We start from the raw sequence: 115,343 nt of genomic DNA, 5'->3' as shown, positions 1-115,343 counted from the left end.
TACAGCAGTGAATGCTCTCGGTTCAAAAATCACTCCAGAAACTGTATTTGGAAAAGTGGCGCTGTTCACCCTATTTAATATGACTGCGGCTACAGCAACTTGTCCTTCATACGACTCTCCTCTTGCTTCTCCATAAACAGCATTTGCCATTAATTGAATATCATTTTGTGAAAATCCATTAGGAACATTTACCGCAGTTGGTTCAAGTGAGGTATCTGGGCTTTCTTCTGCCTCTTCTGCTTGTGGTTGTGGTTGTTCTTTAGTTGGTGCTTGTGGTTGTTCTTCTGCCTTTGGTTCTTCTGTTTTTTCTTGTTTAGGTGCAGGTTGTGCTTCTTGGGCATTATTTTTCTTTTTTACTTGATCCGCATTGGACATACCACCATAATGCGTAAAATTATTACCTGCTTCAATTTGTTGCTTTACATATGCTCTATCATATTCAGTTGCTTTTTCTAACTTTTGCTTTGCAGCTGTACCTGCTAAACCATCAATCTCCATTCCAAATTCGTACTGAAAATTGCGTAATGCCCAATACGTGCTCCATCCGAACACACCATCAATTTTTCCGTTATAAAATCCGATATACTGTAATCTTGCTTGTAACTCTATAACATCTTCACCAGTTGCACCATGCTGAATTACTTGGTCGCTAAATGCATGACTTGTGTTTATAGGTACAACGTTCGTAAAACTTAATAGTATACCTACGAAACTAAATAAGAAGATGCTTTTTTTAACTATATTCATCCTGCGCTCCTCCTAGATTCTTAGAAGTAATGATTTCTATCTTGTTATGTATTTTCGTGCGAAATAATGATTTTATACATTGAATTTAGTTAACTACATCGTTAATTCCATAAAAAAAGCAAGTATTCTCATTACGGTCTCGTAAGGAATACTTGCTATAAATCAGTCATATTCTCGCTTTTAACTTGATTACAAATTGGGATATATGGTTGATTTGCCACCTTCACTTTTTTCATTCCATTTAACCATAATATAACCATAAATGGTATTAATATATATATCCATCTACCTCCAGGAACAATTTGTAAAATATAATCATACAAGCCATGTAAGGTTACTGGAATGAAGAGGGCACTGATCATGACAGCTCGGGAATGTGTTGAATTAAACTTTGCCTTACCTAAATAATAACCCATGATCACACCAAATAAAGCATGTGAGGAAACGGGGAATATAGCTCTACCGATAGCATATTCAATTCCATGTGCAAATAAGTACAAGATATTCTCAAGTGTAGCGAAACCTAAACTAATTGCAACACCATATATTATTCCGTCGTAAACGGAATCAAAAGCAGTGAACTTGTAAATCGTATATATAAATATAAACCATTTAAAGAATTCTTCTAATAAACCGGTTAATATAAAAGAAGATACTAATGGAGACTGACCAATATTTTCAACTGAAAATGCATATTGAATAAACATTATTGGGAAAACAAGAAGAGCACCATATATAAAACTACGAATTATCGGTAAAAGTGGCTCCGTATTAAAACGGTCTTTCAAATAAAAAAAAGACATTAGAGCAAGTGCTGGTGCAATACCAGCAGATAAAAGTGCTACCATAATTCGGCACCCTCTTCCATAAAAATTACTTTCATCGTATCATGAAAGTATGAGACTTGAAAATACAAATAATAAAGTTGGTGCAAAATAATGAAAAATATTTTACTCATCCATACTGGTGGAACCATTGCAATGACAGAGAATGCGAATACTGGTTCTGTCTCCACTACCAATAGCCATCCCTTGGCAAGTGAAGATGCAATAATAAAGCAATTCGCAAAAGTAAATGACGACTATTTATTTGATTTACCCTCTCCACACATTACACCAGTTCATATGTTAAAACTAGGTCAACATATTGAAAGAAATTTAAAAACCAACACATACGATGGCATTGTAATTACACACGGTACAGATACGTTAGAGGAGACCGCTTATTTCTTAGATCTGTATTTGGAAACAAATAAACCAATTGTTATAACAGGTGCAATGCGTTCAAGCAATGAGATAGGATCAGATGGTTTATATAATTTAATTAGTGCTATCCGCGTTGCAAGTGCTGAAGAGTCTGAGGAAAAAGGAGTACTTGTTGTTATGAATGATGAAATTCATACTGCAGCATATGCAACAAAGACCTCAACAAGCAATATCGCAACCTTTAAAAGCCCGCAATTTGGACCTATAGGTATGCTAACGAAACAAACAGTTTATTTTTATCATAAATCGATTTCATTTGAAACGTATAAAGTAGAATCAATAACGAAACAAGTTCCCTTAATTAAGGCCTATGCTGGAATGGATCAAACATTATTTAATGCAGTTACTTCGATTTCATTAGATGGAATAGTTATAGAGGGGTTTGGCCAAGGAAATTTACCTCCAGCTATCGTAGATTCCATCGAACAACTTATTAAAAAGTCAATTCCAGTTGTTTTAGTATCACGAAGCTTTAAGGGAATTGTTCAACCAACATATGATTATCCTGGCGGTGGAAAACAATTAAAAAATGCCGGTGTTTTATTTGCGAAAGGCCTAACTGGTCAAAAGGCAAGAATCAAGTTACTTTTATTGCTTGAATCTAATTGTTCACTAGATCGGTTAGAAACGATATTTGAAGCGAAATAAAGCAGCACAATTGTGCTGCTTTATTTCATGCGTTTTTTTATTTTTTTTGCTATATCTTCAGCGATTAGAGGTCCATGAAATCGACCGTTTTCAATAAATATCTCATTGTTATTAAACCCAGCTGCAATAACACCAGCAATATATATATTTTCAACATTTGTTTCCATTGTTTCTTGATTAAATACAGGTCTTCCAGTTGCAATATCTACTTCAATGGCCATCTCTCTTAGGAAAGATTGATCAGGTTGATAACCAGTCATTGCAAAGACAAAATCTGCTTTTGCATGTTTCCGTTGTGTATGAACAGTAAAGTCTACCGTATCTTTCTTAATTTCTGTAATAATAGCATTAAATTCCATTGTTATCCTTCCTTTACTTGCTAGTGCAACAAATTCAGGTAATATCCATGGTTTAATGCTATCAGAGTAATCACTGCCCCGATAAAGTACAGTAATATGCGCCCCAGCTTTATGTAACTCTAACGCTGCATCAACGGCAGAATTTTTTCCACCAATGACGACAACGTTTTTATTGTAATAAGGATGACTTTCTTTGAAGTAATGACTTACATGGGAAAGTTCTTCCCCTTTTATACCCATTTCATTTGGTTGATCATAGTAACCAGTTGCAGCAATAACAAAACCAGCTTTGTAAACATTTTGTGAACCATTATTAGTTTCTGTATACAAAAGATAAGCGCCATCTTCATGTTTTACCTTTACTACTCGTTCGTAACTATTAATACGTAGCTCTCTTCTTCTTGCTACTTCACGATAATAGGCTAACGCTTGATTGCGGACAGGCTTTTTAAATTCTGTAATAAATGGTATTTCTCCAATTTCTAAACGATCACTGGAACTGAAAAATGTTTGGTGTGTTGGGTATTGATAAATAGCATTCACTACATTCCCCTTTTCAATTAGTAAAGGGTTAATGCCTTTGTCTTGTAATGCTATAGCTGCTGACATACCACAGGGACCAGCCCCAATAATAATAGCTTGCTCTTCTTGCATAGTAGATCCCCCTAGCAATCATTTCTTTTAGTTAGCAAAGTATTTGTTTAATTGTTCTACCGCGTTTTGTGACATAATTGTATTGCCGTATTCAATTAAACGATGGGATGTTAGAATACTAGGTGAAGCAAACTCGGACAAAATTGCTATAACATGTTCTCGGTTCATATCAACTACCTCTTCATCCGTCAATTCCATATAATAATTTCCGTCAAATGAATAAACCGTACCGCCTGTTATGCCAACTTGTTCTAAATGTATTGCTAATTGAATCAGATCCTCAAACGATTGGAATAGAAAGATCAATTCTTTACTTTCGTCCAACGTTACTTTCATTTCTATAAAATCTTCTTCATCTTCTTCATCTTCAACATCACTTTGTGTTACGATAATTAACATACCCTGTGCTTGCATTACGTGAACTTGCACCAATAATACACCTTCTAATTCAAATCCCAATTCATCACTAGCTTCATACATCATATCGTGAAATAAAGCTTGCATTCTGGGTAAATCTTTCCATAGATCTTCTTTTGTTAAACCTCTATCAACTAAATCATCAAAAGTCAGAAAAATTTTAAATTGATCAGAAGAAAGTCTTTCTAAACGCATGTTAATTACCCCCCTTATTAAATACCTTTATATTGTAATACGTAATTTATATCATAATATGTTATTGTATACGAATTTGTAACGAATACCAACCCATTAATAAGCAAAAAAATTTAATTGTTTGCAAATAAGGTACTTTCATTTAATTAAAAGTACCTTATTTGAAATTATATTATATAGTACAGGTAGCACGATTGAAAGCAAATAGATTTCAATACAGAGGCCTTTACATATTCTTAATATCTAAAACACGAAAACCCGCTCTTTCTAATTTACTTTTCAGTTTACTCGTATCTACTTCCTCATTAACTTTTAAAACAATCCGTCTTGCTAATTTGTCTGTTTCGTCAAATGTTGTTATAGAAATAATATTAGCCTGTAGTTGTTTTAAAATGTCTGCTAATCTAGCAAAACGACCTTTTGATTCTTCAGAAGTAAACGCAATACGAACACCCGGTTTCTTCATTCCAAATACACTTTCAAACTGTTCAATTACATCAAAACGACTGATTATGCCAAGAAATTTTCTATCATCATTAACAACAGCTAATATCGGAAAGCCTTTAAAAGTTGTTAACGTATTTTCAAATACCTCATCTTCAGAAATATATACATTATGTTGTGTTAAAATATCTGTTACTTTTTTCGATTCCAGAAAATTAGTTTGATCAGAATTTTCTTGGAAAAACGCCTTATAAATATCTTGTTTTGAGATCATTCCTATAAAAATTTTATTCTCATCAACTACAGGCATCGCTTGAATACTTTCTTTATCCATCATTTCTATTGCACTTTTTAATGATTTATTTGGAGCTATTACAAAACATTTATGAATTGGTTTCATTGCACTTCTTACAAACACATTAAACACCTCATTTTTCATTTACTATTTTATTCCGTTTATTACGATAAAAAGATGTAATATTTATCATTATACACATAGGACACGCTTATATGCCATACATTATAACATAGTTATTTTTTAGAGAAGGAGGTTCTATAAATGAATCAAACAAATACTAAATATTACTATCCTTATATCAGTCCGTTTGACCCCTGTCCCCCTATTATAAAAAAGAGTTATTCGACACCCCCTAACTTGTACATGGGATTTCAACCGCCAAATCTTGCACAATATCCTACAGCGCGTGAAGCACTGTTTGCAGGTACTTTATGGCCCGCACTATTTGATCCTTATCCACCTAAGAAAGGGAGAGAACAAACATGAGCACCCCTAAACAAATGCCTCAACAATACTATGATCTGTTAGAACAAATTCAAGCAATTGATTTTGTTCTAGTTGAACTTAATTTATATTTAGACACGCATCCCGAAGATATAGATGCTATTCAACAATTTAATCAATGTACATTAGAAAGCAAAAAATTAAAGAAAAATTTCGAAAAACAGTTTGGACCACTCATGCATTTTGGGAAAAGCTACTCTGGTTATCCATGGAATTGGGATGATGCACCATGGCCTTGGCAAGTGTAAAAGGAGGAAAACAATTTGTGGTATTATGAAAAGAAATTGCAATATCCAGTTCGCGTAACCGAATGTAATCCACGTTTAGCGAAATATCTTATCGAACAATATGGGGGGGCTGATGGGGAATTATCCGCGGCTTTACGATACCTAAACCAACGTTATACCATTCCAGATAAAGTAGTAGGTCTCTTAAATGATATTGGTACTGAGGAATTTGCTCATTTAGAAATGATAGCCACTATGATATATAAATTAACTAAAGATGCTACCCCAGAGCAAATGGAAAAAGCTGGTTTAGCCGCTCATTATGTTAATCATGATAGCGCGTTATATTACCAAAATGCTGCTGGTGCTCCTTGGACTGCTTCCTATATTCAAGCAAAAGGTGATCCGATTGCAGATATCTATGAAGATATTGCAGCAGAAGAAAAAGCACGTGCCACATATCAATGGATTATCAATGTATCGGATGATCCGCAATTAAATGACAGTTTGAAGTTTTTACGTGAACGAGAAATTGTACATTCTCAACGTTTTAGAGAAGCTGCTCAAATATTAATTGATGAAAAAGATAAAAAACATTTTTTTTAAATAATCCTCACTAAAATAATAGACGTAAACATTACAGGTTTCACGCGCTCAAAAAGTATATTACACTTTCTACAGGCACAGGGCAAGTATAGATGAAAGGCAATAATGCTTAGTAATCAATAAAAAGAACTGAAGGTTTTCATTCTACTATCTTCAGTTCTTTTTCATTGGGTAAAAAAAGTTTTTGACCCGGTGTGATAACATTTGAATCTAACTCATTCAATACACGTAAAGAACTAACAACGCTTGTTCTTTGATAATATTTTTCTGCAATTGAAATTAATGTATCACTTTCTGTTACATGATAGTATCTGCCAGTCACTTCAACAAATTCGTTCTCATTGGTATCCTTCACTATAGAAATAGTCACTTCGTTCGATAAATCTTGATTTATCGGAATAACCGTAACTGTTTCCCCTCCAGGAAGTGAATAGACTGCATTCTCTTCATTAACCGATTTAAACCATTCTTCTCCCCATACCTGATATGTTAAAACTAAACCTACAATAATAATAAATAAGACCATTAAAAAACGAATAAACAAAAAATTTATCTTCCATTTTGTTTTTGCTTTTTTATCTGCATGTACGTAGCTCCGTGGTGGTAAATCTAAAATATCAATGTTTGGCTCATCTTCCTCTAATTTTTCAGGAGTAGCACTTGGTTGTTCAGTAGCAGTAGAGTCACGTTGAATTTGATTCATTTGCTCGCGTAGTCTCATTGCTTGATCTTCTCTATAGTCACTCATCTTTAACCCCTCCTAAAAAAACGTAAGTATAAAGCTAAACTGCAGTCAATAACAAAATGCATGATGATCGTTACACCAAGATTATTTGTAATTTCAAACATAAAACCAATATAGAAACTTAGCATAACAACACTATTAAATAAAACAGGCTTAAACAAATACCGGATATGAATAAAAGCAAATAGTAAACTCGTTGCGATATAGCCAATACTAGGCTGCAATACCCCACGAAACAATACCTCTTCTGCTATTGCAACAAACATTGTTAACATAATAATTTGGTAGATATTACTTCCTCTAAATATTTTTTCGTTAATACCGCCATCATCCCAATAGCGTTTAGGCAGGGTCTTATACATAACCATATCGATTATCACAACAATAAAACCTGGTAGTAAACCATACAGCATTATTTCAGTGACAGACCCCTCAAACAGTTCTGAAAAAAAGGTAAATGAACCATAAATAAACCAAGCACAGATAAGACTTATAATAAGCAGGAGACTTTGTGATATATAAACTTGTTGTCTGACTTGTTTACTAGTCATAGTAGCAATAATAGCTGCTTGTTTATTTTTCATTTACTTCCCTCTCGAAAAAACAAATTTGCTAATTCGATCTCCCAACTACTTTCTATAAGTTGCTTTGATTCAATGATTGGTTCCCATTTATTAAATTCAAAATCACAGTAATCACAGCAGAGATACTTTGCTTTTGAACAATTAGGTTGAAACGCTTGATATAATCGTTCTCTTCTACAAGACTCACAGGTAACCCATGTTAACATTTCATCTAATTTGTTTATTTTGTAGTTTGTTCTTTCTATAATTCTTTGTGTTATTACGTCAACTATTTCTCTCTTCTTATCATATATCGGCAAAATACGATTTTCTTTAATCATATCATGTTTTTCTAGTTGATAATGTAAAAATCGCCATTGTGTCTCATTTATTTGAAACTCTTCTAATAATAATGGGCTACCTAAATCAATAGACTTTTCTGATCTTGCTAGTGAATCAAGTCTATTGATAATTATAGGAATTTGTTCAGTTGTTGGCAACTCTGACTCAATTAAGCGCTTTGGTAAAATATCATCGTAAGGTGCATGCAATACTAGACTGACACTAGACAATCCATCTCTACCTGCCCTACCAATTTCTTGAATAAATGATTCAATTTGCGTTGGAATATGATAGTGTACTACGAGACGTACATTTGATTTATCAATACCCATTCCAAATGCACTCGTACAACATATGACATCTAATTGATTCTCCATAAATTGCTGTTGAATTAAAATGCGATCTACTTGTTCCATCCCACCGTGATAAAAGGCAATACGAAGTTCCGTTAGACTATCTCTTAACTGACTTGCAACAAACTCAGCTTCCTTTTTACTGGAGAAATAAATCATAGTTGGAACTGGGAATTTCCCTAATAATCTTTTTAAATAGTTTACTTTTTCTTGTTTTGATTGAAGAGCTTGAACTGTAAACGCAATATTATCTCGATCCATTGGATAGACATGCTTATTTAAATGAGCGTTATTCAATTGTTTAGCAATATCCTTTTGAACTTCAGGTGTTGCTGTTGCGCTCAGTGCTAATATCGGTGGATTATTCAACGCTTCTATAACCGGGTTTAGTTTAAGGTAATCAGGTCTGAATTCATGTCCCCATTGAGATATGCAATGTGCTTCATCAATAACAAACAGCGATATTTTCAATCTTTTTAATCGCTCCAATAAACGATCGTTTTGTAACATTTCTGGTGAAAGATAGATTAATTTATAAGAATCCAACTGGTCAAATAAAAAGTGTCTTTCCTTGTGGTCAACAAAACTATTTATTGCTACAACCTGCTTAAATCCCCTTGCTTTTAACTGTTTTACTTGGTCTGACATAAGAGATAGAAGTGGCGATACGACAATAACGGTGTTATCTCCCTTAATAGCAGGAATTTGATAACAAATTGATTTACCTGAACCTGTAGGTAAAACCCCTAAGACATTATTGCCCGCTAAGACATCTTCAATAATTTCCTTTTGTCCAGTTCGAAAAGCATTATAACCAAAATAGTCTTGTAATAGCTTTTCTAATTGACTCATTTCAATAAATCCTCCTTCTGCACAAAATCAGCATATGTTAATACGAGGCGAATTTGAAAATAACTAAAATTATTTCCTGCCATTTCTTTGATTTGTTTTAATTTTGCTGTTTTATTATTTCTGATCGCAGCAAGTATTATAGTAAATGACTCTTGATCAACATATGGCTTAATTGAAAAGTCGGGATCAATATAAGCGATTTCAACAATATGATCTTCTATAGTATTTATTTTCAGTTGTCTAATTTTAGCTATTTGCTCAACATCGAACCCTTTTTTTACTAAAATATATGTTTTTTCTGCTGAATTCGTAATGAATTTTTTCGATGTCTTTGTAAACTGATAAAACACCGGTAAATATATCAATTCATTTTCTCGTTCCTGTAGATAAGTTAGTAATTTATGTATGGTAATAGTTAAATATAAATGCATATCGATAGGAGTTGTCTGATACTTTCTTGCTAATTGATCCATTGTTAAACCGATCTTTTGATAACCTGTTAATCGATCTACAAATAATTGTGCTAAGTCTGGATTAATTGCTTTGAGAAAGCTAGATAATTCACGATAAACACCAGCTAACCATTGGTCCGATTCATCTCTATGCATTTGAAAAAGTTTCTTCACCCATGCTTGTATGTCTCTTTGATCGGTAATGGCAACAAAGTATCCCTTTTGCCGAGCCATATTGGTATAGGTTTGAATCCACAATTGTAGTCGCAGCCAAAATAAATCACTGATTCGATCGAAGACAAAGCCATTTAATTGATGAATAGGATAACTATCAATTCTTATATTTAAATACGCTTCACCACTTCGCGTGATACTTGCATTATTTTGTTGATCCACTGTAATATAGTTATCAATAATAAGGGATTTAATTTCCTGCTCAAAGTAGTTTCTATCTAAATGCTTACAAATACCGAAATATCTGGTTATTTTATAGAGTTTAGCATCTTGTAAAGTTTGTATCGAACGCTTTCCAACTAAGAGATGAAAAATAGAAGCAGTACTTCGTTCCATACTTATACTGGCTATACAGTCTAGTAAGATTGACCTGAACATATACTTTAACTCCTTTTTTAAAAATAATCAGGGAATGTATTCTTTATCTCCTCCTACACTCTCATTGCAAAAATAAGTATTCCCACTTAAAATAGTAAAGGAAGACATACTTTTTATAGATCATGAAATAGCAAGAAGGGAGAATTAGCATGGCTCATTACACAATAGTAGATAAAGATACATGCATTGCCTGCGGTGCATGCGGGGCAGCAGCTCCTGAAATATACGATTATGATGATGAGGGAATTGCCTACGTTCTCTTAGATGATAATACAGGAAACGTTAAAATACCAGAAATATTAGAAGAAGATATGTTGGATGCGCATGAAGGTTGTCCAACTGACTCGATAAAGATTGCTAACGATTCCTTTGATCGTGATCCATTCAAATTTGAAAAATAATTCCTTATCATTCAAAAAGTGAAGGTACCAATATCAATTGGAACCTTCACTTTTATGTTTATACTTCTCCGTGATCAGTGTAAGACAAGGGGATTAACCCCATCAGGTACCGGAATAGCTTCCTGAAGTCTGTATTCGCCTACTACTTCACTATCAATTGGGATATCGAATTCCACACTTCTATAGCCAAATGTTTTAGCTGTTATTAGAATCGCTTCAATCATCGACATGGTTAGCTGATTATCAGCAAAGTCCGTTGACTCTGAAAATGAAATCAGTATGTCCTCAGTGCTCTTCTCTTCTAAGTTAAAACTGGTATCTTTTGGAATAGTTGCTTCGATATACTGTCCCTCATCCATTTGCATAAGAGTTAATGCTTCGTTTATAGATACTATTTCATTAACACTAGTAGGTATAAGTAACTTATCTCGATCTTCATACTGATAAATTTTATAAACTTGGTTTTTAATCTCACTTAAAGGGAATTTATCTAGCTCTCCAAATGGCCCCAAGGTTACTGGGTCCATAGATTCTGTTTGTGTAATAATATTAGTAATCCCATATGGTGTGAACATGAGATTCAACATTTTTTGAAACATATTTGCGTTACTAGAGCCTGGAGGAAATTCATATGCATCTGAAACCGTCATAAAAAGTTGTTTATTATTATCAGTAAACTCAAACACAATATCTTCAAATGGGAAAGTTTTTATTCCAGCATCTACTACTAAGTCTCCAACAAAACTGTTAATTCGGTTATAATAATCATTTGGTTCTCCTGTTGAAGTAGAATCAACTAATGTGATTGGTATAGCATATTGATAATTTTGATCAGCTACTGCTAGTGTAAACATTTGTTCTTGTTCAAATTCTTTGTAATATAACATACTTTCCATATCTACCACTGCATCATCTATGATCATACTATTTTCACTTGAATCCCCTGAAATAGCTTCTTCTTGTGAGGTTACTTTATCTCCATTACCTTCTATTTGTTCTGCACGTTCAAACTGTGTTGTATTGGAACTTCGTATAAAAATAAAAACTAAAGAAAAAGCGGCGATTAAAGCCAGAGAAGGAATAATCCAGGATCGATTTTGCTTAGATTTTGGCGTTGAATTTAGTTCTTGTTGGATATTGCTATATAAGTGCTCTTTTGATTGATGATCATGTATTCTTGGCATTTCTTTTAGTTTTTGTTCTAAATCTGTTTCACCTAACCTCTGTTGATCCATGATTATTACCCCCTCTCTTGTTGATCTCGTAGTAGTGTTTGTAATTTTTTAATCGCTCGATGTTGTGTAGTTTTCACCTTACTAGTTGAACAACCCATAATATCAGCTGTTTCTTGAATGGTTAAAGATTGCAAATAACGTAATATTAACACCTGTTTTTGATCTAGACTACACTTATCTAACTGATAATAAATATCCTTTAATTCCTCATCAAGAATAACAATCTCTTCAGGTAACCGGGAAGTGTCCTTAAAATCAGACGCCTGTTTATTGAAATTTAAAAAGTCTATTAGTCGCTGTTTATTTCGTGTTTGTTTTCTAAAAGAATCCATTGTTGTATGTCTTGCAATAGAAAACAACCATGTTTTTTCGGAACTTTCACCTCGAAAAGAATCATATGATTTTAGAACTTTGATATACACTTCTTGAATAAGATCTTCAGCCAAAGACTTATCTTTGACCATATAAAAGATATATTGAAATAAATCTTGATGATATCTATTATATATGTCTTCAAACGTGGTCTTCATTTATAAGACCTCCCGTCCTAGTATATTAGTCGTCAGTTATGACAAAAGGTTACACAATTTCGTTTATCTACAAATATCTTTTAAAAATAAGCGAAAGAGGTTCATACAATACGAATAGAAACACGACATTACCAATTGCATGAGAGATATCAAAAGGCAGACCTGCTAAATAATAAGCAAGAAACTTACCTGTAATAAAATAGTTCGTAATAGCAAATGTAAATCCAAAGAATAAACCAGCTATTAGAGCATAAATCAATAAATAAATGAATGGCTTCTTAAGATACATTTTTCCTAATAAACCACTAAAAATACCGATAATCGACCAAGCAATGATTTGCCAAACCGTCCAAATTCCCATGCCTAAGAACAAATTGGATATATATGTAGTGATAACTGCTAAAAAGAAAGCAGAAAACGGTCCTAAAAAAAAGCCCGTAATAATAATAATTGCAGTTACGGGCTGTATGTTTGGTAAAAATTGAAAGCCTACTCGTCCAACAACACATAATGAAGCTAACACAGCAATGAGTGTTAAACGATATGTCTGCTTCATTAATTATTCCGTTCCATGTAAATCAAAAATAACTTCATCACCTGATGATAACTCATATTCACTTGCACCAACATTAGCTTGTTCACCATTTACTTCATACAACCAATACTTATCATCCGATTGCTCGACACCATCTATCGAAGTTATAAAGCCATCAGCATCTTCAATTTCATAGTTTTCTTCCAATACATCCATCAATATTTCATTCTCTTCTATTTCAATCGTTTCCGAAGAAATAACTTCTTCTCCATTATCTGTTGAAATAGTTATATTAACTACTTGTTCTTGCTCTTCTACATTAGTTGTTTCATCTGGTGTCTCTGTTTGTCCACAACCAAATAAGATTAGTGTACTAAGTAAGAAGGCCATAATTAACTTTACGTGATTTTTCATAATAAATTCCTCCATTTTTTTGGAGGACTGAACAATAATTTGTGAAATAAATTAAAAATTAACATTAACAAACAAATCAATCGCTCAACCCTCGAAGCATTGATAAAGTGAAATTGGTAGGTCTACTGACTTGTACATTTATCTACTTTGAACCCTTCCCATACCGAAAATTGATACAGTGGACTTATTCATTTCGTCTGTACTTACAGTTGCGAGGACAGTTCTGGTCTCACACCAGATTCCCTGTTATGTTACATACACCAATAACACACTATTTTATTAGTTTACTCTTCACCATTACTTTTGGGAAGCTCAAAAGTAAAAGTAGTACCTTCTGATTGCTTACTTTGAACAGATATATTCCCTCTGTGTGCTTCCACGATATTTTTGGCAATCGCTAAACCAAGACCTGTACCTTTCTTTCCAGCTTTTCTTTTTCTTGATTTATCTGCTTTATAAAATCGTTCAAATACAAACGGTAAGTCATCTTGTGGAATACCCGATCCGTTATCCTTGATCGTAAAACGTACTTTCTTATTTTGTTCTTCTACACCAACAACAATCTCACCCTGTTCTTGTGTATGATTAATTGCATTGTCAATCAAATTAGTTAAGACTTGTTCCATCCGATCCGGATCAAATAATAATAGCAATTCTTTATTAGTAATAGAATATGTTAAAGTAATTTGTTTTTCATTAGATAGACCTTTAAACTTTCGAATAATTCGATCTAAATATAACTCTACTTCTATTAGTTCTTTATTTAATTGAATTTGTCCTGCTTTTATCCTTGCAAGATCAAGTAGTTCATTGACCAATCTACCCATTCGTAACGATTCATCTCGGATAATGTGCGCTAATTCATTTTTTTCTTCTTTCGATTCAGCAATATCATCCACTATTGCCTCGCTGTATCCTTGAAGCATGGAAATTGGCGTACGTAACTCATGCGATACATTTGCAATAAACTCTTCACGTAACTTGTCCATTTTTCGTTCTTCTGTCATATCACGAATAACAGCAACGACTCCACGTACTTTTGTCTGATCGTATAACGGAGACATGATCATAACCCAGTTACGTCCTTGAATAAACACTTCACGCATAGACTCAGATTCAATTGTTATTACCTCTTGCATAAGATCTTTCACTTCATGTGGTAATGTTTCTTCATCTTCCATATCTAGCTCATAACGCCAGTCTTCTAGGAATTTATTAGCAGGTGGATTAGAAACAATAATATCTCCTACTCGATTTAATGTGATAACACCATCAGCCATTGATCGTAAAATACTATATAATTGTTCCTTTTCTTGACTTAATGCATCAATATGATAATTGAGTTGCCTACCCATTCGATTAAATGCCATAGCTAATTCACCAATTTCATCATGTGTTAAAATTGGTACCTTCGTACGAAATTCACCTTTTGTTAATTCTGAAGCTGCTTTACGCATTTGAATTAAGGGTGCTGTTATTCGTGTTGATAGAAAAAATGCAAAAATAGTCATTAACACGATAGCAATTGCAGCTGCTAAGAGAATGATACGTGTAGTCTGTTCTGTAGTGGCAGCAACAACATTACTTGATTGATAAGCATAAACTGCTCCTACTTGATCAGTTAACCTAGTACCTACCAACAAAACTTGGGTACCATCATCTAGCGTTGTTTCTGTCTTTACCACATTGTTATTAAAGTAAACAGATCTATAATCCTCCTTGTTAAATAACCATTCTTTAGTTATGAGTGGAAGTGTTTCATCCGTACTTTCCGATATCCAACTTTCTTCTTCATTTTCTACAATAAAAATCCTACTTGCAGGATCTTTAATTATAGTTATCATTCTTTCAATAAGTTCTTGATCTTCATATTCACTTAGCAATGTTGACACTTTATTGGCAGTATCCAATAATTCTTCTTCTGCTTGGTTTACATGATAACCCTCAAAAAACTCCAAAAGAAAAAAACTAATAATTGCTAACACAACAAAGATAACAATTAAAAAAGTTACCCAGAGCTTAAATACAACACTTCTCCAAAACATTAGGCATCAGCTACTTCAAATTTGTAGCCTACTCCCCACACCGTCACAATCATTTTCGCTGCATCTGTTGAGACCTTATTTAACTTTTCACGTAAACGTTTTACATGTGTGTCTACAGTTCGTAAATCACCAAAGAATTCGTACTTCCAAACTTCTTTTAAAAGTTGTTCACGTTCAAAGACTTTATTAGGTGAACTAGCCAAGAAATGGAGTAATTCATATTCCTTTGGCGTTAATCCAACTTCAGTTCCTTCTACTAACACACGGTGTGCATCATTTTCTATTAAGATATGTTGAAATTCAAGTATATCTTTTGCTGTTTTATCTAGATTGGATACCGGTATGGAGGATGACCTTCTTAACAATGCTTTTACTCGAAGTACTACTTCTCTAGGACTAAATGGTTTAACAATATAATCATCTGCCCCCACTTCAAAGCCTTCTATACGATTTGCTTCTTCCCCTTTAGCTGTCAACATGATAATAGGTGTCGTTTTCTTTTCACGAATACCTTTACAAACTTCAATACCATCTTGGCCTGGAAGCATTAAATCTAATATAATTAATGTATAGTCTTCTTCAATCGCAAATTCGAGACCTCGAAAACCATCATCAGCTTCGTCGACAATATAACCTTCTCTTTCTAAATACATTTTTAATAATCGCCTAATTCTTTCTTCATCTTCTATCACGAGTATCTTATTGTTTTCATCCATATCAAATACCCCTTTCTCCTACCCCTGCATTAATTAATCTTCTCTATTTATTTAGTCAGTTGAATAAAAAAGTTATTATTTCAACATATTTCGCAATAAACACATAGGTTTTTCTATTTTAAAAATAAAGTTACTCTTTTGTTTTTACTTGCATTGCTTCGTTACGAAGCTGCTTGACTTCATGTGGAGTTAATTCACGGTAATCACCTGGCTGTAAACCTTGCAACGTCAAAAATCCATAACGCTCTCGTTTAAGTTTTTTAACTGGATGATTAATCCCCTCAAACATTCTTCTTACTTGGCGATTTTTACCTTGATGCAGGACTAGTTCCATTATAGCGGTGTTTTTTTGTTCATCGGTTGATAAAATTTTAGCATGAATAGCTTTTAAAACTTCACCTTCAGATTTAACACCTTTTCTCAATTCTTTAATAGCTTCTCTTGATGGTATACCCTCGATTTTGGCAACATATACTTTATCCATTTCGTGACTCGGGTGCATTAATAATTGAGCAAAATCTCCATCATTTGTCAGCAAAATAATACCAGAAGTATCATAATCTAATCTACCTACAGGATAAACACGTTCTTTTAAGAATGGAATGAGGTCTGTAAGTACTTTTCGATCTTTATCATCTTTCAGACTAGAGATCACGCCTCTAGGTTTATATACGACATAATAGACAGGCTGTTCCTTTTCAAGTGGTAAACCTTCTACTTCAATTTGATCATCTGGTGTTACTTTTGTTCCAAGCTTCTTAACTTTTTTTCCATTAACTGTTACTTTTCCATCCTCGATAAGTTTTTCTGCTTTTCTTCTTGAAGTAACTCCACTGTGTGCAATCACTTTTTGTAAACGTTCTTCTTTATTTGACATAATATCACCATAATTTCATTCGATTTTTAATAACTTGTTTTGTATTGTTATTTTGACAGAAAAAGCTCAACAAAACAATAGCGTTAACAGTAGCGTTAACGCTTTTATTGTGAAAATACAATTGATACAACTATAATTGATGTTATTATACCAATAAAATCTGCTATTAGTCCAACTTTTAATGCATCACCCATTTTATGAATACCTACTGCACCAAAGTAGACAGTGATAATATAAAACGTCGTATCTGTGCTGCCTTGCATCGTAGAAGCAAGTCTTCCAATAAAGGAATCCGGCCCATATATCTTGATTAGTTCTGCAGTAATCGCTAATGCTGCTGTGCCAGATATTGGCCTTGTAAATGCTAAAGGTGCTATCTCACTAGGGATGCCTAAAAATGATAAAACTGGTTCTAGTAAGGTAATAAATGCATCCAATGCTCCTGAACTGCGGAAGATAGCAATTGATACAATCATCCCTAAGAGGAATGGTAGTAACGAAATCGCCGTTTTAACTCCTTCTTTTCCACCTTCAACAAATAGTTCGTATGTAGGGAGTTTTTTTACTGTAGCAGTAATTAACACAATCATCACCATACTCGGTATAATCCATGCACTGATTAATGTAATGGTGTTCATTTTTTGTTTTTACTCACCCTTTTCAAATAAAATAATCGATCAATTATAATGGCGAATGACGTTGTGATTAGCGTAGCTATTATTGTCGTACCCACAATTTCTGTTGGGGCAGCCGATTGGTACTGCATTCGAATCGCGATTACAGTTGTCGGAATTAACGTTAAACTGGATGTGTTTATCACCAAAAAAGTGATCATCGAACGACTTGCCTTATCCGAATTTGAAAGTAACTTCATTTCTTTCATTGCCTTTATTCCCATTGGTGTAGCCGCATTTCCTAGCCCAAATAAATTCGCAATAAAATTTGAAAGAATATACCCCATTGCCGGATGGTCTTTCGGTATATCTGGAAATAGCCTTGTTACCAATGGTTTGAAAAATGCAGATAGTTTACTTAAAATACCTGCTTTCTCTGCAATGCGCATTAAGCCAAGCCAAAAGACTAGTACACTGATTAATCCAATTGATAATGTCACCGCTTCTGATGCACTTGAAAAAATTGCCTCATTAACCTGATCCATAGTTCCGTTAATCATTGCATAAATGATTCCAATAATCGACATGCCAGCCCAAATGTAATTAACCATCTACATCGCACCGACCATTTTATTAAAAAATGTAAAAACAGTTTTTATGAAGTTCTCCTGTTTTTCACTTTGCGTTCCTCCTGCTAATTGGTCTTGCAATAAACTGGTACTTGATGATACATCATATTGTTCAAATCCCCAATCAAATAAACGAATATGATCCTGCCAATCATTTGGATCATCTAATGTCACTACTATTAATGTTACATCATTTTTTTTAGCGACAGATACCAGTGTTCTTCCAGCGGCCTTTGTATAACCAGTCTTTCCACCAATTGTATAAGAGTAATAAGTGGTTAGTAACTTATTTTTGTTTCCCCAAGCATAAGTACGTTGATCCGAATGATATGCTTGGGCACCAGTTATCGTAACAAATTGTTCATTTTCCATAGCATGTTTCGTTAATAAAGCCATATCATATGCTGTTGAATAGTGTGATTCCGAATCTAAACCATGAGGATTATCAAAATGTGATTGTTCCATTCCTAACCAAACTGCTTTCTCATTCATTAAATAAGAAAACCCTTCTACGCTACCACCAACGTATTCAGCAATTGCTGTTGCCGCATCATTTCCAGAACGCAACATTAATCCATAAACAAGGTCTTTTAATTTTATTTTCTCTCCTTCCTTCAAATAGATAGAGGAACCCTCTGTGAAAGCAGCTTCATGACTAATTGTCACAGTCTCTTCCATTTTGCCAGATTCAATAGCTAATACGGCAGTCATTATTTTCGTTATACTGGCAATCAACTCTGGATCAGTAGCGGCCTTTTCATATAGAACATCACCATTTGATTGGTCCATTAAAATAGCATTACGAGCTGTTACACTAGGATTAGCCTCAACATTTTCAGGAATAATTGTTATGAAGCAAATACAACCGATTATAAATAGCAGCATTGGTTTCAAGTTTTTACACCCTCTCTACATACTTTCTCTATAATCTTATGCAGAAAGGACGAGCATATGACTTGAAACAATTACAGGATCTTCTTAATACGGCTTCCAAGTTATCTGTTTCGCTTCTTCAAACCTTTCTTTAACGTTCTCCCAATCAATTACATTCCACCATGCATTTATATAAGCATTGCGATCATTTTCATATTGTAAATAATAAGCATGTTCCCATACATCAAGTACTAGTAAAGGGATACTATCCGCTAATGCATAATGTTGATGTTTTTCTCTTGTTTGGATCCCTAATCTCTGTGATCGAGGAGACCACACAAGCAATGTCCAACCACTTCCTTCAACTGACCCTGCACCACTTGTGAAAATTCGTTTGAAATTTTTAAAGGAACCAAAATCTTTATTAATTTGTTTAGCAAGCATCGTGTTATCTTTCGGTTTTCCTCCTCCATTTGGTTTCATGTTAAACCAAAAAATAGTATGCAAATAATGACCAGAACCGTGAAAGGCTTGCTCTCTAAACCAATGTTTCCACATCTTATTATTGGAATCTCCTTGATAAATGGCTACTTCCGCTTTATTTAATCCATCAACATAAGACTTATGGTGCTGATCATGATGTAACCGCATTATTTTTTCTGAAATAAACGGTTCAAGCGCATCATAATCATATGGTAATGGTGGTAGTTTATGTTTTCCTATTGGAACCGGACCGTTATTCGTATTTCCCTCTAAACGTCGTGCGAAAATTTCCGCTTGATCTCTTAAATACATAATTTCTTGTTCAGCAATACTTCGCTCTTGCAATCCTTCTTCTAATTGTATTTTCCAATCTTCCCAACCTGATAATTCTTGTCTATCTTCATTGCTTTGCAGTGCCAATTCTTCCACTTCATCAGACCACTGTAACAAGTCATTTAGATAAGCTTTTGTGTTCTTCTCCATCAAATCACCTCAAACGTAGCCTATGATACAGACAAAGTTTTGGTGTCAACAATAACTACATATGCTTTCTTATTCTTTTAAAAAAGAGAAGTAGCACATAAATGCGCTACTTCTCTTAATCTATTTGATTCATTTTTGCTTCAAAATTCTCAAAAAATAGATCTGCTTCTTCACTTACATCTGATTCATTCACACTTTCTGGTAATGGTGGTAATTCTTCTATTGACTTTAATCCAAAGTAAGTTAAAAAGTCAACGGATGTACCAAACATTACTGGTCTTCCAATTCCATCTTTTCGTCCAACCTCTTCAATTAGTGCTCTAGATAGCAGAGTTTGAACACCACGATCACTTTTAACCCCGCGTATGTCCTCAATTTCCGTACGAGTAATTGGTTGGTTGTAAGCAATAATGGCCAACGTTTCAAGTGCTGCTTGCGAAAGCTTTGAAGTGTGTGGAGATTCCAGCAATTTTTGATAATAAATTGTATGCTCTGGTTTCGTTGCCAAATGGTATGTATCTTTAGACTCAACAAGCATAATACCACGTTCTATCTGCTCGTAATCTTGCTTTAATTCAAGAATGATAGCTTCTACTGTATCTAGATCAGTTTCTAATACAGCTTTTATTTGTTTTTTACTTAAACCTTCATCTCCAGTGGCAAATAATAATCCTTCTAAAATTGCTTTATAATTTCTAAGTTTCACGCGTTATCCTCCATGCTATAAATAATCAATGCATCAAAATGTGTTTCTTGTTTGCAATAGATTTTTTTATCTTTCATTAGCTCTAGTACAGCCATAAATGTCACAACTATATGAGAACGTGATGGATATTCAAATAATGCATCAAATGAAACACCTAATCTATGATCTTGTAATTGAGTTAAAACCTCTTCCATTCGCTGTTTAATTGGTATCTCCGTTCGCTGAATTGTTGTTTCTAAAGGCCGGTTCCATTTTTTGCGATCAAATACTTTTTGCATTGCTGCAAGCATATCATAAATAGATAGATCACCTTTCGTACTAACTTTTTCTTGGTTCTTTTTAAACGCTATAACTTGAGCAGGTCTTGTAAAGCTATAACTTAAATCTGATTCTTTATCTTGAAGTTGACTAGCAGCTTCCTTATACTTCCGATACTCAATTAACCGACGCATTAATTCCTCGCGTGGATCTTCTTCATATTCCTCTTCTATATCTAATTCTTGATTTGGTAAAAGTAGTCCACTTTTCATTGCCAATAATGTAGCAGCCATCACCAAGTATTCACTAGCAACATTTAATTCAAGCTGTTGCATTGTATGAATATAGTGCATATATTGCTCTGTTATTTTTGAAACAGGAATATCATAGATATCTATTTCATATTGATTAATTAAATGTAAAAGAAGATCCAATGGACCCTCAAAAGTATCCAATTTCACTTGATAGGATTGTTGCATAGAATCCTTCCCCTTTTTTCTATATCGCCGTATTTACACTGATCTTAAATTATTATTTTAGCATATAGTACAACTAAAAATGCCCGATTCTATAAATTCTCTCTAAAAAAAGTAAAAACCAGCTCATAAGGAGCTGGCTTTAAAACTTTAAGAATCACACTTGGTTAAAAACTCTTCTGTTAAGTCATTGGCACATACTTGATATTTCTCACTATATTGTTCTTTAATACCATTCACCATTTTCTTGCCTATACCTGTATTTCTGTGTGAAGGATTAACTGAGATATGCTGAATGATAACCTTACCAAATTCTTCATCCACATATATACCAATTGCTCCTAAAACATCTTCTTCTTTCCACAAATATAAATGCCAATTATCATTGTTCTCGTATTCCTTAATTGTTTGTTGTAATTTTTTAACATCTTTTTCTTCCGGCATAAAAGACAATAGTCCCATAGCAATCTTTTCTAGTGATTTTTTAAAACGAATTAACATATATACCCCTCATTATTTAAGAACTTATTATATAGTATAACGTTACCAGTCCTCAAAAGGTTCCATTAAGTTCTTAAAACTTTTATTATATCTGTGCTATTTAAAGTGTTTTCAAAACTTTATTCTAATATATTATTTTTTTGCACATATTGATCATACTACTTTTTTTAATGATTGTCATGATTTTGCTAGCAATTGTTATAAAATATCCATAATTTCAAGCTTAAATAAAACGACAAAGACTAAACTAAGTATGGAGTGATTAACACTTTAAGAAGTAGCTTTCAGCTTAACAATAGTGGTCAATTAGTAACTTTTTTTATAAATTCAATGTACTAATTCTTTCGGAAGAATAATCTATCAAACGGAACTAATCCAATTGAACTCAGAGATATCCCCATTAATTTTTTATGAATTAGAGCTTTTTGAAACGTAGTATATAACGGTATAATTATATCTTGATCAATCAATTTTTCTTCTAACTGTTTTAGCAATTCAAAACGTTTTTCTTGTCGTTTTTCCCTCATAACTTTATCACAAAACTTATAAACCTTCTCTTCTAAATTATATAATTCAGAAAACACACTACTCTCAGATAGAAATAAATTATATACAGAAACCTCTCTTGAATTTTCAGAAAGAAAACCAGATAGAACTAAATCTGCTTGTTTTGACATTTCTATAAAACTTGAATATGGCACTTGAATAATATCAAGTTTTATACCGTATTTGGTTAATTCAGTCTGTATCCAATTAATATCATCTTCATTAGGAGTCAATTCATATGTCATTAAAGTTAAAGATTCATCGTACTTAGTGTCTTGATAAATCCAAGAATTAGAAGAATCATCATTTTCTTGATCTATAAATGAATTTGCCTTTTTAAATCTTGGATACCCCAAGTCCCTAACCATATTATCTTTGTTGATCATTGATGATACCCTTCTCCTTAATAAATGATTTATTCTAATAGTTTTTTTATTCATATTCCACATAAGATACTTAGTTGATAGATGATTTCTTCGAACGTGATTATATCCATCATCACTATCTTTTTCTAACGAAAATGGAATATAAAATAGAGGTTCCCGCTTCATTTTATTAGCATTAAAATATTTCTCAATAGTTGGTAATATAAATATTGTAATTTCATCAAGGTAGGCCCTACCCTTAAAATAAGTAGGATGAACTTTTAGATTTAATAATGTCTCATCATGTTTTTCTATCATAAAAGGTCCTGTACCTATGGGAACTTCAGCAAATATTTCTTTTGTTTTACCACCATAATCTTCAGGAACAATGGAGCACTTGGGGGAGGATATAAGAATATCCCAATTATACATAGACTGTGAAAATTCAAATCGTATAACGTGACTTCCTATACAGCTTATACTTTTCAGATGCCTAATTATCCATTTTGATGGTGTATTACCAAGCCTCTCAAAACTAAATTTTATATCTTTTGAAGTAAGGTTTTTATTGTTGTGGAAATTAACCCCTTTCCTTATATAAAAAGTCCATTCCTTCCCCTCATTATTTTCTTCCCAATAATGCGATATACTTGGCACTATGCTTTCACTTTCCTTACTGTAAGTAACTAATGTATTGAAAATTTGTTCTACAATGTGCCTTTCCGATTCCCTTTCAACAACAGCAGGATCTAATGAGTTATAAATACGAAAATATGGAATTTTTAAGTGTTCATAATCATTTTTATTTTCATTCTCCTTTGTTACATTATCAACTTTCAGTCCAAAAAGTTTGAGAATCATACCATAAAAGACTTGCTCAATCTCATTATATAAATCATTATTTTCAAACAAAGATATTAGCCTAATAATTTCATCATAATCAGGTGACTGGTCTTCAAAGTAATCAAACATTTCTTCAATAGTTACTAAAAAGATTATTGTGGTTGCATTCCCTCTTCCTTCTCCTTTATTTCTATTTATCCACTTTTTATCAGCCATCTTATTCAAGATATTGGTTACAGTTCTTTCTGAGCATTGTAACTCTTTACTAATCTCACTTCTGGTTAATTTGACCTCTTGAAACGCTACGAACTGTGAGTACTTAGCAAAAAGATGAAAATAGTGTTCTATAAGCTTCATGATTATACGTTCCCCCTACTATAAAAGGTGAAATTGCAATCATTAACTTTCACTTTTTATTCTCCTTTTAGTAAGTATAATTATAATTACGGACTTTGTAAATTTTATACATTAGTGAGATATAAATTTGGGGGAGGTTTGATGAATGGGAGGATTACAAAAAGGTCATTTTTTCAATCTAGTTTCTGTTATCACGATGGCGGTCGGGCCATTATTATCAAAATTTGGTTTATTGGAGATTTCCCCTGCTCAAGCATCTGTTATTAACACTATAACTGTTATCATTGCAAGTTATCTATTGGGAGTAATACAACATAGGAAGGTGAATTTCTATGTTGAAAAGGAAATAATGATGTTAGCTTTATTCAATTCAATAGGGGTTATCTTTTTATTTTTAAGTACAAATTTACTTTCTCCAGTTGAAATAGGGTTTATTGGAAGGTTTTATACTGTATTTGCTGTGATATTATCCGTTTTAATACTAAAAGAGAGACTAAGTAAAAAGGAAGTAATATTTATAACTCTGGCAATCTTAGGAGCTTTTTTATTTGTTAATAGAGGTGGAGATTTTGATTCAAATATATTAGGTAGTTTATTTGCAGTTATATATACGTTCTTCTTCGCATTAACAAACATATTCATTAAAAAAACTATGTCTAAAGAAAGAGATTCAAATTCTATTTTATTTACTAACAATTGTATTACCCTCATATTTGTTTTACTTTACGCAACTATAACAGGAGATCTTTTAAATTCTGATTATTCAATAACAGGAGTAAGTTTTATAATTACATCTTCACTTTTAACTGGATTTTTGGGAACGCTTTTCTTATATAAAGCTTTGCAACACTTACGTTTCTCGATCGCTAATGTAACCAGAGCATTCAGTCCGTTATTACTTGCTACAATATCATTTCCGTTTTTCCCAATTGAAATAACCATTCAAAATGTATTAGGTGCAATAGTTTTAATACTTTCAATTCTTTTATTATCTTTAGGAAAAACCAACAAAGATAAGTCTATCGATACATATAAAAAGGCTTCTAATTCTTAACTGAATGGTTTAAATTGTAACTCTAGTAGTACGTCTTTATGCACGTTTTATTTATCAATCGAACAAGGAGTTGATTCTCCCCAATAAGAACTTAAAAAAGATATGATTCCCATAGTAAAATGGAAATCATATCTTTATATGTCTTTTAAAATTATTTAATCGAGAACTTACTCTTTTTCAGCAAATGTGACAGTTTTCATAGCGTCACCTTGTTTAATACGTAAAACAACATCCATACCTTCTATTACTTGTCCAAAAACAGTATGAACACCGTCTAAATGAGGTTGTGGCTCATGTACTAAGAAAAATTGACTTCCACCAGTATCTTTACCTGCGTGAGCCATTGATAACGATCCTGCTTTGTGCTTATGCGGATTACCTTCTGTTTCACAAGCAATAGCATAACCAGGTCCACCTGATCCTGTTCCTGTTGGATCCCCACCTTGTGCAACGAAACCAGGTATTACGCGGTGAAATACAACACCATCATAAAAACCACTAGTTGCTAATTTTTCGAAGTTTGCTACCGTATTAGGAGCAGCTTCCTCATACATTTCAATTACTATTTTTTCGCCATTTTCAAATTCAATTGTTGCTTGTTTCATCTTTATTCCTCCTAATTATTCGTAAGATAAGTCATTTTTACTAACTTCTTGATAGGTCTCGCGCTGAATGACAAGTTTATCTTGTTTATTTTCAATAAATACTACAGCTGCTTTTGGAAAACGATTATAATTACTAGACATGGAATAGCCATACGCACCAGTACTAAAAACAGCAAGAAGATCGCCTGGTTCTGCATTTGCTAATGGAACATCCCATAATAACATATCGCCTGATTCACAGCACTTTCCTGCAACGGACGCGGTTGTAGAAGCTGGTACATTCGCTTTATTTGCAAGAATAGCATCATACTTGGCTTGATAAAGTGCAGGTCGAATGTTGTCTGTCATTCCTCCATCGACTGCAATATAGTCTCGCACACCTGGAATTTGTTTTTTTGAACCTACTGTATAAAGTGTTATTGCAGTATTGCCAACAATCGCACGACCTGGTTCAATCCATATCTCTGGGAAGTCCATGTCATGTTTGACAACTTGTTGTTTAATCTCATCAACAAGTGCATTAACATAACCATCTAGTTGTAGAGGTTCATCTTCATCAGTATAACGAATTCCAAAACCACCACCCAAATTTAATACTTCTGGAGTGTAGTCATAGTTTTTTTTCCAGCTAGCTAATGAATCAAATAAACGACGTACTGCCATAACAAAACCATCTGTTTCAAATATTTGCGAACCTATATGACAGTGTAGCCCTTTAACATGCATACTGTCAATTTCTTGTAACTTTCTAAATGCCTCTTCCGCTTGTCCATTTGCTAAATCAAATCCGAATTTTGAATCTTCGTTACCAGTAAGAATATAGTCATGTGTATGTGCTTCAATACCTGGCGTCACACGAATAAGTACATCCATTTCACTTTGATAGTTTGCTAATATTTCTTTTAACAAATCAATTTCATGAAAATTGTCAATGACAATACAGCCGATGTCATGTTTAACAGCCATTTCTAATTCAGCTACACTTTTATTATTCCCATGCATATGAATTTTCTCAGTAGGAAAGTCGGCTTGTAAGGCTGTATACAATTCCCCTTGTGATACAACGTCTAAACTTAAATTCTCTTGTTTAGCAACTTGTAACATAGCAATAGATGAAAAGGCTTTACTTGCATATGCAACCTGAGCATTTACACCTAAACGAGCAAAAGTGTCGACAAAAGCACGTGCATTCTCTCTGATTTTTTCAACATCATATACAAAAAGAGGGGTTTCATATTTTTTCGCTAAATATGTGGTATCGACGCCTCCGATTGTTAAATGACCTTGAATATCTATATCTTTAAGCTCTTGCATCAAATACACCTCCACAATCCTTCAGAAAATATGCTTCTTTTCATCAATCTAGCTGAAAAAAATAAAAATCCCTTGCCAGTTTATACGATGAATAAATAGCATTCATAACATATAATGGAAGGGATTCCTAACATATTCCCAACTTCTTTTTCTTTTTAGATAAAATTAATTTACCACAAGTTAGGTCCGCGTTCAACTTTTATAATTGAATAATTATATTATGGTTGTTTATAATTGTTTTTTGGATGTACAATGCTTGGTCGTTCTTTCGATTGTGGAACTGCAAATCGAAACAATATTTGAATTAACGCTTTCCCATTAAAAGGTAAAAACGGCCATAGGTATGGTGTATTTAAAGACTTTGTTCGAGCTAATAATATTACATAGAGTGAAAAACCAATTAATAATCCTTTCACACCGAAGATCCCGGTAAATATTAGTAATAAAACTCGAATCATCTTGTTTGCAATACTAAGTTCATAACTAGGGGTTGCAAACGAACCGATTGCACTTATTGCTACATATAAAATAACTTCAGCTGTAAAAAGACCAACATCAATAGCTATTTGCCCAATTAAGACAGCTGCAATTAACCCCATGGCAGTTGATAATGGTGTTGGCGTATGGATCGCCGCCATTCGTAGAAATTCTATACCGATATCAGCTAATATAATTTGTAAAATAATTGGTATATTACCTGATTCATTAGGACCAATAAATGACAACGCATCAGGGAGTAATTGTTGTTCCATCACCATAATGTACCATAATGGCAGAAGGAAGATAGAAGCGAGAATACCAGTAAAACGTATCCACCGTACAAATGTTCCGATTGCTGGTGATTGGCGATATTCCTCCGCATGTTGTACATGATGAAAATAGGTAGTAGGTGTGATAATTATACTTGGTGAAGTATCAACCATGATTAGTACATGCCCTTCAAATAGATGATTGGCTGCAACATCAGGACGTTCTGTATATCGAACCAAAGGAAAAGGATTAACTCCTTGTTTCACCAAATATTCCTCTATTGTTTTATCAGCCATTGCTAAACCATCTATGTCGATACTCTCTAATTCCTTTTTAATCTTTCTGACCAATCCATCATCAGCAATATCTTGAATATAGGAAATGCAAATATCGGTTTTAGATCGTTCTCCTACTTGTAAAATTTCATTACGTAGCCGTTCATCACGTACACGTCTTCTTGTTAAGGCTGTATTTTCGATAATATTCTCTGTGTAGCCATCCCTTGCACCGCGAACAACCTTTTCTGTATCTGGTTCTTCAGGACTTCTTCCAGGGTAACTTCTTACATCTACCGTAAAACCAACATCTTGTCCATCAATAAAAATAACAATTAATCCAGAAAGTAATTGTGTCATTAAATCATCTAAATATTCATATTCTTCCACTTGTTGATGAACTAGACGATTTTTAATAATTGTTGTAAGTTGACTTTTATTTGTCTCTTCCTCGTTAATGGAGACAAGTTTTTTTAATAATTCTACAATCACAGGTGTTTCACATAATCCTGTAACATAATACAATTGGACTTTCTGTTTTAATAAAATAATTTCTCGAAAACCAATATCAAAAGACGTTCCCACACCTAATTTACTTTTCATATAACTTTGAATTTCATTTATATCATTCATAATTGGTTTCTTATCTTTTTTTTTACTCAATCGGGACACCTCTTTCTAAAATCAATTCAACAGCCTTTCGAGTAATTGGACAACCTTTCTTTTCATCATCATACCCATGCATCTTCCCAATATCTCCAATTGCTATAACATTAGGTAGATTAAGTTGATCCAATATGTAAACCGTGTCCCCGTTTATTCTACCTACTTCAGCAATCGGGACACCTTCTTTATCAACACCATGCTCATTAATCTGTCCATCTTGGTCTATTGAAAGTGCTACACGTGACCACTCCATATTTTTCGTATGTGCAGCTACTGCAACAACACCTAAAATCGTGATGATCGGATCATGCACTAAGGCTAAGATAGTTTCTTCACCAGATCCTATACCAAATACACCAGCATCATCAACTAAGACATAAACAGGATTTACTTTAGCTTCATAAACAGCTTGAATGATATCTTCTGATGTATAAACACTAGGATTACCAGCAAATGCAGAAAGTGACGTGCCACCCAAAGTTTTAGCTATGTAATCAATCGTGTGTTGCGCATATTGATCACCATCTGTAATGATAATAACTTGTTTTTTATCCATAGTAATTATCCTTTCGTCTGATTAATCTAGTTACTTAACAAACACCAACCATTGAAATAATGAACCAATAATTTTCCCTAGAACTATAGCCATCATAAGCCAAATAATTTGATGATCTACCCGAATTCGCTTGGCCAAGATAGGAAAAACATTTAGTACTTCTGTCAACGCTGCAGCTAACATACCAATAAAAATACCATGCAGTAATCCCCAAATTACTAAGATAAAGTTTGGAAGATAAAAGGTGTAATTGCTAAATGAGAGATACGTACCAAAAAAAACACCCACTATAACTGCCATTTCATAATAATGTAAGAATTTTTTTGTTTTGCTTAATGTAACTAATCTTGGTATGATCCCTAACATTGTTAAGAATGCAACGAAACCTGTTCCTACTACCAATCCGGAACCTAAACCAATACATACATCAACAAGTTTATTTATCATTTGAATCATTCAATTTGTTCTCATAATGACTTACATATTGATCGATATCTTGTTGGTACTTATAAATTTCAATTTCTAACGGACTAGGTTCTTCATTAATTCGCTTTTTAAAAATATGATTAAAAAATAAAATCATCCCAAGACCTAGACCTAGTGAATAAGGAACCTGCATCCAAAGAGGATATTTTTCCTTTTCTCCTGTAAACAAATAATGAAGGCGTTGCTGTACACTTTGCATGCTTACATCATAATGAAAATTCATAATTGTCATAGCTGAGCCAACAAATAATAAGGACCATACAAACAGGATAAATGTTACTCTAGGTACTCTTCTTTTTTTAGTAATATGTATAATTGTTTGATTTGGACCTAATAACTGTAGATCAATTTCAGGAAAATACGCTTGTAATTTTTTAATAACAGTAAATCCTTCTATTACACAAACTTCTAAATCTTCTTTTACTATTTCTCGTAAAACGATTTGGTTTAATTTAGCAACCATTGCTTCATTTCCTGAAATAAAGGCAATGTCTTTTAACCTGACTTTTTTCTTTGCAGTTGTCTGGTAATGTTTTTTCATTCTTAAATAAATGATTCCATTCAAGTGAACACCTCCAAAACTTCTTTTTAGTATGGATCAGATCACAAGGAATCATGCATTTTAAAAACGATAAAGTTATTTTAAGCGGTCGGTGAGTTTTTTGCCTTTTACCAATACTGACTATTAGTTGCACTGGAATAAAAAACTGCATGCCCTTTGTTAGATAATATCTAACAAAGGGCATGCAGTTAGTTCTATAAAAATGCTTTTATATCTCAATCTGATTTTTCATCCAGTCTAAAATTTTCTTTTCTAATCGTGATACCTGTACTTGTGAAATTCCTAACCTTCGTGCAACTTCTGCCTGTGTTTGGTCTTGATAGTAACGTAAATAAACAATTAATCGTTCACGTTCATCCAAATCACGTATTACTTCTTGAAGCGCAATTTTATCAAACCAATTGGTTTCTTGATCAGAAATCTGATCAAGAAGTGTAATTGGATCTCCATCATTCTCATATACTGTTTCATGGATTGAATGTGGCGTTTTGGCAGCTTCTTGTGCATGTACAACATCTTCAATAGATATCTCAAGCGCTTCTGCAATTTCAGAAATCGTTGGCGATCTGCCTAACATTTTTGTTAATTCATCTTTTTTTCGCCTTATTTTATTACCTGTTTCTTTTAAAGAACGACTAACTTTCACGCTACCATCATCACGCAAAAATCGCTGGATTTCTCCAATAATCATTGGCACTGCATAAGTTGAAAATCTAACATCATAAGATAGATCGAATTTATCAATTGATTTAAGTAAACCAATACAGCCAATTTGAAATAAATCATCTGGATCATATCCACGATTCATAAAGCGTTGAACAACAGACCAAACCAACCTTACATTTCGTTCAACCAAAATGTCTTTTGCATTTTGATCGCCCGCTTGGCTAAGACGAAGATATTCCTTTACCTCTTCATCACGCAACTGTTTGACATTATGAGTTTTATTTAATTCCATTTTTTAGTCCATCCCCTTAATTGCATAAGGTTCGACTTTTATTAAAATGTTTGATCAATTTCACTATTGTTCCTTGACCACTTGTTGATTCAACTTCAACTTTATCCATGAAATTTTCCATAATTGTAAAACCCATTCCCGATCTTTCTAACTCCGGTTTAGAAGTGTAAAGTGGTTCAATAGCTTGATCAATATCTGCAATACCTACACCTGTATCTCTAATAACAAGTTCTACTTGATCGTCATCAATCGAACAAGTCATATAAATCATTTCATTCGCATTATGGTTATAACCATGAATGATCGCATTCGTAACAGCTTCAGAAACCACTGTCTTTATTTCTGTTAATTCATCAAGTGTTGGATCTAGCTGGGAGACAAAAGCCGCAATAGTAACTCTGGCGAATGATTCGTTCGCACTAATACTAGAAAATTTAATGTCCATCTCATTCTTCACGATGCCACCCCCAAAAGAAGTAATGCAAATGACTCATTTTCTTCCAATCGAATAATCTTAAACAATCCAGATAACTCAAACAAGCGTTTTACAGCAGGAGAAATCGAACAAACTACCATTTCTCCCTCTCGTTGTTTTATTTCCTTATATCTGCCTAAGATAACTCCTAAGCCTGAACTATCCATGAAGGTTAATTGTTCTAAATTCATAATGACATGCTCGGTTTTTGTCTCTTTAATCATAGTCTGCCATTCTTTTTTGAATTGTTCTGCTTCATGATGATCTAGTTCACCCGATAGCCTTACCAGCAATACATTTTCTTTCGTCTTCCAATCTGTTATCAAGCTCACTGTTTTTCCTCCTCTTATTCCTTTGTTCTTTGGTTTCTTTCTATTTTGTTTAATTGAATTCCTGCAACATGACAAAACTAGTGTTTATTCGAAACAAAATGATACTTATCCCTCTTTTTTCACCAATTCCTTCATCGAGTATTTAAATAACTTCCAAACACTCGCTTCTTCAAGTGTTTCTTTTAATAGTAAAGGGGTTTCTGACAACAATTTCCCATCTTTCTTCACTTCTAATAAGCCAACTTGACTCCCCTTAGTTAAAGGTAATTGAATATCTTGATTTATTTTTATATTTGTTTCAATTCCAGATTGTTTTTCCCCTTTTTCTAATACGATTGAGACAGCATCTTCTGTAATAACATCTACTTCATCTTTATCAGCTTTAACCATTGAAATTTTCGTTACTGCTTGCTGTCCTTCATACAGTTGTTCTGTTTTATATTGAGAGAAAGCATAATCAAACATCTGTGTAACTGCTTGATTTCTTGCTTTAGTCGATTCAGCTCCAAGTGCAACTGCAATCACACGCATATTATCTTTTTTTGCAGTTGCAGTTAAACAATATTTTGCTTCTGAAGTGTAACCAGTTTTTAGTCCGTCCACACCATCATAAAACTTAACTAATTTATTTGTGTTTACTAACCAAAACTCATCTTCTGTACCTTTACGTAAATAATCTTCGTAAACACTTGTATACGTTGTAATTTCTTCATGCTTTAATAGATCTTTTGCAATAATCGACATATCATATGCAGTTGAGTAGTGGTCTTCTGCTGGTAAACCAGTTGGATTTTGGAAACGTGTATTTTCTAATCCTAGTTCTTTAGCCTTTTCATTCATCATTGTTACAAAAGCCGCTTCACTTCCAGCAATACGTTCTGCTAGAGCAACACTTGCATCATTACCTGAGGCCATAGCAATTCCTTTTAAAAGATCTTCAACCGTCATCTCCTCCCCTTCTTCTAAGAAGATTTGTGATCCACCCATAGAAGCTGCATATTCACTAACTCGAACTTTTTCAGTCAATGTTATTTTTTCATCATCCAATGCTTCCATTATTAAAATAAGTGTCATCATTTTTGTCATACTAGCTGGTGGTAATTGTTCATGTGCATTTTTTTCGTAAAATATTTTACCGGTATCTCTTTCGATTAAAATAGCAGAACTTGCGTTTTCAGCTAGTGCTAATTCATCTGTTGTCGATTCATTTTCATTTGCGTTTGTCACCATTGGTTGGAAATAAAATAATAATAGTAACATCGTTAATAGTAGGACTGTTCTTTTCATCATGTGTAAACCTCCAAATACGTAATGTTCATATTTTTTCCATAAACCGTGATTTTTATAACAAAAAAAACACCTGAATTAAAAATTCAGGTGTTTTTCTGTTCTCTATTCTATTGGAGGTAGTCTTTTTCTTGATATTATTTAATAACCTGATAGATTAAATCAAGTCCAGCTACTTTTTTATCAGATATAGTATATGCCTGTTGCATCGTTTCTTCGGACTGCCCAGCAACCTGTGTATCACTAAATAATATAGCAATTGGGTCATCAATAGCTACGTGATCGCCTAATTTTTTTAGAAGTCTAATGCCAACACCATGATTAATAATATCTTCTTTGGTAGCTCTCCCAGCTCCTAAATGCATAGCAGCTATTCCAATTAATTCAGCGTCCATAGAGGATATATAACCTGTTTCTTTCGCTTTAATTTCTATCTCATATGAAGCTTTAGGAAGCTTATCAGGATCATCAATTACACTAATATCTCCACCTTGTGCTTCTACAAATGAGCGAAATGCTTGAAAAGCTTTTCCATTATCAAGGTTTTTCTCTAACTCGATATAAGCCGTTTCATAAGAATCAAAGACTTCAGCTAATACCGTCATATGTGCTGCTAATTCAAGCGATAATCTTCGCAAATCAGGTATATTCTTTCCTTGAAGAACGTCAATCGCTTCCTTCACCTCATTTGCATTGCCAATTTCATGGCCTAATGGTTGGTTCATATCACTTATTACTGCAATCGTATTCCGACCTAAATGTTTTCCGATAGTTACCATTTGTTGTGCTAAAGCTTGTGATTCTTTCATAGTTTTCATAAAAGCACCAGAACCAGTTTTTACGTCTAAGACAATACTATCGGCACCAGATGCTAGTTTTTTACTCATAATTGAACCTGCAATTAATGGAATTGAATCGACTGTTCCAGTCACATCACGTAATGCATATAATTTCTTATCTGCAGGAGCTAAATTACCTGTTTGACCTGCAACTGCTAATTTATATGTATTTACTTGTTCAATAAAAGCTTCTTTATCTAATTCGATTGTGAATCCAGGAATCGATTCTAATTTATCTAATGTACCACCAGTGTGTCCTAAACCTCTTCCAGACATTTTAGCTACAGGAACCCCTACAGACGCTACTAAAGGACCAACAATAAATGTCGTCTTATCTCCAACACCACCTGTAGAGTGCTTGTCTACTATATGGCCTTCTATAGCAGACAAATCAATTGTTTCACCTGAGGCAACCATAGCCTCTGTTAAATCCGCAGTCTCTTTTTCATTCATTCCGGAGTTATAAATTGACATTAACAAAGCAGAAACTTGATAATCAGGAATTGTTCCTTCTGTATAGCCATCAATAAAAAAAGATATCTCTTCTTTTGTTAACGCATGTCCATTTCGTTTTTTTAATATAACATCAACCATTCGCATTCTATTCACCTCTTATCTACAGATTATTTTAAACTAATGTTTTCACCATTTCTTTTACAAAAGTTAAGAAATCTTGTTTCACTCTTGTTGTAGTTTCAATAACTTCTTGATGATTAAGTGGTTGATCTAGAATACCTGCTGCCATATTAGATATACAAGATATTCCCAAAACGGATAGACCGGCGTGGTTTGCAACAATAACTTCTGGTACGGTTGACATACCAACAGCATCTCCACCCAAATAACGTAACATTCTCACTTCTGCTCCAGTTTCATATGATGGTCCAGTATTTCCAACATATACACCAGTTTGAACCTTTAAATTTAATTGCTTTGCAGTGTCTTTTGCGTGCGTGATTAATTCTCTATTATAGGCTTGTGACATATCAGGAAAACGGTCACCTAATTTATCATCATTTGGACCGATTAAAGGATTCGTTCCCATATTATTAATATGATCTTCAATTAACATTAAATCTCCTGGTTCAAATGATTCATTAATTCCTCCTGCTGCATTTGTCACGAACAATTGTTTAATGCCCAATTCTCTCATTACAAGAACTGGAAAAGTAACTTGTTCCATTGTATACCCTTCATAAAAATGGAATCGTCCTTGCATTGCAATTACTTGTTTTCCTTCTAAATTACCAATTACAAGTTGTCCTTTATGACCAGAAACCGTCGATACAGGAAAATGTGGAATATCTGCGTAAGGTATAGAAACAGCATCTGTTATCTCATCTGCCAACACGCCTAAACCTGAGCCTAAAATTAAACCAATTGTAGGCTGTACCTTAAGTTTCTCTTTTATATATGTTTGTGCTTCTATTACTTGTTTTCTATCCATATTTATCCCCCTTATTTAATATCTTTCAAAAAACTTTCTCCATATTTAGGCATGCTTATTCCAAAGTTTTCGGCCACAGTAGCACCAATATCGGCAAAAGTTTGACGAATAGGTAGTTCTTGACCTGATTCTATTGCCTGATGATGAACAAGTAAAGGCACATATTCTCTAGTATGATCTGTTCCATGATGAATCGGATCATTTCCATGATCAGCTGTAATAATTAAAAGATCATCTGCCCGTAATTTGTTCAACACTTCTGGTAAACGAGCATCAAAAGTCTCTAGTGCTTCACCATATCCTTTTGGATCGCGTCTGTGTCCATATTTTGCATCAAAATCAACTAAATTCAAAAAGTTTAAGCCTTGAAAATCCTTGTCCATAGATTGAATAAATTTTTCCATGCCATCATCGTTATCATCCGTTCTAATCGATTCAGTAACTCCTTCACTATCAAAAATATCAGAAATTTTACCAAGTGCAACCACGTCAAAAGAAGCGTCTTGTAATTCGTTCATTACTGTTCGACCGAATGGTTTTAACGCATAGTCATGTCGATTAGAAGTACGCTCAAAAGCACCTGGCTTTCCTGTAAATGGTCGTGTGATGATTCGGCCGACCATGTATTTATCATTTTTCGTTAGTTCACGGGCTATCTCACAAATTCTATATTGTTCCTCAATAGGTATGACATCTTCATGTGCTGCGATTTGTAACACAGAATCAGCAGAAGTATAGACGATAAGAGCCCCTGTCTCCATGTGCTCTTGACCAAGTTCTTTAATTATTTCTGTACCAGAAGCTGGTTTATTACCTATAATTTTACGACCAGTACGTTCTTCTATTTCTGTTAGTAAATCATCTGGAAACCCATCTGGAAATGTTTGAAAAGGCTGATCAATAAATAAACCCATCATTTCCCAATGACCAGTCATTGTGTCTTTTCCATTTGATGCTTCTTGCATTTTTGTGTAATGTGCTAAAGGTTTAGAAGCTTTCTCAATACCCTCAATTTCTCGAATATTACTAAGCCCCATTTTTCCAATGGTTGGCATATGTAAACCGTTCATATGCGAAGCAATATGACCTAATGTATCTGCACCAACATCATTAAACTTTGGAGCGTCTGGTGCTTCTCCTATACCAACTGAATCCATTACAATTAAAAATATGCGTTTAAATGGTGCCATTATTACGTCCTCCTAGTTTTTCTGTTTAGCTTATGCTCTTGGATGATAACTTGAATATATATCCTTTAGCCTTGCTTTAGAGACATGGGTATATATTTGAGTAGTTGAAATATCAGCATGTCCTAACATTTCTTGAACGGATCTAAGATCTGCTCCATTTTCAAGTAAGTGTGTGGCAAATGAATGTCTTAACGTGTGTGGCGTTATTTCCTTCTTAATGCCAACATCTCTTGCAACCCCTTTTAATATCTTCCAAAACCCTTGTCTTGAGAGCGGATTACCATGATGATTAACAAATAATTGGTCAATTTTTTTGTGTTTGACCAATTGTTCTCGACTATTTGTCAAGTAATTTTCTATTGCATCTTTTGCGATATCACCTAATGGAACGATTCTCTCCTTGCCACCTTTTCCAAGACAACGAACAAACCCCATCATTAGATGTAAATCACTTACCTTTATCTGAATTAATTCAGACACTCTTAAACCAGTAGCGTAAAGCATTTCTAACATTGCTTTATTACGAATGGTTAACGAATTCGGAGTAGGGATCATCAATAGCGTATCTATCTCTCTTGTTGAAAGAACTTTTGGTAGCGTTCGAGCCTTCTTAGGTGATTCAATATGTAAACTAGCATCCGCTAAAAATTGATATTCTCTAACTAAAAATTGGTGAAATAGTCTTATAGTTGAGAGTGCGCGGGCAATAGTTGCTTGTGAACGATCATGGTCCTTGAGATCATAAAGATAGTTTAATATATGACTACGGTCAACTTGTTTCCAATCTGATAGTTGACAATTCGTTTGTAAAAACGAACAATATTTTTTTATGTCGCGCCGGTAAGATTGTAACGTGTTAACTGATAGTCCTCTTTCTATTTGTAAGTAATGAAAAAAGTCATCAATAATATCTTGCATTTGCTATTCCCCTATTCGAAAAAAGATTGATAATCGATCAATCCAATCATGTTGTTCCTGTTGAATCACTTTTACAGCTTTTCCTTCTGGTGGATCATAGCGATGATAATTTTGGTATTCCACCTCCATAGCTCGCAATCCGAAATAGAATAAAGAAGTGCAAAGTAAGAATAGTAAAAATAGTTTCATTGTGTCTTTCATATAGCGCATTATATTCATAATTGGCATATCTCCTATCTATACCTGTTTCGCACATATTTAAAACGTGCTCCCTACAAGATATGCCAAATTGGTAAGAATATATACACACACTATAGCTAGATTACCGAAAAAAATGGTAACTGTAAATAAAAAAGCCCAAAATAAAAAGCCTTCTTCACTAAAAGGCTCTAATCATGAGGATGCTTTTAATTCTTCTTCTTGACATTTCCGACAAACACCGTGAAATGTTAAACGATGATCTTTTACTTTAAAACCCCAATCATTTTCAACAATTTTTTCTACATCTTCTAATAAATCATCCATAATCTCTTCAACAGATCCACACTCCATACATACTAAATGATGGTGGAAATGTGCGGCACCTTCTTCACGTAAATCATAACGGGATACACCATCACCGAAGTTTATTTTATCTACTATTTTTAGTTCAGATAATAACTCTAGGGTTCGATAAACAGTTGCCAAACCAATTTCAGGCGCTTTCTCTTTCACTAATAAATAAACATCTTCTGCACTTAAATGATCTTCTTCACGCTCTAATAAAACACGGACTGTAGCTTCGCGCTGTGGTGTAAGTTTATAGCTCTGCGAATGTAAATGCTTTTTGATTCGATCAATTCGATGCTCCATGTATGAAACCTCCCTTACATTCTCAATTATAAGTAGGGAGTAGTAACCTGTCAATTAAAATAATTATAAATTATTAGTGATAATCATTATTAATTTATAATTATTATTAATTATACAACCATGATATAACTAATTTCATTGCAGAACTAGACACAACTGATTCTACAAATGCTGCTATAGTTGCAATTCCAATAAACAAGATAAACACGACAACATATTGTAAAAATGGGCGGAATGTTGGTTGTTGTATTCTTCTAGAGAAAAGTTTTTGAAATAAAGCTAGTGAAAATATCATTGCTACGCTACTAGCTAATAAATAGATAGGAATAACAAATAAATTTTGCGGTGCAATAGATGCAGCAGCAAAGACTAACCCTTTCCACCCTAATTGATTCACAAAAAAACCAACAGAAAAACCAACGACAACTCCCTTAATAAACATTAATATCCAGATAATCGGTAAACCGATAACAGATAAACCTAATATAAAAAATAAAAGTAAGTATTGTAGATGATAGGAAAAACTTGTTTTAAAAAGCTCCTGCTTCTCTACTGTTGAACCTTCTAGTAATTGATTCATAAATTGATCAAGATAAAAATAGAGATCTTGTTTCTGAACAAAGTCCATACTATTTACGATGACTGCTCCAAAAATAACACCGATTAAAAACAAAACTAGCATAAAAAAATAAACGAGTCGATATTTTTTTATGTGGACTATTACATAATTGTGATTGCGATTCATAGAACTCCCTCCAACTCCTACCATGAAAACTAGTGATTATAGTAAGAATCTATGAGGGAAGTTTATTAAATAGACCAATTACTCACATTTTCGTTCTAATTGTTCTCCCAAGTAACTTGTCCATATTTACCTCCACCACCTGATTTGACAGTTTGTTTCCCTTCGCGCATTTGCAAAATTTGTTTCGTTATCGATTTTGTCGTAATTTTCGTTAACTCTGCTTCTGCAGCATGATGGATAATATTCATTTCTGTACCAAATGTTTCAAGAAGTTTATCTACTGTTTTTGGACCTAGCCCTTTAATATATTCAAGTGGGATTTGATGGATATATGGAACACGGTTTATAGGTTGTTCATTTGTATCCTTTAGTTCGTTAATCCGATCCGCTACGCCCTTTATAACCCCATCGTGACCACATGTTTTGCAAATAGTCCCCTCTATTTGATTAGACAAGCATTGTTTACATACTGTCGTATGGTATTTACCTAGTTGTGGGTTCATTCCATAGTTTACTTCTATTTTTCTGTTTTCGACCCGATGCAGTGCCCATGTTAATTCTTTGAAGCTTGGGTATGCTACTTGCACCTTTTGGTATTCTCGGGCAATTTTTGCTAATGAGTGTGCATCAGAATTAGTTAAAAAAGTATAAGCGTGTAATTCTTTAATTACATCTGCCATTTCAGTATCAGAACTCAGGCCTAATTCAATTGCATCAATTAAATCCGGATCAAATACTTCCGTTAATGATTGATTAACCCCTTTACCATATAGACTTTTAAATGGTGTAAATACATGAGCGATAATGAACAAACCTTCTAATTCTTTCACTTTATATTGCAAATCTTTTCCTGAACCGTAATATCGTTGTGAACTTAAATTGATATTAGTCATTCTAGTTGATAACCAATCGGTGAATTTTTTCATTTTATGCAAATTAGGTAAATAACAAAGAACATGAATAGGTCCATGACAATTTTCATCATAGACTTCGATTTCAGATCCTAAGATTAATGTTACCTCTTCGAATTTTATACCGCCATCCTCTAGCTCTTCTGCTTTGTTCGTTGCTAGTAATTGATCCAATTCGTTTTGTACAGCAGGGACATGACAATCAATCACTCCAATTAATTGTATGCCTTTTTTACGACTTGCTTCTTTTAGAATATTGGTTAGTGTTAACGTTTTAGAACCCGTAATCTTAACGGGTTTGTTATGATAATCTCGGCCAATGTGTATATGTAGATCAGCATATATAGACTGTAACGACATATAAAGAACCTCACTTTTTTAATAATTGTTTAACATACATTAACGCATATACTGTTTTTGCATCATGAATTTTTTGTTCTGCCATTAATGCTTCCGCTTCCTCTAAAGTTAATTCCATTAATTCAACAAACTCATCTTCATCTAGAGATTTTTTCTCTTCTAACGGTTTAAGTTTATCTGTGAAATAAATATATAAAAGCTCATCTGCAAAACCAGGTGATGAATAAAAAGAAATAACAAGTTCTAATTGATCCGTTGTATAACCTGTCTCCTCCTCTAATTCACGTAAAGCAGTTACCTCTGGTTTTTCTCCCTCTTCCAATTTCCCGGCAGGTATTTCTACTAAACTTTTTTCTAATGGTTTACGATATTGTTCAACAAAAACAATTTTATTCTCTTCTGTCAATGCTATAATTGCAACAGCACCAGGATGTTTAATGATCTCTCTTTTTGATGTCTTACCATTCGGAAGAGATACCTCATCAATTTGTAGGCTTACCACTTTTCCATTAAAAATATTAGTTGTTTGAATTGTTTTCTCTTCAAATTTTTCAGCCATTATACTAAACCCCTCTCGATTATTCTTTCATTTATTTTACCATAGCAATTGCAAGAGTTGTATTTCGTTGTGTTTCTTTTTACAATAAGTAGTATCTATAAAGGAGAGGACGATTATTCATGAAGAAAAACCGTTTAGGTAATTCAGATTTATATGTTTCTGAATTGGGATTAGGATGTATGTCTTTAGGAACAAATCAACAAAAAGCCACTAACATTATTACAGAAGCTCTTGACCAGGGGATTAATTATTTAGATACAGCTGATTTATATGACAAAACAGAAAACGAAGCAATTGTTGGTAAAGCAATAAAAGGAAAACGAGACGATATTATTTTAGCAACCAAAGTAGGTAATCACCTTACTGAAGATGGCACTTGGTTTTGGGACCCTTCCAAGTCATATATCAAAGAGCAAGTAAAGAAGAGCTTACAAAGGTTACAAACGGACTATATTGATCTCTATCAGCTCCATGGTGGAACGATTGAAGATCCAATTGACGAAACCATAGAAGCATTTGAAGAGTTAAAAAAAGAAGGGCTCATTCGTTATTATGGCATCTCCTCAATCAGACCAAATGTGATTCGTGAATATGTGAAGCGCTCTTCGCTTGTATCTGTAATGATGCAATATAGTTTGTTTGATCGAAGACCAGAAGAAGAAGTATTCGATCTATTAGAAGAAAATAACATCAGCGTCGTAACTAGAGGTGCTTTAGCAAAAGGAATGTTAAGTGATCAAGCATCTGAAGTTGTTAAGCAAAAAGGTAAAGATGGTTATCTAGGATATAACTATGATGAGTTAGTAGCTATGACGAATGAATTAAGTAAAGAAACAAACTCTTTAACAGTAGCTGCCTTACAGTATGTTTTACACCAACCTGCTGTTGCAAGTGCTGTAGTTGGCGCAAGTTCAACGAAACAACTGCTAGATAACCTAAAACTGAAAGATGCGGCTCCATTTTCTGAGTCTACTTATCAAGCCTTACAAAGAGTATCAAAACCTATCACTTACCAAAATCATCGATAAATAGAATGAAGTCAGTAACATAAGTAGGGTAGATAATATAGCTAGAACACTAAAACTAACAGGTTTATAAATAGGGAAAGCTACACTGCTGATTGTTAGATTATGAACAACAATCAGTAGTGTAGCTAAGCATGCGGGAATTTTTATTCGTTTTTTTAATTAGTTGCATTTTTCCACTCCTCTAATAGCATTCCATAAATGACTCTATCATGGTATTCACCATTTAAATATTCGTAGTTACGGATAACGCCTTCTTGTTTAAAACCTAAACGTTCAGGAATTGCTTTGCTTTTTATGTTTTTATTTGCTACATTAATTTCTACTTTTCTTAATTGCAAATCGTTAAATGCGTGATTAATCAGTTGTTTACATGCCAACGTTTCCAATCCCTTGCCGATATAATCATCGTCTAACCAGTAGCCTATTTCAGTTTTTTTTGCACGCCAGTCCATATATAAATATCCTATCGAACCAGCAATATTCTCTTTGTACCAAATCCCAGCCCAATATCCGTTATTTTCAGATAAATTTTTTAGAGATTTCTCAATAAATAAATGTGAATCTGCAACAGTGTTTGTTTTTGCAGGAAAGGAAAGCCATTCCCCTAAAGTTTCTCGACTTCTATTAATTAACTGATACAATTCCTCAGCATGCATAGGTTCTAAAATGGAAATATAAGTTTCTTTATTAATAATGGCCTTGTACATCCAATATCCCCCTTATAAATATCTTTAACTTGTGAACTAGAAAGTCTCACCATACAAAATGGAAGTTGACTTCATTATTCGAAAGCTTTATGGTGCTTTGACTGACAAACTTGATAGAAACTGCGACGTAGTTTCCATATTCGCTCCACAATTGAAATGGGATCGCTTTCCGTGGGCACGGCTTCAGCTAACTCGGATAAGCATAATTCGCTTTCCGAGTGGATCTTCAGCCCGTGCTGTTCCCACAGGAGTCTCGCCCATTTCACTTGCTCCGCTGGATAGGCGATAAAACTGATACATCGTCTACTGTTCAAGAATTTTAATTGTGCTTATGACAATAGCTGTTCACGTTATGCTAATTGATTGTAGCGTAGGACAGTCGACTCCTGCGGGAAAAGCAACAGCTGAAAATCCCGCAGGAAGTGCTTTTTGCTTCCGAGGAAGTTGAAGCGTTGGGTCTGCGATTACTCGACCCATCGAAAAGGCTTGCCCGCGGAAAGCGACTGTCCGAAGCGAAAATCAACATGGCGGTTTACATCGCAGTTGATGGTAATTCCGACTCAAGGAGCGTTTTGACGGAGTCTATCAATTATTAATAATATTACATACTTTTAGAACGTAGCTTCTTTTAAGGACTGCATTTTTATAAGATTATAGTTTATCTAAAAAAGACCAAATTACTATGCGATTTGGTCTTAAAATTGTTATAGACTTGTTTTTACACAAATATTAAACTACATATCCTGAGACCCAAGCCTTTCACTTGAATTTTTTCCAATTCAAGTCACTTTCTCCTAAAAGCTCTTCAAAACTTTTATTTGCTTCTCTTTCTTTACGTTCAGCTATTTGTTGCTTCCGTATCTTTTCTACTTTATCTGCTTCTACTTGTTTTAACGATTCTTTCTTACTTTGTAAAGCTTTTAATAAAGCGGGATCTAATCTATCTTTTAAATTATTTATTTCTTCGTTTTTACTCATGCTAACACTTCCTTTATTACTGTCTTCCTAGAAATAACTGGATTTAACATGCCTGCTGGACTTGATAAACGAAATACATTCCCTATAAAATCAAGTTTAACTTCTGATTCAAAAAACATTTCATGGAACGAATCTACAATAACATCAAATTCAGTGCACGTTACGTCATTATCTTTTTCTTTTCTATTATTAGAAAAGCGAATAGTAGGTATACCACTTACACTGCAATCACATCCATCATTGTCATACAATAATACAAGGTAATTTTGATTATGAGTATTCAGTGCTTTCAATTTTTCTACTGCTATTTCCGTAATCGTTAAATTCATCGGAGTACCCTCCATTATTTCAACCTATATTTTATTATAAAAATTTCTGTGCAAAAATACAATACGCTTATTTTTTACTGAACTGATTACGCAATATACGTTCAGCAAATCCAGGCAATATGTGATATAGCCGGCTACCAAATTCCATCCATCTTGGTAAGTTAATTTCCCGTTTTTTTCTAAATAAAGATTTAGTAATTTGATCAACAACTTGCTCTGGCTCAATCATAAACCTTTTAACACTTTTTTGATACCTTCCGGTTGGATCAGCTGCATCAAAAAAGTTTGTGCGCACTGGGCCAAGATTAACTGTTGTTACATACACACCCTGTTTCTCCACCTCTAAGCGAAGTGCGTTACTAAATCCTAAAACAGCATGCTTACTTGCACTGTAAGCAGAGGACTTAGGTGTAGAAATTTTACCAGCAAAGGAGGCTATATTTATAATATGTCCCTGTTTTCTTTTAATGAAATGGGGTAAAAAGTAATGAATCCCTTTGATTAAAGCTAAAACATTTACATGGAACATCTTTTCTATGTCTTGATAATCCGCATCCTCAACAGCATCAAATATTCCAAATCCTGCATTATTTATCATCGCATCAATTGTAAGATGGTTTGCTTCGATTTTTGACAAACAAGATTCCCATGACGCACTATTAGATAAATCAACTATATAGTAGTTACATATAATCGGGTAATCTTGTTCTAATTTTTCTTTAAGTTTCTTTAATTTATCTCCAGAACGTGCCATTAGAATCAAATTCGCACCAGACATCGCTAGCTTATAAGCTAAACCTTCTCCTATACCACTAGATGCGCCAGTAATCATTATTGTTTTATTTGTAAAATCTCTCATTTTTGTTCCCTTCTCTTATACAATTGATCTTATATTTCAATTATCCTATTTAGTCGTTGTTTATGCAAATAAGTAGTTTTATTGTTATTTTTAGCAGATTTAGAAACGTATTAAAGCTATATTCTAGATCTAATCGCTCTGTTGCCTGATGTGGGTCTCTTCCCAAAAGCCCCAGGTTTAGTATTGGTATAATTAAATTAGCAAATGGTTCCTCGATACTATTTTGATAGAATAAGAAAAGAGTTTTGCCATTTGATAATGGGCCAATAAAACTCAAATCTGATCAGCCTTGAAAATACGTTATACGTTCTAATGGAATAGCGTACTGCTTCATTGAATATCGTTGCATCTCTTCAACCACATGCTTAATAAGCGGATCTTTATCTGAACTGACGGGAGGATAAAACGGTTTATTAAAAAATATGATAATCATTGGGCCAAGATCATTACAAAGGTAGCTAAATCATTTACTAATTCAATCATGATCGACATTCTCAATTGAAACATCATTAAGTTTAATATTATCGGGATTATTTTGAAAATATTTGTTTCTAGATAATTTTTCTTTTAAATAAGTTGGAAAAAATTCTCCGTTTCGCTCCCTGTCACTGTTGGGTGCGAGACAAACTCACAAAGTAATTTTTGTTAATGCCTTTTTCCTTTGCCATTTCATGAGATATCCCTCACTTTCAAATTGACTTTTTTTTAGAAATATAACACAATCATAAAGAATACCTTAACTATGAGGTGAAAAGATTGAAAACAATTATTTATGCACACCGTGGAGCTAGCAAACTAGCACCGGAAAATACAATGCCAGCATTTCAACTTGCTTATGAACAAAACGCAGATGGAATTGAAACGGATATTCAATTAACTAAGGATCACATTCCTGTATTAATTCACGATGAGAATGTAAGACGGACTACTAATGGAACTGGTTTTGTTCAAGACTATACATTTAAGGAGTTACAGAAATTAGATGCTGGATCTTGGTTTTCAGAATATTATGTTAATACTCGCATCATATCACTTGAGGATTTTTTATGTTGGTCAAAAGATAAAAAACTATTACTTAATTTAGAATTAAAAACAAATATAATTGCATATAGAAACATTGAAAAACTTGTTTATAAACTATTAAAAAAATATAATAAGCTTCATCAAACAGTTATTTCTAGTTTTAATCCAAATAGTATAAAACGAATGCATCAAATTGATCCAAATGTAACAACTGCTTTATTGACGTCACAACGAATTACCGATTTATTTACCTATACTCAAAAGTTGGGTGCTACTGGTTTACACATAAAATATCGTTTATTGAATCGTGCATTTATTGATCATGCAGCATCTAATGACTTATATTTGGCTTGCTATACAATCAACAGACCAGCTAGAATGTTACGTTGCTATAAATTAGGGATACGTGCGATCTTTACCGACTTACCACATATCGCGATTGAAACAAGAGAATTATTTGAACAAGATATTTTAGAATGAAACAGGAGATTAATAGATGGAAAGAAAATTATTTAGTCCAATTACATTTGGGCATGTAACATTAAAAAATAGAATTGTTATGGCACCCATGTGTATGTACTCAAGCGAACCAGAAGATGGAACCGTTCAACCGTTTCATCTTACACATTATGAATCACGTGCTGCTGGTCAAGTCGGGCTAGTCATGCTAGAAGCAACTGCGGTTCAACCTGAAGGTAGAATATCAACTAAAGATTTAGGGATTTGGCACAATGACCATATTGAAGGATTACAACAATTAACAGACCGTATTCATGCACATGGGGCAAAAAGCAGTATACAATTGGCACATGCTGGTAGAAAAGCAGCTCTTCCTAACGACATTTTTGCCCCAAGTGCACTTGCTTTTGATGAGAACTACCAAACACCAATCACTTTGTCTGAAACAGCTATTAAAGAGACGATTGAAGCATTTCAATTAGCTGCCAAACGAGCGAAACAGGCTGGTTTTGACATCATTGAAATACATGCTGCACATGGTTACTTAATTAATCAATTCTTATCTCCTTTAACAAATAAACGAGATGATCAATATGGTGGAAATCGAGAGAATCGTTATCGTATTTTATCTGAAATTATTGATGCTATTAAGTTAGAATGGACAGGTCCACTCTTTGTTCGTATATCTGCTGATGAGTATGATCAAAATGGTAATACACTAGATGATTTCATTTATTTTAGTAATGAAATGAAAAAGCAATCTATTTCACTAATTGATTGCAGTACTGGTGGGGTAATACCTGCGACAATCAAACCTTATCCAGGCTATCAAGTACCAAAAGCTGAAGTCATTAAGAATCAAGTAGCAATTCCAACTGGAGCTGTTGGCTTAATTACCACTGGTATACAAGCGGAAGAAATATTACAGAATGAACGTGCTGATTTAATTTTTCTAGCACGAGCGTTATTACGTAATCCATATTGGGCGAAAACCGCAGCTGATGAGTTAAACACAACACTAGAAGCACCAAAACAATATAGTCGAGGATGGTAAGTAATGAAACTACAATTTTTAGGTACTGGAGCAGGTGTTCCTTCTAAAGAACGAAATGTATCTGCAATTGCTTTAGACCTTACACAAGAACGTGGTACGGCTTGGTTGTTTGATTGCGGTGAAGCGACACAGCATCAAATCTTACATACAAAAATCCGACCGCGTAAAATAGATAAAATTTTCATCACGCATCTGCATGGAGACCATATTTATGGTTTACCTGGATTTCTTAGTAGTCGATCATTTCAAGATGGTATTACTCCTGTAACAATATATGGTCCTAAGGGAATAGCAGAATACATTTCTGTTAGTCTAGAGGTTAGTCGAACATATCTACGCTACCCGCTTCATTTTCATGAAGTAGAAGAAGGCCTTTTGTTTGAAGACAACCAATTTTACGTTTATTGTAAAAAGTTAGAACATGCAATTGACTCTTATGGCTATCGCATTATAGAAAAGGATTCACCTGGAGAGCTCCTAGCTGAGAAATTAAAGTCGAATGGAATTCCACCAGGGCCTATTTATCAACAAATTAAAGAAAACGAAACGACAATTCTTGCTGATGGCAACACGATTAAGCGTGCTGATTTTATCGGTCCTAACAAAAAAGGGCGAGTAGTAAGTGTTTTAGGGGACACAAGATATGTAGCGGATTTAGCTTCTTTTATCAAAGACAGTGATGTCCTAGTTCATGAGGCAACGTTTGCTCAAGATGAAGACGAAATGGCTTATAATTATTACCATTCCACAACGAAACAAGCAGCAGAACTTGCTCGAGCTGGAGATGTAAATCAGTTGCTATTAACTCATATTTCTTCTCGCTATCAAGGGGAATCAATTGATCAACTAGAAGCAGAAGCTACCGCAATATTTTCTAATACAAAAATTGCGGCTGATTTACTTGAGTGGGAAATCAATCAAAAGTAAAACATAAATGAACATACTAAAAAGCACAATTCTGTTGTAGTGAAAGAGAATTGTGCTTATTTTTTATAATCATCTAGATAATCTTTTTGAAAGCTAGTGCGTGGTTGGCTCTTATCTTCTACTTGTTTTATCCTTTTAAATGTGTTTTCTCCGTATCTTTCGGTTAATTTCTCCATTGTTTGAAAAAGTTTTTCTTTAGAGGCCGCTTTCTCATAAGTAAATAAATTGAGTTGTTGACTAATTTCCTTTTTGTCTACTAAATCTTGCACAGTAACTCCTAGCAAACGAATGGGATCACCATTCCAATGCTTTTCAAACAAATCATAACTAACAGAAAAAATCGTTTCTTCTTCTTCAATAAATTCGGATAATTTAACACTTCTTGTTATCGTTTTACGGTCATGAAACCGAATCATAATTTGCACATTTTGTCCGACTACTTCTTTTCGTTTTAACCTCGTAGAAACTTTTCGTGCTAATTTTCGTATTAATTTTTCAATTTCTCTATCATCAATCGTATCCTCTGGTAATGTTTCTGAATTACCAATACTCTTAAAATCATATATAGCTTCTGGATCAACAGGCCTTAAATCAATTCCCATCGCTCGTTTCTGAAGCCTTTCCCCATTAATGCCAAGCAAACGTTTTAGAGTATAAGTATCCGCTTCAACCAAATCTTTAATAGTAATAATATCAACTTTTTTTAGCTTCTCTGCAGTTTTAGCACCAATTCCATGCATTGCATCAACAGGTAATGGCCAAAGCTTATCTGCTAAATCACGTTTTCGCAATACAGTAATTCCCATCGGTTTCTTCATATCTGAAGCCATTTTAGCTAAGAATTTATTTGGAGCAATACCTATACTACAAGGTATATCTAATTCATCGCGTATCTGATTTTGAAGACGTTCAGCTATTTCTAAAGGAGAACCTAAAGCAACGCAAGCGGTAATATCCATGTACCCTTCATCAATTGATACAGGTTGCACACAAGGTGTAATTGCTGCAAGCATTTTAAACATTTCACTAGAGGCTTTACGGTAACGATCAAAATTTGGACGCATAACAATTAGATTGGGACAAAGCCTTTTCGCTTCCCATAAAGGCATTGTCGTTTTGACACCTTTTGCTCTTGCTTCATAGCTACTCGTGACTACAATTCCGCGGCGTTCTTCTGGATTACCTGCAATTGCAAGCGGTTTTCCTTTTAATGACGGGTCATAAGCCACCTCTACTGATGCATAGAAACTGTTCATATCTACATGAAATATTACTCTACCGTTTTTTGGATACCATTTAGACATAGGTCTCTCCCTTTACAAGAACGTTCGTTCTAAATTAGTATAGCACGATTTTTATTAGTATGGCTAGTCGATTGGATAAGTCCAACGTTTATAATTAGCACAAAAAACGTCTCCCCATGACAAGAGAGACGTATTATACTTTCATTTACTTACTAGTGGCTGCTTCTTCAATAATTGCAACGATAAATTCGGTAACTTTAATTAAATCTTTTACAGGCATTCTTTCATTCGTTGTGTGGATTTCTTCATAACCAACCGCTAAGTTAACTGTTGGTATACCAAACCCTGCAATCACATTAGCGTCACTTCCACCACCACTGGTTTTTAACTTACTCTCACGTCCAATACGTTTTGCTGCTCTCTTCGCAACTTCTACAACATGATCCCCATCAACTTGTTTATATCCAGGATACATAATGGTACTTTCAACTTCTACTTTACCACCCATTTCAGTTGCTGCTTCCTCAAAAGCTTTTTTCATCTTTTGCACCTGTTTTTCCAGTTTCTCTGGATCAAGTGAGCGAGCTTCTGCTAGAATTTCAACATAGTCGCATACGATATTTGTTTTTTGACCACCTTCAAAACGTCCAATGTTAGCTGTAGTTTCCTTATCTATTCTTCCTAAGGGCATTTTTGCAATTGCTTTCGATGCAATTGTTATTGCAGAAACACCTTTTTCTGGTGCTAGACCTGCATGTGCCGTTTTCCCTTTAACAATCGCAATAACTTTAGCTTGTGTTGGGGCTGCAACAATAATGTCACCAACAACGCCATCACTATCTACTGCATAACCAAATTTCGCTTTCAAAAGACTTGTGTCTAATTCTTTTGCACCAACTAGACCTGACTCTTCACCTGCTGTTATAACAAATTGTATATCACCATGTGAAATATTTTCTTCTTTAAGTAATCGAATTGCTTCTAATAGTGCGGCTAATCCAGCTTTATCATCTGCACCTAATATCGTTGTTCCATCTGATACGATGTAACCATCCTCTATTGATGGTTTAATACCTTTGCCTGGAACGACTGTATCCATATGAGATGTGAAATAAATTGTATCAGCCTCTTTATCGCCTTTCAATGTGCAAATAAGATTACCTGCTCCATGTCCTGTTCTTGATTTACTATCATCTTCTACTACTTCTAAGCCTAAATCTGTAAATTTCTTTCTTAAGACATCAACTATTTCATTTTCTTCTTTCGTTTCTGAATCAATTTGGATTAATTCCATAAATTCTTCAATAAGTCTATCTTGATTGACCATTTCTTGACTTCCTCCTCTATCGTGAAACATGTTTCACTAATTACGTTAGCGAACCAATTATCAATTGTCAATTTTAACATATGGAAAAAGGTTGTACCTTTTGCAAATTCACGATAAAATACTTAGTAGTAATGTGTTTGAAGGAGGCGGAAATAATGGCGAGTAAAACAGTATCCAAGGAACCAAGAAAAATTTCAAAACGTCAAAGACGAAATAAAATAATTGTCTATATAATGATTCTTGCTATGGTGTTATCAACATTCACAGCAGGACTAGCTTTCCTAGTAAATTAAATTAAACTAATAAACCAGCCAATATGTATTGGCTGGTTTATTACTCAATTGCCCCTGCTTCTCTTGCAAGACTTTCAAAATCCTCATCTGAACTTAAGATCCATACTTTTGTACCTATAGGAACTTGATCGTAGAGTTTTTCGACATGCTCATTTATCATACGAATACATCCAGCTGAGATACGCTTTCCTATTGAATCTGGTTGATTAGTGCCATGAATTCCATACATTCTACCATCTGTTTCTTTTGCATTAAAACCTATCCATCTGGATCCGAGTGGGTTTTTTGGGTCGCCACCAGGTATATCCTTTTTTCGATAATAAGGATTGATTGCTTTAACAATGATTGTATGGATCCCATTTGGTGTTAGTTCTTCTGTGGCGCCCGTTGCAACTGGATAAATCTCTTGTACTTTTCCTTCATTTACAAATGCTAATTGATTACTTTGTTTATTCACTATTATAAACGGCGCATTTAAACTTGGATTTTCTCCTAATGGCCACAGTGGTGAAACTATCAAAATGATGGCAAGCATGATCGATTTCATTTTAATCCCTCATTTTTATGTTTCCCATAGTGTTTACAATCAAAGTTTAATTATGTCCTTGTTTAAATTTTTGTTAATTTCTCAGGTGTACGTGCTTTTTTAATCTCTAGATATTCTTCAATTTCATGTAACAATTGAAATAGATTAGCTCTTGATTCAAATTCCTCACGTGTTTTAGGAAGGTCATCTTCTTCAAATTGTTTTTTTAAATCATCAACTGAATCTAAATGTTTATTTGCTGTATTACCAGGATGAACTGCTTCAGCTAAATCATCAAAAAAGCTCCCTATGCGATCGGATTGTTCCGTAAACTCATTCATTTGACTAATAACCGGCAACATTCGTTTTAACAATTCAAATTGTTTTTTACGCATATCAAAATAATCCTTATAGGGATGTTCTTCGCGTAATAAATGATTTTCAGCATCTCTTGATACTAATAAATCAGCTTGTCGAAACAACTTCTCCGTTTCGGTAATCTCTTTACCAGTCCAATTTTTTTCACCTTCATGAAGATAGACCGCTATTTCTTCTAAAATTTGTTGAAAATTTTTCTCAACCTTTTTACGTAAAGATTGCAATTTCGACTCTAAACTTGGCATATATAAGTTTAAAAGTAAGGCTGAGCCTATTCCAATAACAATCAATAATACTTCATTCCAAACTAATCCCCAGGTAATATAGGTTGCACTATACAAATGTAATAAGATTACTGAACTAGTAACGATACCTGGTGTTAAGTTTAATTTGATCGTTGTTGGAATAAACACTAACAGTAATAGTCCAATTGAAATTGGATGATAACCTACCGTTTCAAAGATAACAAATGAATAAACCATTGCAACTAGACAAGCTCCAAAACGATGCCAAGCACTTAAGAATGATCGTTTTCTTGTTGTTTGAATACATAATACTGCGATAATTCCTGCAGATACAAAATTGTCTAATTGAAATAGCTCTGCAAGCCAAATTGCTAAAGGAGTTGCAATAGCAGTTTTGATCGTACGGTAACCAATTTTCACAATTTCTGCTCCCCACTTAATCTTTTCTATTTATATAGATAGTATAATACATAAGTATAGAACAAATCCCTGATCTCGTAAACATAAGAACAGGGATTTGAGAAAAAGTATTAGTTAGCCTTTTCAAAAGCTTCTTGTAGTTGATAAACAACTTGCTCAGCGCTATAACCTTCAATATTACTACGTTCTACCATTGTTACAATTTCTCCGTCCTTTAATAGTGCAAATGAAGGAGAGGAAGGTTGATAACCTTTAAAATATGCACGAGCCTTCTCCGTTGCCTCTTTATCTTGACCCGCAAATACTGTTACAAGATGATCAGGACGATGAGTAGCTTTTACAATATGAGTAGCAGCTGGACGTGCAACTCCGCCAGCACAACCACATGTAGAATTAATCATTACAAGTGTTGTCCCTTTTGCTGTCAATGCTTGATCCACTTCTTCAGCTGTTGTCAATTCCTTGTAGCCAGCTTCATTCATTTCTTGTCGAGCTGTTTGAACAATGTCTCCCATAAATAAATTAAAATCCACTCTATTCAACTCCTCTGTTTATCTGTACACTTTTCCTACCAGCATCATTTTAACAACTTTCAAATGATCTAGCAATTAATTGTATTTCCCGGGTAACCGCAAAATGTGCGGTTTTTAAAAATTTATTTGTAGTATTAAATAGTTACAAGACGAAATAATGCATAATTAGTCATAAAATAGTATACTGCATAGGTAGACATCAGAGGGGGTTGTTAACTATGAAAAAGGAGAATCTTAAGTTCAGTAGCATAATCACTCGCTTATTTTCCAACGAATCAACTAATGAACATTCAAAAGATGATGACATTGTGAATAAACAAAACCATGCTATGTTAATGAAAAAATTTGAATTAACTCAGAAACATTTAATACACGCACAAGAAATTGCCAAGGTTGGTAGTTGGGAATATATTATAGATGAAGATAAATTATATTGCTCTGATTATTTTTATGACATTTTCGGACTTGACCATTCTCAATATATTCCAATGACTGAACCGTTCCAATATGTGCATCCAGATGATTTTGACGAAGCTTTAGCAAAGGTTAAAAAAGCTATTAAAGGGAAAAATTACTATTCTGAATACCGAATTTATCATGGAAAAACCAATGAACTACGTTACTTAAAAACACAAGCTGAAGTATCTTTTATCAATAAAAAGCCTTATAAATTAATTGGTATGATTCAAGATATTACTGATGAAAAAAATTTGGAACAAGAACTTATTACGATCAACAATCGGTTTAAACAAATTTTCGACCATCTAAGCTCTGGGATTTGGATGAAAGATTATCCTTCAAATAAACTTAGTTTCATTTCAAAAGGTGCCGAGGAAATTTTCAATTTGTCATTAGATGATATATATGCTGACGAAACTATTTGGCATACAATTATTCATCCTAATGATCGCGAACAAGTTTTCAATCGCCAAAAGGAGCTATTGGCTGGGAAGTCAATTAAACATCGTTATCGAATTATCACACATGATGGAGAAACTAAATGGGTTTTTGACCAAACAATTCCATCCTTTAATAGTGACAATAAATTAATAGCTCTATTTGGAGTTATAGTTGATATAACTTCAGAAATGGTAATGCATGAGGAATTAGTTTATTATGCATCACACGATGTTCTAACTAATCTACCAAATCAACGTAGCATATCTGAGAAAATTGCTGAGTTAATTCAGAAGAAAAAACAATTCACCCTCTTTTATTTGGACTTAGATCGTCTCTCTCACATAAATGACTCTTTAGGCTATCAAATTGGCAATAAAGTTTTACAAAATATTGCTAGCAAGCTAACAAAGACTTTATCTTCTACTAGTTATGTTGCTAGATTAGTAAGCAATGACTTTATTATAATTGATACTGAAACATTGCAAATAGATACAGCAAGTAATTTAGCTGATAAACTCTTGCGAACAATTGAAGAGGAAATCAATATATTTGATTATCAGTTAAATATTACAACAAGTGTAGGTATTAGCTTTTATCCAGATAATGGTGATACAGAATTAAAAATTTTAGAAAGTTCACACATTGCATTAAAAGAAGCAAAAAATAATGGAGGAAATACCTATAAATTTTACTCACCATCCAATAATATTTCATCTTTTAAAAAATACATGCTTGAACGAGATTTAAGAAAAGCGATTACTAATGAAGAATTTGAAGTCTATTATCAACCACAAGTAAATGCCTTCACTGGATTAATTGAATCCGCTGAAGCTTTATTAAGATGGAACCATAAGGAATGGGGTTTAGTGTCTCCATCTGAATTTATTCCATTAGCTGAAGAGAACTATCTGATGAACGATATAGGGGATTGGGTAATCACAAAAGTGATCGAACAATTAAAAATATGGAAAGATCAAGATTATATATTACGACCTATTTCTATAAATATATCTCCTAATCGATTTTTAAAACCAGGATTAATTTCATTTATCAAGGAGCAATTAGAAAAATATGATATTTCTGCACACTTTCTAACATTTGAAATAACAGAAAGTACATATTTAAAAAATGAAAACAAAGTACAGCATACACTTTCACAACTACGTGCATTAGGTATATCAATTGCAATTGACGACTTCGGAACTGGCTATGCATCTTTACAATACTTACGCGATTTTCCTGCTGATGAATTAAAGATCGATCGCGTTTTTATCTTAAATATATTGGATGATAATAAAAAGGATGCTGCAATAGTTAGTAGCATATTATATCTCGCAAAATCATTAGATATGAGAGTCATTGTTGAGGGTGTAGAGAATTTTGAACAACTTCAATTTCTAAAACAAAAAGAGTGTCACCTTATACAAGGTTATCTTTTTTCCGAAGCTGTACCAAGTAACAGATTTGAAGAATTGATTAAGAAAAGTTTTCTTCCAATTCCAAAGTCAACTAAAGTGACAAAACCTAAAGTAGAAAGAAGAAAATATTATCGATTATCCTTCCCTGGATATTTACAAGGTGGACTATCTATTCTTGAAATTAATAATCGTAAAGTAGATGTAGGCACGGCAAACATATTAATTGAAAATATTAGTTTAGGTGGCTTAAAGCTAATGTCTGATTTAAAATTACCAGTTCAATCAAACATGAAAATTGTTTATACTTTTTCACTATTAGGATTTGATTTTGAAATCATTGGATCTTTCGTTTGGAAAAGTGAAATTGGACAAGATATTTTTTATTACGGTGTTGCTTTTGATGACTTTTCTGAAGCAAATAAGGATCATCTAGCGAAAGTAATTAATCAGTTGACTATTTACTCGAAAAATAACAAGCCGATTCCAGATACAGACTTCTACACAGATAACCCAATTACCTACTTTTTTAAAAATATTGACTAAAATATGTTTAAACTTTAACAAAAATCGCCATCCTAGTAATAAACTTATTCGGAGGCGGTCTTAATGAAAATATGTATGCGCAATCAATTAATTGAAAATCTTGAGCTTTCCATACCACAATTATCTAATAAATATCATTTTGATAGTATGACAACATATCTAGCCAAAGGTCAAGCAGACTCCTTGTATATAGGTTATAAAATTACTGTAAACACTAGAAACTATTATGTTTATTTACCTTTTATGAGTTATTCTGAAGAAGCTTTAATACCACTAACACCAATTTGGACTTTACAATCTGAAAATTATAAGGGACCTTCCTTCAGAGGTTTTGATCATTTGGATAATTGCTTAGATGCACTAGATCAATCTGGTAAGGATAATAGTATTAACCAAGCTATTTAATAAAAACACCTTCGTTTATGAACACAATATCGCGTCATTTTTCGAAGGTGTTTTTTATTTACGTTTATAGTTTATACTTATTGACTTGATTCGCTAAATTTTTTGCGACATTTGTTAAGTCTTCTGTATGATTAGCCATCTCTTCCATTGCACTGCTTGTTTCTTGAGCTGAAGCAGAAGTTTGTTCGACCCCTGCAGCTGATTGCTCTGCAACAGCTGCTATTTCTTCTGTGGCACTATTCATTTCTTTACTTGTATTTGTTACTTGTAGTAAATTATCATTTACTATTGTAATTTGATTAGACATATCTACTAAGGCTTGATTAATTTGTTCAAATGTTTGTCCCGTTTTCTTAACTTGCTCACTACCCTGCTTTACCTCTTGATAACCATTTTCCAATGTGTTCGTCACGTCTGAAGTTTCTGTTTGGATCATATTAACTATTTCTGTAATACTTATAACTGAACCAGAAACTTGTTCTGCTAATTTTCTAACTTCATCAGCTACTACTGCAAAACCTTTTCCTGCTTCTCCAGCACGTGCTGCTTCAATCGCAGCATTTAAAGCAAGAAGGTTTGTTTGCTCAGCTATGTCTTTAATAACTGACACTAGTTTTGTTACCTCTTTTGATTTCACATCTAATCCTTGCACCTTAACTACTGCTTGATTAACAATTGAATCAACATTTTCCATTTGTTTAACAGATTGAAGCATCAATGAACTTCCCTCTCCACTTAAATTACGGACCGCGTTTGAAGCGTCTTTTATGTGGATACTCTTTTCGTTTGCTTGCTCAATTTTCTCCGTAAATTCTCGCATAGATATGGATAAATTACTAGCATGTGTTGCTTGCGTATCTGATCCTGATGCAATTTCCTGCATGGTAACTGCGATTTGTTCTGAAGCAGCTTTTACTTCATTTGTTGAAAGGGAAAGCACATGACTATTAGATGTAATAGCTTGCGCTGCTTCTGAAACACTGTTTAACATAGTTCGTAATTTTTCTTTCATTTCATTTGCAGAAATGGAAAGTTGACCAATTTCATCTGTTCTTTTCTGTATTAAAGTTATAGATAAATCGCCATTTTCTACTTCCTTCATATTACTTTGTAAGGAACGTATCGGCTTTGTGATTTGTTTAGATACAAATAAAGATACAATAATAGCAATAATAATAGAGAGAATTAGTGCAGTAGCAATGGGTAAAAGAATTGGCGTTGCTTTGTCCTCTAATTCATCTATATAAACTGTTCCTATGATTATCCAATCTTTTGTTTCATTAACAGAAAAACCTAATATTTTTTCTTGACCTTCATACATATATTCCACTGTACCAGATCTAGCATTAGTAGCGATAATCTTTTCATAATACTCTTCATGTGTAATATCTACACCCGTCATCGTTTCATCTGGATGGGCAATAAATTCGCCATTACTAATAACGGCAAAATATCCTGTTTCACCAATTTTTGTATTATCTGCTATATCTATTATTGCTGTTTCACTTGCTCCAGCTGTTGCTGCACCACTAAGTATATTAGCCTGTTGTTTGACACTTTCACTTAATTCATTTGTTGTGATCGAAACACTATATGTATAACTAACGAAACTGATTACTATGCCTACTACTATTAATAATGTAATAAATGGTATTAAAATTTGCCTTTGTAAGCTTTTGTTAAAAAAGGATTCTAGTTTGTTTTTCATCTTGGTGTGTCCCCCTTGTAATTTCACAAAAATAAAACTATTCTCAATTAGAATGGCCAAATAGTAATATTATTTGGTAGCTAGGCTATCCTAGTATAAACAAATACGTTAGACCCTTAGCTTTGCGTCCTGTTCTTTCAAACAATTTGCCTTTTTATAATTAAATAATACGATTTGCTTTCACCCCATTTGATAAAGTAATTATTACTTCTTTATAATAGTTATTTTATACTACGACTTTATTCTTATGTTGTCAAGACTTTTATCTTTGTATCGTGCCATATTTCATTCGAATATCGAGTCTTTTTGAAAAAATTGTTTCATTACAATAAAGATAGAAAATACGATGTAACTTTATAAAAAATTTGTTCTACTCTTTATAGTTCTGTAGCGCTTAAACGTACAAATTCACCATCTAATTTATCATTTCCTTACGTCGCAATTTATAGTGATTTGGTCTTAAACAACAAACTTTTAGAAAGCAGCTAAGCTAATAAAATCCAAGAAAGTCGCGTGAAATGCATAATTACAATATTATTTTACAAACTAATCAAAAAAGGAGTAGCTATATATTTATGGAAAAGCATACGGATATATCAACCCATCTAGAAACAAACATGGATCATGCAATTGCAGAAGAAATAACCGAAGATATTGCAGTTTATCGTACTTTAGTATCCAATGTATACATGCTTGGTAATCCATCAGAAAAAAATTGGGTACTTATTGATACAGGAATTGCTCATTATCATGGGCGAATAATTTCAGCTGCAAAAAAACGCTTTAATGACACTCCACCAAAAGCTATTATTTTGACACATGCTCATTTTGATCATGTAGGATCTGCAAAAAAGTTAGCAAAGCATTGGGATGTATCTATTTATGTACATCCTGAGGAATTACCTTTTGTTGATGGCACATGTGAGTATCCACCAGCTGATCCAACTGTTGGTGGCGGCTTACTTTCTTTATTATCACCAGTGTTTCCTACAGATGCAGTCAATTTAAAACATTTAGCTAAGACATTGTCAGCTGATGGAAAACTTCCCTTCCTTGATGACTGGCATTATATTCATACACCTGGACACACACCAGGACATATCTCCCTTTTCCGAGAAAGTGACAAAATTTTAATTGCAGGCGATGCGGTTACAACTGAAAATCCCGAATCAAGTTTGGCGGTACTTCTACCAATCATTAAACTATATGGACCTCCTGCATATTTTACACATGACTGGGATGATGCAGAAAGATCAGTTCAAACACTTGCCAAATTAAAACCAAAATTACTTTTAACTGGACATGGATTACCTATGAAAGATAAAGAATTAAGTGAAGGGTTTGAAAAATTAACAGCTGATTTTTATGATATTGCAATCCCAAAACACAAAAGGAACTAGACAATAAAACGAAAAGCTAATGTACGTTCATTAGAGAGCGTATCATTAGCTTTCACTTATTCAATTTGAAATTTTTTCACTCTCAGATTTAACTTATTTGATAATGTCTTTAATACCTCTGCTTGTTCTAATAAGAAATCTACTGCTTCTTTTTGTTGTTCTATCGATCCAGAGGTTTCTTCTATATTTGCTGCATTTTCTTCCGAAACAGAAGCAATTTGGATAATACCAACATTCATTTCCTTACTGTTATCTTCGATTCTTTTTAGGTTAGTTGTAACAGTTGCAATACGTTGATTCATTTGAGTGACTTCATTTTTTATAGTTGAAAAGTATGTTGCAGATTGCTTTATTTGAGTAACACCTTTGTTTACTTGCTTATGAGCTCCATCCAGAGAAACAGCTAGCGATTTAGATTCTTGTTGCATTTGATTGATTACCTCAGCTATATCTACTGCAGATAAACTAACTTGTTCTGCTAACTTTCTAATTTCATCTGCTACTACAGAGAAGCCTTTCCCAGCTTCACCTGCTCTTGCTGCTTCAATTGCTGCATTCAGTGCTAATAAATTTGTCTGTTCTGTAATATTGTTAATTACAACAGTCAAGTCAGACACAGCCTGTGATTGTTTTTCTAAACCTTGAACTTTACTCACTGCATTTCTCACTTCATTATTAATTACTTCGATTTGTGTAATGGAATCATTCATCTGATCTGTTCCTTCATTCGAAATGTTCCAAACACTTATCGAAGACTTTTCCAATAATACTGATTCATGTTTTACTTTACCAATTTGCTTATCTAAATGTTGTTCTGATGATGCTATATCTGTTGCAGAAGTAGCTTGTTCTTCTGCTCCGCTAGCTAACTCCTGCATGGTAGAAGTCAATTGTTGACTACCTATTTGTATAGTATTACTAATCTTTTGTAATGCATTACTTTGCTGATCAATTCGATCGGAAGCATCACTAGTGTGCTCAATTGTTTCTCTTAAATTAGCAATCATTTGGTTCATCGCTTCAGAAAGTTGTCGAACTTCTCCCCTACCTTTCATTTCTACCTTTTGAGTTAAGTTTCCTTTAGCAATGATTAATGCTTGATTACGTAACCCAATAAGTGGATCAGCAATATTCCTTGCGATAAATATTGACAATACAATAGCAGTAACAAGTGTGATACTACCAATTAGTAAAATAACAGCGCCTACTTTTTCAATGGATTGTAATGCGTTTTCTGTTGGCTCACTAACAATTAGCGACCAATTAAATCCTTTAAAATCTTTATATCCAGCACTTTTGACATACCCTATAATTGCATCATTACCTGAACTGTTTTTTGCTTTGATAAAACCTGATTCACCAGGTGTAGAAACATTTAGTTCAGTGAATAGTTGAGATGACTGATCAAGTTCTGTTATCTCTGCATCAACATCAGTACTTGCGCTAGAAATTGTATCAGCAACTTTTTCACCATCTTGATTTACTAATTCAACCACAACATTATCACTTGAAATACTATTAACATCATCCCAAATATGCTCAACATTGAACTTAGCTTGCAATACTCTATCCTCTGTATTATTATCTATTCGTACATTAATTTCTAAAACGTGGCTATCTAACGCATCATCATAGACTACTTCTGAGATAGATAATCCATTCTCAACCACTTCATTCCATTCAGTCGTATTAGTTTCTAATGATACGGAATTACCGTTACTAGATTGACTAATGACAGTTCCGTCTAAATTAATTATAGATAACGAAGCATAATAACCTAACGTCTCCAATTGTTGATCTAAATAATCCTCCGTTTCTACACTATCATCCATAGCATTCAGAACAGTATCTGAGTTTGCCATGATTTGCACGTCCCTTATTCTTTCATACATTGTACGATCTAATTTCTCCATATTAACTAGTGCATAGTCTTTTACTTTATTACCAACTTCATTTTCTAGCGATGTTGCTGCTTGATTATAAGAAAGCAAACCTACCACTATTATTGGAACTAAAGCAACCATACTAAAATAAATAATTAATGTACTCCTAATACCCCTATTTAAAAATTTCTCTTTCCATTTTCTAATCATGCAATCCAGTCCTTCTGCCTCTATGTATTTGTTAACTAACTAAATAGAAGGTAATCTTCTAATTTTTGTTAGAAAAACTAACCAAAGTATACTATAGAATACAGCATCTATAGGTGACGTTTTTGTGAAATATAATTTTATACGAGTAAAAAAAAACACTACCAAAACTAGTTGGTAGTGAGTTCTATTAATATTTAAGGTAACACATTTCCTGCAGAACGATATATCTCATACCATTCTTCTCTTGTTAAAGTAATATGTGAAGCTTTTTCAATATCCGCTAGTCGTTTCGGATTCATCGTTCCAACAACCGGTTGAATTTTTGCCGGGTGACGTAAAATCCAAGCAATCGCAATCGCTGAATCAGTTACCCCTTTTTTTTCTGCTATCTCTTGTATTTTACCATTCACTTCTGGAAAATCTTTATTACCAACAAATACACCTTTGATCATGCCATATTGGAATGGTGACCAAGCTTGTACAGTTATATCATGTAAACGACAATACTCCAAAACACTGTTCTCTCGATCAATCGCTTTATCATGTTGCATATTAACATTTAAACTAGCATCTATCATTGGTGTGTGCATGATACTTAGCTGAAGTTGATTAATGATTAAATCATCTTTTAAATACTTTTTAAGTAATTCTATCTGCATCGGATTTTGGTTACTAACACCAAAATAGCGTACTTTACCACTATTTTTTAATTTTGTGAAAGTCTCTGCTACTTCTTCAGGTTCCATCAATGCATCTGGACGATGTAAAAGCAAAATATCAAGATAATCTGTATTTAAACGTTTTAAACTTCCTTCGACTGAAGATGTAATATGTTCTTTAGAAAAATCAAAAAAGCCATTACGAATCCCACATTTTGATTGTAAAATCATTTTTTCTCTTAATAACGGATTCATTTCAATCGCATCAGAAAATACCTCTTCTGACTTTCCACCACCATAAATATCAGCATGATCAAATAAATTTACGCCTAAATCCATTGCGTTTTCAATAACATGTCTAGCATCTTTTTTAGAAAGCGCATCCATGCGCATGCAACCTAAAGATATTTCCCCAACCTCTAAATCACTTGTACCCAATTTTATACTATTCATCTAAACACCTCTTTTTACTATAATATATCTATTCTATCATGTTCTACTAAAAAGCGCACAATATCAGTATATTAAAAAAATCATCCAAGACTATGGATGATTTTTCTTTTAATATATTGGCGTTGTGTCAACCGATATGTTTTCTAAAATCTCTTTGACATGTGACATAAACTTACCTGAAATTACGCCATCTAATATACGATGATCTAACGAAAGACATAGGTTAACCATATCTCGTGCTGCAAACATATCATCAATAATGATCGGACGTTTTACAATTGATTCCACTTGTAAAATGGCTGCTTGCGGGTAGTTAATCACTCCCATAGATTGGACAGATCCGAATGAACCCGTATTATTAACAGTGAAAGTACCACCTTCCATATCCCGTTGTGTCAAGTTACCATTACGCGCTTTCCTTGCTAAGGAATCAATTTCTTTCGCTATTCCTTTAATACTTTTCTCGTCAACATTTTTAATCACAGGTACAAATAATTCTTTTTCATGTGCAACTGCAATGGATAAATTAATTGCTTTATGTTGAATGATTTTATTACCCGCCCAAGAACTGTTTAATTCCGGATATTTTTTTAATGCCTTTGCCACAGCGTTCAAGAAAAAAGCAAAGTAAGATAAATTATATCCTTCACTCTCTTTAAAATTCGTTTTTTCCGCATCACGATATTTAACAAGGTTGGTAACATCAACTTCGATCATCATCCACGCATGTGGAATCTCAGTTGTTGAACGAACCATATTATTTGCAATTGCTTTTCTAATACCGGTTACTGGAATCTCTTTATCACCAATAGCTGTTTCTACTGTTTGTTGCTCTTCATTTCTAATGTGACTGTTTTGCTCAACCTTTTTTTCTACTGTTGCTTCAATTTTTGAAGGTGGATTTGCAATCGTTCTTTCCAAATCCTTGCGGGTGATTCTTCCCCCTTGTCCACTTCCTTTTACTGAAGTTAGATCAATGTCATTTTCTTGTGCTAAACGCATAACAGCTGGAGAATAACGTTTTTTCATTGATGTATCAGTAGATTCTTCTTTCACTTTCATTTCATCATTAACTTGCTGTTGCACACTTTCATCAGCAACTACTGCTTCATTGTTATCTTCTACTTCGATAAAACACATTAATTCTCCAACAGCTATTACTTGTTCTTCATCTGCAACTAACTCTTTAATTGTTCCAGTAAAAGAAGATGGAACTTCTGCATTCACTTTATCTGTCATTACTTCTGCAATTGGGTCATACTTTTCAACATGATCTCCAACTTGCACAAGCCAGCTACTTACCGTTCCTTCTGTCACACTTTCACCAAGTTGAGGCATTGTAATTTTTTCGAGAGTCAAAACGTTTTCCCTCCAATTCTATTTACTACTTAAAATATAGCAAGATTTCTCATAGCTACTTCCACTTTTTCAGCATTAATCATAAATTCTTTCTCCAATGGAGGTGCATAGGGCATTGCCGGAACATCCGGTCCTGCTAATCGCTTGATCGGTGCATCTAAATCAAATAAACAATGTTCACTAATAATTGCAGCTACTTCACCTATAATGCTTCCTTCTTTATTATCTTCAGTGATCAACAGTACTTTCCCTGTTTTTGAAGCAGCTTCTTTTATCGCTTCCTGATCTAATGGATAAACAGTGCGTAAATCTAAAATGTGTGCGTCAATTCCTTCTTCAGATAATTTTGCTGCAGCTTCCAATGCAAAATGAACACATAAGCCATATGTAATAACTGTAATATCGGATCCTTCTCTTTTTACATCAGCTTTTCCAATTGGAATTGTATAGTCTGTTTCTGGTACTTCACCTTTAATTAATCGATAGGCACGTTTATGTTCTAAAAAAAGCACAGGATCATTATCACGGATTGCAGCTTTTAATAAGCCCTTGACATCATATGGAGTAGACGGCATAACAATTTTCAAACCCGGCTGATTAGCGAAAATAGCTTCTATAGATTGTGAATGATATAAAGCACCATGTACACCACCACCGTATGGAGCACGAATTGTAATTGGACAACTCCAATCATTGTTCGAACGATAACGAATTTTAGCTGCTTCAGAAATTATTTGATTAACTGCTGGAAGGATAAAGTCAGCAAATTGCATTTCTGCAACAGGACGCATGCCATACATTGCAGCACCAATTCCAACACCAGCAATTGCTGATTCAGCTAAAGGTGTATCGATAACTCTTTCTTCTCCAAATTCATCATATAAACCTGCTGTGGCACGAAAAACTCCACCATTTATGCCAATGTCTTCCCCTAACACAAATACTTTACTATCTCGTTTCATTTCTTCCTGTAACGCTTGTGTGATTGCCTGAATATAAGATATTACTGCCATTATAATCCTCCTCCCTTACTTCTTTTCATAAACAAAATCATAAATTGATGATGGATCAGCATAAGCTGCAGCTTCTGCGTAGTCAGTAGCGTCATTTATGATTTGTTTTAATTCTTCTTCAAGTTCTTTTTCTTTTGATTCGGTTAAAATATCTTGTTCTCTTAAATATGCTGCAAAGGTTAGCACACCATCTTTATCTTTTGCTTCTTTTACTTCTTCTTTCGTACGATAGATGCTATCGTCATCATCACTTGAATGTGGTGTTAATCGATAAGATACTGTTTCAATTAAGCTAGGTCCATCACCATTTCTAGCGCGGTCGGCAGCTTGTTTAACAGCCTGATATACAGCCAATGGATCATTACCATCTACTGTTATACCTGGCATTCCATATCCAATTGCACGATCTGATATTTTCTCACATGCCACTTGTTTACTTAATGGTACTGAAATAGCATATTGATTATTCTCAACCATTAAAATTACAGGTAACTTCTGTACACTAGCAAAATTTGCACCTTCATGGAAGTCTCCCTGATTTGAAGAACCCTCTCCTAAAGTAACAAAACTAACAATATCTTTTTTCTCTATTTTCGCTGCTAACGCAATACCAACTGCATGCGGAACTTGAGTGGTTACTGGCGACGAACTAGTTAACATTCGATTTTTCTTTTGACCAAAATGACCTGGCATCTGTCGTCCACCTGAATTAGGATCTTCTGCCTTTGCAAATGCTTGTAACATCAAGTCACGAGCCGTCATACCAAGTGCTAAAACTACCCCAACATCCCGGTAATATGGTGCTGAATAATCCTTTGTGCGATCTAAAGCAAACGCAGCTCCTACTTGTTGTGCTTCTTGACCTTGACAGGAAACAACAAATGGAATTTTACCTGCACGATTTAATAACCACATACGTTCATCAATTCTTCTTGCTAACAAAATGGTTCGATACATTTCAAATACTTCATCATCTGTTAATCCTAATGAAGCATGACGGTTTTCACTCATGATAACTCCTCCTTTTTGCTTATCCATGAATTTTCATTCCATCTACATCAAGTGCAGCTTCAGCCATCGCTTCTGCTAAAGATGGATGCGGATGAATAGTTTCTCCGATTTCCCATGGGGTTGCATCTAAAACTTTGGCTAAGCCCGCCTCTGAGATTAACTCAGTTACATGCGGACCTATCATATGAATGCCTAATAGATCATTTGTTTTTTTATCAGCTATTATCTTAACAAATCCATCTGACTCACCATAAACAAGGGCTTTACCAATTGCTTTAAAACTAACCTTACCAGACTTCACTTGAAAACCCTGGTCTTTTGCCTGTGTTTCAGTTAAACCAACACTTGCTACTTCTGGATTTGAGTAGATACACGTAGGTATATGATGATAATTAAGATGCATTGGACTATTACCTGCAATATGTTCTACTGCGTGCTTCCCTTCATGTGACGCAACATGTGCAAGCTGCATCCCACCAATACAATCGCCAATTGCATATATATGCGTTTCTTTAGTTTGATAATCTTTATTTGTTCTAATTGAACCAGACATCTCTAACTGAATATCAGTATTCTCTATACCTATCTCAGTTGTATTCGGTTCTCGGCCAATAGCAATAAGCATTTGATCTGCTGTTAAAGTAGTCTTTTCGTTTTTATAATCAACTTGTATTGTTACATTATGTGCCTTTTCAACTGTTTCACTTAACACTTTTGCATTTGTCATAATTTTAATGCCTTTTTTCTTCAGTAAACGCTGCATTTCTTTCGCAATTGCACTATCTTCAGTTGGCAAAATCTGTTCTGCATACTCTACTAATGTTACATTTACATCAAAATCTGCTAGCATTGAAGCCCATTCAACACCGATAACACCTGCACCAACGATAATAATTGACTTTGGTAATACCTTAAGGTTTAACGCTTCATCTGATGTTAAGATATGCGTGCCGTCTGGTTTTAAGTTCTCGATAAGCTTCGGTTTTGATCCTGTTGCAATAATTAAATTTTTACTGAGCAACATTTCATTATCAGAACCATCTTTCATCTCTACAGAAACCGTTCCTGCTGTTGGCGAGAAGATAGATGGTCCTAAAACTCTACCTATTCCATCATAAATATCAATTAATCCCTTTTCCACCAATCCGATTACACCTTGATACAGTTGGCTAACAATTTGTTCCTTACGATCTTGTACTTTTAAAAAGTCCAGACTAATATCAGAGGTGTTAATTCCAAATTGATCTGCTTCTTTAGTCTGTTTAAACACTTCTGCGCTTCTCAGTAAAGCTTTTGAAGGAATACACCCTTTATGTAAACATGTGCCTCCAAGCTTGTCTTTTTCGACAATCGCAGTCTTTAATCCCAGTTGAGAAGCACGTATGGCAGCAACATAACCTCCTGTACCACCTCCTAGTATGACTAGGTCATAATTTTTGGTCATAAAAAACCCTCCTTTAATTTAAGTTAAAAAAATAATATGCTATGTAAGAAGATAATAGTGTAGACTATTATCATTTAATTCAGAAGTTCTTCCCTCTCTATAATATTCTTCTATGTAGAAAAGGTCAACTAGCTGTTTATCTTATTGAAAAGTCTTCTTCCTAGAAACACCGTTAGAACAGTGATCAAAGAAAAAGACTTTTCACAATCTATTTAATTAATTTTAACGTCTACTACTAACATGGTGTTCATTTTGTAAGAATGTACTTCTAGAGTTACGTAAACTCGCTATTCTTTCCTCTGCCATTCTTTCAGCAGCAACGTAGGTAGGAATATTATCGCGCTTTGAGATAGCAAAGACCGTTTCAAGATTATCATATATCTTATCCACGCGTTTCATTGCCCTTTCGCGATTATAACCACTAAGTTCGTCAGCAATATTAATTACACCTCCAGCATTTATAACAAAATCTGGCGCATATAAAATGCCTTTTTGATGCAATAAGTCCCCGTGTTTTTCTGATTCTAATTGATTATTTGCCGCCCCTGCAACAATTTTAGCTTTCAGTTTAGGAATTGTCTCATCATTTAATGTTGCTCCTAGTGCACATGGCGCATAGATATCACAATCAACTGAATAAATTTCATCTAATCCAACAGCTTTAGCACCAAATGCATCTACAGTTTTTTGAACAGCTTCTTCATTTATATCAGTAACAATTAATTGTGCACCTTCATCATGCAAGTATTCACACAGTGTGTAGGCAACACTTCCTACCCCTTGAATTGCTATTTTCTTTCCTTCTAATATATCTGTTCCAAATACTTGTTTGGCACTTGCTTTAATTCCTTTATAAACACCATATGCAGTTACTGGTGAGGGATTACCTGATGAACCAAAAGCGGGTGAAATACCAGCTACATAATCTGTTTCTTCATGAATAATATCCATATCTTCTACCGTTGTCCCAACGTCTTCGGCTGTAATATATCTACCATTTAACCCTTGAATATATCGTCCAAATGCACGAAACATTGCTTCATTTTTATCTTTTTTTGGATCACCAATTATTACTGTTTTACCACCACCTAAATTTAACCCTGCAGCAGCATTTTTATAAGTCATACCTTTTGCTAATCGCAGTGCATCTTCTATTGCAGCTTCTTCCGATGCATATGTCCACATTCTTGTACCACCTAAAGCTGGTCCAAGTGTTGTATCGTGAATAGCGATGATTGCTTTCAAACCAGATTCTTTGTCCTGACAAATAACTAATTGTTCATAATCATACTTTTCCATGTAAGTAAAAATTTCCAAAGTTGGTCCTCCTTAAGTAATGAGATTACTCATTGCTCTCCATAATAACACCATGCAATTTTCGTGCCAAGTTATGTATGTTATTGTATCAGGTTTTGTTATTTACAAGTCATGCAATAATATGCGTGGTTTGCAAATTATTGCATGCCATTACCTGCGATATGATGCTTCTCTATTTTATAATACAAACTTCTAATGGATATATTTAATATACGAGCAGTTTTCGTTTTGTTATAATTATTTGCCGCTAAGGTTTGAGCTATAATCTTTTTCTCATACGTATCTAAAGTGTCCTGAAGATTACTATTTTCGGAAATTGAAGTAACAGCATGCTCTTCATTCTCTTTTACTCCATTCTCAACTGCAATTAACTGTGGTAAATTTTCTTTTTTAATTACTTCTTCATTTACCTGCATATATATAATAGATCTACTAATAACATTCTCTAACTCCCTGACATTTCCAGGCCAATGGTATTCTTTTAAATATTCTAGAGCATCTTTAGAAATCGTTTTTATGTTTCTTCCATAATCCAGATTGATTTTATTAATTAAGTAGGATACCATCTCTTTAAAGTCGCTACTACGCTCCCTCAAAGCAGGAATATAGATAGGTAGACGATTTAATCGATAATATAAGTCTTCCCGAAACCGACCTTCTCTTATCGCCTCTTCTAAATTAACATTTGTTGCTGTTATTACCCGAACATCCACAGAGATTGGTTTAGAAGCACCAACTCGAACAATTTCATTCTCTTGTAAGACTCTTAATAGTTTGGCTTGAATATGTAGTGATAATTCACCGATCTCATCTAAAAATATACTACCATTATTTGCTGCTTCAAAATAACCCTTTTTACCTCCACGATTCGCACCTGAAAAAGCACCTTCTTCATATCCAAACAATTCACTTTCTAAGATTGATTCCGTTATTGCGGCACAGTTTACTCGAATGAATTTATCCCGTCTACGATCACTCGCATGATGAATAGCATGAGCAAATAATTCTTTTCCTGTACCCGATTCACCTCTTAAAAGAACTGTAGCAGCTGTTTTAGCTACTACTTTTGCTTGATTTATAGTCAATTCCATTTCATCTGATTGGCCAATAATATCATCAAATGTATATTTAGATTCTAAGTTTCGAATAATTTTACGCGCTTGCATTAATTCTTTTGTTAAATGCTGTATTTCAGAAACATCGTGTAATACGCCTACACTACCCTTTAAGATGCCATCTACTATAATAGGTGATACATTCACGATCACAGCTTTTTTAGCAGGTCCTACCTTCATTTGAACTCCTCGAACTGGTTTACGCGTTACCAATACTTGTTTGTGCATGCTTTGTCCTTCAGAAATATCAACTGTAGCAGGTTTACCAATGATCTCATCCTCTGTTAAACCAGTAATGCGTGTATACGCTGGATTAATCATAATACCGTGACCTTTTTCATCAACAACGCTAATTGCTTCATCTGATGAGTGAAAAACTGCTTCTAGCATCTTACTTTCATGTATATTATCTAAAATTAAATTTTGTTGATACCTTTGCGTTTTTAGTTTGCTAATTTGCTTCTCTTTCTCCTCCATCAGTTCAGTAAGGATAGCCTCGATATTTTTTGAAACTATAATTGTATTTGCAGACTTTACTAATTGCAATTCATCCAAAACAGCTAATGAACCAGTTGTTTCAAACACAATATCTATTGTATTATCTAACCAATTACGCCAGTCCTCATCTATTTTGATTTGATTATCCTTTGCTAACTTTAAATTCAGATTGTTTTTTTGATTAGCAATGACAGCTTGTATTTCCATTCTTTCAGATGAATTTATATGTTTAATTAGTTCATTTGTAGCATTATCGCCACCAATAATTAATACCTTTTTCTTCATTTCTTCACACACCCTGCATTATTTTGCACACCATTATCATAGCTTTTACTCTAAATATTTGCAACAAAACCACTTCTACTAAATTAAACAAAAATAACACACTGCATTAAATGTAGTGTGTTATTTTTTAGCTTATTTAATTTTCTAAGAAAAATATTTCATATAATGATTTTACTGCTTGCTTAACACCATCTTCTTTCACACCAAACATCATTGATGTTTCAGAAGATCCTTGGTTAATCATTTCTAAATTCACATTTGCACGTGAGAACGCTTCTGTTGCTTTAGCCGCGATACCAACAGAGCTATTCATTGATTCACCTACAATCATTATTAATGCAAGATCTCTCTCTGTATAAACTTGATCAGGGTCTAACTCTTCTTTTATACGTTTGATTACCTTTAGTTCTTTGTGTTCTGGTAACTCACTCTCACGAATAATGACTGACATGTCATCAATTCCAGAAGGTGTATGTTCGAAAGATATACCTTCATCTTCTAATATATGCAATAAGCGACGCCCAAAACCTAATTCTCTATTCATTAAATATTTACTGACATATAAACTTAAGAAACCAGTATCACTTGCAATTCCTACAACTGGATTACCATTTTTCTCTTTTTCTGAAACAATTATAGTTCCTAATCCGTCTGGATTGTTCGTATTTTTTATACAAACAGGGATACTTGCTTTAAACGCTGGGATAAGTGCCTCATCATGAAAAACAGAAAAACCTGCATAAGACAACTCTCGCATTTCTTTATACGTTAAAGAAGTAATCTCTTTAGGATTATCAACTATTGTCGGGTTAACACAATAAACTGAATCAACATCTGTAAAGTTTTCATATAAATCTGCTTTTACTCCAGCAGCAACGATTGAACCCGTAATATCGGAACCACCTCTTGAGAAAGTAACTAATTTGCCTTCTTTTGTATAGCCAAAAAAGCCAGGGATTACTACGATTTCTTTACGCTCACGTAACTTATACAATAGATCGAAACTTTCATCTAAAATTTGCGCACTACCTGGTTCATCACTTAAAATAATTCCAGCCTCTTTTGGATTTAAATAGCTAGCTTTTATTCCAAGTGATTGTAAATAGGCACTAAGTATTTTTGCAAGTGAATCTTCCCCAATTGATTTAATCGCCTCTAATTTAAGTTCTTTTGGATAATCACTTGCAAAAACAGATGAAACATCGTCTTTTATTTCTTCTAAAATACGATCAGATAAATCCAATTCTGTTGTGATAGAGCTGAACCTCAATAAAACTTCTTCTAATTGATTTTGATATGGCTTATCTGCTAGATAAGCTTCCCCTAATTTAATAAGAAGATCGGTTACTTTATTATCTTCAGAAAATCTCTTGCCCGGTGCTGATACTACAATTGCTTTTCTATCATTATCCGATTGTATAATCTGTGCAACTTTTTTTAATTGCGCAGCACTAGCAACTGAACTTCCTCCAAATTTCGCTACTTTCATCTTTAAAACCTCTCCATTTATATTTTTCTATGTCATTAAAAATATTATCATACTTTTAATTAAATTGTTATAATAAAATTCTGATTATTCAAGACTATATACGAGAATTAGTCCGATGAGTTGTTTAGAGTACTGTAAACAACATAATTTATCTATTAATCCTATTATTTCAACTTAAAAAATAAAATTCATTAAAAAAAGGCCTTGAATTATATACAAGACCTTTTTTCAATCTTACTTTGTTATAAACATTTGTGTCCAATAATTACCATCTTCTACATAACCAACACCTATATGAGTGAAATCACCTAATATGTTTTTACGGTGACCTGGACTATTCATCCACGCTTTTACCACTTCTTGTGGCGTACGTTGACCTCTTGCAATATTCTCTGCTGCTCTCTGATAAGAAACCCCGAAGTTTTCCATCATAGAAAACGGAGAACCATATGTTGGACTAGTATGAGAAAAGTAATTCTTATCAAGCATGTCTACAGACTTATATCTAGCAACACGTGACAACTCCCAGTCTGGTCGAAGTGCAGACAGTCCATTTTTTGCACGTTCTTGATTGGTTAATTGAATAACTAAATGTTCTGTGTGTTTAATTGCATCAATTGTAGGTATCGTTATTTTTTGATTTGGATAGATAAGATCTGGATTATCTATAGATGGGTTTGCTTCAATAATTTCAGTTACACCGATTTGATATTTCACTGCAATTCTCCACATTGAATCTCCAGGTTGAACCGTGTAAGTATCCTCTGCCAGTACAGAAACTGGTAATAAAAAGCTTAAAACAACTAAAAAGAACAGCACTTTTTTCATAATAAAAATCCTCCTTTTTTGCTTAACTTACCGCAAAAAGAAGGATTTATACATACACATGTTATCCATAATTTTTCTATTATGATGCGCGGTGTTCAATACGAAGACGATCAGCCACCATCGCAATAAATTCAGAGTTAGTTGGTTTTGCTTTAGATACATTTACAGTATAACCAAATAATGACGATATAGAATCAATATTACCTCGACTCCACGCTACTTCGATTGCATGTCTAATAGCTCTTTCAACACGAGAGGCTGTAGTATTAAACTTCTTAGCAATGTCTGGGTATAAAACTTTCGTAATAGAACCTAATAGTTCGATGTCATTATAAACCATTGTAATTGCTTCTCTTAAGTACATATAACCTTTAATATGAGCTGGAACACCTATTTCATGTATGATATGAGTAATATTTGCTTCTAGATCTCTCTTATGATTTTCTTTTGAGGATTTTTGTTTTACTGTTTTATTTTCTGACGTTGGTGCACCGTGAACTTGTCTAATTTGGCTAGCTAAACTATCTAGATCAAATGGTTTTAAAATAAAATAAGATGCCCCTAAATCAACTGCTTTCGTCGTAACTTCTTCTTGCCCAAATGCTGTGAGCATAATTACTCTAGGATGTTTAGCAATATCCATTTCTTTTAATTTCGCTAAAACAGCCAATCCATCCATATGAGGCATTATAATATCAAGAACCACAATATCTGGTTCGATTTCATCAAATAAACTAATACATTCCTTTCCATTAAAAGCAGTACCAATCACTTCAATATCTGATTGACTTTCAAAGTATTCCTCCATTAATTCAATTAGTTCTCTGTTATCATCCACTAAACAAACCTTAATTTTTTGCACTATTTGCTCCTCCTTCGACTAATCCAATCTGATTCACACTTACAATTTCGACACAAGTTCGAAAATTCCTTCTTTTAGATAGAATTAATTGCGTTTTTTTCTATTTACTTCAATTTACTCTTGTTTTCGAACAAAATCGATATTTTTCGTCATATAAATTGTAACTTTCTGTGATTTGTCGAATATTCTTTATCAGAGTATAGCATATATATCCTTCAATATAACAATTTATTGCTATTTATTCGAAAAAAAAGAATTAATAAGTATCTCATTATAGATGTGAACTTATATATTTAGTAAAAAAGGACAGAAAAAAAAAGCGAGATTGTCTTAACTCGCTTTCTCTTCGCTCTTATATATGTCGATTCCAGCTTCTTCTAACATCCATTCAATATGAATCCCGTAACCTGATGTTGGATCATTTACAAAAACATGTGTAACAGCACCAATTAATTTTCCATCTTGTATTATTGGACTTCCACTCATACCTTGTACAATACCTCCTGTTTTCTCTAACAGGTCTTCATCAGTGATTTTTATTATCATTCCCTTTGTAGCAGCGTTAGGTTGATCTACACTGTTTACAATCTCTACATCAAATGATTCGACCAAATCATCTTCGACAACCGTTAAAATTTTAGCCGGACCTTCTTTAACTTGATTTGGCAATGTTATCGGCATCGGTTCATTCCACTTACTTGCTTGTAGTTTACTGTCTAATTTACCAAATACACCGAAAGATGTATTCTTTGATATTGTCCCTAATGGCGTATCATCCGCATTAAAGGTTGCTTGTTTTTCTCCAGGCACACCGTTATCACCTTTTTTTATCGACGTAATGTTTGATCTAACAATCGTACCATCATGGATTTGTATTGGTTTTTTTGTATCCATGTCAGAAATAACGTGACCTAGCGCTCCATATCTTTTCGATTCTGGATCATAAAAAGTCATTGTTCCAATACCAGCAGCTGAATCCCTTATATATAATCCGATTCGATATTGGTTTTCCTTTTTATCAAGTGCTGGTAATAATTTTTTTTCTACCGTTTCTCCACCACGTTTAATTTTCACATTTAGTTCCTTGTTGTGTTTTCCTGCTTCATCAACAAGTGGCGTCATTTGTTCCATTTTTTCTATTTCTTTCCCATTCACTTGCAGGATTATATCGCCAACTTGAATATCAGCATCTTCACCAGGCGATTTTTCTCCACTGTCAGTATTGATTAAGTGGTGTCCAACTACGAGCACCCCTAAAGTTTGTAAATTAACGCCTACTGATTGTCCACCTGGTATGACCTTAAAGTCTTCTAAGACATCTACATTGACCTTTTTAAGAGGCATTCCTGCAACTTCATATACAATAGAGCTTTCGCCATTATTAACAGCTTTAAACTCTGATGTGTCCATTGCTTCTAAAACTTCTTCTTGCTGAGATAAAACAGTTGTTGTATCATTTCCTAACTTCGGAATTGTTAGGTTCTCTCCTGCATCATCGAACAGTGTTAAGTCATTCGGTATTGCGACATATTGTTGTATAAATTGATTGAATGGCATGCTTAGGAAAGTAAGAAGGAGTAATAATCCTATTGCAGCCCGAATTTTATTCATGTTCATTATCCACTCTCCTCGTTCCCAACCCACTTTTTTATTTTTTCTGTATTTCTAATGTGACCTTCGCGAGCCTTTTTTAAACCCTGTAAAGATCTGAAATTGGGGAGATGTTTTCCTATTTTAGATAGTATTAATTTTTGTTTTTGGGTATTAAAAAAACCATGCTAGTTTAACATGGCTTTATTGTTTGTTTTTATTAGCTAATGCAATTAATTCTCTTGCGTGTACTTTTGAAGTTTCTGTAAGTTCACTTCCTGTAACCATTCTTCCAATTTCCATTACTCTTGATTCAGTCGAAAGTTCATCTACAGTTGTACTAGTTCGTTGTTCGTTAACATTCTTTTCAATTAATAAATGTGTATCGGCCATTGCAGCCACTTGAGGAAGATGTGTAATACACAATACTTGCGATCCAGTAGATATCCCGTGTATTTTCTCTGCAATAGCTTGTGCTACCCTTCCACTTACACCGGTATCAATCTCATCAAAAATGACACTAGTAGCTCCCTGATGTTTAGCAAATATATTTTTCAAAGCCAACATGATTCTAGATAATTCACCACCTGAAGCGACTTTATTCATTTCTTTGACAGGTTCACCAGGGTTTGTTGAAATTAAAAACCTGATCACATCAAAACCGTTAGGTGTTAATTGTACTGGTAAGGACTTAGAATTCATATCATCATTTTTCGGCTTTTTCGTATTTATATCTACTTCAAATGTTGCTTTTTCTAAATATAAATCCTGTAGTTCTTGTTGAATCGCTATTTTTAATTGTTTAGAAGCTTGGCTTCGTAAATCATGTAAGTGCCTTGCCTCAACGAGTGCATCTTGACCTATTTCTTCAATTTCTTTCTCTAATTTCTCTAGAGATGTATCACGATCTTGAATTTCATCAATTTCATCTTCAATTTTAGCAGCGTACTCCAACATATCATCTACTGTAAACCCATACTTCTTCTTTAATCGACTAATATCATTTAACCGACTTTCCAAAAAATTAAGACGGTCTGAATCGAATTCGAGTGAATCTAAATAATGACGTAAATCATAAGATAACTCTTCAATTAGATAAAAATGATTTGAAAATCCTTCTTTTTTATCTACTAAATCCTTTTCAAATTCACTTGCTGTTTCTAACCCAGAAAGTGCTAGTCCCAACCAATCAAGTGCACGTTGCTCACCATTTAAAGCTTCATATGCTTCATTTACACCTTTATAAATTTTTTCATGGTTCATTAACTTTTTACGCTCTTCCTCTAAGGCATCGTCTTCTCCAGGAGAAAGCTCTGCATCTTGTAATTCATTAAGTTGAAATTTAAGCAAATCTAATCGCTGTGCCATTTCCTGTTCATTATCGTTTAATTTTTGATAACGCTTTTTTAGCGTATGTAATTTTTGATATAATATAAAATAATCTGCTTTTACTTCGTCGATTGACTCTTTATTATACATATCTAATAACTCAATATGGCGTTCTACATCCATTAATGATTGCGTTTCGTGTTGCGTATGAATATCAATCAAAGTCTTTCCAAATTCTTTTAAAATAGCTAGCGTTACCAAATTTCCATTTACTCTACAAATACTCTTTCCATTTGCAGTTATTGTTCGATTCAAGACAATCATTCCATCTGCATCAATCTCGATACCAAAATTTTTGCCTTTTTTAAAGATTGGGTGAGAGGGTTCATCAATTGTAAATAAACCTTCTAAGGTAGCCTTTTTTGCACCATATCTTACAAATTCAATAGATCCTCTACCACCTGTTAATAATTCAACTGCATCAATAATAATTGACTTACCAGCTCCAGTTTCCCCAGTTAGTACAGTTAATCCTTCTCTAAAGGTAATAGTGATCTCATCGATAATTACAAAATCTTTTATAGTAAGTTCGGTTAACATAAACTTCCACCTCACTTTTTATTTTAAATTATAACATTTCTAAAAAGCGATCTTGAATTTCAAAAGTATGCTCTTCTGTTTTGCATATAATTAAAATCGTATCGTCTCCACATATAGTTCCTAATATTTCAGACCAATCTAAATTGTCGATTAAAGCACCAAGCGCATTTGCATTACCTGGTAACGTTTTAAGTACTAGAAAGTATCCTGCTTGGTCAATTCGTATAAAAGCATCACGCATTAAGCGTCTGAGCTTCTCTAAAGGGTTAAAGCGTTGATCAGCAGGTAAACTGTATTTATATCTTCCATCAACCATTGGAACTTTAACTAGATGCAGTTCTTTTATATCACGTGAAACTGTAGCTTGTGTAACGTTATAGCCTAGTCCACGTAATGCATCTACTAATTCATCTTGTGTATCAATAGCGTTATCTGTTATTAGTTCACGAATTTTTATATGACGTTGTCCTTTGTTCATAGTAAACCTCCTTGCCATATTCTAAATAAAAAAGTGAAACAATTTTTTATTCACATAACGCTTCACCTGTTAAACAGTCTTTTATGGTAACTTTTTTTCATGCACTTCATGAGCTTGTCCAACTACTTGGTCCACTATAGAATTAAATTCGACAACACCATCCAAATTACCTGCTTTTTCAAGTGGTTTCCATGTTAAGTGAGTAAGAAATTCAATATTACCATCGCCACCAGTGATTGGTGAAAATGTTAGATCATTTACAACATATCCTTCGTCAGTAGCAAATTGAAGAATGCGTTTTAAAACATCTTTATGAATTCCTTTATCTCTTACGATTCCTTTTTTACCAACTTGTTCTCTTCCAGCTTCAAATTGTGGTTTAATTAGTGCTACAACATCACTATTCTCAGCTAAGATTGTTCTTAAAACGGGTAAAATAATTTTTAATGATATAAAAGAGACATCTATGGTTGCAATATTAGGTGTTCCATTATTAAAATTAGCAGGTGTTACGTAACGAAAGTTCGTACGTTCCATTACAACAACCCTTGAATCGTTTCTTAACTTCCAATCTAATTGATTGTATCCAACATCAACTGCGTAACATAGCTCAGCTCCGTTTTGCAAAGCACAGTCTGTAAAACCACCTGTAGATGATCCAATATCAACCATTGTCTTCTCATTTACTGAAAGATTGAAGGTTTTTAAAGCCTTTTCTAATTTTAGTCCTCCCCTACCAACGTAAGGAAGTAATTTACCTTTAACAGTTATCGGAATGTCATTATTTACCTTAACACCTGGCTTATCTAGTCTTTGTTGTTCACTAAAAACTAAACCAGCCATAATTGTACGTTTCGCTTTTTCTCGTGTTTCAACTAAACCACGTTCCACTAATAATATATCTAATCTAATTTTTTTACTTGTCATTATTTAAACCCTTTGTTGTTTAGTTGGTAATAACTTTTGAACTTCTCTTATTACCACTTGTTTTGTTAATCCAATTTGTTCTAGTATCAGTTCTACACTTCCATGTTCAATAAATTCGTCTTTTATACCCATTCGCTTTATATATTTTGCACTGTAATTGTGTGTTTCAGCAAATTCTAGAATGGCACTTCCAAAACCACCGGATAATATTGCTTCTTCAATTGTTAGTATTGGCAATTCCCCTGCAAATATATCGAGAAGCATAAGCTCGTCAAGTGGTTTAATGAACCTTGCATTAATCACACGAACAGACACTCCTACGTTAGCTAACATCTCACTTGCTTCTATAGCCATCCTAATTGTTGTTCCAAAAGTAAGAATAACCGCATCTGTTCCTTTTTTAATTATCTCCCATGTTCCAATTGGGACAGTTGTTAAACTCTCGTCCATTGTAACACCAAGCGCATTACCCCTTGGATAACGAATCGCTATAGGACCTTCATTATACACTAATGCAGTGTATACCATATGTTGACATTCATTTTCATCTTTTGGCATCATGAGAACCATGTTTGGCATTGAGCGTAAGAAGGAAATATCAAACAATCCTTGATGTGTCTCTCCATCAGCGCCTACTAATCCAGCACGATCAATTCCAAACACCACATTTAATTTTTGTCTACAAACATCATGTAGAATTTGATCATAAGCTCTTTGTAAAAAGGTAGAGTAAATTGCAAGAAACGGCTTCATACCTTGTGTTGCTACTCCGGCCGCCATTGTTGTTGCATGTTGTTCCGCAATACCAACATCAAATAAGCGATCAGGATAATTTTTTTGAAAATTTTCTAATTTGGACCCCAGCACCATTGCTGGTGTAATAACTGTTAGTTTATTATTCGTTTCAGCGATTTTTTCTAAGGTTCTGCTAACAACAGCACTCCATAGTGGTGCAATATTAGGGGGGGATATTTTTTCACCCGATTCAATTTTATATGGTCCAACACCATGCCATTTATCTTTATCATCTGACTCTGCTGGATGATATCCTTTACCTTTGCGGGTAATAATGTGGATTAAAACGGGGCCTTCCGTTTTTTTAGCATATTGAATGTTCTCCTGTAACGCATGAAAATCATGTCCGTCAACTGGTCCATAATAAGTAAAACCAAATTCCTCAAAAAACATGCTTGGAATCATCAATTGTTTCATGCTATCTTTTATCCGCTCAACTGCATTCGCTAGTTTTCCACCAACTGTAGGGATTTTCTTTAAAATCCAATCTAATTCTTCTTTCGCTTTATTATATTTATCTGCGCTACGCATTCTTCCTAGTGCATTATGAAGTGCACCTACATTATTCGCAATTGACATTTCATTATCATTTAGAATTACGATGATATTTTTTTGTTCATGACCAATATTGTTTAACGCTTCAAAAGCCATCCCGCCTGTAAAAGCACCATCACCTATAATCGGAACAATAAAATCATTTTCTCCTTTTAAATCACGTGCAATTGTCATACCCATTGCAGCCGATAATGAAGTTGAACTGTGGCCACTCTCCCATACATCGTGCTCACTTTCAGCCCTTTTCGGGAAACCTGACATTCCTTTATATTGTCTTATGGATTCAAATTGATTAGCACGTCCTGTAACTATTTTATGAATATAAGACTGATGTCCTACATCAAAAATCAATTTATCAGTAGGACTATTAAAACATTTGTGGAGAGCTAAAGTTAATTCTACCACGCCTAAGTTTGCTCCTAAATGTCCACCTGTTATTGATAATTTTTCAATTAGAAATTTACGAATAGAGTTGGCTAATACCTCTAATTCTTCATTGTTCAACTTCTTTAAAAAAGAAGGATCTTTTATTGTAGTAAGATCCATTTGGGAATCCTCCCTAAAAATGATTTATAAATATGACCACTAACCTTTTTTTAGTATTTCAATTTTAGTTTTATTTTGTACAAATGCAATCACTTTACCTACAAAAAAAACAATTCTTGTTGAAGAATGAATGCCATAGTACTTTCCTAACGCTTTACCACCTACAGTTAGAGCAGCAACTAAGCTTGTCATAATGACAGATATAACAATCTGTAAAGTTGAGCCATCTCCCTGTCCAAAACCGTTCGCCAATTGTAAAACTACAATGGCGGAAGCTGTACCACTAATAACCCCAGAAATGTCACCAATTACATCGTTACAAAAACTTGCAAAACGATCAGCATTACGAACAATTAATATTGCTTCTTTTGATCCGCTAACCTTCTCTGCAGCCATTGCATGAAAGGGTACCTCATCTGCAGCAGTTGCTGCTATCCCTAACATGTCAAAAACAATACCAATCAATACAATAAGTAACACAATTATAAATCCAACAACCCACATAACCTCTCCTAATATAGAAGAAGAAATAACTGAAAAAATAGCCGCTAACACAAATGTGATAACGGCAATACTTATACTAAATTTTATTGACTTTTTTATTTGCGATTGTGACTTCGCCATCTATTTATACCTCATTTTTAGAAAAAAACTATGTAATGGAATGGTCGTTTAAAAGGTAAAAACTGCGGCTTAGGTCCAGTAGGTTTTCCCAAATGCTTACCGAATGTTGCCATTCTGGCGGTTCCCCATTAAAAGCATCTTAGCGTTGTTTCCAACAGCTAGACTGGATTACCACTTAGTCCGCACTATAATCCCTTTTAAACGTCTTATGGAACAGTCTAGGAGATTTCCTCAGCAGCTCTTAACCACTCCCTAGCCTCTTTTGCAGTGCTGATTTCATATACATAATAACACAAAAGTCAGTGGCCATCCGACTTCGGTATTCACAATAATAATCCCCTCAGACACCACTCAAGGCAGGCTACGCTACGAATAAGATACCCTTCCACTTATTACGTAGGTTCATACCCCAGTCCATGGTAATTCTTTGGCTAAAGTCTAACCACAGAGTTGGGCCTCCGCGGAAGCAGGGTCCTCGCCCACATGCCTTTGTGGATCGCCCTGCAACCTTAACTCCCAGCACCGACCCAAGGCTGGGCGCCTCAAGCCGACACAAGGAACTTCATCGATGTGCCCTTTGGCGGATTTTTAGGCCCGCCTTCAGAAGCGGAGAACCGACTAGAATACTGCACCATTCCTAATATAATAATATGATAACATATTTTTTACATGTACTCAATAATTAATACGTACTAGATTGTACGGTCACTTAAATAATCAATTAATTCGTCTAATACGCTAGATTGTACATTGGCTATTCTTAGTGCATTTTTTGCTTTTTTAACATATTCCTCTTTCTTTTCAATCGCGCCATTTAAGCCAAGTAATTTTGGATACGTACTCTTTAAATTAGTTTCATCACTACCAATAGGTTTGCCAATCGTGTTTGGATCCCCCGTTACGTCCAAGATATCATCTTGAACTTGAAAAACAAGTCCGACGAAATAAGCAAAATCTTTGATAGCCTCTAGTTGATAACTTGAAGCACCACCAATATAAGCCCCAATTTCAATAGCGAAAATTAGTAGTTGGCCAGTTTTCAAATGATGAATGGTTTCCAATTCATCAAACTGGATCGCTCTATCTTCAGCTCCCATGTCAAGCGTTTGACCTGCTACCATTCCTTTTGGACCACTTGCTTCTGCTAGTCGTTTTAATATGTATACTTTTTGCTCATCTGTTAATTGACTGTCATTAGAAATTAGCTCAAAACTGTATGTTAATAATGCATCTCCAGCCAGAATAGCAGTAGCTTCATCAAAGACGCGATGATTTGTTGGTTTACCTCTTCGTATATCATCATCATCCATTGCAGGTAAATCATCATGGATTAATGAATACGTATGAACCATTTCTAACGCAAGCGCTACGGAAAGCACTTGTTGATGTGTGCCGTGATAAGATTCACAGCTTGCAATCATTAATAGAGGGCGAAGTCTCTTACCTCCAGCACTAATAGAATAAAGCATCGAATCCTTTAATCGTTTGGGAATTGCTAATTCTGTTATTGTGCGAATTAACTCTTCGGACACTATTGTTTCTTTTTCCGATAAAAACATCTCTAATTTATCGCTCACTTTATTCTTCCTCCTGTACCGAAAAAGCCTTTAAATCCCCTTGTTCGTTAATAATATTCGTCATTTGTTTTTCAACATTTGTTAATTTGTTACTACAAACCTTGGACAGTTCCATTCCTTGTTGATAGTATTGAATTGCCTTTTCTAAAGGAACTTCACCTTCCTCAAGTTTTTCGACAATCGCCTCTAAATCTTCCATTGCTTGTTCAAAAGATACTTCCTTTTCCTTATCAGTCATTTTACAAGTCCTCCTTTATTCCTGTTACGTGACAATCTAATGTTCCATCGACAACTTTTACAGAAATCGCTTCTCCAGGTTGTATTTCTTTTGTTGATTGTATTAATGACCCATTACCACCATAAGCAATTGAATATCCTCGTTTCATAGTATGTAACGGACTTAAGACTTCTAATTTTTCCACTACATTTATGAATTGGCGATTCTTTAAGGTATAAATAATTTGCATAGCTCGTTGCTTTCTTTCCATAATTTGTACTAATTGTTTTTCTGCAAGCTTCCGTTGTGCTTCCGGATGTTGATAAGTCAATCGCTTCATAACCTGTTCGTACCGTTTGCTTTCGTTTGATTGTATTTGTTTTGTGGCTTTTGCTAAACGTTCTACCAACTTATCTAAATCTTGCTCTTTTTGGTTGAGTAGTTGAACAGGGTAACGAAAAGCATAACTTTTTTTCAATCGTTCTAAGTGTTTAGCAGATCGATCCAAGTTATATTGCATGTTTCTATTTAAGGTTTGGTTCCAGGTTCTGATTTTTTCTTCTAATTCTTGTATTGATGGAACTGCTAATTCAGCTGCACCTGTTGGGGTTGCCGCACGTACATCTGCTACAAAGTCTGCAATTGTAACGTCCGTTTCATGTCCTACAGCTGAAATGATTGGAATGGTTGAATCAGCAATAGCACGAGCGACTGCTTCTTCATTAAAAGCCCAAAGTTCCTCAATTGACCCACCACCACGTCCTGCTATCAGCACATCTATCGTTTTTAATTGGTTTGCTTGTTTTATTGCATTTGCTATTGATGAGGGAGCCATTTCACCTTGTACTAAAGCTGGGAAAATAGTAATATTAGCAATTGGATACCTTCTCTTTAATGTAATTAATATGTCTCGAACTGCTGCGCCTGTAGGAGAAGTAATAACTCCAATATGCTTTGGATATAAAGGTAACGGTAGTTTCCGATCATGGTCGAACAGACCTTCTTTTGTTAGTTTATCCTTTAATTGTTCAAATGCTACATATAATGCTCCGACGCCATCTGGCTCCATTTGTTGGATATACAGTTGATATTGACCTTGTGGTTCATACACATTGATTTCGCCCTTGATTAATACATTCATACCATCTTCAGGTTCAAATTTGAGTGTGCGATTATACCCAGCAAACATTACTGCTTTTATTCTTGCTTGGTCATCTTTAATGGTTAAATACATATGACCACGACTATGGTGCTTGTAATTTGATATTTCACCCTTTAACCAGACATCATTTAAATGCTTGTCCATTTCAAATTTCCGTTTGATATAGCGTGTCAATGCAGAAACCGTTAAATAATTATCATTCATCATAAAAACACCTACATTTTCAATTTAAACTTGATAGATTTTTTTTGCGGACTTGATTGTATTATGCAGTAACATGGTAATTGTCATTGGACCTACACCTTTTGGAACAGGTGTTATATAAGACGCCTTCTCTTTTACGTTTTCAAAGTCAACATCTCCTGTTAAAGAACCATCTTCTAATCTATTTATACCCACGTCTATAACGACAGCTCCAGGCTTTACAGATTCTGCACGAAGGAAATGTGCAATACCGACTGCTACTATTAAAATATCGGCCTCTTTAATAAATTGATCCATATTTTTTGTGCGAGAATGGCAATACGTTACGGTCGCATTTTCATTCAACAATAATTGACCAACAGGTTTTCCTACGATATTGCTACGGCCAATTACAACAGCATTTTTTCCTGATATCTCAATGTTTTTTGATTTCAACATCGTAATAATACCAAATGGTGTACACGGCAAAAATGTGTCTTTACCTGTTAACATTCTACCAATATTGATTGGATGAAAACCATCTACATCTTTTTTTGGACTTATTGCCTCAATAACCACTTGCTCTCTAATTTGATCTGGCAGCGGTAATTGAACTAATATCCCATGAATTGTTTGATCATCATTTAATTGATCAATTAGATCCAATAATGCTTTTTCCGTTGTATTTTTAGGTAATTCAATTAAGTTCGATTCCACCCCAACAAATTCTGAAGCTTTTTGTTTCCCTTTCACATACGATTTGGAAGCTGGATCATCACCAATTAGAACAACAGTTAGTTTCGGTTGAATACCCTTTTCCTTTAGTAAGCTTACTTCGTTCTTCATTTCAATTCGTAAATTTTCAGCTAATACATTCCCATAAATAATTTCTGCAGTCATACAAATCCCCCTAGCGAATCATTTTAGACAATACACCATTAATAAATTTACCTGACTTATCATCACCATAAACATGTGCTAATTCGATTGCCTCGTTAATTGCCACACCATGAGGCGTATCAACTTCATAAAACATTTCAAATACAGCAATACGTAATAAGGTTTTTTCAACAGAAGCCAATCTTTTCATTGACCAATTCTCTAGATGGTTTTCGATCCTTTCATCAATCTCCTTTATATGACGATGAACGCCAGATACGACTTCTGATAAAAAGGTAGAGGCTACTTCTGCTTCTTCTTCTAATACTTGTTCCTTTGCTTCATCTGGACTGTAATTTTGATTGTCAATTGAAAAAAGGATTTGAAAGGCCTTTTCTCTTGCAGTTCTTCGATTCATTATTCATTCTCCTTGTATTTATCTAGCATGCACCTTTGAAATTTGTGTTCTACACTCATTTATCTTTATCATATCGAATACAAAGACAAAATGCTATACGCACTAAATAAAAATCATTATATAAAGCAAAAAAGACCCTATCAAGAGACCTATAAAATCTCTTAGGGTCTGTAAATCCATTATTCTTCTGTTTGCTCTACTTCTTCTTTTGCGTCCATTTGCATGCCAACTACATGTACGTTAATTTCATCAATTTCTAATGCTGTCATGTTCTTTAATGCTTGTCGAATGTTTTCTTGTATTTTTTGCGCAACAACTGGAATCGTTACACCATAATCTAATATAACAAAAACATCAATCATAACACCAGTGTCAGTCAATTCTACTTTGATTCCTTTACCATGTGCTTTTTTACCAAAGCGCTCCACTACACCACTAGCAAAATTGCCCCGAGTTGATGACACACCTCCTACTTCAATAGTTGCAATACCAGCAACAACTTCAATAACTACAGGTGCTATTTCAACTTTTCCAAGACTTGAGTCTTCACTTACATTTAACATTGTATTCTCACTCATTAAGATCCACTCCTTTTAGAGTTAATCGGACTCTTCATTTTCAATTATTGTGTACTTCTCCAGAAACTTCGTATTGAAATCTCCCTCCACAAAAACGGGATGTTCCATCATTTTATAATGAAACGGTATGGTAGTAGAAATACCTTCGATAATAAATTCACCTAATGCACGCTTCATACGATCCATCGCTTCTTTTCTCGTTGCACCATATGTAATCAACTTCGCAATCATCGAATCATAATGTGGTGAAATCGTATAACCTGGGTAAGCAGCAGAATCCACACGAACTCCTAGACCACCAGGAGGAAGGTACATTTCTATTTTTCCAGGGGAAGGCATAAAATCTTTCCATGGATTTTCAGCATTTATACGACACTCCATAGCCCATCCTTGAAAGATTACTTCTTCCTGTTTTAATGATAACACTTCATTGTCTGCAACTCTAATCTGTTCTTTGATTAAATCCACACCAGTAACCATCTCTGTAACAGGATGTTCAACTTGAATACGTGTATTCATTTCCATGAAATAAAATTTTTGATCTTTTTTATCAAAAATAAATTCAATTGTACCTGCACCTGAATAATTCACCGCAAGAGCAGCTTTTACTGATGCTTCTCCCATTTGTTCACGTATTTTATCGTTAATTGCTGGTGAAGGCGTTTCTTCAATCAACTTTTGTAAACGACGTTGTACAGAACAATCTCTTTCACCTAAGTGTATCACATTTCCGAAATTATCTGCTAAAATTTGAATTTCAACATGTGAGAAATCTTCAATGAATTTCTCCATATACACGCCTGGATTACCAAATGCTTTTTCTGCTTCTTGTTGTGTGATCGTTATACCTTTTACTAATTCTGCTTCATTATGCGCAACGCGAATACCTTTTCCACCACCACCAGCAGTAGCTTTTATAATTACTGGGTAACCAATTTTATTTGCCAATTCTATTGCTTCTTTATCATCTTTAATAATGCCATCAGAACCAGGTACGATAGGTACACCAGCTTGTTCCATTGTTTCTCTAGCCACATCTTTTGTTCCCATTTTTTGGATCGCATATACACTCGGTCCAACAAATGTAATATTACACTTATCACAAATCTCTGCAAAATCAGCATTCTCTGATAAGAATCCATAACCTGGATGGATGGCATCAACCTCTGTTAATGTAGCAATGCTCATAATATTAGTGAAATTCAAATAACTGTCTTTACTTGCGTAAGGACCAATACAGTATGCTTCGTCAGCAAATTGCACATGTAACGCATCCCGATCTGCTTCAGAATAAACAGCGACCGTTTCAATTCCAAGTTCTTTGCAAGCCCGAATGATGCGTACTGCAATTTCACCACGATTTGCAATTAGAAGTTTCTTTATCATGCAATCATCCCCTTAGTTCTGCTTTACTCTGAATAATGGTTGCCCATATTCTACTAGCTCTCCATTCTTAACTAAAATCTCTGCGATTTCTCCGTCAACATCCGCCTCAATTTCATTAAAGAGTTTCATAGCTTCTATAATACATACAACTGTATCTTCTGTAACTTTATCTCCTACCAAAACAAACGCTTCTGCGTCTGGAGAAGAGGAGTGGTAGAAAGTACCAACCATTGGTGACGTAATTTCATAATCATCTGTACCTTGATCTTCTACTGGCTCTTCATAATGAATTGGGATTGCTCCAGTTGTATTAGACTCCGTGTTTGTATGTGGAGAAGCTGAAGCGTGACTAATAGGCGTTTTATTCTCAACAATTACTTCTTGCTCTGTATTCTTCTTTAGACTTAATTTTGATCCATCCACTTCATAGCTGAATTCATCAATAGACGATCCGTCGATTTCTTTAATTAACGCTCGAATATCTTCTATTTTTAACATATACTACACTCCTTAGTTTACAAGTATTCATTATTAATTAATTCATATGGTTATGAACAGGTACTAATAACTCCTCACAACATTTTACGAAAACATAGGAGAAACTGCAACTATTCTTTTTAAAATGATCCATTAATTAAGTTATATCATAACACAAATAAATAAGCTAACCTATTTAAGGTTAGCTGTTTATAAGAATACCTATAGATTTTTTAGATGATTAACTATTGGGTTGAAACTTCACTTCAACATTCATTGAGCCAAACTCATCATGTACCATCTGCATAATTCCATTTGCTTCTGTTTCAGATAACTCATCTGCTTTAACTGTTACAATTACGTTTTCATCTTCTGTTCGAACAAGAACATCCGTATAACCATTATCAGCTTTTAATGTTTCTTCTAATATCAACTCTTTAGATGATATGCTATCTAATTCTTGCATCTCATCATAGGCTTGTGTCTTTTCTTCAGTTGAAGCAGCACTTGATGCGACGATATTTTCTAATTGCTCTAACCTACCACTTCTTGTCTCCTCTAATTCCATTCTTATTGTAGTAAAAAGATCATCTGTTGATGTAGAAGATATTTCTGATTCATCCGATGTAGCTGCTGGATCTTCTGTACTTTCTTCATCACCTGAACCAACCTCTTCACTTGTTTCTTCAGCTAAATTTCCAGTTGTTATTTGATTTTCTGTATCTGTTTCATCATTGATAAAAGCTAATTCACCATCACTTGGTGAACTCATATAATATACACTTAACACAATCATTAAACTGAGCATTGTTAATAACCACACTGTTTGTTTTTTTAACATCTTTTATTCCTCCTCGTTATTCTTTGGCATAATAGAAATACGGTGAACTGGGACATCTAGCACACGTGAAACAGCTTCTGTTACCCACTGTTTTGTTTCCAGATGTTCAACACCTTTTGCTACAACTAATACACCACGTATTTCTGGTTTTTTTGTTTGTATTAACAAAGGTACTTCATCGTCTCCTTGCCTTACAATTACTATCTGTTGCTCTTCTGTTGTATCTTCAATACTTCTTTCTCCACCATTTTGATCTGTCTCTTCTGTTGTTTGTGTACCGATGATTAAATTTTTCTCATAAACTTGTTTATTTGTTGCATCTAAATTCACCATTACTTCTACAGCTGAGACACCAGAAATTTTCTCAAGTAAATCTTTCAAGTCTGTCTCATATTGTGTTTCAATTTCATCCACATCAGAACTTTTAGTATCCTTTTGCAAAAAGGTTTCTTCTTCTGTTGCAGCTGGTTCTTGTTGCGATAATTCACCTGATTGATCAAGCGAATTTGTTTCTCCTTGAAATAAACTACTCGTGATGATCACAAGTATTCCAACTAACCCCAGAATGAGTACATAGCCCATTTTTGTTGGTTTTTTACCATCTGCTGTTTTGAGTTTTAAATTTCTGAAAATTTTATTGAAAGGATTTCCCATTATGTTCCTCCCTCCCATACCAACACTAATGTTTGTTTTTCTAACTCCCAAACTTCGGTTAAATAAGTACGAATTTCATCTAGTTTTGATTCAGAGGCTTCATTAGTAACCTCTGTGTCTTGCTGTTCACCAATAATTATTTCTTCCACTACACCTTGATCTGAATTGCCATTTTCCAGTAAGTATACTGTTACTTCTTTTAAGTTTTCTATATCTTGATTATTCTCTGAATCAAATTGGAAATGAATATCAGAAATCGTTACACCATAAGTATTATTCAACTCCTCTTCCACTTGTTTTTTCATTTGGACAACTATCTCTTCTACAACATATGCATCTTGTGAGGCTTGTATTTCATTTTTCTTTAATTCAATTTCATTTTCTAATGTATTTTCATCCATCGACCCCTCAAATTCAGTCATTGCTTGGTCTATTGCTTGTTTCACATCCATATTTAAAAATTGAAATAATGGTTGCAAAAAAAGTAAAAGAAATAAAAGAGATAATACCGTATGAATATATTTTTTCATATTGGTTTGTGGAATTAACATTTCTATAATCATTACTAAGAGTAAAAATACTATGATCTGGGTAATCCAATCTAATAAGGAAGACACAGAAAGCGCCCTTTCTCTTAACGAAGCATTAATGTAATATTGCTTGCTATTACGAGTAAAACAATAGTCAAAAAAAACATCAATGATACTGCGAGCAGTGCAGCAAATAAATATAAAATATGCTTACTCATAATATCCATACATTTTAATATCGGACCATCACCTAAAGGTTGCAATATAGCTGCAGTTATTTTATAAATCAATGCAATTACAATGATTTTTATTGCAGGAAAGATAACAATAATTAACAGTATAATTAACCCAACTAATCCAACAGCATTTTTCAATAATAACGAAGCACCAAGAACAGTGTCCGCTGCATCTGTAAATAGCTTTCCAACAACTGGAATGAAGTTACTAGTAACAAATTTCGTTGTTTTCATTGCTATGCCATCTTGAATTGCAGAAGTTGCTCCTTGGACTGAGACAACGCTCAAAAAAACGGTTAAGACTATACCTAATAAAGCTAGTCCAAAATTTTTAAATAGCTCTGCTAACTTAGTAACTTGAAATGCTTCATTCAGTGTACTAACCATTTGTAATAATGCTGATAAGAAGAACAATGGCAGTATAATTTTTGATACAAGTACGACAGTAAAATGCATTAACGCAACAACGACCGGATGAAAAAAAGCAACAGCTGTTAAATTTCCAAAGGAGGCCATTAAACCAAGCATTAATGGTAACAACGCTAGCATGAAATCCCGCATCTGAATAATTGTTTCGTTTACATACGTTGATGCAAGTTGAAAACTTTGTAATGCTAAGATAAGTAAAACAAGCATGATTACAATATCCGCTACTTTACTAACTGTTTTTGATTCGAACGCTGTTTGAATACTCTGGAGAACTGCCGAACACATCGTTAATATAATTAACGTGCCTAGCAACTTTCCATTCTGTATAACTTCGTAACCAAGGTACGAAATAACAGCTTCAATCCAATCCTTAATGGATAGTGCATCTTGATTCTGTAAGAATTCGCGAAATGTTACATTTTTTATATTAGGTAGAAATTCACCATAGTTTGTAACCAACTGATTCCAATAGGTAGTTGTTTCATCCATTGAAACTTGCTCTAATAAAGATGTATTTTCTGCCGTTGATGAGGGAGAAGTAGTAGCTGTAATGGTTTCAGGGAATTGGTAATATATGAACAGAAGGAAAATAAACACTCCTATTCTTCTCACATATACCTTCATATGCTTACCTCACTTTTATTTAGCATTATTGCGGTAGAAAGTTTAGAATCGTTTCAACAACGGCTGTTAATATGGGTACTGCCAAAACAATAATAAGTAATTTTCCAGCTAATTCAATTTTTGCTGCTACCGATACTAATCCAGCATCTCTTGTTAAGTGAGCACCAAATTCCGCAACATATGAAATTCCAATTATTTGTAAAATTGTTTCCAGATACATATTATCTATGTTTGCCTTGTTACTTAATGCACGAATTAATTCGATTACCTTCCCAATATATTCCATTACAAAAAAGAAGATAATCACACTCGTTACTAAAACAATTAAAAATGCGAAAGTTGGCTTTTGCTCTTTCACTAACAGAACTAGTAAACTTGCTATGATAGCAATTGTTACAATTTGAATTATAGCCATTTCATTACCCCTGAAATAAAAATACGGATTTTATTTGCTGGAATAGTTCGTCAATGCTATCAATTACGACGATCAGTACAATAATAAATCCAATTAGACTAGCAAATTGTGCATACTCCTCTTTCCCCATCTGTTTTAAGATAGTGTGAATCATTGCTACGATGATTCCTATTCCAGCAATTTGAAAAAGAATTGCGGCATCTTGATACATAATTTTACTCCTTTCTAAATCAAGAGTAAGACGATAAATAATCCAGCTAAAAACCCTAAACTTTTAACCATTTTTCCGTATCTTTGTTGGTTATCCTGTGCTTCTTCTAAAGCACGTTCTAAATGTGTAAAAGCAAGTTGAATATGTTTAGTTTGTTGTTTAATATCATGTTGTCCTAGTGTTTGTCCAAATTGATGCATAATTTCCTTCTCATAATCTCCTAAAGAAACATTGGCAAAGAAGATCGTAAGATGCTTGTCCCAGCTAGCAGGAAAATCTACTGATTGAGTTTGCAAATCTTGACATACTGCTTGAAAAAACGAAGAAACTGGCTGCGGAATTTGTTTCGCTACTACTCTGAAAGCTTCTTCTAGTGGTGCTTGACTATAAACCATTTCCGCTTCAACTATTTGTAAGGCGCTTTTTAATTGTCTAATTTCTTTTGGACGGTTGTTCAATTGAAATGCTATTTCAAATCCGATCCACGTGGTGGCGCCTAATAGAAGAAGAGCCCCTATCCATTTCATTCTTCCGCCACCCCTGTTTCTTTACAATATTTGTTCCATTTGAATCGAGAATACATTGGACTACTCCCGGTTTTTTAGTTCGTTCTAAACAAATAAATCGATCAAAAACTTGTTCTTCCCATAACATTTTAAAAGTAGAACGGGTTTGAATATCTTTCAATGATTCACCGTGTACTGTGCAGATTATACGAACACCAGCATGTAATGCCTCCTGCAATGCTTCTACATCTTTTTTAGTCCCAATTTCATCTACTATGAGCACTTCTGGAGACATGGAACGAATCATCATCATCATGCCTTCAGTCTTAGGACATGCGTCCAATACATCTGTACGAATACCTATTTCATGTTGGGCGATCCCTTCTATACATCCAGCTATTTCTGATCGTTCATCAATAATACCGACTTTAGCTGGATTAATATTACTCCAACCATTTCCAATTACTCGCGCAATGTCACGCAGTAATGTTGTTTTACCAGTTTGAGGCGCTCCAATTATCAAGGTATTAAAGTATCTTTCATCATATAAATAGGATATATAGTTATCTGCTATACCTTTTTTTGCTTTTGCAATTCTAATATTAAATGATGTAATATCCTTAATTGCTTTCACTTCGCCATGCAGGGTGTTAACTTTTCCAGCTAGACCAACACGATGTCCCCCACGAATAGTTATATAACCTTGTTTTAGCTCTTCTTCCATACGATACAATGAAAATTGGCTGAGTTGATTTAATAGAAATATCCCATCTTGTTTAACCGGGACGTTTTCTATTAGCCACTCTGTATTCGTATCAAAAACTAATTCTATTGGGCGCTCAATTCTAACTCTAATTTCCTGTAAACTTTGCCAACGCGAACCAATCTTAGTCATGAGCTGCCGCTTCAATATGTCCGGGAATAATCTCATGATCTCTCCTATCATATCCTCACTTCTTTCTCTAGTAACACATTTGTATTTATAGTAAGTCTATGCTTGTCTTCATATGATATGACTTGAATTTCACATCTAGTTAGATATCAAAAAAAGGACAAATAAAAAACTGGCATGCATATTGCATACCAGTTCAATCATTCTTTTTATTTAAGCACGTGAAACATATTTACCATCCGTTGTATTAATAAGAAGAATGTCTCCTTCATTTATAAAGAAAGGTACTTGAACACTTAAACCTGTTTCTAAAATTGCAGGTTTCGTACCACCACTTGCAGTATCCCCTTTTATACCCGGTTCTGTTTCAGTAACCTTAAGCTCAACGTTGTTTGGTAAAGATACACCAATTGTTTCATCATGGTAACTCATAATATTAACTTCCATATTTTCTTTTAAGAATTTTAATTCATACTCAATTTGACTAGCTTGCAACTCAGTTTGCTCATATGTGTTGGTATCCATAAAAGTATGTACATCAGCAGCAGCATATAAATATTGCATTTTTTTATTTTCAATATGTGCTCGTTCTACTTTTTCTCCAGCACGAAACGTTTTTTCTTGGATATTACCATTTCGTAAATTACGTAATTTTGAACGTACAAAAGCTGCACCTTTTCCTGGTTTTACATGTTGAAAATCTACGACCGACCAAATACTTCCATCAAATTCAATTGTTAGCCCAGTCTTAAAATCATTAACTGAAATCATTTTTTGTTTCCTCCCTATAGTAACTATCTCTTTATCTTTTATAACTTATAATATAATAAGTTCTTTTGTTGAATGATTCAACCTCTTATTACCATCTTTCGTAACAATAATATCATCTTCGATTCGACAACCACCAACATTTGGTACATATATCCCTGGTTCAACGGTAACAATCATACCTTCTTCTAGAATTTCACTTGAGCGAAATGATAGGCCTGGACTTTCGTGTACTTCTAACCCTAAACCGTGACCAGTAGAATGACCAAAGTATTTACCATATCCTTTTTCTGTAATGTAATCTCTTGTAAGCGCATCGGCTTCTTTGGCAGTTATTCCTGCTTTAATGCCTTCTACACCTTTTAACTGTGCTTGTAATACCGTATCATAAATGGTATGTAATTCATCTGATACTTCACCAACAGCCACCGTACGTGTTATATCGGAACAATACCCTTTATATAAGGCACCAAAATCTAATGTCACAAGCTCCCCATTTTCAATTGTTTTATCGGATGCCACACCATGAGGGAGTGCTGAACGATAGCCTGATGCTACAATAATATCAAAACTAGATGAAGTAGCGCCTTGTTTACGCATGAAAAATTCTAGTTCATTTGATACATCAATTTCTTTCACACCAGGTTTAATAACAGTTAGAATATGCTCGAATGCTGCATCTGCAATTTTAGCAGCTTCCTTTAAAATAGCAATCTCATCATCTGTTTTAATCAAACGTAATTTTTCTACTAAACCTTTTGTCGGGACTAACTCAGCACTAATTTCTTTTTGATATTCTTCAAAAATCTCATATGTTAGATCTGTTTTTTCAAATCCAATACGCTTTATACCCAATGTCTTCACTTGGTTAGCAATTTCTTTAATAACACCTTGTTTATGTTCAATAATTTCAAATGATGGAACTTCATCGGCTGCTTGTTGCGTATAACGAAAGTCCGTAATAAACAGTGCTTTCGATTCAGTAATAAGCGCAATACCTGAAGTACCAGTAAAACCCGTCATATATCTTATATTAAACGAATTTGTGATTACTAAAGCGCCTAAATTATCCTTTTTCATTACAATACGGAGTTTTTCTATTTTCCCCATGTTAAATCCTTCCCTTCTAATTAGTAACATACAAGTTCTTCTATTTATACGTCAATTTGTCTTTATCTAGTTTATCATAATTCTGCTGTTTGTGTTTAATCTGAGACTTTTGAATAACATTAAATATTTTTCTTTGTTACTGTATCAAGATAATCATAAGAAATAGAATAACCAATGAAAATACCATATAGTAAAAATAAGCAAAGGGTTGTCACGATCGTATCACCATTCAACTGATTTAAAGATGATATATTCGGAAAAATCGGCAATAATACATAGAATACAATGCCCCATAAGGCTATTCCAAATATAGCGCTTGGCCATAATCCACGTAATTTTTTTAACAGTAAATAGTAAATAATTGCTACTGCTAATGATAATACGCCGATTAGAATAATTGCAATTAATTCAGCTAACCATCCGCTTGTCCAATCTTTATTTAACCAAGACCTAATCATGAAAGATGCAGGAGATACAGATGTAAAATTAAAATAACTAGCAAACCATCCCATAAATCCCCAAAAAACACCCCCTACAAATCCAGTCATAAGAGATTTTGTAATAATCGAAGTCGGTTGTTCTCTCTTGTTTTGTTCTAATTGTTTTTTAGCTACCATCCTTATCACCTCGATATATAGGATGACCATTTTTTTTTACAATATGCTTAGTTTGTTCCAAAAGAAAATTTATCAAAATTTTTCTACTACTAGTGCTTTCTTGTGTTTTTTAGTAAAATAGATGTAAGACTTTAAAAAAAGTAGCATAATAAATGCATATAATTAATAGATTACGGAAATAATATATGATAGAAACGATTCGCCTAGCCATAAACAAAAAAGGTTTTTAAAAAACAGTAGAAAGGGTGAAAAAAATGTTCCGTCATAGGTTTTCTGTATGGATATATATCCTTCTTGGTCTTGCTATTATTGGTTTAGGAAGTAAATTACTTACAAACCCAACAGGTTTCATTATGAATATATTAATTATCGCAGGTCTTGGTGCATTAATTTACGGTGCAATCTACTTCTTTATCATTCGAAAACGTACGACAGACGATTTAATAAAATATAAAAAAGCTGTTAAACAATCAAAGAAAAAATATAAAAATCAACAGACAAAAAAAGCATCGACATCCAAAGCTATTAAAAAGAATCAACCTATATTAAAAAAGAAAAAACAGGTTAAAAAAACTGATGCACCGCATTTACGTGTAATAGATGGAAAAAAACAAAAAAGAAAAGATCGAGCCACATTTTAGTGGCATGTCTTTTCTTTTTTTGTTTCATAAATAGTCTTGGTTTTCAAACTGTGCAGTAGCTGTAAAATATGCCGTAGTGAATAATCAAAAATACTTGCTAAAAAAGTGAACTTATTTTTCCATAGCGGGTACTTAATTAGTTAGGCCAGTGTGTTAGAAATGATGTAGCTCTTTTTTTACCAAATAGGATTAAATCCCTTTTTGAATCTTTAGATAACGATAAATCAGATACATCAACTTCTTTTACTGGTATGAATAGGAGATCATCTGTATGTTTTTTTGATATATATCTAGCGTCATGTGCTAAACGCATCGTTGTAACCAAGGCTTCTGAAAGATTAAATGCATTTGTAATCTTTTTCTCGGGGATTTGATCATATGCTGCACTTAAATTCATCCCTAATAAAGGTCTCCTTCTCATAGAACGATCTTTATCAAAAATCCACATCGGTGTATTACTTAAAATTGCACCATCTACTATAATACTTTTTTGATTTTTTGTATTGACTAATTTCTTGGGACGAAAGAAATAAGGTAGACTTGCACTCATCCGAACTGCTGTCGCTATTAAGAAACTCTCTGGTTTTATTCCATATAAACGCTCCAAGTCATCTGGTAAAACAACAATTTTACCTAAAGATAAGTCTGCAACAACCACCTTTAACAAGCCTTCTGGAAGATCACGAAAAGTATATACATTCTTATAAGCAAGTCTTTGATATAACCACTTCTCAAAAGCATCACCTTTATATATGCCCATTGTAAAGTATAGTGAAAAGACTTTACAAATAGGAATATATTTATCCATAATACTTGTATCCAAGAATTTTTTTAAATCTAAATTCATCAGCATTAATTCAATTTCTTTTACAGTATATCCTGCTGCAAGTAAGCTCGCTAAAATTGCACCTGCCGATGTTCCGGCTAAACGCTCAAACGTAAAACCTTTCTCTTCCAATACCTCCAATGCACCGATAAAGGCAAAAGCTTTGACTCCTCCTCCTGAAAAAACACCATCAATTTTCATAAGAACCCCCAACATGTGTTTATTCTATATATAGGAGAAGCCGTATTAATTTAGAACTATAAACTATTTTACAGATACAACCATATCTAATGCATTTATTGGTACCTCAGTTGTCTCTAATTGATAAACAATATTATCATTTATCCAAATTATATTAACATCGACAGAATTACCACCCTCATCGTATGCTACGAACACATTTCCTACGTCTGGTGCAGGTAAAAGTTTTTTTTCTAAGAATTCAACTATTTGTATAGCAATATTCTCAATCTCCATCTGGTCAGATATCATAGACGATACTTGTAGAAACCATCTTCCTTCTTGCCAGTTCACACTCTCCCTCAATTTATCTTCTTCATACTTACCATATATGTCAAACCCAAGATCTAATGCTGTTTCTTCTCCAGGCTCAACATTTATTGGATCGGTATTTTCAGTGAAATCCTCCTCTAGACTATTAGAATCTTCTTTATAATCCTTAGCAGAGAAAGTTGCGATTAATTCTTCATCTAACCTTGTCAATTGGTCAACATTAATTTCTCTGGAATCATTAATTTGATAATAAGATATCTTATAGCTATTACTCGTGTTTTCTTCGATATAACCAGTTAAAAAAGTATTATCATCAATTGGAAATGTTGTCGGTGTAGTAGCATTATCCATTACTAGCAAAGCTTTTAGATCATTCACTACCTCTTCAACAGGCTTAGATCCAACTATTTCCTCTTCAGTTCTTTCCTTTGAAATTATATTCGTTTCTTGTGCTGGTTTTGAAGCATTCTGATTTGAACTATCCCAATTTAGTATTAATATTAAAAATAATCCTGCCGTAAAAATTAACCCAAAAATAGGATACCAAAAAATTGTCTTCTTTTTAGAAAACTTATCTACTAATTTGTCTTCCAGTTCACTACCAAATTCATCTCTTGGCTCTATCTTGTTATATTCCTTTTTCAAAAGATTTAATAGCGCTTTTTCTTTATTCTGATCCAAATAACCCACCTCCTGACTTAATCCCTTGCTCATAATCTTCTAACAATGTTCGCAATTGCTTTATCGCCCGATGATACGTCACTTTCACTTTAGACTCAGACCAGTTCATAACATTTGCCGTTTCTTTCACTGAAAAATCATGCATGTTTCGGAGTACGATAACCATTCGATAATCAGTTTTAAGTTCACTCAATTTATCGTACACCTGACCTAATTCGTCTTTACTTTCCACTTTTTCTTCCGTGCTTTTTTCCTTAAATGGAATAATATTTAGCAAAAAGTCTTGCAATATTACTTGCCTACTTTGTTTTCGAAAATGATCCATCGATATATTTTTTGCTATCGTGAACAACCATGTTTTCATTGATGAATCACCCTTATATTTTGAACTAGTATTGAATAAGCGAACGAAAACTTCTTGTGTTAAATCTTCAGCATCTTCTTGTGATTTCGTAAATGAAAGAATAAATCGATAAACATCTTTATAATAAGTTCGATAAATAATTCGAATTTCGTCTTCATTCCATTGCAACTTGTTTCACCCTCTTTATTATATTTTATTAGACGATTTTAATCATTTTACGTTACAAAAAAGTACAATATATAATTCCGTCACAAAAAATCACCAGTCCGTCTTACTGATCGGGCTGGTGATTTTACTATCTATTCTGTTAATCCCTCTATGGTCATCTCTTCTACAGTTGCTGTTTGCTCATCACGAACTTTTACTTGCATAGTAACCTCGTCACCCTCTTGTAAAAACACAGCTAACGGCTGATTACTCGCATTTATTGTATAAATTGTTTCTTCACCATCTAATAAAAACTGAACTACTTGGCTCGTATCAGTTGTTATAACAAGCACACGATATACAATTCCACTTCTTGATTCTGCTTCAACTTCTTCAGTTGATTCAACCCTTCCAGGATCTTGTTGTAACGCAATACGATACGCATCTAATGTACCTTCTGCTGTATCGCCAAAAACGACAAAGTCAGAATCAGATGCATCGATATATGCATAATGCTTAAACAGTCCATTAGGATCCAATACATTTACTACCCAAGTTGGATTCCCATCGATATTATACAAAATTGGCATGGAGCCTTCCCAATTTTTTTCAGGAAATTCTTTATTTACAATTTGTTTTGCACCTTCACTATCCATTATTCCATTATTAATATCTCCATTATAATAAGTTAATGTTCCTGTTCGCGCATGGATTAATGTGTAACCAAGAGCTGAGTCAATATTTTCTTTTGGAGAAGTCATGTCTGTAAAATAAAACATTTCTCCATTTTCATCAAAAATAGGTGTAACACTTTTCTCCGTTCCTGAATCATTTGGAATTCGAACATCTTTTTTACCAAAAAGACTATTAAACCAACCATGAACATAATTTCCAAAATATTCATTTTGTAACGCTGCCATTTCCGAACTAACAGAGCCTTCGATAAAGTCTGGCGCTTGATTCGTTTGATATAAGGATAATTCACCAGTAACTGGATCTACAACCGCTACCATCAGTTCATTCATATTTGGTTTATTGGTAATCTTAACTGGTTGGTATAATGTTTGTACGTACCAGGGTTTGCCTTGTTCATCCACTTCTATTTGTGCTTCTCCACTCTGGATATACTGTGGATATTGATTGTAAATAACTCGTTGAATGTTGTCATTAAAATAACTTGAGTTTGTATAGCTCATCTTACTATCCACAAACTCCGGTTGCGCGTTAACATTTGTCGCAGATATTCTAAAATAACCTTCTGTTTCACTTCCTCGTAGGTATTTCCAAAAACCAGTAAATTCTAATGGAGCAACATAAACAATCTCTTCATCAATTTTTTGAACTTGTAATTTACCTAGGTCATAAAATTGAGGATTTGGTACAACACTCATTGCTTTTTGCATCTTGTTTCGAGCTGACTCTGGAGCAACCGCAATTGGTGTATCTTCTTTACTAAGGGGTTCTGATTGATCTTGTTCTTCTTTATCAATTGATTCATATGAATCATCCAATGCGAAAAATCCTGCTATAAAAACAATAGGCAATGCTACTATTGCTAATATAAAGACAAAACCAATAATCGAATTCTGTGGAGCCTTATAAACTTTAACTCCTTCAATCATTACAAATAACAAAGCTGTAGTTATTAAACCTACAAGTAAATTTGATAATAGCATATTTGGAATTGTAATCGTAGGCATAATGACATAGATTATGATACTAAATAAAATAAAAGCTACTATAAAAATAGAAACACCGTGTTTAAGTATAGCTTTTTTATTTTTTTTCGTAATTAGCAATGTGAGCAATACGAAAAGATATAATATAAATGATAAAGCTGTGGTAATTATAACGCCTAACATGCAGACCTCTCCCTTTTTGTTGTTTATCTTACTAAGATATACGGATTACGCTTGAATTTAGTTTCAATATTTTAAAGTAAATTACTTAGTAGAAAATCGCCTTGTTAGCAACAAATGAGTCCTGTTTTAAGCTATTGGGAGAAACTTACGTGACAGTTTTTGAAAATCTGATTAAACAATTTAAAAACAGAAGAAATACGTATATTTACGAATTCCTTCTGTTTTTAATTAATTATAATTCGTCATTCTCTTTATGTAATTGCTTTAGTTCTTCTACTCTACTTGGGTTCTTTTCAAAATACTGGACTAAATCACCAATTCGATCGATAGAGTTCCAACTTAAATGATGCTCAATTCCTTCTACATCATGATAAATATTTTCTTTATTTACGCCAATTATCCCGAGAAATTGTTCTAATAACTCATGTCGATATACAAGTCGTTTACCTATTTTTTTTCCTTGAGGAGTTAGAATCAATCCTCTATATTTCTCGTAATTTAGATATTCATCTTTATCAAGTTTTTGAACCATCTTTGTAACGGAGGAAGGGTGAACTTCTAAAGCTTCAGCAATATCAGAAACACGAGCATAACCTTTTGAGTCAATTAACATATATATTTGTTCTATATAATCTTCCATACTAGGTGTTGGCATGGTAGTCCTCCAATTCTTCAATTCCCTTTAATACCTATAATAAAAAGGATACAATAGTTTTGCTATGTACACAAGCGATTTTCCTTGTTGGTAAGTTTTTAAATAGATTAAATATACTAATTTAAGATATCTAGCATCAATGAAAGAATTTTTTTGGAAAAAATGATATAATTGTCGTACAATAGAATATGACTTTTATAAAAACGGGGGAAGTAAAATGGAATTGTATATCTTAATTGGACTATTAATAGCGCTAATCGTATTTAGTGTCTATAGATATGTTAAACAACGACGCATACTAAAAACGATTTCGGAAGAAGAATTTCGTGAAGGATATCGTAAAGCACAGCTAATCGATGTAAGAGAACCAAAGGAATTTGATGGTGGTCACATTTTGGGAGCGCGGAATATTCCATTAACCCAAATGAAACAACGCATGAATGAGTTACGTAAAGATCAAGCTATCTATTTATATTGTCAAAACGGCTCTCGAACGGGACGAGCAGCATTAATGCTAAGTAAAAAAGGCTATACTGACATAAGTCAGCTTCAAGGCGGTTTTAAAAAATGGTCTGGAAAGATTAAAAAATCAAAAAAAGCAAGCTATTAACTAAATAAGAAGGCCTCTTCCAACTGGAAGAGGCCTTCTTATTTAGAACTCGTATTTTAATATTGGTTTTCTAGCTGCTCTTGTTTCGTCCATACGCCGAACAATCGTTGTATGTGGTGCTTCTTGAACATATTCCGGGTTATTTTTTACTCCGTCTGCTATTTCTATCATTGTATCTATAAAACCGTCTAGTGTTTCTTTTGCCTCTGTTTCTGTTGGTTCAATCATCATGGCTTCCTCTACATTTATAGGGAAATAAATCGTTGGTGGATGATACCCAAAGTCCAACAACCGTTTAGCAATATCTAATGTTCGAACACCTAATTTTTTTTGGTTTTCTCCCGATAAGACAAATTCATGTTTACAGTGTTGTGAATATGGTAATTTAAATACTGGTTCTAATCTTCGCATCATATAATTAGCATTTAATACAGCATATTCACTGACCTTTTTCAAACCTTCTGCACCCATTGTCCTAATATAGGTATATGCACGTACATTGATGCCAAAATTCCCATAAAAAGGTTTCACTCTGCCTATTGAGTGTGGACGATCATAATCCAATTCGAATTTATTATTACGTTTTCTTAACACTGGTTTTGGTAAAAATCGTGCAATTTCTTCCGATACACCAACAGGTCCAGATCCAGGTCCACCACCACCATGTGGGCCAGTGAACGTTTTGTGTAAATTCAAATGAACAACATCAAAACCCATATCACCGGGTCTTGTATATCCCATAATCGCGTTTAAATTAGCCCCATCATAGTATAATCGACCACCAACATCATGAATTATTCGAGCCATTTCGGTAATTTCTTCTTCAAACAAACCTAATGTATTCGGATTCGTTAGCATTAGTGCAGCTGTATGGTGATCTACAACCCTTTTTAAATCCTCTAGGTCTACTAATCCTCGCTCGTTTGTTTTTACTGTAACAGCCTCAAATCCAGCAACGGAAGCTGATGCAGGATTTGTTCCATGTGCCGAATCTGGAACAATTACTTTTGATCGTTTAAAATCATTATTTCCTTCATGAAATGCTCGAATCATCATTAATCCAGTCCACTCACCTTGTGCACCTGCTGCTGGCTGAAGCGAAACATCATACATACCAGTAATTTCAGTCAAAGCAGTTTGCAAATCATACATAACCTCTAGAGCACCTTGTACTGATTCTGGATCTTGATATGGATGGATATGACTAAAACCTTCTAATCGGATAACATCTTCGTTCATTTTCGGATTATATTTCATCGTACATGATCCAAGTGGATAAAAACCTGAATCCACGCCATAATTCCGACGTGACAATCCAGTATAATGTCTGATAATTTGTAATTCACTCAGTTCAGGTAAGTTAGGAGGAGTTGACCGAATATAAGCTGGATCTAGCAGCGATTCGATATCCGTCTCTTCCACATCTAAATCCGGTAAACTATGACTTGTTCGACCTGGCTTACTTAATTCAAAAATTAATGGATAATCTTGATTATTCAATGATCACACCTACTTTCTTAGCAAACCTATTAATTTCTTCTTTTGTCCGCATCTCCGTAACAGCAAGTAACATATAACCTCGATATGATTTATCAATTAGAGATAAATCATATCCACCAATCATACCTTCTTCTAACAATGCTCGATTTACTTTTGCAACATCTCGATTCAAATTGATGACTATTTCATTAAATAATGCACCTTGATAGATAACTTCTATTTCTTGTTTTTCGAGCATTTTTTTTGCATAGTAAGTTTTTTGCATGTTTTGCCAAGCCATCTGTTTAATACCTTTTTTACCTAATGAACTCATTGCAACTGAAGATGCCAGAGCGTTTAATGCCTGATTTGAACAAATATTAGAAGTCGCTTTATCTCTTCTGATATGCTGTTCTCGAGCTTGAAGAGTTAAAACAAAACCTCTTTTTCCATCTTCATCTACGGTTTGCCCTACCAACCTTCCAGGAACTTTACGCATTAGTTTCTTCGAAGTTGCAAAATAGCCACAATGCGGCCCACCAAATTGTGCAGGGATTCCAAATACCTGTGTATCACCAACAACAATATCAGCACCAAATTCACTTGGTGGTGTTAAATACCCTAGTGCTAAAGGATTACTAGATACGACAAACATAGCTTTACTATTATTCATCACTTGTCTTATAGTAGCTAGTGGCTCTATTTGACCAAAAAAGTTTGGATACTGAATAACAACACTTGCTACCGTTTCATCTACTAACGTCTCAAGCATACCTAAATCAGTTAATCCATCTTTTTCAGGTATTTCTATAATTTCAATACCTTGACCTTTTCCATACGTTTCAATTATTGCTCTAGATTCAGGATGGACTGTTTTAGAAACAAGTACTTTTTTTCTCTTTGTTTGTGCAGCACTAAGATTGGTTGCTTCCGCTAATGCAGTTGGTCCATCGTACATCGAGGAATTTGCTACATCCATACCAGTTAATTCACAGATCATCGTTTGAAATTCAAAAATAGCCTGCAATTCGCCTTGTGAAATTTCAGGTTGATAAGGTGTGTAAGCAGTGTAAAATTCTGATCTAGAGATTATATGATCAACTACTGATGGAATGTAGTGATCATAAACACCTGCACCTAAAAAGGATGTATGTGTCTTCGTGTTCACATTTTTCTTTGCTAGAGCAGTTAACTCCTGCATTAATTGCGCTTCATTTGCTGGCTTTTTTAACTGTAATTCTTTCTGTAAACGTAATTCATTAGGTATATCCTCAAATAGCTCATCTGTAGTAGATACACCAACAGTGTCTAACATTTCCTTTTTATCCTCTTGTGTCATTGGTAAGTAGCGAAACTCCATTTTTTCTCCCCCTTATCCCCTTCTATAAAACGGTGTAGCAATTACTTTAGCTTGGACTTGCTTTTTTCTAATTTGTACATTTACGAGACTTCCTTCTATTGCATAATCTGCTGCTATTAGTGCTAAACCAATATTTTTATTTAAAGTTGGTGATTGTGTTCCGCTCGTAATAAATCCTATTTCTTCCTCTTGATTCATAACTGAGTAACCATGACGCGGTATCCCTTTTCCGACCATTTCTATCCCTACCAATTTACGTTGTGGACCCTCTTTTTTTTGGTGTAGTAATAACTTTTTACCTATAAAATCATTTTTTTTATTTGTTTTAACCGCAAACCCTAGTCCTGCTTCAATTGGTGAAATAGTTGAGCTCAGTTCTTGACCATACAATGCTAAATTAGCCTCAAACCTTAATGTATCTCTTGCGCCAAGACCAATCGGTTGAATCCCTTCGTCTTTACCTGCCTCGATGATTGTTTTCCATAGTGCTACACCACTATTCACTGCAATATATATTTCAAAACCATCTTCACCCGTGTAACCTGTTCGCGCGATCAGTGCTTTGTCATCTAATCCATTAAAAGATACATCTTGTGAAAATTCAAAAAACTTAATATTAGCTAATTTCTTATCAATTACTTTTTGCAACACTTGTTCAGCCTTTGGCCCTTGTATAGCTAATTGAACGAATTTTTCTGATTGATTCGTGATCGTTACCTGCTCCACTTTATGTTTCATTAACCAGTTAAAATCTTTTATTATATTAGCAGCATTCACTACTAATAAATACTTCTCATTAGCTAACTGATAAACAATTAGGTCATCCACTGTTCCACCATCTGGATAACACATAATTGTGTATTGCGCATGATTTGAGCTAAGATTTGACAGATCATTTGTAAGCATCTTTTGCAAGAAAGCTTCTGCTTCTTTTCCTTCTACAAGTATTTCTCCCATATGTGATACATCAAACAAACCGACTTTATTTCTTGTTACATGATGTTCATTTTTAATACCAGTAAAATAGACTGGTAATGCCCATCCACCAAAATCAATTGTTTTAGCATTGAATTTTTCATACTCGGAGAATAATGGTGTTTTCTTCAATTCTTCCATTTACTCAAAACCCCTCTCAAACTTAAATTAGTCAAATAAAAAGACAGGTGAAATTATCATATTTATGATAATTTCCCTGTCCTTGTACCAGAAAGATTCATCCATCTTTTCAATGGACTTGCTTCTTGGGTAGTTTATTCATTGATAAACATTCTCCAGAGTTGCGTCAGATAAAAGTCTTTTTTGCCTGAGAGATTCGTATTACATACTTGCTCCTTCGGCGTCACATTATAGTGATCTCTCCTATTATCTTCATTCGCTTGTAAAATTATTAAATTTGGACATACTAGAATTTACATTGTTTTTTTACTTGAAATCAACATAATTATAGCATGATTTTAGATTAATGGCGAATGAAAACAGAAAAAAATCAAAAATAGTTCGGAAGGTGGACTTTCGTGGAAATTGAATTAAAAAGAGATCCGAAATTTATCGAGAGTTTAGAAGAAAAAGTAAATGCAGACGGTCCATTTAGCTCATGGGAATTGTTCGATTTATCTTATCAAGCTACTTTAACAACTTTAACCCATGACTTTTCTGGATTACAAGCACCTAGATTATTACCACATGTTACTTTTTTATCACATCAATTATCTTGTGCTGAGCAAGTAGTAGAAGAAATGAATGGTAGAGCTATTTTAGCTGATGAAGTAGGCTTAGGAAAAACGATTGAAGCTGGATTAGTCTTAAAAGAATATATGATGCGTGGGTTAGTAAAAAAAGCACTAATTCTCGTCCCTGCATCGCTAGTTAATCAATGGGCATTAGAATTAACGCAAAAGTTTTATATTCCAGTTGTAACAACTAGAAAACGCCCAATATGGGACCAAGACAACATTATAATTACTTCAATAGATACAGCAAAAAGAGATCCACATCGAGAGATTATTCTACAACAAAAATACGACTTTGTTTTAGTAGATGAAGCACATAAATTAAAGAATCATCAAACAAAGAATTATCAATTTATTCGATCTCTACAGAAAAAATATTGTTTGTTATTAACTGCTACTCCTATTCAAAATAAGTTAAGTGATATTTTTAATCTCGTTTCCATATTAAAACCTGGCTTTCTAGGAGATTACCAAACATTTGCAGAAAAATTCGGTAAAAACATTAAAAATCTTGATCAAGATATACACTTGAAAAAACTTGTTCAAAAAGTAATGGTGCGTAACCTTAGACTAGAAACTGGCATTGATTGGACAAAACGAAAAGTGGAAACGATTCAAATTGAATTTACAGATGAAGAAATGCAAGCATATGAACAATTAAAAAAAATCACAATAGAAGCACCGCATTTTTCAGCAATTACTTATTTACGTGAATTATGTTCTTCACGTGAAGCTTGCTTTCTTTCGATTAAGAAAAACTTAGAGAATGATAATGCGGGTATATATGCAAATGAATACAAAGAGTTTTTAGGTAAACTAGGAGAGTTACCAAACCACTCGAAAGCAATTAAAGTGGTGGAATTAATAAAACAATCGGACGAAAAATGCATTATATTTACCGAATACAGAGCCACGCAAGTTTATTTACAATGGTTTTTACAACAAAACAATATTACCTCTGTACCATTTAGAGGTGGATTTAAACGAGGCAAAAAAGATTGGATGCGTCAGTTGTTTAAAGATAAAGCCCAAGTATTAATTGCGACTGAAGCTGGAGGAGAAGGAATTAATCTTCAATTCTGCAACAAAATGATTAACTATGATTTACCATGGAATCCAATGCGTCTAGAACAAAGGATTGGTCGAATTCACCGCTATGGTCAAAAGAACGATGTACAAATTTATAATTTTGCGATCAAGAATACAATTGAGGATCATATTCTGCGATTATTATATGAAAAAATTCATTTGTTTGAACGAGTTATTGGTAATTTAGATGCGATTCTTGCAGATTTACAATTAACAAACCTTGAGAATGAGATGGAGAAAATATTTAAGGAATCTCAAACAGATGGTGAAGTAAGGATTAAGATGGATAATTTATCTGCGGTTATTTCAGATGCGCAATTAACTTATGAGAAGGAGAATTCACATGGCAATCGAGAATCTTCATAATTTCCTTCATGACTTTTTTATCGCTAATCAATGTACAATAAAGGAAAATAGTCCTGGGAAATTATCTATCCAACTAACCGATAAGATGGATGAATATATCATGAATCGTCCCTTTTATTGGCAATATATTAAAAAAATTGGACAAAAAGGAGAGCCTGGATCAATTACTTTCTTAACAGATCCCAGTTTGGAGGAGCAAGGAGCAGAGATAATACACTTTGGCAGTCCACTATTACAGCAAATTTTTCGTATGCTAAAAACACAAGGAGAAAGTGTACGACTCTATCAACAACTTAACGTCCAACAACAAACTGCTTTAATACCTTGGCTGATCTTAAATATAAAAATAAGTTATATTGGAAAACAGAAGAGAGAAGAAATCAAATCTATTGGTATTCATATGATAAATGGGGCAATGATTGATAATATGATGGACACAATAAAGCAATTCTCATGGCATACCACCATACCCGACTATTGTTATAACTTAAGTCCATTAATTCGATTAAACAATAGTTATCAACGAATTGTTCACTATTTAGAAACAGATCTGCTTAATAAACAGCATGATTGGGCAATTGAATCATGGCAATTCATGCAAGAAGAAAAAAAATTGTTAGATTATTTTTATCAATCTGATACAGGTGATCAATTAATTCATTATGAAAAAGAAGCGGCAGCTATTGAGGAATTATATCAACCTAGCATCGCTATTGATATTATAAATGGTGGTATTTTTCATATTAGTCAGCCTACTTCAGGCGAAATATTACAAGGAAACAGATGATTAATTATTAATTATTAATTATTTTTATTTTTCCACAACTTTATGGAAACAGGCAATAAACCAAACCATTTATTAGACAATGGTTGATTGTCTTGTTTCTTTCTTTTGCGCGCTTTTCTTTGTGCTTTTCTTTCCCTTTTCGGTTTATCAATATATTTCATGAATTCTTCCGTCATATATTGTACTAGTTCAGTTCCAGACATAAAAATCTCCCTTTCTCTTGTTTTATGTCTAGGATACCCTGAAAATCACCTATTTATAAGTGTCATTATTTCTGTTACTATCTGATTAGTTGTCTTTCCATCTGTGTTTACAATTATAGATGCAGCTTCGATATATCTAGCTTCACGCTTATGTAACAGTGCTTGCTTATCTACTTCTTGATTATTCCATATCGGCCTATCCTTGTCACCCTTTAATCGATTCATTATTACTTCCCAACTTGCTTGCAAATATATTGTTTGTTGTTTTTGTAATTCTAAAATATTTTCTGGAGTTTCGATAATTCCTCCCCCTGTTGCAACAATGCAATTTTTCTTTTCTGTTTTTTTTAACATTTGATGCTCATAATCCCTAAAAGTTTCTTCCCCATAGTTTAAAAATATATCTTTTATCTTCATTTGATAAAAACGTTCAATCATTTTATCTGTATCCTGTACAGCTACTTGCATTTTTGTACCTAGTCGGTTAGCAATCGTTGTTTTTCCACTACCCATAAAACCAATTAAATATATACTATCCATTATGTACTCCTTATGCGACTAAATTTGCGTTCATTATATCATGATTTGGATAAAATTTCGATTTCATTAAATTTTTTTCGTGCGTTATTTTAGCCTGTAAAAACTAATTTCAACTGAAACAAAATTAAATAACAAAAAGTAAAAGTAGGTATAAAAACACTTTTTCTGCCAAATGAAATAATTTATACAACCTTGCATTATTGAAAAGAGCTTTGTATAGTAACATTATAAAGTGAGGTGAACCTATTGAATCCTGCAGCACTCTTTTCTACTAAATTAATTCATGCTGCTTTAGAACTTGCTGCATCTGATATCCATTTTTGTCCTTTCACTTCAACAGTAAAAATATACTTTCGGATTCACGGAAAGCGAATATTTCATTATGAAATCGATTCAAAACAATATCAGGTTTTAGTAAGTTATTATAAATTTACTGCTGGCATGGATATTGGAGAAACTCGGAGCCCCCAAAATGGTGCGATTACATTTCCATACAAGCAACAAACAATATCACTTCGATTATCCACATTACCTGTTAATGGTTCAGAAAGTCTGGCTATCCGTTTACTCCCTCAACAAGAAACAATTTCATTAAACCAATTATTTTTATTCCCCTATCAACTAAATAGTATTAAACAATGGATAACCAATCGAAGTGGTGTAATATTATTTACCGGTCCAACAGGGAGTGGTAAAACTACCACCTTATATGCCTTATTGCAGGCTCTGTTACAAGAACAATCTTACCAAACCATTACGTTAGAGGACCCGATCGAAAAGGAAATCCAAGACTTACTTCAAGTTCAAGTTAATGAAAAAAGCGGTATTACTTATCAGGCTGGATTGAAAGCTGCACTCCGACATGATCCTGATATTCTCATGGTTGGAGAAATTCGTGATGAGAAGACGGCTCAATTCGTTTTTCATGCAGCTTACACTGGACATCTTGTTTTATCTACGTTACATGCAAAAAATGCCTTTGGTACTATTCATCGACTAAATGAGATGGGAATAAGAAAGACAGATTTAGACCAAAACTTAATTGCTGTTGCTTCTTTAGAACTATTTCCAGTCCTTACAAAAGGTCAAGTTCCTTCACGAGCAGCAATTTTAGAATTACTAGATGGTGAAGTATTACAAGAGGCAATAAACGGTACAACTAATGAAAAAAATCCAAAATTCCATACTTTTGATCAGTTAAGGAGGAAAGCTGTTGCCTATGGATATGCAAAGTATTCGTAATATAGTGTTCATTAAAAAATCCACAACATTATCTTTAGATGAACAAAATAAATTTTTAATTCGATTAGCTCGTTTATTGGAGCAGCACTACACGTTACTCGATGCGCTAGTCGCTATGCAATGGAATCAAAAATGGGAGAATCATTCTAAAGAAATTATTACTACCCTTAAGGAAGGGAATTCTATTACATTAGCATTAGAACGAGCGAAATTCGACTCACAAATTATCTCCTTCTTATTTTTCTCAATGGCACATGGAGATATTAGAAAAGCATTAAAACAAAGTATTCAGTTAATAAGTCAACAATTAACTTTGATTCAGAAGTTTAAACAAGCGATCCGGTATCCATTTGTTCTTTTCATTATGTTTATTCTACTTTTATATTTCATTAAAACATCGGTATATCCTTCTTTTATTCAACTATTTTCATCTACTGCATATACCTCAGACCTAACTATATTTTCCATTCGATTAATCAATGTTTTATTTACTGTATTTATTATTTGTTTTGTTGCAATAAGTTTAGGATTTCTATATTGGATCTATGTTAAAAAGAATTTATCAATTGAAACAAAACTTATCATCTATGAGCGTATTCCCTTAATAAAAAAAGTCATTCGACTACACACAACGTTTCTATTTTCCTTGCATTTAAGCTCTTTGTTACAAGCTGGACTGTCTTTGAAAGAATGTTTTGAGGTTCTATCTAAACAACAACAGCTTCCCCTCCTCAGTTATTATTGTGATATTTTAATGCAAGGTTTACAAAGAGGCCAAGCTATCTCCACAATTCTTCCAAGTTGTACTCTTCTCGAACATGATATTAATGCCATTTTCCAAAAAAACGTTACGAATAATCTATTAATAAAAGATTTAAAAATGTATGCTGATTTTTTAATTGAGCTGATTGAAATTAAAGTGAAAAAAATAATTACCCGTATTCAACCAATCTTTTTTGTTGTGATGGCTCTTAGTATTATTTTTATTTATCTTTCTTTACTATTACCAATGTTTCAACTAATAAATACAATTTAGGAGATGATTAAAATCAAAAATGAAAAAGGCTTTACATTAATTGAAATGCTAATCGTTTTAGCAGTGATTACAACACTTTTAATTTTGTTAATACCTAATTTAGCCGATAAAAATGAAACTGTACAAGAAAAAGGCTGTGCTGCGTTAATTCAAATGACAGAGAATCAAATGGAATCTTACAAAATTGATCACGGGGCTTACCCAGCTACAATTTCAATTCTCGTAGATGAGCAGTACATTCAATCTGATACTTGTTCAAATGGAACCAAACAAATAGTATATGATGGAGAAGCAATTAACCATAAACTTAAAACAATTGCTGTAAATAATTAAAAAATGAACAAAGATAGTGGTTTTACTATTATTGAATTATTAATTGTGTTAAGTATCCTATCGATTTTACTTGTAATAGGAACAACCTTTCATATAAAAACTTATCAAACCTATCAATTTAATCGATGGTATCAAATATTTGAGAGTGACATTATGTTTATGCAACAACAAACGATAGCCTCCATGGGAAGTTTCTATATGCTAATAAAACCATCCTCACATACTTATGAAATTAGAAATGGGGGTTTTGGAGAAATAATAATTGAACGTCCTATACCTGACACATGGGAAATTAAATTAGACACATTAACCATGCCCTTATCATTTTCAACCAATGGGACAGTTAAGCAACCTGGTAAATTTCAAATAAGAACACCTTCGAATAGTTATGATATTACTTTTCCTTTTGGAAAAGGGAGGAGTTATCTAGTTGAAACATAAACAACAAGGATTTGTTATAACTGAATTACTTGCTTCCTTCAGTATTCTAATGATGATTAGTTTCACTTTAGTCCCAATAATATTACAGCTAAGTATCGAACAGAATATTTTATTTCAAAAAAGAGATATCCAATCATTTCTACATGACGAACTTCAGAGCTTTTCAGAAAACTCAAATTCAAGCCAAGATACTCAAAAAGATTTAGTTAGAAATAACAAAGAAGTTACCCTTTCATTTATTAAAGAAGATCCGCTATGGAAAGGATGTGCGATATGGAATAATGTTAAAAATCAAACCGAAGAAATTTGCTTATATTATTATCCAGACTGAGAAAGGTTTCACACTCATCAGCATTCTGTTTTCACTTGCACTAATCAGTACAACTTTAGCTTTAATACCAACAGTTTATCGGTTAATCGATCAGCAATCTTATACAGACGAATTGTCAGTCCGTCAATTTTTTCATTTTTTAAGCAATGAGATACATGAAAATGATTTTAACTATATAGATGACAATACGATACATTTAACTAAACAAACTGGAGAACATATTTTAATCTCTCCTTATCAAAATACGATTAGAAAACAAATAAATAATACTGGTCATGAAATATTAGTTCGGAACGTTAAAACATTTATTCTAGAAGAATTAAGCTTTGGTATACATGTAACAATTACAACAATCACAGGAGAATTATATGCAAAAACAATTAGCTTTTATTAAAAGATTACAAACAGAAAATGGTTTTTTCTTTCCTTATATAACTTTTATTGCCGCGATTGTTTTATTAAGTGTCATTACCAGTATATCGTTATATGCGAATGAAACGAAGATGACCACCTTACAAATGGAACAAATTGAGTTAGAAACATTACATCAAATGGCTTATCAAAAATTCGTCAGTGAACAAAACAAAAATAGTTTCAGCCTTGACAAAGAAATACTTCAATATGAATTTCCAAATGGGATAGTCAAAATTACTTATGATGCACTCGAAAATGATGCAATACGATACAAATTTGAAGCTACAACATTATTAGGAAATAGAAAACTAAGTAAATATTTAATAAAAGATTAAATTTATTACATGATTTATGAATAAGAATTGAGCAAATAGTTAAAGATAACAAATGTTACTCGATGGGCTATAGCCAAGCGGTAAGGCAGCGGTTTTTGGTATCGTTATTCGTTGGTTCGAATCCAGCTAGCCCAGTATTAAAACTTTAAAACCTATCTCACTTTTGTGAGATAGGTTTTTCTCATTACTTATAATAAAAGCTAATCATTGACTGTTTAGTGTTTGGAGTAGAACTTTACTATTACTCGACAGTCTTTTAGAAAAACTACTTTCTATAAGATTTAAGCCGGAATAATCATCAACTACGGCGTAAACAGCTATTGTCATAAGCACAATTAAATTTCTAAACAGTAGACGATGTATCGCTTTTAACGCATAATCAGCGTAGCAAGTTAAATGGGTGAGACTCCCGTGGGAACAGCGAATGTTTTTGATGGGATGAGTAATCGCAATCCCACGCGCTGAAGATCTACTCGGAAAGCGGTCTTTGCTTATTCGAGTTAGCTGAAGCCGTGCCCCATAGCCGTCAAGCTAAGGATAAAATATAGAAAAACAAAACAGTGTCCAAACAACTTTTTACTAAATATTAAATTATTTTACAACAAGGTAAATAAGAAGCGTTTCCTGCTTTATTGTGGAAATTTTATACAGTTGTTCTATGCTGCTTTAACGGTTCTTTCATACGCAAGATTTAGAATATCAAAAGGACTCTTATGCTTATAGCGATGATCTTTCCTTCCATGCCTGTAGACATTTTGATAGA

The 115,343-nt window shown here is 33.8% G+C and carries 124 protein-coding genes, 1 tRNA gene and 3 riboswitches (1 of these 128 running past the window's edge); of the genes, 26 read left to right on the top strand and 99 right to left on the bottom strand.

Annotated features, from left to right (window positions below; genetic code table 11):
- Both sleB and prsW read right to left on the bottom strand, forming a co-directional pair.
- Nucleotides 1-747, bottom strand: the 5' portion of a protein-coding gene (gene sleB / locus D2K62_RS00625) for a spore cortex-lytic enzyme (protein ID WP_112181198.1). 183 nt of this gene lie to the left of the window's left edge; the window shows 747 of its 930 coding nt (coding positions 1-747); it begins with the start codon at nt 745-747; its stop codon lies beyond the left edge, outside the window.
- A 155-nt stretch (nt 748-902) separates the two neighbouring features.
- Nucleotides 903-1,595 carry a glutamic-type intramembrane protease PrsW gene (gene prsW, locus D2K62_RS00620; RefSeq protein WP_112181199.1) on the bottom strand — a complete coding sequence of 231 codons (693 nt, stop codon included), beginning with the start codon at nt 1,593-1,595 and terminating at the stop codon, nt 903-905.
- 90 nt (nt 1,596-1,685) lie between these two features.
- Between prsW and D2K62_RS00615 the strand changes: the two genes are divergently transcribed.
- On the top strand, nt 1,686-2,660 hold the full coding sequence (locus tag D2K62_RS00615; protein ID WP_112181200.1) for an asparaginase: 975 nt from the start codon (nt 1,686-1,688) through the stop codon (nt 2,658-2,660).
- A 20-nt stretch (nt 2,661-2,680) separates the two neighbouring features.
- Here D2K62_RS00615 and D2K62_RS00610 read toward each other — a convergent pair whose 3' ends face one another.
- The 3 genes from D2K62_RS00610 to D2K62_RS00600 form a co-directional block, all read right to left on the bottom strand.
- Complete coding sequence (locus tag D2K62_RS00610) at nt 2,681-3,673, bottom strand: YpdA family putative bacillithiol disulfide reductase (RefSeq protein ID WP_117160723.1); 993 nt, start codon at nt 3,671-3,673, stop codon at nt 2,681-2,683.
- Between the two features lie 27 nt (nt 3,674-3,700).
- The gene (locus D2K62_RS00605) at nt 3,701-4,285 is read right to left on the bottom strand and encodes a genetic competence negative regulator (protein ID WP_112181202.1); all 585 of its coding nucleotides are present in this window, start codon (nt 4,283-4,285) and stop codon (nt 3,701-3,703) included.
- Between the two features lie 226 nt (nt 4,286-4,511).
- A complete protein-coding gene (locus D2K62_RS00600; RefSeq protein WP_162632634.1) occupies nt 4,512-5,147 on the bottom strand; it encodes a CBS domain-containing protein in 636 nt (211 codons plus the stop codon).
- 141 nt (nt 5,148-5,288) lie between these two features.
- Here D2K62_RS00600 and D2K62_RS00595 point away from each other — a divergent pair, with 141 nt between their 5' ends.
- The 3 genes from D2K62_RS00595 to D2K62_RS00585 are packed head-to-tail and all read left to right on the top strand — an operon-like array spanning nt 5,289 to nt 6,364.
- Nucleotides 5,289-5,513 (top strand): spore coat associated protein CotJA, encoded by a 225-nt coding sequence (locus D2K62_RS00595; RefSeq protein WP_112181204.1) that lies wholly within the window; start codon nt 5,289-5,291, stop codon nt 5,511-5,513.
- Nucleotides 5,510-5,779, top strand: coding sequence for a spore coat protein CotJB (locus D2K62_RS00590; RefSeq protein WP_232824038.1), 270 nt, complete (start codon nt 5,510-5,512; stop codon nt 5,777-5,779). The genes D2K62_RS00595 and D2K62_RS00590 overlap by 4 nt, the downstream gene beginning before the upstream one ends.
- A gap of 15 nt (nt 5,780-5,794) precedes the next feature.
- A complete protein-coding gene (locus tag D2K62_RS00585) occupies nt 5,795-6,364 on the top strand; it encodes a manganese catalase family protein (RefSeq protein WP_117160722.1) in 570 nt (189 codons plus the stop codon).
- 139 nt (nt 6,365-6,503) lie between these two features.
- Here D2K62_RS00585 and D2K62_RS00580 read toward each other — a convergent pair whose 3' ends face one another.
- The 4 genes from D2K62_RS00580 to D2K62_RS00565 are packed head-to-tail and all read right to left on the bottom strand — an operon-like array spanning nt 6,504 to nt 10,283.
- Complete coding sequence (locus tag D2K62_RS00580) at nt 6,504-7,112, bottom strand: LysM peptidoglycan-binding domain-containing protein (protein WP_117160721.1); 609 nt, start codon at nt 7,110-7,112, stop codon at nt 6,504-6,506.
- Nucleotides 7,113-7,114: 2 nt separating this feature from the next.
- Nucleotides 7,115-7,693: a CPBP family intramembrane glutamic endopeptidase gene (locus tag D2K62_RS00575; protein ID WP_117160720.1), complete on the bottom strand. Its 579-nt coding sequence runs from the start codon at nt 7,691-7,693 to the stop codon at nt 7,115-7,117.
- Nucleotides 7,690-9,219: a RecQ family ATP-dependent DNA helicase gene (locus D2K62_RS00570; RefSeq protein WP_117160719.1), complete on the bottom strand. Its 1,530-nt coding sequence runs from the start codon at nt 9,217-9,219 to the stop codon at nt 7,690-7,692. The genes D2K62_RS00575 and D2K62_RS00570 overlap by 4 nt, the downstream gene beginning before the upstream one ends.
- Complete coding sequence (locus D2K62_RS00565; RefSeq protein ID WP_117160718.1) at nt 9,216-10,283, bottom strand: YpbB family protein; 1,068 nt, start codon at nt 10,281-10,283, stop codon at nt 9,216-9,218. The genes D2K62_RS00570 and D2K62_RS00565 overlap by 4 nt, the downstream gene beginning before the upstream one ends.
- A gap of 149 nt (nt 10,284-10,432) precedes the next feature.
- On the opposite strand from D2K62_RS00565, the gene D2K62_RS00560 reads away from it, so the two are divergent.
- Entirely contained in the window at nt 10,433-10,684 is a 252-nt protein-coding gene (locus D2K62_RS00560) for a ferredoxin (RefSeq protein ID WP_112181210.1), read from the top strand.
- A 74-nt stretch (nt 10,685-10,758) separates the two neighbouring features.
- Here the strand turns inward: D2K62_RS00560 and D2K62_RS00555 are convergent, their stop codons facing one another.
- From D2K62_RS00555 to D2K62_RS00485, 15 genes are all read right to left on the bottom strand, one after another.
- Complete coding sequence (locus D2K62_RS00555; protein WP_117160717.1) at nt 10,759-11,919, bottom strand: hypothetical protein; 1,161 nt, start codon at nt 11,917-11,919, stop codon at nt 10,759-10,761.
- 5 nt (nt 11,920-11,924) lie between these two features.
- Nucleotides 11,925-12,449, bottom strand: a complete 525-nt coding sequence (locus tag D2K62_RS00550) for a sigma-70 family RNA polymerase sigma factor (protein WP_117160716.1) — start codon at nt 12,447-12,449, stop codon at nt 11,925-11,927.
- A gap of 67 nt (nt 12,450-12,516) precedes the next feature.
- Nucleotides 12,517-13,005, bottom strand: coding sequence for an ECF transporter S component (locus D2K62_RS00545; protein ID WP_112181213.1), 489 nt, complete (start codon nt 13,003-13,005; stop codon nt 12,517-12,519).
- A gap of 3 nt (nt 13,006-13,008) precedes the next feature.
- Nucleotides 13,009-13,398, bottom strand: coding sequence for a DUF4430 domain-containing protein (locus D2K62_RS00540; RefSeq protein WP_232824039.1), 390 nt, complete (start codon nt 13,396-13,398; stop codon nt 13,009-13,011).
- A 98-nt stretch (nt 13,399-13,496) separates the two neighbouring features.
- Nucleotides 13,497-13,678, bottom strand: a riboswitch (cobalamin riboswitch).
- A 4-nt stretch (nt 13,679-13,682) separates the two neighbouring features.
- Nucleotides 13,683-15,443, bottom strand: a complete 1,761-nt coding sequence (locus tag D2K62_RS00535; RefSeq protein ID WP_117160715.1) for an ATP-binding protein — start codon at nt 15,441-15,443, stop codon at nt 13,683-13,685.
- The gene (locus D2K62_RS00530; RefSeq protein ID WP_117148827.1) at nt 15,443-16,159 is read right to left on the bottom strand and encodes a response regulator transcription factor; all 717 of its coding nucleotides are present in this window, start codon (nt 16,157-16,159) and stop codon (nt 15,443-15,445) included. The genes D2K62_RS00535 and D2K62_RS00530 overlap by 1 nt, the downstream gene beginning before the upstream one ends.
- 130 nt (nt 16,160-16,289) lie before the next feature.
- A complete protein-coding gene (locus D2K62_RS00525; protein ID WP_112181217.1) occupies nt 16,290-17,036 on the bottom strand; it encodes a pseudouridine synthase in 747 nt (248 codons plus the stop codon).
- Between the two features lie 104 nt (nt 17,037-17,140).
- Nucleotides 17,141-17,674, bottom strand: a complete 534-nt coding sequence (locus D2K62_RS00520; RefSeq protein WP_112181218.1) for a spore maturation protein — start codon at nt 17,672-17,674, stop codon at nt 17,141-17,143.
- Nucleotides 17,671-18,261, bottom strand: coding sequence for a nucleoside recognition domain-containing protein (locus D2K62_RS00515; RefSeq protein WP_112181219.1), 591 nt, complete (start codon nt 18,259-18,261; stop codon nt 17,671-17,673). The genes D2K62_RS00520 and D2K62_RS00515 overlap by 4 nt, the downstream gene beginning before the upstream one ends.
- Nucleotides 18,262-19,164 carry a D-alanyl-D-alanine carboxypeptidase family protein gene (locus D2K62_RS00510; RefSeq protein ID WP_117160990.1) on the bottom strand — a complete coding sequence of 301 codons (903 nt, stop codon included), beginning with the start codon at nt 19,162-19,164 and terminating at the stop codon, nt 18,262-18,264.
- 93 nt (nt 19,165-19,257) lie between these two features.
- Nucleotides 19,258-20,118, bottom strand: a complete 861-nt coding sequence (locus D2K62_RS00505) for a superoxide dismutase (protein WP_117160714.1) — start codon at nt 20,116-20,118, stop codon at nt 19,258-19,260.
- Nucleotides 20,119-20,233: 115 nt separating this feature from the next.
- A complete protein-coding gene (gene scpB, locus D2K62_RS00500; protein WP_112181221.1) occupies nt 20,234-20,824 on the bottom strand; it encodes an SMC-Scp complex subunit ScpB in 591 nt (196 codons plus the stop codon).
- Nucleotides 20,821-21,561, bottom strand: a complete 741-nt coding sequence (locus tag D2K62_RS00495) for a segregation/condensation protein A (RefSeq protein WP_117160713.1) — start codon at nt 21,559-21,561, stop codon at nt 20,821-20,823. Before D2K62_RS00495 ends, scpB begins: the two co-directional genes overlap by 4 nt.
- 147 nt (nt 21,562-21,708) lie before the next feature.
- Nucleotides 21,709-22,059: a GNAT family N-acetyltransferase gene (locus tag D2K62_RS00490; protein WP_112181223.1), complete on the bottom strand. Its 351-nt coding sequence runs from the start codon at nt 22,057-22,059 to the stop codon at nt 21,709-21,711.
- A gap of 335 nt (nt 22,060-22,394) precedes the next feature.
- Complete coding sequence (locus D2K62_RS00485) at nt 22,395-24,170, bottom strand: ABC transporter substrate-binding protein (protein WP_117160712.1); 1,776 nt, start codon at nt 24,168-24,170, stop codon at nt 22,395-22,397.
- 145 nt (nt 24,171-24,315) lie between these two features.
- Here D2K62_RS00485 and D2K62_RS00480 point away from each other — a divergent pair, with 145 nt between their 5' ends.
- Entirely contained in the window at nt 24,316-25,224 is a 909-nt protein-coding gene (locus D2K62_RS00480) for a DMT family transporter (protein ID WP_117160711.1), read from the top strand.
- A gap of 167 nt (nt 25,225-25,391) precedes the next feature.
- On the opposite strand, the gene D2K62_RS00475 is transcribed toward D2K62_RS00480, so the two are convergent.
- The 19 genes from D2K62_RS00475 to D2K62_RS00385 all read right to left on the bottom strand — a co-directional run bounded on the left by D2K62_RS00475 (nt 25,392) and on the right by D2K62_RS00385 (nt 41,311).
- A complete protein-coding gene (locus D2K62_RS00475) occupies nt 25,392-25,829 on the bottom strand; it encodes a peptidylprolyl isomerase (protein ID WP_112181225.1) in 438 nt (145 codons plus the stop codon).
- A gap of 15 nt (nt 25,830-25,844) precedes the next feature.
- Nucleotides 25,845-27,143: a diaminopimelate decarboxylase gene (lysA, locus tag D2K62_RS00470; RefSeq protein ID WP_117160710.1), complete on the bottom strand. Its 1,299-nt coding sequence runs from the start codon at nt 27,141-27,143 to the stop codon at nt 25,845-25,847.
- 218 nt (nt 27,144-27,361) lie between these two features.
- Complete coding sequence (locus D2K62_RS00465; protein ID WP_112182728.1) at nt 27,362-28,801, bottom strand: spore germination protein; 1,440 nt, start codon at nt 28,799-28,801, stop codon at nt 27,362-27,364.
- A 22-nt stretch (nt 28,802-28,823) separates the two neighbouring features.
- Nucleotides 28,824-29,390 (bottom strand): stage V sporulation protein SpoVABEA, encoded by a 567-nt coding sequence (gene spoVAEA / locus D2K62_RS00460; protein ID WP_117160709.1) that lies wholly within the window; start codon nt 29,388-29,390, stop codon nt 28,824-28,826.
- Between the two features lie 30 nt (nt 29,391-29,420).
- The gene (locus tag D2K62_RS00455; RefSeq protein WP_269813814.1) at nt 29,421-29,846 is read right to left on the bottom strand and encodes a stage V sporulation protein AB; all 426 of its coding nucleotides are present in this window, start codon (nt 29,844-29,846) and stop codon (nt 29,421-29,423) included.
- The gene (locus tag D2K62_RS00450) at nt 29,827-30,441 is read right to left on the bottom strand and encodes a stage V sporulation protein AA (protein WP_112181228.1); all 615 of its coding nucleotides are present in this window, start codon (nt 30,439-30,441) and stop codon (nt 29,827-29,829) included. Before D2K62_RS00450 ends, D2K62_RS00455 begins: the two co-directional genes overlap by 20 nt.
- A gap of 205 nt (nt 30,442-30,646) precedes the next feature.
- Nucleotides 30,647-31,396 carry an RNA polymerase sporulation sigma factor SigF gene (gene sigF, locus D2K62_RS00445; protein WP_112181229.1) on the bottom strand — a complete coding sequence of 250 codons (750 nt, stop codon included), beginning with the start codon at nt 31,394-31,396 and terminating at the stop codon, nt 30,647-30,649.
- Between the two features lie 16 nt (nt 31,397-31,412).
- Entirely contained in the window at nt 31,413-31,853 is a 441-nt protein-coding gene (gene spoIIAB / locus D2K62_RS00440) for an anti-sigma F factor (protein WP_112181230.1), read from the bottom strand.
- Complete coding sequence (gene spoIIAA, locus D2K62_RS00435; protein ID WP_117160708.1) at nt 31,850-32,203, bottom strand: anti-sigma F factor antagonist; 354 nt, start codon at nt 32,201-32,203, stop codon at nt 31,850-31,852. Before spoIIAA ends, spoIIAB begins: the two co-directional genes overlap by 4 nt.
- Nucleotides 32,204-32,308: 105 nt before the next feature.
- Complete coding sequence (locus tag D2K62_RS00430; RefSeq protein WP_112182730.1) at nt 32,309-33,490, bottom strand: D-alanyl-D-alanine carboxypeptidase family protein; 1,182 nt, start codon at nt 33,488-33,490, stop codon at nt 32,309-32,311.
- Between the two features lie 137 nt (nt 33,491-33,627).
- Nucleotides 33,628-34,929: a pyrimidine-nucleoside phosphorylase gene (locus tag D2K62_RS00425; protein ID WP_112181232.1), complete on the bottom strand. Its 1,302-nt coding sequence runs from the start codon at nt 34,927-34,929 to the stop codon at nt 33,628-33,630.
- A gap of 28 nt (nt 34,930-34,957) precedes the next feature.
- Nucleotides 34,958-35,776 carry a purine-nucleoside phosphorylase gene (locus tag D2K62_RS00420; RefSeq protein ID WP_117160707.1) on the bottom strand — a complete coding sequence of 273 codons (819 nt, stop codon included), beginning with the start codon at nt 35,774-35,776 and terminating at the stop codon, nt 34,958-34,960.
- Nucleotides 35,777-35,787: 11 nt separating this feature from the next.
- Nucleotides 35,788-36,966: a phosphopentomutase gene (gene deoB / locus D2K62_RS00415; RefSeq protein ID WP_117160706.1), complete on the bottom strand. Its 1,179-nt coding sequence runs from the start codon at nt 36,964-36,966 to the stop codon at nt 35,788-35,790.
- A gap of 30 nt (nt 36,967-36,996) precedes the next feature.
- Nucleotides 36,997-37,884, bottom strand: coding sequence for a site-specific tyrosine recombinase XerD (xerD, locus tag D2K62_RS00410; RefSeq protein WP_117160705.1), 888 nt, complete (start codon nt 37,882-37,884; stop codon nt 36,997-36,999).
- A gap of 3 nt (nt 37,885-37,887) precedes the next feature.
- Nucleotides 37,888-38,103, bottom strand: a complete 216-nt coding sequence (locus D2K62_RS00405; protein WP_112181236.1) for a DUF4227 family protein — start codon at nt 38,101-38,103, stop codon at nt 37,888-37,890.
- 174 nt (nt 38,104-38,277) lie between these two features.
- Nucleotides 38,278-38,736 (bottom strand): ferric iron uptake transcriptional regulator, encoded by a 459-nt coding sequence (gene fur / locus D2K62_RS00400; protein WP_112181237.1) that lies wholly within the window; start codon nt 38,734-38,736, stop codon nt 38,278-38,280.
- A gap of 106 nt (nt 38,737-38,842) precedes the next feature.
- Nucleotides 38,843-39,481 (bottom strand): stage II sporulation protein M, encoded by a 639-nt coding sequence (spoIIM, locus tag D2K62_RS00395; protein WP_112181238.1) that lies wholly within the window; start codon nt 39,479-39,481, stop codon nt 38,843-38,845.
- A 95-nt stretch (nt 39,482-39,576) separates the two neighbouring features.
- The gene (locus D2K62_RS00390) at nt 39,577-40,752 is read right to left on the bottom strand and encodes an endonuclease Q family protein (protein ID WP_117160704.1); all 1,176 of its coding nucleotides are present in this window, start codon (nt 40,750-40,752) and stop codon (nt 39,577-39,579) included.
- 10 nt (nt 40,753-40,762) lie between these two features.
- Nucleotides 40,763-41,311, bottom strand: coding sequence for an NUDIX hydrolase (locus D2K62_RS00385; protein ID WP_112181240.1), 549 nt, complete (start codon nt 41,309-41,311; stop codon nt 40,763-40,765).
- A gap of 119 nt (nt 41,312-41,430) precedes the next feature.
- On the opposite strand from D2K62_RS00385, the gene D2K62_RS00380 reads away from it, so the two are divergent.
- On the top strand, nt 41,431-42,339 hold the full coding sequence (locus D2K62_RS00380; protein WP_117160703.1) for an aldo/keto reductase: 909 nt from the start codon (nt 41,431-41,433) through the stop codon (nt 42,337-42,339).
- Between the two features lie 155 nt (nt 42,340-42,494).
- Here D2K62_RS00380 and D2K62_RS00375 read toward each other — a convergent pair whose 3' ends face one another.
- The 4 genes from D2K62_RS00375 to D2K62_RS00355 all read right to left on the bottom strand — a co-directional run bounded on the left by D2K62_RS00375 (nt 42,495) and on the right by D2K62_RS00355 (nt 45,212).
- Nucleotides 42,495-43,046, bottom strand: a complete 552-nt coding sequence (locus D2K62_RS00375) for a GNAT family N-acetyltransferase (RefSeq protein WP_117160702.1) — start codon at nt 43,044-43,046, stop codon at nt 42,495-42,497.
- A 759-nt stretch (nt 43,047-43,805) separates the two neighbouring features.
- Entirely contained in the window at nt 43,806-44,024 is a 219-nt protein-coding gene (locus D2K62_RS00365; RefSeq protein WP_112181243.1) for a YqkE family protein, read from the bottom strand.
- Nucleotides 44,021-44,353 carry an iron-sulfur cluster biosynthesis family protein gene (locus D2K62_RS00360; protein WP_157967313.1) on the bottom strand — a complete coding sequence of 111 codons (333 nt, stop codon included), beginning with the start codon at nt 44,351-44,353 and terminating at the stop codon, nt 44,021-44,023. The genes D2K62_RS00365 and D2K62_RS00360 overlap by 4 nt, the downstream gene beginning before the upstream one ends.
- Nucleotides 44,354-44,420: 67 nt before the next feature.
- Nucleotides 44,421-45,212, bottom strand: a complete 792-nt coding sequence (locus tag D2K62_RS00355; protein WP_117160701.1) for an SDR family NAD(P)-dependent oxidoreductase — start codon at nt 45,210-45,212, stop codon at nt 44,421-44,423.
- A gap of 756 nt (nt 45,213-45,968) precedes the next feature.
- Between D2K62_RS00355 and D2K62_RS00350 the strand changes: the two genes are divergently transcribed.
- Genes D2K62_RS00350 through rnz form a run of 3 tightly spaced genes read left to right on the top strand, consistent with a single transcriptional unit; the run spans nt 45,969 to nt 48,675 of the window.
- Entirely contained in the window at nt 45,969-46,715 is a 747-nt protein-coding gene (locus D2K62_RS00350; RefSeq protein ID WP_117160700.1) for a glycerophosphodiester phosphodiesterase family protein, read from the top strand.
- 16 nt (nt 46,716-46,731) lie between these two features.
- Nucleotides 46,732-47,748: an NADPH dehydrogenase NamA gene (gene namA / locus D2K62_RS00345; RefSeq protein WP_117160699.1), complete on the top strand. Its 1,017-nt coding sequence runs from the start codon at nt 46,732-46,734 to the stop codon at nt 47,746-47,748.
- 3 nt (nt 47,749-47,751) lie between these two features.
- Nucleotides 47,752-48,675 (top strand): ribonuclease Z, encoded by a 924-nt coding sequence (rnz, locus tag D2K62_RS00340; protein WP_117160698.1) that lies wholly within the window; start codon nt 47,752-47,754, stop codon nt 48,673-48,675.
- 56 nt (nt 48,676-48,731) lie between these two features.
- On the opposite strand, the gene D2K62_RS00335 is transcribed toward rnz, so the two are convergent.
- Nucleotides 48,732-49,979, bottom strand: a complete 1,248-nt coding sequence (locus D2K62_RS00335) for a DNA polymerase IV (protein WP_117160697.1) — start codon at nt 49,977-49,979, stop codon at nt 48,732-48,734.
- Between the two features lie 145 nt (nt 49,980-50,124).
- The gene (locus D2K62_RS00330; protein WP_117160696.1) at nt 50,125-51,246 is read right to left on the bottom strand and encodes a M20/M25/M40 family metallo-hydrolase; all 1,122 of its coding nucleotides are present in this window, start codon (nt 51,244-51,246) and stop codon (nt 50,125-50,127) included.
- A gap of 155 nt (nt 51,247-51,401) precedes the next feature.
- Here D2K62_RS00330 and prli42 point away from each other — a divergent pair, with 155 nt between their 5' ends.
- Complete coding sequence (gene prli42, locus D2K62_RS18655; protein WP_157967314.1) at nt 51,402-51,539, top strand: stressosome-associated protein Prli42; 138 nt, start codon at nt 51,402-51,404, stop codon at nt 51,537-51,539.
- Between the two features lie 40 nt (nt 51,540-51,579).
- On the opposite strand, the gene D2K62_RS00325 is transcribed toward prli42, so the two are convergent.
- From D2K62_RS00325 to D2K62_RS00315, 3 genes are all read right to left on the bottom strand, one after another.
- Nucleotides 51,580-52,086, bottom strand: coding sequence for a L,D-transpeptidase (locus D2K62_RS00325; RefSeq protein WP_117160695.1), 507 nt, complete (start codon nt 52,084-52,086; stop codon nt 51,580-51,582).
- A gap of 62 nt (nt 52,087-52,148) precedes the next feature.
- Nucleotides 52,149-53,111, bottom strand: a complete 963-nt coding sequence (locus tag D2K62_RS00320; protein ID WP_117160694.1) for an aromatic acid exporter family protein — start codon at nt 53,109-53,111, stop codon at nt 52,149-52,151.
- Nucleotides 53,112-53,218: 107 nt separating this feature from the next.
- Nucleotides 53,219-53,623 carry a BrxA/BrxB family bacilliredoxin gene (locus D2K62_RS00315; protein WP_112182731.1) on the bottom strand — a complete coding sequence of 135 codons (405 nt, stop codon included), beginning with the start codon at nt 53,621-53,623 and terminating at the stop codon, nt 53,219-53,221.
- A 236-nt stretch (nt 53,624-53,859) separates the two neighbouring features.
- Between D2K62_RS00315 and D2K62_RS00310 the strand changes: the two genes are divergently transcribed.
- Complete coding sequence (locus D2K62_RS00310) at nt 53,860-56,502, top strand: EAL domain-containing protein (RefSeq protein ID WP_117160693.1); 2,643 nt, start codon at nt 53,860-53,862, stop codon at nt 56,500-56,502.
- Between the two features lie 63 nt (nt 56,503-56,565).
- A complete protein-coding gene (locus D2K62_RS00305; protein ID WP_117160692.1) occupies nt 56,566-56,907 on the top strand; it encodes a DUF5634 family protein in 342 nt (113 codons plus the stop codon).
- Between the two features lie 64 nt (nt 56,908-56,971).
- Here the strand turns inward: D2K62_RS00305 and D2K62_RS00300 are convergent, their stop codons facing one another.
- Entirely contained in the window at nt 56,972-58,615 is a 1,644-nt protein-coding gene (locus tag D2K62_RS00300; protein WP_232827947.1) for a methyl-accepting chemotaxis protein, read from the bottom strand.
- Nucleotides 58,616-58,687: 72 nt separating this feature from the next.
- Nucleotides 58,688-58,776: riboswitch (cyclic di-GMP riboswitch) on the bottom strand.
- Nucleotides 58,777-59,190: 414 nt separating this feature from the next.
- Between D2K62_RS00300 and D2K62_RS00295 the strand changes: the two genes are divergently transcribed.
- Entirely contained in the window at nt 59,191-60,015 is an 825-nt protein-coding gene (locus D2K62_RS00295) for an MBL fold metallo-hydrolase (RefSeq protein ID WP_112181255.1), read from the top strand.
- A 56-nt stretch (nt 60,016-60,071) separates the two neighbouring features.
- On the opposite strand, the gene D2K62_RS00290 is transcribed toward D2K62_RS00295, so the two are convergent.
- The 36 genes from D2K62_RS00290 to D2K62_RS00115 all read right to left on the bottom strand — a co-directional run bounded on the left by D2K62_RS00290 (nt 60,072) and on the right by D2K62_RS00115 (nt 96,595).
- On the bottom strand, nt 60,072-62,108 hold the full coding sequence (locus tag D2K62_RS00290) for a methyl-accepting chemotaxis protein (RefSeq protein ID WP_112181256.1): 2,037 nt from the start codon (nt 62,106-62,108) through the stop codon (nt 60,072-60,074).
- 194 nt (nt 62,109-62,302) lie between these two features.
- The gene (locus D2K62_RS00285; protein ID WP_112181257.1) at nt 62,303-63,220 is read right to left on the bottom strand and encodes an aldo/keto reductase; all 918 of its coding nucleotides are present in this window, start codon (nt 63,218-63,220) and stop codon (nt 62,303-62,305) included.
- A gap of 108 nt (nt 63,221-63,328) precedes the next feature.
- Nucleotides 63,329-64,579, bottom strand: a complete 1,251-nt coding sequence (locus D2K62_RS00280) for a dihydrolipoamide acetyltransferase family protein (RefSeq protein ID WP_112181258.1) — start codon at nt 64,577-64,579, stop codon at nt 63,329-63,331.
- 29 nt (nt 64,580-64,608) lie between these two features.
- Nucleotides 64,609-65,592 (bottom strand): alpha-ketoacid dehydrogenase subunit beta, encoded by a 984-nt coding sequence (locus tag D2K62_RS00275; RefSeq protein ID WP_112181259.1) that lies wholly within the window; start codon nt 65,590-65,592, stop codon nt 64,609-64,611.
- Nucleotides 65,593-65,607: 15 nt separating this feature from the next.
- Nucleotides 65,608-66,603, bottom strand: coding sequence for a thiamine pyrophosphate-dependent dehydrogenase E1 component subunit alpha (locus D2K62_RS00270; RefSeq protein ID WP_112181260.1), 996 nt, complete (start codon nt 66,601-66,603; stop codon nt 65,608-65,610).
- A 19-nt stretch (nt 66,604-66,622) separates the two neighbouring features.
- Nucleotides 66,623-68,047 (bottom strand): dihydrolipoyl dehydrogenase, encoded by a 1,425-nt coding sequence (gene lpdA / locus D2K62_RS00265; RefSeq protein ID WP_117160691.1) that lies wholly within the window; start codon nt 68,045-68,047, stop codon nt 66,623-66,625.
- A gap of 222 nt (nt 68,048-68,269) precedes the next feature.
- Nucleotides 68,270-69,364, bottom strand: a complete 1,095-nt coding sequence (locus D2K62_RS00260) for a Glu/Leu/Phe/Val family dehydrogenase (RefSeq protein WP_112181262.1) — start codon at nt 69,362-69,364, stop codon at nt 68,270-68,272.
- Between the two features lie 137 nt (nt 69,365-69,501).
- Nucleotides 69,502-71,262, bottom strand: a complete 1,761-nt coding sequence (locus tag D2K62_RS00255; protein ID WP_117160690.1) for a sigma-54 interaction domain-containing protein — start codon at nt 71,260-71,262, stop codon at nt 69,502-69,504.
- Nucleotides 71,263-71,398: 136 nt separating this feature from the next.
- Nucleotides 71,399-72,751, bottom strand: a complete 1,353-nt coding sequence (locus D2K62_RS00250; RefSeq protein WP_117160689.1) for an aspartate kinase — start codon at nt 72,749-72,751, stop codon at nt 71,399-71,401.
- 234 nt (nt 72,752-72,985) lie between these two features.
- Nucleotides 72,986-73,579 carry a SafA/ExsA family spore coat assembly protein gene (gene safA / locus D2K62_RS00245; RefSeq protein WP_117160688.1) on the bottom strand — a complete coding sequence of 198 codons (594 nt, stop codon included), beginning with the start codon at nt 73,577-73,579 and terminating at the stop codon, nt 72,986-72,988.
- 79 nt (nt 73,580-73,658) lie between these two features.
- Nucleotides 73,659-74,441: a sporulation transcription factor Spo0A gene (spo0A, locus tag D2K62_RS00240; protein WP_112181266.1), complete on the bottom strand. Its 783-nt coding sequence runs from the start codon at nt 74,439-74,441 to the stop codon at nt 73,659-73,661.
- A gap of 330 nt (nt 74,442-74,771) precedes the next feature.
- Nucleotides 74,772-76,058: a SpoIVB peptidase gene (spoIVB, locus tag D2K62_RS00235; protein WP_117160687.1), complete on the bottom strand. Its 1,287-nt coding sequence runs from the start codon at nt 76,056-76,058 to the stop codon at nt 74,772-74,774.
- 177 nt (nt 76,059-76,235) lie between these two features.
- A complete protein-coding gene (gene recN, locus D2K62_RS00230; RefSeq protein ID WP_117160686.1) occupies nt 76,236-77,960 on the bottom strand; it encodes a DNA repair protein RecN in 1,725 nt (574 codons plus the stop codon).
- A 28-nt stretch (nt 77,961-77,988) separates the two neighbouring features.
- Complete coding sequence (ahrC, locus tag D2K62_RS00225; protein WP_112181267.1) at nt 77,989-78,438, bottom strand: transcriptional regulator AhrC/ArgR; 450 nt, start codon at nt 78,436-78,438, stop codon at nt 77,989-77,991.
- An 81-nt stretch (nt 78,439-78,519) separates the two neighbouring features.
- Nucleotides 78,520-79,365, bottom strand: a complete 846-nt coding sequence (locus D2K62_RS00220; protein ID WP_117160685.1) for a TlyA family RNA methyltransferase — start codon at nt 79,363-79,365, stop codon at nt 78,520-78,522.
- A 3-nt stretch (nt 79,366-79,368) separates the two neighbouring features.
- Nucleotides 79,369-81,261 (bottom strand): 1-deoxy-D-xylulose-5-phosphate synthase, encoded by a 1,893-nt coding sequence (dxs, locus tag D2K62_RS00215; RefSeq protein ID WP_117160684.1) that lies wholly within the window; start codon nt 81,259-81,261, stop codon nt 79,369-79,371.
- A 39-nt stretch (nt 81,262-81,300) separates the two neighbouring features.
- On the bottom strand, nt 81,301-81,885 hold the full coding sequence (locus tag D2K62_RS00210) for a hypothetical protein (RefSeq protein ID WP_117149453.1): 585 nt from the start codon (nt 81,883-81,885) through the stop codon (nt 81,301-81,303).
- A gap of 692 nt (nt 81,886-82,577) precedes the next feature.
- Nucleotides 82,578-83,462 (bottom strand): polyprenyl synthetase family protein, encoded by an 885-nt coding sequence (locus tag D2K62_RS00205; RefSeq protein ID WP_369974613.1) that lies wholly within the window; start codon nt 83,460-83,462, stop codon nt 82,578-82,580.
- A 1-nt stretch (nt 83,463) separates the two neighbouring features.
- The gene (locus D2K62_RS00200) at nt 83,464-83,700 is read right to left on the bottom strand and encodes an exodeoxyribonuclease VII small subunit (protein ID WP_112181269.1); all 237 of its coding nucleotides are present in this window, start codon (nt 83,698-83,700) and stop codon (nt 83,464-83,466) included.
- A gap of 1 nt (nt 83,701) precedes the next feature.
- Nucleotides 83,702-85,045 carry an exodeoxyribonuclease VII large subunit gene (xseA, locus tag D2K62_RS00195; RefSeq protein ID WP_117160683.1) on the bottom strand — a complete coding sequence of 448 codons (1,344 nt, stop codon included), beginning with the start codon at nt 85,043-85,045 and terminating at the stop codon, nt 83,702-83,704.
- A gap of 24 nt (nt 85,046-85,069) precedes the next feature.
- A complete protein-coding gene (folD, locus tag D2K62_RS00190) occupies nt 85,070-85,924 on the bottom strand; it encodes a bifunctional methylenetetrahydrofolate dehydrogenase/methenyltetrahydrofolate cyclohydrolase FolD (RefSeq protein ID WP_112181271.1) in 855 nt (284 codons plus the stop codon).
- 10 nt (nt 85,925-85,934) lie between these two features.
- The gene (nusB, locus tag D2K62_RS00185; RefSeq protein ID WP_112181272.1) at nt 85,935-86,321 is read right to left on the bottom strand and encodes a transcription antitermination factor NusB; all 387 of its coding nucleotides are present in this window, start codon (nt 86,319-86,321) and stop codon (nt 85,935-85,937) included.
- A 179-nt stretch (nt 86,322-86,500) separates the two neighbouring features.
- Nucleotides 86,501-86,899: an Asp23/Gls24 family envelope stress response protein gene (locus tag D2K62_RS00180; RefSeq protein ID WP_112181273.1), complete on the bottom strand. Its 399-nt coding sequence runs from the start codon at nt 86,897-86,899 to the stop codon at nt 86,501-86,503.
- Between the two features lie 21 nt (nt 86,900-86,920).
- Nucleotides 86,921-88,285 (bottom strand): acetyl-CoA carboxylase biotin carboxylase subunit, encoded by a 1,365-nt coding sequence (gene accC / locus D2K62_RS00175; protein WP_117160682.1) that lies wholly within the window; start codon nt 88,283-88,285, stop codon nt 86,921-86,923.
- 12 nt (nt 88,286-88,297) lie between these two features.
- Nucleotides 88,298-88,783, bottom strand: a complete 486-nt coding sequence (accB, locus tag D2K62_RS00170) for an acetyl-CoA carboxylase biotin carboxyl carrier protein (protein ID WP_117160681.1) — start codon at nt 88,781-88,783, stop codon at nt 88,298-88,300.
- A gap of 220 nt (nt 88,784-89,003) precedes the next feature.
- Nucleotides 89,004-89,603 carry a SpoIIIAH-like family protein gene (locus D2K62_RS00165; RefSeq protein ID WP_112181276.1) on the bottom strand — a complete coding sequence of 200 codons (600 nt, stop codon included), beginning with the start codon at nt 89,601-89,603 and terminating at the stop codon, nt 89,004-89,006.
- Nucleotides 89,604-89,606: 3 nt separating this feature from the next.
- Nucleotides 89,607-90,257: a stage III sporulation protein AG gene (gene spoIIIAG, locus D2K62_RS00160; RefSeq protein WP_198663190.1), complete on the bottom strand. Its 651-nt coding sequence runs from the start codon at nt 90,255-90,257 to the stop codon at nt 89,607-89,609.
- Complete coding sequence (gene spoIIIAF, locus D2K62_RS00155; RefSeq protein ID WP_157967390.1) at nt 90,257-90,874, bottom strand: stage III sporulation protein AF; 618 nt, start codon at nt 90,872-90,874, stop codon at nt 90,257-90,259. The genes spoIIIAG and spoIIIAF overlap by 1 nt, the downstream gene beginning before the upstream one ends.
- Before the next feature lie 17 nt (nt 90,875-90,891).
- Complete coding sequence (gene spoIIIAE, locus D2K62_RS00150) at nt 90,892-92,076, bottom strand: stage III sporulation protein AE (protein WP_112181278.1); 1,185 nt, start codon at nt 92,074-92,076, stop codon at nt 90,892-90,894.
- A 25-nt stretch (nt 92,077-92,101) separates the two neighbouring features.
- Nucleotides 92,102-92,491, bottom strand: coding sequence for a stage III sporulation protein AD (gene spoIIIAD, locus D2K62_RS00145; protein ID WP_112181279.1), 390 nt, complete (start codon nt 92,489-92,491; stop codon nt 92,102-92,104).
- Between the two features lie 4 nt (nt 92,492-92,495).
- Entirely contained in the window at nt 92,496-92,702 is a 207-nt protein-coding gene (spoIIIAC, locus tag D2K62_RS00140) for a stage III sporulation protein AC (RefSeq protein ID WP_112181280.1), read from the bottom strand.
- Between the two features lie 14 nt (nt 92,703-92,716).
- On the bottom strand, nt 92,717-93,229 hold the full coding sequence (gene spoIIIAB, locus D2K62_RS00135) for a stage III sporulation protein SpoIIIAB (protein ID WP_112181281.1): 513 nt from the start codon (nt 93,227-93,229) through the stop codon (nt 92,717-92,719).
- Nucleotides 93,174-94,151 carry a stage III sporulation protein AA gene (gene spoIIIAA / locus D2K62_RS00130; RefSeq protein ID WP_255421351.1) on the bottom strand — a complete coding sequence of 326 codons (978 nt, stop codon included), beginning with the start codon at nt 94,149-94,151 and terminating at the stop codon, nt 93,174-93,176. Before spoIIIAA ends, spoIIIAB begins: the two co-directional genes overlap by 56 nt.
- 162 nt (nt 94,152-94,313) lie before the next feature.
- Nucleotides 94,314-94,871 carry an elongation factor P gene (gene efp / locus D2K62_RS00125; protein WP_117149451.1) on the bottom strand — a complete coding sequence of 186 codons (558 nt, stop codon included), beginning with the start codon at nt 94,869-94,871 and terminating at the stop codon, nt 94,314-94,316.
- 45 nt (nt 94,872-94,916) lie between these two features.
- On the bottom strand, nt 94,917-95,978 hold the full coding sequence (locus D2K62_RS00120; protein ID WP_117160680.1) for a M24 family metallopeptidase: 1,062 nt from the start codon (nt 95,976-95,978) through the stop codon (nt 94,917-94,919).
- Nucleotides 95,979-96,097: 119 nt separating this feature from the next.
- Entirely contained in the window at nt 96,098-96,595 is a 498-nt protein-coding gene (locus tag D2K62_RS00115) for a YqhR family membrane protein (protein WP_117160679.1), read from the bottom strand.
- Nucleotides 96,596-96,849: 254 nt separating this feature from the next.
- Here D2K62_RS00115 and D2K62_RS00110 point away from each other — a divergent pair, with 254 nt between their 5' ends.
- Nucleotides 96,850-97,236: an SA1362 family protein gene (locus D2K62_RS00110; protein WP_117160678.1), complete on the top strand. Its 387-nt coding sequence runs from the start codon at nt 96,850-96,852 to the stop codon at nt 97,234-97,236.
- A 136-nt stretch (nt 97,237-97,372) separates the two neighbouring features.
- Here the strand turns inward: D2K62_RS00110 and D2K62_RS00105 are convergent, their stop codons facing one another.
- The 5 genes from D2K62_RS00105 to mntR all read right to left on the bottom strand — a co-directional run bounded on the left by D2K62_RS00105 (nt 97,373) and on the right by mntR (nt 102,284).
- Nucleotides 97,373-98,263 carry a patatin-like phospholipase family protein gene (locus D2K62_RS00105; RefSeq protein WP_117160677.1) on the bottom strand — a complete coding sequence of 297 codons (891 nt, stop codon included), beginning with the start codon at nt 98,261-98,263 and terminating at the stop codon, nt 97,373-97,375.
- A gap of 63 nt (nt 98,264-98,326) precedes the next feature.
- Nucleotides 98,327-99,256 carry a hypothetical protein gene (locus D2K62_RS00100; RefSeq protein WP_112181286.1) on the bottom strand — a complete coding sequence of 310 codons (930 nt, stop codon included), beginning with the start codon at nt 99,254-99,256 and terminating at the stop codon, nt 98,327-98,329.
- A complete protein-coding gene (locus D2K62_RS00095) occupies nt 99,243-99,788 on the bottom strand; it encodes an RNA polymerase sigma factor (RefSeq protein ID WP_112181287.1) in 546 nt (181 codons plus the stop codon). The genes D2K62_RS00100 and D2K62_RS00095 overlap by 14 nt, the downstream gene beginning before the upstream one ends.
- A gap of 131 nt (nt 99,789-99,919) precedes the next feature.
- Complete coding sequence (locus D2K62_RS00090; protein ID WP_112181288.1) at nt 99,920-101,629, bottom strand: DNA-binding protein; 1,710 nt, start codon at nt 101,627-101,629, stop codon at nt 99,920-99,922.
- A gap of 232 nt (nt 101,630-101,861) precedes the next feature.
- Nucleotides 101,862-102,284 (bottom strand): transcriptional regulator MntR, encoded by a 423-nt coding sequence (gene mntR, locus D2K62_RS00085; RefSeq protein WP_112181289.1) that lies wholly within the window; start codon nt 102,282-102,284, stop codon nt 101,862-101,864.
- 217 nt (nt 102,285-102,501) lie between these two features.
- On the opposite strand from mntR, the gene D2K62_RS00080 reads away from it, so the two are divergent.
- The gene (locus tag D2K62_RS00080) at nt 102,502-102,894 is read left to right on the top strand and encodes a rhodanese-like domain-containing protein (protein ID WP_112181290.1); all 393 of its coding nucleotides are present in this window, start codon (nt 102,502-102,504) and stop codon (nt 102,892-102,894) included.
- Nucleotides 102,895-102,936: 42 nt separating this feature from the next.
- Here D2K62_RS00080 and gcvPB read toward each other — a convergent pair whose 3' ends face one another.
- Genes gcvPB through gcvT form a run of 3 tightly spaced genes read right to left on the bottom strand, consistent with a single transcriptional unit; the run spans nt 102,937 to nt 106,849 of the window.
- Nucleotides 102,937-104,394, bottom strand: coding sequence for an aminomethyl-transferring glycine dehydrogenase subunit GcvPB (gene gcvPB, locus D2K62_RS00075; protein ID WP_117160676.1), 1,458 nt, complete (start codon nt 104,392-104,394; stop codon nt 102,937-102,939).
- Nucleotides 104,387-105,733 (bottom strand): aminomethyl-transferring glycine dehydrogenase subunit GcvPA, encoded by a 1,347-nt coding sequence (gcvPA, locus tag D2K62_RS00070; RefSeq protein WP_117160675.1) that lies wholly within the window; start codon nt 105,731-105,733, stop codon nt 104,387-104,389. Before gcvPA ends, gcvPB begins: the two co-directional genes overlap by 8 nt.
- A gap of 12 nt (nt 105,734-105,745) precedes the next feature.
- Nucleotides 105,746-106,849, bottom strand: a complete 1,104-nt coding sequence (gene gcvT, locus D2K62_RS00065; RefSeq protein WP_112181293.1) for a glycine cleavage system aminomethyltransferase GcvT — start codon at nt 106,847-106,849, stop codon at nt 105,746-105,748.
- A 164-nt stretch (nt 106,850-107,013) separates the two neighbouring features.
- Nucleotides 107,014-107,105, bottom strand: a riboswitch (glycine riboswitch).
- A gap of 142 nt (nt 107,106-107,247) precedes the next feature.
- Here gcvT and D2K62_RS00060 point away from each other — a divergent pair.
- Nucleotides 107,248-108,918: a DEAD/DEAH box helicase gene (locus D2K62_RS00060; RefSeq protein WP_112181294.1), complete on the top strand. Its 1,671-nt coding sequence runs from the start codon at nt 107,248-107,250 to the stop codon at nt 108,916-108,918.
- Nucleotides 108,896-109,705 carry a YqhG family protein gene (locus tag D2K62_RS00055; RefSeq protein ID WP_157967827.1) on the top strand — a complete coding sequence of 270 codons (810 nt, stop codon included), beginning with the start codon at nt 108,896-108,898 and terminating at the stop codon, nt 109,703-109,705. The genes D2K62_RS00060 and D2K62_RS00055 overlap by 23 nt, the downstream gene beginning before the upstream one ends.
- A gap of 14 nt (nt 109,706-109,719) precedes the next feature.
- Here the strand turns inward: D2K62_RS00055 and D2K62_RS00050 are convergent, their stop codons facing one another.
- Both D2K62_RS00050 and D2K62_RS00045 read right to left on the bottom strand, forming a co-directional pair.
- Nucleotides 109,720-109,908: a YqzE family protein gene (locus tag D2K62_RS00050; RefSeq protein ID WP_112181296.1), complete on the bottom strand. Its 189-nt coding sequence runs from the start codon at nt 109,906-109,908 to the stop codon at nt 109,720-109,722.
- 45 nt (nt 109,909-109,953) lie between these two features.
- The gene (locus D2K62_RS00045; protein WP_232824277.1) at nt 109,954-110,448 is read right to left on the bottom strand and encodes a shikimate kinase; all 495 of its coding nucleotides are present in this window, start codon (nt 110,446-110,448) and stop codon (nt 109,954-109,956) included.
- Between the two features lie 237 nt (nt 110,449-110,685).
- Between D2K62_RS00045 and comGA the strand changes: the two genes are divergently transcribed.
- From comGA to D2K62_RS00005, 8 genes are all read left to right on the top strand, one after another.
- The gene (gene comGA / locus D2K62_RS00040; RefSeq protein WP_338418760.1) at nt 110,686-111,690 is read left to right on the top strand and encodes a competence type IV pilus ATPase ComGA; all 1,005 of its coding nucleotides are present in this window, start codon (nt 110,686-110,688) and stop codon (nt 111,688-111,690) included.
- Nucleotides 111,668-112,726 (top strand): type II secretion system F family protein, encoded by a 1,059-nt coding sequence (locus tag D2K62_RS00035; RefSeq protein WP_112181299.1) that lies wholly within the window; start codon nt 111,668-111,670, stop codon nt 112,724-112,726. The genes comGA and D2K62_RS00035 overlap by 23 nt, the downstream gene beginning before the upstream one ends.
- 3 nt (nt 112,727-112,729) lie before the next feature.
- Nucleotides 112,730-113,059 (top strand): competence type IV pilus major pilin ComGC, encoded by a 330-nt coding sequence (gene comGC / locus D2K62_RS00030; protein WP_112181300.1) that lies wholly within the window; start codon nt 112,730-112,732, stop codon nt 113,057-113,059.
- A gap of 3 nt (nt 113,060-113,062) precedes the next feature.
- Nucleotides 113,063-113,500 carry a competence type IV pilus minor pilin ComGD gene (gene comGD, locus D2K62_RS00025; protein WP_117160673.1) on the top strand — a complete coding sequence of 146 codons (438 nt, stop codon included), beginning with the start codon at nt 113,063-113,065 and terminating at the stop codon, nt 113,498-113,500.
- Nucleotides 113,490-113,831 (top strand): hypothetical protein, encoded by a 342-nt coding sequence (locus D2K62_RS00020; RefSeq protein ID WP_112181302.1) that lies wholly within the window; start codon nt 113,490-113,492, stop codon nt 113,829-113,831. The genes comGD and D2K62_RS00020 overlap by 11 nt, the downstream gene beginning before the upstream one ends.
- The gene (comGF, locus tag D2K62_RS00015) at nt 113,782-114,225 is read left to right on the top strand and encodes a competence type IV pilus minor pilin ComGF (protein ID WP_112181303.1); all 444 of its coding nucleotides are present in this window, start codon (nt 113,782-113,784) and stop codon (nt 114,223-114,225) included. Before D2K62_RS00020 ends, comGF begins: the two co-directional genes overlap by 50 nt.
- On the top strand, nt 114,200-114,580 hold the full coding sequence (locus D2K62_RS00010; RefSeq protein WP_117160672.1) for a hypothetical protein: 381 nt from the start codon (nt 114,200-114,202) through the stop codon (nt 114,578-114,580). The genes comGF and D2K62_RS00010 overlap by 26 nt, the downstream gene beginning before the upstream one ends.
- Before the next feature lie 63 nt (nt 114,581-114,643).
- Nucleotides 114,644-114,715: transfer RNA gene (locus D2K62_RS00005), tRNA-Gln, on the top strand.
- The last annotated feature ends 628 nt before the right edge of the window (nt 114,716-115,343 follow it).

Origin of the sequence: Paraliobacillus sp. X-1268 (assembly GCF_003426095.1) — a bacterium.
In the GTDB taxonomy this organism is placed as follows: domain Bacteria; phylum Bacillota; class Bacilli; order Bacillales; family Amphibacillaceae; genus Paraliobacillus_A; species Paraliobacillus_A zengyii.
This window is presented reverse-complemented; position numbering and strand designations above follow the sequence as displayed.

Excerpts from the sequence above, each read along its gene's own strand:
- prsW (WP_112181199.1), bottom strand. The coding sequence starts at position 1,595 with ATGGTAGCACTTTTATCTGCTGGTATTGCACCAGCACTTGCTCTAATG.
- D2K62_RS00615 (WP_112181200.1), top strand. The coding sequence starts at position 1,686 with ATGAAAAATATTTTACTCATCCATACTGGTGGAACCATTGCAATGACA.
- D2K62_RS00610 (WP_117160723.1), bottom strand. The coding sequence starts at position 3,673 with ATGCAAGAAGAGCAAGCTATTATTATTGGGGCTGGTCCCTGTGGTATG.
- D2K62_RS00605 (WP_112181202.1), bottom strand. The coding sequence starts at position 4,285 with ATGCGTTTAGAAAGACTTTCTTCTGATCAATTTAAAATTTTTCTGACT.
- D2K62_RS00595 (WP_112181204.1), top strand. The coding sequence starts at position 5,289 with ATGAATCAAACAAATACTAAATATTACTATCCTTATATCAGTCCGTTT.
- D2K62_RS00590 (WP_232824038.1), top strand. The coding sequence starts at position 5,510 with ATGAGCACCCCTAAACAAATGCCTCAACAATACTATGATCTGTTAGAA.
- D2K62_RS00580 (WP_117160721.1), bottom strand. The coding sequence starts at position 7,112 with ATGAGTGACTATAGAGAAGATCAAGCAATGAGACTACGCGAGCAAATG.
- D2K62_RS00575 (WP_117160720.1), bottom strand. The coding sequence starts at position 7,693 with ATGAAAAATAAACAAGCAGCTATTATTGCTACTATGACTAGTAAACAA.
- D2K62_RS00570 (WP_117160719.1), bottom strand. The coding sequence starts at position 9,219 with ATGAGTCAATTAGAAAAGCTATTACAAGACTATTTTGGTTATAATGCT.
- D2K62_RS00565 (WP_117160718.1), bottom strand. The coding sequence starts at position 10,283 with ATGTTCAGGTCAATCTTACTAGACTGTATAGCCAGTATAAGTATGGAA.
- D2K62_RS00560 (WP_112181210.1), top strand. The coding sequence starts at position 10,433 with ATGGCTCATTACACAATAGTAGATAAAGATACATGCATTGCCTGCGGT.
- D2K62_RS00555 (WP_117160717.1), bottom strand. The coding sequence starts at position 11,919 with ATGGATCAACAGAGGTTAGGTGAAACAGATTTAGAACAAAAACTAAAA.
- D2K62_RS00550 (WP_117160716.1), bottom strand. The coding sequence starts at position 12,449 with ATGAAGACCACGTTTGAAGACATATATAATAGATATCATCAAGATTTA.
- D2K62_RS00545 (WP_112181213.1), bottom strand. The coding sequence starts at position 13,005 with ATGAAGCAGACATATCGTTTAACACTCATTGCTGTGTTAGCTTCATTA.
- D2K62_RS00540 (WP_232824039.1), bottom strand. The coding sequence starts at position 13,398 with ATGAAAAATCACGTAAAGTTAATTATGGCCTTCTTACTTAGTACACTA.
- D2K62_RS00535 (WP_117160715.1), bottom strand. The coding sequence starts at position 15,443 with ATGTTTTGGAGAAGTGTTGTATTTAAGCTCTGGGTAACTTTTTTAATT.
- D2K62_RS00530 (WP_117148827.1), bottom strand. The coding sequence starts at position 16,159 with ATGGATGAAAACAATAAGATACTCGTGATAGAAGATGAAGAAAGAATT.
- D2K62_RS00525 (WP_112181217.1), bottom strand. The coding sequence starts at position 17,036 with ATGTCAAATAAAGAAGAACGTTTACAAAAAGTGATTGCACACAGTGGA.
- D2K62_RS00520 (WP_112181218.1), bottom strand. The coding sequence starts at position 17,674 with ATGAACACCATTACATTAATCAGTGCATGGATTATACCGAGTATGGTG.
- D2K62_RS00515 (WP_112181219.1), bottom strand. The coding sequence starts at position 18,261 with ATGGTTAATTACATTTGGGCTGGCATGTCGATTATTGGAATCATTTAT.
- D2K62_RS00510 (WP_117160990.1), bottom strand. The coding sequence starts at position 19,164 with ATGCTGCTATTTATAATCGGTTGTATTTGCTTCATAACAATTATTCCT.
- D2K62_RS00505 (WP_117160714.1), bottom strand. The coding sequence starts at position 20,118 with ATGGAGAAGAACACAAAAGCTTATCTAAATGACTTGTTACAGTGGTCT.
- D2K62_RS00495 (WP_117160713.1), bottom strand. The coding sequence starts at position 21,561 with ATGCAACAATCCTATCAAGTGAAATTGGATACTTTTGAGGGTCCATTG.
- D2K62_RS00490 (WP_112181223.1), bottom strand. The coding sequence starts at position 22,059 with ATGTTAATTCGTTTTAAAAAATCACTAGAAAAGATTGCTATGGGACTA.
- D2K62_RS00485 (WP_117160712.1), bottom strand. The coding sequence starts at position 24,170 with ATGAAGCTTATAGAACACTATTTTCATCTTTTTGCTAAGTACTCACAG.
- D2K62_RS00480 (WP_117160711.1), top strand. The coding sequence starts at position 24,316 with ATGGGAGGATTACAAAAAGGTCATTTTTTCAATCTAGTTTCTGTTATC.
- D2K62_RS00475 (WP_112181225.1), bottom strand. The coding sequence starts at position 25,829 with ATGAAACAAGCAACAATTGAATTTGAAAATGGCGAAAAAATAGTAATT.
- lysA (WP_117160710.1), bottom strand. The coding sequence starts at position 27,143 with ATGCAAGAGCTTAAAGATATAGATATTCAAGGTCATTTAACAATCGGA.
- D2K62_RS00465 (WP_112182728.1), bottom strand. The coding sequence starts at position 28,801 with ATGAATGATATAAATGAAATTCAAAGTTATATGAAAAGTAAATTAGGT.
- spoVAEA (WP_117160709.1), bottom strand. The coding sequence starts at position 29,390 with ATGGATAAAAAACAAGTTATTATCATTACAGATGGTGATCAATATGCG.
- D2K62_RS00455 (WP_269813814.1), bottom strand. The coding sequence starts at position 29,846 with ATGATTCAAATGATAAATAAACTTGTTGATGTATGTATTGGTTTAGGT.
- sigF (WP_112181229.1), bottom strand. The coding sequence starts at position 31,396 with ATGGAATTAAATAAAACTCATAATGTCAAACAGTTGCGTGATGAAGAG.
- D2K62_RS00430 (WP_112182730.1), bottom strand. The coding sequence starts at position 33,490 with ATGAAAAGAACAGTCCTACTATTAACGATGTTACTATTATTATTTTAT.
- D2K62_RS00425 (WP_112181232.1), bottom strand. The coding sequence starts at position 34,929 with ATGCGAATGGTTGATGTTATATTAAAAAAACGAAATGGACATGCGTTA.
- D2K62_RS00420 (WP_117160707.1), bottom strand. The coding sequence starts at position 35,776 with ATGGATAGAAAACAAGTAATAGAAGCACAAACATATATAAAAGAGAAA.
- deoB (WP_117160706.1), bottom strand. The coding sequence starts at position 36,966 with ATGGCACCATTTAAACGCATATTTTTAATTGTAATGGATTCAGTTGGT.
- xerD (WP_117160705.1), bottom strand. The coding sequence starts at position 37,884 with ATGCAAGATATTATTGATGACTTTTTTCATTACTTACAAATAGAAAGA.
- D2K62_RS00405 (WP_112181236.1), bottom strand. The coding sequence starts at position 38,103 with ATGAATATAATGCGCTATATGAAAGACACAATGAAACTATTTTTACTA.
- fur (WP_112181237.1), bottom strand. The coding sequence starts at position 38,736 with ATGGAGCATCGAATTGATCGAATCAAAAAGCATTTACATTCGCAGAGC.
- spoIIM (WP_112181238.1), bottom strand. The coding sequence starts at position 39,481 with ATGAATCGCAATCACAATTATGTAATAGTCCACATAAAAAAATATCGA.
- D2K62_RS00390 (WP_117160704.1), bottom strand. The coding sequence starts at position 40,752 with ATGTCGTTACAGTCTATATATGCTGATCTACATATACACATTGGCCGA.
- D2K62_RS00385 (WP_112181240.1), bottom strand. The coding sequence starts at position 41,311 with ATGGCTGAAAAATTTGAAGAGAAAACAATTCAAACAACTAATATTTTT.
- D2K62_RS00380 (WP_117160703.1), top strand. The coding sequence starts at position 41,431 with ATGAAGAAAAACCGTTTAGGTAATTCAGATTTATATGTTTCTGAATTG.
- D2K62_RS00375 (WP_117160702.1), bottom strand. The coding sequence starts at position 43,046 with ATGTACAAGGCCATTATTAATAAAGAAACTTATATTTCCATTTTAGAA.
- D2K62_RS00365 (WP_112181243.1), bottom strand. The coding sequence starts at position 44,024 with ATGAGTAAAAACGAAGAAATAAATAATTTAAAAGATAGATTAGATCCC.
- D2K62_RS00360 (WP_157967313.1), bottom strand. The coding sequence starts at position 44,353 with ATGAATTTAACGATTACGGAAATAGCAGTAGAAAAATTGAAAGCACTG.
- D2K62_RS00355 (WP_117160701.1), bottom strand. The coding sequence starts at position 45,212 with ATGAGAGATTTTACAAATAAAACAATAATGATTACTGGCGCATCTAGT.
- namA (WP_117160699.1), top strand. The coding sequence starts at position 46,732 with ATGGAAAGAAAATTATTTAGTCCAATTACATTTGGGCATGTAACATTA.
- rnz (WP_117160698.1), top strand. The coding sequence starts at position 47,752 with ATGAAACTACAATTTTTAGGTACTGGAGCAGGTGTTCCTTCTAAAGAA.
- D2K62_RS00335 (WP_117160697.1), bottom strand. The coding sequence starts at position 49,979 with ATGTCTAAATGGTATCCAAAAAACGGTAGAGTAATATTTCATGTAGAT.
- D2K62_RS00330 (WP_117160696.1), bottom strand. The coding sequence starts at position 51,246 with ATGGTCAATCAAGATAGACTTATTGAAGAATTTATGGAATTAATCCAA.
- prli42 (WP_157967314.1), top strand. The coding sequence starts at position 51,402 with ATGGCGAGTAAAACAGTATCCAAGGAACCAAGAAAAATTTCAAAACGT.
- D2K62_RS00325 (WP_117160695.1), bottom strand. The coding sequence starts at position 52,086 with ATGAAATCGATCATGCTTGCCATCATTTTGATAGTTTCACCACTGTGG.
- D2K62_RS00315 (WP_112182731.1), bottom strand. The coding sequence starts at position 53,623 with ATGGGAGACATTGTTCAAACAGCTCGACAAGAAATGAATGAAGCTGGC.
- D2K62_RS00310 (WP_117160693.1), top strand. The coding sequence starts at position 53,860 with ATGAAAAAGGAGAATCTTAAGTTCAGTAGCATAATCACTCGCTTATTT.
- D2K62_RS00305 (WP_117160692.1), top strand. The coding sequence starts at position 56,566 with ATGAAAATATGTATGCGCAATCAATTAATTGAAAATCTTGAGCTTTCC.
- D2K62_RS00300 (WP_232827947.1), bottom strand. The coding sequence starts at position 58,615 with ATGAAAAACAAACTAGAATCCTTTTTTAACAAAAGCTTACAAAGGCAA.
- D2K62_RS00295 (WP_112181255.1), top strand. The coding sequence starts at position 59,191 with ATGGAAAAGCATACGGATATATCAACCCATCTAGAAACAAACATGGAT.
- D2K62_RS00290 (WP_112181256.1), bottom strand. The coding sequence starts at position 62,108 with ATGATTAGAAAATGGAAAGAGAAATTTTTAAATAGGGGTATTAGGAGT.
- D2K62_RS00285 (WP_112181257.1), bottom strand. The coding sequence starts at position 63,220 with ATGAATAGTATAAAATTGGGTACAAGTGATTTAGAGGTTGGGGAAATA.
- D2K62_RS00275 (WP_112181259.1), bottom strand. The coding sequence starts at position 65,592 with ATGGCAGTAATATCTTATATTCAGGCAATCACACAAGCGTTACAGGAA.
- D2K62_RS00270 (WP_112181260.1), bottom strand. The coding sequence starts at position 66,603 with ATGAGTGAAAACCGTCATGCTTCATTAGGATTAACAGATGATGAAGTA.
- lpdA (WP_117160691.1), bottom strand. The coding sequence starts at position 68,047 with ATGACCAAAAATTATGACCTAGTCATACTAGGAGGTGGTACAGGAGGT.
- D2K62_RS00255 (WP_117160690.1), bottom strand. The coding sequence starts at position 71,262 with ATGAAGAAAAAGGTATTAATTATTGGTGGCGATAATGCTACAAATGAA.
- D2K62_RS00250 (WP_117160689.1), bottom strand. The coding sequence starts at position 72,751 with ATGAAAGTAGCGAAATTTGGAGGAAGTTCAGTTGCTAGTGCTGCGCAA.
- safA (WP_117160688.1), bottom strand. The coding sequence starts at position 73,579 with ATGAAAAAAGTGCTGTTCTTTTTAGTTGTTTTAAGCTTTTTATTACCA.
- spoIVB (WP_117160687.1), bottom strand. The coding sequence starts at position 76,058 with ATGAACATGAATAAAATTCGGGCTGCAATAGGATTATTACTCCTTCTT.
- recN (WP_117160686.1), bottom strand. The coding sequence starts at position 77,960 with ATGTTAACCGAACTTACTATAAAAGATTTTGTAATTATCGATGAGATC.
- ahrC (WP_112181267.1), bottom strand. The coding sequence starts at position 78,438 with ATGAACAAAGGACAACGTCATATAAAAATTCGTGAACTAATAACAGAT.
- D2K62_RS00220 (WP_117160685.1), bottom strand. The coding sequence starts at position 79,365 with ATGACAAGTAAAAAAATTAGATTAGATATATTATTAGTGGAACGTGGT.
- dxs (WP_117160684.1), bottom strand. The coding sequence starts at position 81,261 with ATGGATCTTACTACAATAAAAGATCCTTCTTTTTTAAAGAAGTTGAAC.
- D2K62_RS00210 (WP_117149453.1), bottom strand. The coding sequence starts at position 81,885 with ATGGCGAAGTCACAATCGCAAATAAAAAAGTCAATAAAATTTAGTATA.
- D2K62_RS00200 (WP_112181269.1), bottom strand. The coding sequence starts at position 83,700 with ATGACTGATAAGGAAAAGGAAGTATCTTTTGAACAAGCAATGGAAGAT.
- xseA (WP_117160683.1), bottom strand. The coding sequence starts at position 85,045 with ATGAATGATAATTATTTAACGGTTTCTGCATTGACACGCTATATCAAA.
- folD (WP_112181271.1), bottom strand. The coding sequence starts at position 85,924 with ATGACTGCAGAAATTATTTATGGGAATGTATTAGCTGAAAATTTACGA.
- nusB (WP_112181272.1), bottom strand. The coding sequence starts at position 86,321 with ATGAATCGAAGAACTGCAAGAGAAAAGGCCTTTCAAATCCTTTTTTCA.
- D2K62_RS00180 (WP_112181273.1), bottom strand. The coding sequence starts at position 86,899 with ATGAGTGAGAATACAATGTTAAATGTAAGTGAAGACTCAAGTCTTGGA.
- accC (WP_117160682.1), bottom strand. The coding sequence starts at position 88,285 with ATGATAAAGAAACTTCTAATTGCAAATCGTGGTGAAATTGCAGTACGC.
- accB (WP_117160681.1), bottom strand. The coding sequence starts at position 88,783 with ATGTTAAAAATAGAAGATATTCGAGCGTTAATTAAAGAAATCGACGGA.
- D2K62_RS00165 (WP_112181276.1), bottom strand. The coding sequence starts at position 89,603 with ATGTTAAAAAAACAAACAGTGTGGTTATTAACAATGCTCAGTTTAATG.
- spoIIIAG (WP_198663190.1), bottom strand. The coding sequence starts at position 90,257 with ATGGGAAATCCTTTCAATAAAATTTTCAGAAATTTAAAACTCAAAACA.
- spoIIIAE (WP_112181278.1), bottom strand. The coding sequence starts at position 92,076 with ATGAAGGTATATGTGAGAAGAATAGGAGTGTTTATTTTCCTTCTGTTC.
- spoIIIAD (WP_112181279.1), bottom strand. The coding sequence starts at position 92,491 with ATGGCTATAATTCAAATTGTAACAATTGCTATCATAGCAAGTTTACTA.
- spoIIIAC (WP_112181280.1), bottom strand. The coding sequence starts at position 92,702 with ATGTATCAAGATGCCGCAATTCTTTTTCAAATTGCTGGAATAGGAATC.
- spoIIIAB (WP_112181281.1), bottom strand. The coding sequence starts at position 93,229 with ATGAAATGGATAGGGGCTCTTCTTCTATTAGGCGCCACCACGTGGATC.
- efp (WP_117149451.1), bottom strand. The coding sequence starts at position 94,871 with ATGATTTCAGTTAATGATTTTAAGACTGGGCTAACAATTGAATTTGAT.
- D2K62_RS00120 (WP_117160680.1), bottom strand. The coding sequence starts at position 95,978 with ATGGGGAAAATAGAAAAACTCCGTATTGTAATGAAAAAGGATAATTTA.
- D2K62_RS00115 (WP_117160679.1), bottom strand. The coding sequence starts at position 96,595 with ATGGTAGCTAAAAAACAATTAGAACAAAACAAGAGAGAACAACCGACT.
- D2K62_RS00110 (WP_117160678.1), top strand. The coding sequence starts at position 96,850 with ATGTTCCGTCATAGGTTTTCTGTATGGATATATATCCTTCTTGGTCTT.
- D2K62_RS00105 (WP_117160677.1), bottom strand. The coding sequence starts at position 98,263 with ATGAAAATTGATGGTGTTTTTTCAGGAGGAGGAGTCAAAGCTTTTGCC.
- D2K62_RS00090 (WP_112181288.1), bottom strand. The coding sequence starts at position 101,629 with ATGTTAGGCGTTATAATTACCACAGCTTTATCATTTATATTATATCTT.
- mntR (WP_112181289.1), bottom strand. The coding sequence starts at position 102,284 with ATGCCAACACCTAGTATGGAAGATTATATAGAACAAATATATATGTTA.
- D2K62_RS00080 (WP_112181290.1), top strand. The coding sequence starts at position 102,502 with ATGGAATTGTATATCTTAATTGGACTATTAATAGCGCTAATCGTATTT.
- gcvPA (WP_117160675.1), bottom strand. The coding sequence starts at position 105,733 with ATGGAGTTTCGCTACTTACCAATGACACAAGAGGATAAAAAGGAAATG.
- gcvT (WP_112181293.1), bottom strand. The coding sequence starts at position 106,849 with ATGGAAGAATTGAAGAAAACACCATTATTCTCCGAGTATGAAAAATTC.
- D2K62_RS00055 (WP_157967827.1), top strand. The coding sequence starts at position 108,896 with ATGGCAATCGAGAATCTTCATAATTTCCTTCATGACTTTTTTATCGCT.
- D2K62_RS00050 (WP_112181296.1), bottom strand. The coding sequence starts at position 109,908 with ATGTCTGGAACTGAACTAGTACAATATATGACGGAAGAATTCATGAAA.
- D2K62_RS00045 (WP_232824277.1), bottom strand. The coding sequence starts at position 110,448 with ATGGATAGTATATATTTAATTGGTTTTATGGGTAGTGGAAAAACAACG.
- D2K62_RS00035 (WP_112181299.1), top strand. The coding sequence starts at position 111,668 with ATGGATATGCAAAGTATTCGTAATATAGTGTTCATTAAAAAATCCACA.
- comGC (WP_112181300.1), top strand. The coding sequence starts at position 112,730 with ATGATTAAAATCAAAAATGAAAAAGGCTTTACATTAATTGAAATGCTA.
- comGD (WP_117160673.1), top strand. The coding sequence starts at position 113,063 with ATGAACAAAGATAGTGGTTTTACTATTATTGAATTATTAATTGTGTTA.
- comGF (WP_112181303.1), top strand. The coding sequence starts at position 113,782 with ATGTTAAAAATCAAACCGAAGAAATTTGCTTATATTATTATCCAGACT.
- D2K62_RS00010 (WP_117160672.1), top strand. The coding sequence starts at position 114,200 with ATGCAAAAACAATTAGCTTTTATTAAAAGATTACAAACAGAAAATGGT.